This window comes from Okeania sp. SIO2C9 (assembly GCF_010672455.1).
GTDB lineage: Bacteria > Cyanobacteriota > Cyanobacteriia > Cyanobacteriales > Microcoleaceae > Okeania.
Genome location: NZ_JAAHGO010000010.1, coordinates 164389 through 247373 on the forward strand (window position 1 = coordinate 164389; position 82985 = coordinate 247373).

General features: G+C 35.8%; 69 protein-coding genes and 6 pseudogenes. 43 read left to right on the top strand and 32 right to left on the bottom strand.

Annotation, left to right across the window (positions count from 1 at the left end):
- The first annotated feature begins 511 nt into the window (after positions 1 to 511).
- From F6K23_RS09585 to F6K23_RS09600, 4 genes are all read left to right on the top strand, one after another.
- Positions 512 to 2557: a tetratricopeptide repeat-containing sulfotransferase family protein gene (locus tag F6K23_RS09585; RefSeq protein WP_293153906.1), complete on the top strand. Its 2046-nt coding sequence runs from the start codon at positions 512 to 514 to the stop codon at positions 2555 to 2557.
- A gap of 1275 nt (positions 2558 to 3832) precedes the next feature.
- Positions 3833 to 5350 carry a glycosyltransferase 61 family protein gene (locus tag F6K23_RS09590; protein ID WP_293153909.1) on the top strand — a complete coding sequence of 506 codons (1518 nt, stop codon included), beginning with the start codon at positions 3833 to 3835 and terminating at the stop codon, positions 5348 to 5350.
- 347 nt (positions 5351 to 5697) lie between these two features.
- The gene (locus tag F6K23_RS09595; protein WP_293153912.1) at positions 5698 to 8247 is read left to right on the top strand and encodes a tetratricopeptide repeat-containing sulfotransferase family protein; all 2550 of its coding nucleotides are present in this window, start codon (positions 5698 to 5700) and stop codon (positions 8245 to 8247) included.
- Between the two features lie 89 nt (positions 8248 to 8336).
- Positions 8337 to 8585 (top strand): hypothetical protein, encoded by a 249-nt coding sequence (locus F6K23_RS09600; RefSeq protein WP_293153915.1) that lies wholly within the window; start codon positions 8337 to 8339, stop codon positions 8583 to 8585.
- A gap of 12 nt (positions 8586 to 8597) precedes the next feature.
- On the opposite strand, the pseudogene F6K23_RS09605 reads toward F6K23_RS09600, so the two are convergent.
- Positions 8598 to 9642 (bottom strand): annotated as a pseudogene (locus F6K23_RS09605) (IS630 family transposase).
- Between the two features lie 51 nt (positions 9643 to 9693).
- A complete protein-coding gene (locus F6K23_RS09610) occupies positions 9694 to 9891 on the bottom strand; it encodes an element excision factor XisI family protein (protein ID WP_293154126.1) in 198 nt (65 codons plus the stop codon).
- Between the two features lie 78 nt (positions 9892 to 9969).
- On the opposite strand from F6K23_RS09610, the gene F6K23_RS09615 reads away from it, so the two are divergent.
- Both F6K23_RS09615 and F6K23_RS09620 read left to right on the top strand, forming a co-directional pair.
- Positions 9970 to 12276, top strand: coding sequence for a TOMM precursor leader peptide-binding protein (locus F6K23_RS09615; RefSeq protein WP_293153917.1), 2307 nt, complete (start codon positions 9970 to 9972; stop codon positions 12274 to 12276).
- Positions 12277 to 13026: 750 nt separating this feature from the next.
- Positions 13027 to 13464 (top strand): annotated as a pseudogene (locus F6K23_RS09620) (DUF4277 domain-containing protein); the annotation flags it as partial.
- On the opposite strand, the gene F6K23_RS09625 reads toward F6K23_RS09620, so the two are convergent.
- Entirely contained in the window at positions 13408 to 14373 is a 966-nt protein-coding gene (locus F6K23_RS09625; RefSeq protein ID WP_293153920.1) for a hypothetical protein, read from the bottom strand. The pseudogene F6K23_RS09620 and the gene F6K23_RS09625 overlap by 57 nt on opposite strands.
- Positions 14374 to 14494: 121 nt before the next feature.
- Between F6K23_RS09625 and F6K23_RS09630 the strand changes: the two genes are divergently transcribed.
- Both F6K23_RS09630 and rnhA read left to right on the top strand, forming a co-directional pair.
- Positions 14495 to 14899, top strand: coding sequence for an RNA-guided endonuclease InsQ/TnpB family protein (locus F6K23_RS09630; protein ID WP_375340751.1), 405 nt, complete (start codon positions 14495 to 14497; stop codon positions 14897 to 14899).
- Positions 14900 to 15169: 270 nt separating this feature from the next.
- Entirely contained in the window at positions 15170 to 15640 is a 471-nt protein-coding gene (rnhA, locus tag F6K23_RS09635) for a ribonuclease HI (protein WP_293153923.1), read from the top strand.
- A gap of 245 nt (positions 15641 to 15885) precedes the next feature.
- Here rnhA and F6K23_RS09640 read toward each other — a convergent pair whose 3' ends face one another.
- From F6K23_RS09640 to F6K23_RS09675, 8 genes and pseudogenes are all read right to left on the bottom strand, one after another.
- The gene (locus F6K23_RS09640; RefSeq protein WP_293154129.1) at positions 15886 to 16131 is read right to left on the bottom strand and encodes a reverse transcriptase domain-containing protein; all 246 of its coding nucleotides are present in this window, start codon (positions 16129 to 16131) and stop codon (positions 15886 to 15888) included.
- Positions 16062 to 16523: a hypothetical protein gene (locus tag F6K23_RS09645; protein ID WP_293154142.1), complete on the bottom strand. Its 462-nt coding sequence runs from the start codon at positions 16521 to 16523 to the stop codon at positions 16062 to 16064. Before F6K23_RS09645 ends, F6K23_RS09640 begins: the two co-directional genes overlap by 70 nt.
- Before the next feature lie 44 nt (positions 16524 to 16567).
- Positions 16568 to 17599, bottom strand: coding sequence for an RNA-guided endonuclease InsQ/TnpB family protein (locus tag F6K23_RS09650; RefSeq protein ID WP_375340746.1), 1032 nt, complete (start codon positions 17597 to 17599; stop codon positions 16568 to 16570).
- 120 nt (positions 17600 to 17719) lie between these two features.
- On the bottom strand, positions 17720 to 18136 hold the full coding sequence (locus F6K23_RS09655) for a hypothetical protein (RefSeq protein ID WP_293153929.1): 417 nt from the start codon (positions 18134 to 18136) through the stop codon (positions 17720 to 17722).
- A 99-nt stretch (positions 18137 to 18235) separates the two neighbouring features.
- Positions 18236 to 18598, bottom strand: a complete 363-nt coding sequence (locus tag F6K23_RS09660) for an AAA family ATPase (protein WP_375340747.1) — start codon at positions 18596 to 18598, stop codon at positions 18236 to 18238.
- Between the two features lie 696 nt (positions 18599 to 19294).
- A complete protein-coding gene (locus F6K23_RS09665) occupies positions 19295 to 19930 on the bottom strand; it encodes a hypothetical protein (protein ID WP_293153932.1) in 636 nt (211 codons plus the stop codon).
- A 195-nt stretch (positions 19931 to 20125) separates the two neighbouring features.
- Positions 20126 to 21394 carry a pitrilysin family protein gene (locus tag F6K23_RS09670; RefSeq protein WP_293153935.1) on the bottom strand — a complete coding sequence of 423 codons (1269 nt, stop codon included), beginning with the start codon at positions 21392 to 21394 and terminating at the stop codon, positions 20126 to 20128.
- Positions 21395 to 21710: 316 nt separating this feature from the next.
- Positions 21711 to 21949 (bottom strand): annotated as a pseudogene (locus F6K23_RS09675) (hypothetical protein); the annotation flags it as partial.
- Positions 21950 to 22102: 153 nt separating this feature from the next.
- On the opposite strand from F6K23_RS09675, the gene F6K23_RS09680 reads away from it, so the two are divergent.
- The 3 genes from F6K23_RS09680 (at position 22103) to F6K23_RS09690 (ending at position 24787) form a co-directional block, all read left to right on the top strand.
- Positions 22103 to 23518 carry a C2 family cysteine protease gene (locus F6K23_RS09680; protein ID WP_293153938.1) on the top strand — a complete coding sequence of 472 codons (1416 nt, stop codon included), beginning with the start codon at positions 22103 to 22105 and terminating at the stop codon, positions 23516 to 23518.
- A 125-nt stretch (positions 23519 to 23643) separates the two neighbouring features.
- Positions 23644 to 24516 carry a transposase gene (locus F6K23_RS09685; RefSeq protein WP_293153941.1) on the top strand — a complete coding sequence of 291 codons (873 nt, stop codon included), beginning with the start codon at positions 23644 to 23646 and terminating at the stop codon, positions 24514 to 24516.
- Complete coding sequence (locus F6K23_RS09690; protein WP_293153944.1) at positions 24449 to 24787, top strand: zinc ribbon domain-containing protein; 339 nt, start codon at positions 24449 to 24451, stop codon at positions 24785 to 24787. The genes F6K23_RS09685 and F6K23_RS09690 overlap by 68 nt, the downstream gene beginning before the upstream one ends.
- A 570-nt stretch (positions 24788 to 25357) precedes the next feature.
- Here the strand turns inward: F6K23_RS09690 and F6K23_RS09695 are convergent.
- The 5 genes and pseudogenes from F6K23_RS09695 to ndhC all read right to left on the bottom strand — a co-directional run bounded on the left by F6K23_RS09695 (position 25358) and on the right by ndhC (position 32590).
- The gene (locus F6K23_RS09695) at positions 25358 to 30250 is read right to left on the bottom strand and encodes an SdrD B-like domain-containing protein (protein ID WP_293153947.1); all 4893 of its coding nucleotides are present in this window, start codon (positions 30248 to 30250) and stop codon (positions 25358 to 25360) included.
- A 233-nt stretch (positions 30251 to 30483) separates the two neighbouring features.
- Positions 30484 to 30585: pseudogene (locus F6K23_RS09700) on the bottom strand (RNA-guided endonuclease TnpB family protein); the annotation flags it as partial.
- Positions 30586 to 31018: 433 nt separating this feature from the next.
- A complete protein-coding gene (locus F6K23_RS09705; protein WP_293153950.1) occupies positions 31019 to 31522 on the bottom strand; it encodes an NAD(P)H-quinone oxidoreductase subunit J in 504 nt (167 codons plus the stop codon).
- The gene (ndhK, locus tag F6K23_RS09710) at positions 31515 to 32237 is read right to left on the bottom strand and encodes a photosynthetic/respiratory NAD(P)H-quinone oxidoreductase subunit K (RefSeq protein ID WP_293153953.1); all 723 of its coding nucleotides are present in this window, start codon (positions 32235 to 32237) and stop codon (positions 31515 to 31517) included. The genes F6K23_RS09705 and ndhK overlap by 8 nt, the downstream gene beginning before the upstream one ends.
- Positions 32228 to 32590 (bottom strand): photosynthetic/respiratory NAD(P)H-quinone oxidoreductase subunit C, encoded by a 363-nt coding sequence (ndhC, locus tag F6K23_RS09715; protein WP_293056801.1) that lies wholly within the window; start codon positions 32588 to 32590, stop codon positions 32228 to 32230. Before ndhC ends, ndhK begins: the two co-directional genes overlap by 10 nt.
- Before the next feature lie 514 nt (positions 32591 to 33104).
- Here ndhC and F6K23_RS09720 point away from each other — a divergent pair.
- Entirely contained in the window at positions 33105 to 33788 is a 684-nt protein-coding gene (locus F6K23_RS09720; RefSeq protein WP_293153956.1) for a transposase, read from the top strand.
- Positions 33778 to 34155, top strand: a complete 378-nt coding sequence (locus F6K23_RS09725; RefSeq protein ID WP_293153959.1) for an IS200/IS605 family accessory protein TnpB-related protein — start codon at positions 33778 to 33780, stop codon at positions 34153 to 34155. Before F6K23_RS09720 ends, F6K23_RS09725 begins: the two co-directional genes overlap by 11 nt.
- A gap of 295 nt (positions 34156 to 34450) precedes the next feature.
- Here the strand turns inward: F6K23_RS09725 and F6K23_RS09730 are convergent, their stop codons facing one another.
- On the bottom strand, positions 34451 to 34594 hold the full coding sequence (locus tag F6K23_RS09730; protein ID WP_293088335.1) for a hypothetical protein: 144 nt from the start codon (positions 34592 to 34594) through the stop codon (positions 34451 to 34453).
- 1340 nt (positions 34595 to 35934) lie between these two features.
- On the opposite strand from F6K23_RS09730, the gene F6K23_RS09735 reads away from it, so the two are divergent.
- The 9 genes from F6K23_RS09735 (at position 35935) to F6K23_RS09775 (ending at position 42265) form a co-directional block, all read left to right on the top strand.
- Positions 35935 to 36273: a rubredoxin gene (locus tag F6K23_RS09735; RefSeq protein ID WP_293153962.1), complete on the top strand. Its 339-nt coding sequence runs from the start codon at positions 35935 to 35937 to the stop codon at positions 36271 to 36273.
- A 33-nt stretch (positions 36274 to 36306) separates the two neighbouring features.
- A complete protein-coding gene (locus F6K23_RS09740; RefSeq protein WP_293153965.1) occupies positions 36307 to 37320 on the top strand; it encodes a photosynthesis system II assembly factor Ycf48 in 1014 nt (337 codons plus the stop codon).
- 367 nt (positions 37321 to 37687) lie between these two features.
- Positions 37688 to 37939 (top strand): cytochrome b559 subunit alpha, encoded by a 252-nt coding sequence (gene psbE, locus F6K23_RS09745; protein ID WP_287524506.1) that lies wholly within the window; start codon positions 37688 to 37690, stop codon positions 37937 to 37939.
- A 24-nt stretch (positions 37940 to 37963) separates the two neighbouring features.
- Complete coding sequence (psbF, locus tag F6K23_RS09750; RefSeq protein ID WP_094677274.1) at positions 37964 to 38098, top strand: cytochrome b559 subunit beta; 135 nt, start codon at positions 37964 to 37966, stop codon at positions 38096 to 38098.
- 9 nt (positions 38099 to 38107) lie between these two features.
- On the top strand, positions 38108 to 38233 hold the full coding sequence (locus F6K23_RS09755; RefSeq protein WP_293056814.1) for a photosystem II reaction center protein L: 126 nt from the start codon (positions 38108 to 38110) through the stop codon (positions 38231 to 38233).
- Between the two features lie 165 nt (positions 38234 to 38398).
- Entirely contained in the window at positions 38399 to 38521 is a 123-nt protein-coding gene (locus F6K23_RS09760; protein WP_124147169.1) for a photosystem II reaction center protein J, read from the top strand.
- A gap of 212 nt (positions 38522 to 38733) precedes the next feature.
- Positions 38734 to 40149: a tetratricopeptide repeat protein gene (locus tag F6K23_RS09765; protein WP_293153974.1), complete on the top strand. Its 1416-nt coding sequence runs from the start codon at positions 38734 to 38736 to the stop codon at positions 40147 to 40149.
- A 776-nt stretch (positions 40150 to 40925) separates the two neighbouring features.
- Positions 40926 to 41573 (top strand): fumarylacetoacetate hydrolase family protein, encoded by a 648-nt coding sequence (locus tag F6K23_RS09770; protein ID WP_293153977.1) that lies wholly within the window; start codon positions 40926 to 40928, stop codon positions 41571 to 41573.
- 437 nt (positions 41574 to 42010) lie between these two features.
- Positions 42011 to 42265 carry a SemiSWEET transporter gene (locus F6K23_RS09775; RefSeq protein WP_293154018.1) on the top strand — a complete coding sequence of 85 codons (255 nt, stop codon included), beginning with the start codon at positions 42011 to 42013 and terminating at the stop codon, positions 42263 to 42265.
- Between the two features lie 1098 nt (positions 42266 to 43363).
- On the opposite strand, the gene F6K23_RS09780 is transcribed toward F6K23_RS09775, so the two are convergent.
- The 3 genes from F6K23_RS09780 to F6K23_RS09790 form a co-directional block, all read right to left on the bottom strand.
- Entirely contained in the window at positions 43364 to 43537 is a 174-nt protein-coding gene (locus F6K23_RS09780; RefSeq protein ID WP_293154021.1) for a hypothetical protein, read from the bottom strand.
- A 4-nt stretch (positions 43538 to 43541) separates the two neighbouring features.
- The gene (locus F6K23_RS09785; protein WP_293154024.1) at positions 43542 to 43874 is read right to left on the bottom strand and encodes a hypothetical protein; all 333 of its coding nucleotides are present in this window, start codon (positions 43872 to 43874) and stop codon (positions 43542 to 43544) included.
- 422 nt (positions 43875 to 44296) lie between these two features.
- Positions 44297 to 44455, bottom strand: coding sequence for a hypothetical protein (locus F6K23_RS09790; protein WP_293154027.1), 159 nt, complete (start codon positions 44453 to 44455; stop codon positions 44297 to 44299).
- A 779-nt stretch (positions 44456 to 45234) separates the two neighbouring features.
- Here F6K23_RS09790 and F6K23_RS09795 point away from each other — a divergent pair.
- Positions 45235 to 46875 carry a radical SAM protein gene (locus F6K23_RS09795; protein ID WP_293154030.1) on the top strand — a complete coding sequence of 547 codons (1641 nt, stop codon included), beginning with the start codon at positions 45235 to 45237 and terminating at the stop codon, positions 46873 to 46875.
- A 427-nt stretch (positions 46876 to 47302) separates the two neighbouring features.
- Here F6K23_RS09795 and F6K23_RS09800 read toward each other — a convergent pair whose 3' ends face one another.
- A complete protein-coding gene (locus tag F6K23_RS09800; RefSeq protein WP_293154033.1) occupies positions 47303 to 48310 on the bottom strand; it encodes a DUF3466 family protein in 1008 nt (335 codons plus the stop codon).
- Positions 48311 to 49425: 1115 nt separating this feature from the next.
- Between F6K23_RS09800 and F6K23_RS09805 the strand changes: the two genes are divergently transcribed.
- On the top strand, positions 49426 to 49875 hold the full coding sequence (locus tag F6K23_RS09805) for an SRPBCC family protein (RefSeq protein ID WP_293154036.1): 450 nt from the start codon (positions 49426 to 49428) through the stop codon (positions 49873 to 49875).
- Positions 49876 to 49921: 46 nt separating this feature from the next.
- Here the strand turns inward: F6K23_RS09805 and F6K23_RS09810 are convergent, their stop codons facing one another.
- Together F6K23_RS09810 and F6K23_RS09815 are read right to left on the bottom strand one after the other, a co-directional pair.
- Positions 49922 to 50602, bottom strand: a complete 681-nt coding sequence (locus tag F6K23_RS09810; RefSeq protein ID WP_293154039.1) for a DUF2834 domain-containing protein — start codon at positions 50600 to 50602, stop codon at positions 49922 to 49924.
- A 320-nt stretch (positions 50603 to 50922) separates the two neighbouring features.
- Complete coding sequence (locus F6K23_RS09815; protein WP_124147470.1) at positions 50923 to 51294, bottom strand: metal-sensitive transcriptional regulator; 372 nt, start codon at positions 51292 to 51294, stop codon at positions 50923 to 50925.
- Between the two features lie 80 nt (positions 51295 to 51374).
- Here F6K23_RS09815 and F6K23_RS09820 point away from each other — a divergent pair.
- The 4 genes and pseudogenes from F6K23_RS09820 to F6K23_RS09835 all read left to right on the top strand — a co-directional run.
- Positions 51375 to 52580: pseudogene (locus F6K23_RS09820) on the top strand (HhoA/HhoB/HtrA family serine endopeptidase); the annotation flags it as partial.
- 171 nt (positions 52581 to 52751) lie between these two features.
- Positions 52752 to 53051, top strand: a complete 300-nt coding sequence (locus tag F6K23_RS41675) for a PDZ domain-containing protein (protein WP_367267671.1) — start codon at positions 52752 to 52754, stop codon at positions 53049 to 53051.
- A gap of 196 nt (positions 53052 to 53247) precedes the next feature.
- Complete coding sequence (locus F6K23_RS09830; protein ID WP_293154044.1) at positions 53248 to 54264, top strand: VOC family protein; 1017 nt, start codon at positions 53248 to 53250, stop codon at positions 54262 to 54264.
- An 815-nt stretch (positions 54265 to 55079) separates the two neighbouring features.
- The gene (locus F6K23_RS09835) at positions 55080 to 55253 is read left to right on the top strand and encodes a hypothetical protein (protein WP_293154047.1); all 174 of its coding nucleotides are present in this window, start codon (positions 55080 to 55082) and stop codon (positions 55251 to 55253) included.
- A 285-nt stretch (positions 55254 to 55538) separates the two neighbouring features.
- On the opposite strand, the gene F6K23_RS09840 is transcribed toward F6K23_RS09835, so the two are convergent.
- The 4 genes from F6K23_RS09840 to F6K23_RS09855 all read right to left on the bottom strand — a co-directional run bounded on the left by F6K23_RS09840 (position 55539) and on the right by F6K23_RS09855 (position 61938).
- The gene (locus F6K23_RS09840) at positions 55539 to 56651 is read right to left on the bottom strand and encodes an alkene reductase (RefSeq protein ID WP_293154050.1); all 1113 of its coding nucleotides are present in this window, start codon (positions 56649 to 56651) and stop codon (positions 55539 to 55541) included.
- Positions 56652 to 57212: 561 nt separating this feature from the next.
- Positions 57213 to 57494 (bottom strand): hypothetical protein, encoded by a 282-nt coding sequence (locus F6K23_RS09845; protein ID WP_293154053.1) that lies wholly within the window; start codon positions 57492 to 57494, stop codon positions 57213 to 57215.
- A 791-nt stretch (positions 57495 to 58285) separates the two neighbouring features.
- Positions 58286 to 59731: a 2-succinylbenzoate--CoA ligase gene (locus tag F6K23_RS09850; RefSeq protein WP_293154056.1), complete on the bottom strand. Its 1446-nt coding sequence runs from the start codon at positions 59729 to 59731 to the stop codon at positions 58286 to 58288.
- A 1253-nt stretch (positions 59732 to 60984) separates the two neighbouring features.
- Positions 60985 to 61938, bottom strand: coding sequence for an o-succinylbenzoate synthase (locus F6K23_RS09855; RefSeq protein WP_293154059.1), 954 nt, complete (start codon positions 61936 to 61938; stop codon positions 60985 to 60987).
- Between the two features lie 714 nt (positions 61939 to 62652).
- On the opposite strand from F6K23_RS09855, the gene F6K23_RS09860 reads away from it, so the two are divergent.
- Positions 62653 to 63099 carry an EF-hand domain-containing protein gene (locus F6K23_RS09860; RefSeq protein ID WP_293154062.1) on the top strand — a complete coding sequence of 149 codons (447 nt, stop codon included), beginning with the start codon at positions 62653 to 62655 and terminating at the stop codon, positions 63097 to 63099.
- Positions 63100 to 63214: 115 nt separating this feature from the next.
- On the opposite strand, the gene menH is transcribed toward F6K23_RS09860, so the two are convergent.
- The 4 genes from menH to menA all read right to left on the bottom strand — a co-directional run bounded on the left by menH (position 63215) and on the right by menA (position 66874).
- On the bottom strand, positions 63215 to 64036 hold the full coding sequence (menH, locus tag F6K23_RS09865; protein WP_375340748.1) for a 2-succinyl-6-hydroxy-2,4-cyclohexadiene-1-carboxylate synthase: 822 nt from the start codon (positions 64034 to 64036) through the stop codon (positions 63215 to 63217).
- A 188-nt stretch (positions 64037 to 64224) separates the two neighbouring features.
- Positions 64225 to 64401 carry an anacyclamide/piricyclamide family prenylated cyclic peptide gene (locus tag F6K23_RS09870; RefSeq protein ID WP_293154065.1) on the bottom strand — a complete coding sequence of 59 codons (177 nt, stop codon included), beginning with the start codon at positions 64399 to 64401 and terminating at the stop codon, positions 64225 to 64227.
- Positions 64402 to 65096: 695 nt separating this feature from the next.
- Complete coding sequence (gene msrB, locus F6K23_RS09875; protein WP_293154068.1) at positions 65097 to 65495, bottom strand: peptide-methionine (R)-S-oxide reductase MsrB; 399 nt, start codon at positions 65493 to 65495, stop codon at positions 65097 to 65099.
- A gap of 482 nt (positions 65496 to 65977) precedes the next feature.
- Positions 65978 to 66874 carry a 2-carboxy-1,4-naphthoquinone phytyltransferase gene (menA, locus tag F6K23_RS09880; RefSeq protein WP_293154071.1) on the bottom strand — a complete coding sequence of 299 codons (897 nt, stop codon included), beginning with the start codon at positions 66872 to 66874 and terminating at the stop codon, positions 65978 to 65980.
- A 1393-nt stretch (positions 66875 to 68267) separates the two neighbouring features.
- Here menA and F6K23_RS09885 point away from each other — a divergent pair.
- The 11 genes from F6K23_RS09885 (at position 68268) to F6K23_RS09935 (ending at position 79102) form a co-directional block, all read left to right on the top strand.
- The gene (locus F6K23_RS09885) at positions 68268 to 69761 is read left to right on the top strand and encodes an isochorismate synthase MenF (RefSeq protein WP_293154139.1); all 1494 of its coding nucleotides are present in this window, start codon (positions 68268 to 68270) and stop codon (positions 69759 to 69761) included.
- 431 nt (positions 69762 to 70192) lie between these two features.
- Positions 70193 to 71404 (top strand): hypothetical protein, encoded by a 1212-nt coding sequence (locus F6K23_RS09890; RefSeq protein WP_293154074.1) that lies wholly within the window; start codon positions 70193 to 70195, stop codon positions 71402 to 71404.
- Positions 71388 to 71573 carry a hypothetical protein gene (locus tag F6K23_RS09895; RefSeq protein ID WP_293154077.1) on the top strand — a complete coding sequence of 62 codons (186 nt, stop codon included), beginning with the start codon at positions 71388 to 71390 and terminating at the stop codon, positions 71571 to 71573. The genes F6K23_RS09890 and F6K23_RS09895 overlap by 17 nt, the downstream gene beginning before the upstream one ends.
- A 3-nt stretch (positions 71574 to 71576) precedes the next feature.
- Complete coding sequence (locus tag F6K23_RS09900; protein ID WP_293154080.1) at positions 71577 to 71996, top strand: Uma2 family endonuclease; 420 nt, start codon at positions 71577 to 71579, stop codon at positions 71994 to 71996.
- Positions 71997 to 72670: 674 nt separating this feature from the next.
- Entirely contained in the window at positions 72671 to 73129 is a 459-nt protein-coding gene (locus F6K23_RS09905) for a hypothetical protein (RefSeq protein ID WP_293154083.1), read from the top strand.
- Between the two features lie 36 nt (positions 73130 to 73165).
- Positions 73166 to 75655 (top strand): SUMF1/EgtB/PvdO family nonheme iron enzyme, encoded by a 2490-nt coding sequence (locus F6K23_RS09910; protein ID WP_293154085.1) that lies wholly within the window; start codon positions 73166 to 73168, stop codon positions 75653 to 75655.
- Positions 75656 to 75770: 115 nt separating this feature from the next.
- Entirely contained in the window at positions 75771 to 75932 is a 162-nt protein-coding gene (locus F6K23_RS41680) for an SUMF1/EgtB/PvdO family nonheme iron enzyme (RefSeq protein WP_367267672.1), read from the top strand.
- A 716-nt stretch (positions 75933 to 76648) separates the two neighbouring features.
- Positions 76649 to 76984, top strand: coding sequence for a diversity-generating retroelement protein Avd (gene avd, locus F6K23_RS09920; RefSeq protein WP_293154090.1), 336 nt, complete (start codon positions 76649 to 76651; stop codon positions 76982 to 76984).
- A 20-nt stretch (positions 76985 to 77004) separates the two neighbouring features.
- Positions 77005 to 78066, top strand: a complete 1062-nt coding sequence (locus F6K23_RS09925; RefSeq protein WP_293154093.1) for an RNA-directed DNA polymerase — start codon at positions 77005 to 77007, stop codon at positions 78064 to 78066.
- Between the two features lie 2 nt (positions 78067 to 78068).
- Entirely contained in the window at positions 78069 to 78245 is a 177-nt protein-coding gene (locus F6K23_RS09930; RefSeq protein ID WP_293154095.1) for a hypothetical protein, read from the top strand.
- A 308-nt stretch (positions 78246 to 78553) separates the two neighbouring features.
- A complete protein-coding gene (locus F6K23_RS09935; RefSeq protein WP_293154097.1) occupies positions 78554 to 79102 on the top strand; it encodes a DNA-binding protein in 549 nt (182 codons plus the stop codon).
- A gap of 99 nt (positions 79103 to 79201) precedes the next feature.
- Here the strand turns inward: F6K23_RS09935 and F6K23_RS09940 are convergent, their stop codons facing one another.
- Positions 79202 to 80449 carry a transposase gene (locus tag F6K23_RS09940; RefSeq protein ID WP_293154099.1) on the bottom strand — a complete coding sequence of 416 codons (1248 nt, stop codon included), beginning with the start codon at positions 80447 to 80449 and terminating at the stop codon, positions 79202 to 79204.
- A 61-nt stretch (positions 80450 to 80510) separates the two neighbouring features.
- On the opposite strand from F6K23_RS09940, the gene F6K23_RS09945 reads away from it, so the two are divergent.
- From F6K23_RS09945 to F6K23_RS09955, 3 genes and pseudogenes are all read left to right on the top strand, one after another.
- On the top strand, positions 80511 to 80681 hold the full coding sequence (locus tag F6K23_RS09945; RefSeq protein ID WP_202218385.1) for a DNA-binding protein: 171 nt from the start codon (positions 80511 to 80513) through the stop codon (positions 80679 to 80681).
- 132 nt (positions 80682 to 80813) lie between these two features.
- Complete coding sequence (gene menD / locus F6K23_RS09950) at positions 80814 to 82580, top strand: 2-succinyl-5-enolpyruvyl-6-hydroxy-3-cyclohexene-1-carboxylic-acid synthase (protein ID WP_293154103.1); 1767 nt, start codon at positions 80814 to 80816, stop codon at positions 82578 to 82580.
- A 122-nt stretch (positions 82581 to 82702) separates the two neighbouring features.
- Positions 82703 to 82985: pseudogene (locus F6K23_RS09955) on the top strand (hypothetical protein); the annotation flags it as partial.

The window sequence follows — 82985 nt, forward strand, 5'->3', positions numbered from 1 at the left end:
AATTTCCGACATTCTCCAGATAATTAACAAAAGTATTTTGATGACATCTAATTAATCAGACCCGATATAACTTATTGAAAAGAGAATAGGGAGTAGGAGGTAAAAAATAGTGGGAAATTTCCGACATTCTCCAGATAATTAACAAAAGTATTTTGATGACATCTAATTAATCAGACCCGATATAACTTATTGAAAAGAGAATAGGGAGTAGGAGGTAAAAAATAGTGGGAAATTTCCGACATTCTCCAGATAATTAACAAAAGTATTTTGATGACATCTAATTAATCAGACCCGATATAACTTATTGAAAAGAGAATAGGGAGTAGGAGGTAAAAAATGGTGGGAAATTTCCGACATTCTCAAAACAATGAAGAAAAATATTTTTATTATGTCTAACGAATCAGACCCTATATAATTTAGATGAATCTATAATTTTTATTTATTCCCTGTTGCCTGTTGCCTGTTCCCTCAAGCATAAAACTTTGTACCTTATCAACTGGAAAACTGCTGTATGTCTAATAATGAAAATCAAAAAAAACTAGCAATTAATTTAAATCAAATAGCAGCATCTCATCTAGCCGATGGAAAGTTAAATGAGGCTTATGCAGCTTGTTTACAAGCATTAAATAGCCAACCAGAATTTGCACCAGCTTGTAAAACTATGGGAGATATTTTTCAAGCACAAGGCGACATAGAAGCAGCAAAAAATTACTACAATAAGGCTATTCAAATACTACCTAATTTTGCGGAAGCTCATGCCAACTTGGGTAGTATGTATGCCAAACAACAGGAATGGGAACGAGCAATTTCAACTTATGAAAAAGCCCTCAAAATCCAACCAAATTTAGCAGGAGTTTATCGAAATTTAGCTAAAGTATGGCACAGTATTAGTCAAGAAAAATTAGGCACAGAATGTAATTATCAAGCAGTTATTCTAGAACCAGAATCATTGACAGCTACAGAACATCTAAATTTAGGAAATAAACTTTTAGAGTTAGATAAAATAGAGGCAGCAATTAACTGTTACCGTAATGCTATTAAAATAAACCCCAATTTATCAGCAGCATATCAAGAATTAGGAGAAATCCTGAGTCAAAATGGCGAGTTAGAGGAAGCCTTAGTAGTTTTAAAACAAGGCATAAAATTCGCTCCTAAAAATCCTAGACTTTACTACTTACTAGGAACAGTTTTCCAAGAAAAAAAAGAATATGATTCAGCCCACACCGCCTATAGTAGTGCGATAAAACTCAAACCAGAAAATCATTTATTCCACAAAAAATTAGGAGATATCTTTCAAGAAAAAGGTGAACTAGAGCAAGCGATCGCCTGTTACCAAAAATCTCTAGAAATCAGCCCTAATTTTTTTTGGGGTTACTACAGTTTAGGTAATATATATATTAAGCAACAACGATGGGATGAAGCAATTTATGTTTACCATAAATCAACTATTATCAGCCCAAAATTTTCTGGTGCATACTATAAATTAGCTGATGCTTTTTTGCACAATTATCAAAAAAAAGAAGCTATTAATGCTCACTTAGAAGCTGTTAGACTTAGACCAGAACATTCTTGGTTTTCTCATCATTCAGTCTTATGGAATAATTTATTAGAAAATAGGCTTGAGGAAGTATTAAATTTATATCAAAATGCTACCAAAATTGAGCAAAATAGTTTTTTTTGTCATCTCAATTTAGGGGAAATTTTTACAAAAATCGGAAATATTGAAGCAGCCATTAGGAGTTATAAAACAGCCTGTTACAATCAAACAAAAAAAATCAATCCTACTTTTGTAGAAAAACATTGGAATTTTAATAACCCATCAAATCCTAATTTCATTATTATCGGTTCTCAAAAAAGTGGTACAACCTCTTTGGCAAATTACATTAATCAACATCCTCAAGTTTTACAAGCTATTAAGAAGGAAACACATTTTTGGTCAGGAGAATTTCATCGAGGAATTGATTGGTATTTAGCTCATTTTCCTTCTATTCCTCAATCGCAAAATTTTATTACTGGAGAAGCTACTCCTAATTATTTAGTCAATTATAAAGTGGCGGAAAGAATCTATAGTTTACTACCTGATATTAAACTATTTGTCATTTTAAGAAACCCTGTATATAGAGCTTTTTCTCAATACCATCATTGGCAAAGATTAAACTGGGAAGACCGCTCCTTTGAAGTAGCTATTAATCAAGAATTAGAAATACTCAAAACTACTCCTAAACAACCTCAAGGAGATAAAAAATATTGGCAACTTCCAGGAAATTATATAGGGAGAGGTGTTTATATAGAATTTATCCAGAAATGGATGGAAGTATTTCCGAGGGAACAATTTTTAATTTTGAGAGGAGAAGACCTTTATCAAGCACCTGATATTACTATGAAACAAGTGTTTGATTTTTTAGGTTTGCCAGAACATAAACTGCCAAAATATAAAAAGTTGAATTCTGGTTCTTATGCACCAATTTCCGATTTGCTACGTCAAAAATTATCTGAATATTTCCAACCTCATAATCAGAGATTAGAGAAATATTTAGGAATGAAGTTTAATTGGTAATTATTGAATAAGGAATGAGGAAAGACCGAAGTTGGAAAAAGGAAAAAGTGGATGAGGACTCACACCCCAACCAATTTTCATTAATTGATAATGGATAATGAATAATGGATAATTACCTATGGTTAAAACTGTTACGGAATTGAATATCAGAAAATCTGATTTCTTCTCTTGGTCAATTGGATATGGCGAGGAGACCTCGCCATCCCTCGACCGCTTTTGTCTCCTTGCTCATGAGAGGTTTTAAACCTTTGGGGATTAATTATCAATTATTAATTATCAATTATCCATTGGTAAATATCCTATAGAACCCATTTGGTATCTTTGCCTGGGTAAAAATTGATGTAGTCAAAAAATATATCCAAAGTTGATAAAACTACGTTCCGCTATGCGATAGAACTCCGTTCCGCTACGCGAACGCACTTCCACTCACTAATTCTCTTTTTCATCTTAATAAGCACCTACGCAGAGCGAATTACTTACCTCAAAAATACACGAAAATTTTTTCACAAGCAACCACCCTATATTTCTTACATATCAAAACTTTTAATCAATGGCCAAGGAAAGCGCGATCGCACTCAAATTATCCCCATTTTTCCCCCTAAATAGCTCATTTAAACTTTTTTGGGAAAAATTAGTTTAAATTCCAAATATATTTGACAAAATTTTATAAATTTAACTTATATAAAAGTTTTTTTTAACCAATTATTAAACCTTAAAAAGCTTACAGATAAAGCTTTTCAGAAGAGAAAACAGGAAGTATATTTTCTATAGAACCCATTTATCTTTGATTCTCGCCACTACTTGTAATGCCAAAATACTGTGGATGGGAACTCACACCCCAAGTAATTGTAAATATTCTATAGGAGGCGAGATATTCAACTCAAAATCAAAAGATAATTGCTGGTTTGTTGTTAGTCATTAACTATTTGTTTTTAGGAGTTATTAAAAATATGTCGGATGTAAATATTGAACAAGTAAGGACTGAAGGACTGAAAAAGTCAAAAGTGGATGAGAACTCACACCCCAAGTAATTGTAAATATTCTATAGGAGGCGAGATATTCAACTCAAAACAAAAAGATAATTGTTGGTTTGTCGTTAGTCATTAACTATTTGTTTTTAGGAGTTACTGAAAATATGTCGGATGTAAATGTTGAACAAGTAAGGACTGAAGCTCGGAAAAAGTCAAAAGTGGATGGGAACTCACACCTCAAGTAATTGTAAATATTCTATAGGAGGCGAGATATTCAACTCAAAACAAAAAGATAATTGTTGGTTTGTCGTTAGTCATTAACTATTTGTTTTTAGGAGTTACTGAAGATATGTTGGATGTAAATAATCAAAAAATATCCGTATTGAATTTAAAGCAAAAAGCTGAAATATATTTATCTCAAGGAAAGTTAGATCTAGCTTATGATACTTGTTCCCAAGCTTTAGAAATTTTGCCAAATTGTGGGGAAGTTTATAAAACTCAGGGCAATATATTACAAAGAATGGGGAAGTTGGAATTAGCTAAAAATTTTTACAGAAAAGCGATTAAATATAATCCAAATTTAGCAGAAGCTCATGCAAATATCGGTAGTATCTTTGCTAGGCAACAGCAATGGGAAAAAGCTATAAAGTCTTATAATAAAGCTATTAGTCTTAAACCACTTTTTGCCGGATTTTATCGAAATTTAGCTAAAATATGGCAAAGTTTAGGTAAGCATGAGTTAACAAAAGAATACACTAACAAAGCACTTGATTTAGAAGCTAAATATGAGCAGAATATAAGTAAGATAGAAATATTTTCAGCTACTGAAGTAAATATGCTAGCTTCTCAAACAATTGAAAAACAAACTCATCACATTTTTAGAAGTAGAAAAGTATATTCACAATCAGCATTTGTCACAGTAGTACCTGGAGGAAAAGGTTATATTAACGTGGGAGTTACCGCAGTAATAACCTCTGAAAATAAGCTAGTATCAGAAGTTTCTACAAGAAATGCTGAATTAATTATCTCTTCATCAGAACTACCATCTATCTATAATATAGAAGGAACAGTTGCTTTATTATCAATAAAATGGGGTAAAAATAATTATTTTCATTGGATGTTTGATATAGTAACTCGAATTCATTTATTACTTCTTAGTAATTTGAAAATAGATAAATTCGTAGTTAATCAATGCCAGAAAAAATTTCAAAGAGAAACTATAGAATCTTTGGGTATATCCCAAGACAAAATTATAGAAAGCGAAATTTATCCCTATATACAAGCTGAAAGATTATTAGTTCCTTCCTTCTCTTATTCCGATGGAAAATATCTGAGAATCCCTAAGTGGGGATGTGATTTTTTAAGAAATTCATTTTTGTCAGAGGAAGCTAAAAAAACAAGATATTATCAAACAGAAAGGATATATATTAGTCGGAAAGAATCATCACGACGACGAGTAGTTAATGAGGAAGAAGTAATCAGTTTTTTAGATAAATTTGATTTTGAAAGTATTACTTTAGAATCAATGTCTGTTGCAGAGCAGGCAACATTATTGGCTAGTGTTAAAGTTGTAGTAGCACTTCATGGTGCAGGATTAACTAACCTTGTATTTTGTAGTTCTGGCACTAAAGTTATAGAATTTTTTGCTCCTGAATATATAGTTAAATACTATTGGATACTTAGCAATGTATGTGGTTTGGAATATTACTACTTATTAGGGGAGCAACTTAATGAAGAGTCTTCTAGAGAACCAGCAAAGAAAGATATTTTTGTTGATTTGCAGAAACTATTAGACTTAATGAAACTTACAAAAATTATTTAACTCACTGCGTTCTAAGGAAGAGTAAGCATTTAGCAGTCAGCGCTTCAGCTATCAGTTATTACTTTTAGTTTTAGATAAAAACTTTGCTAATTGAGTCAGAATTTATACTTACTATAAAAGCTGCCTGAAACAGTCTATATTTATTAAAATCCCCTCATGAGAGCTGAGAGCTGACAGCTAAAAGCTGAATGCTTACAAAGAAGAAGGTTAATAGGTTAATAATACTAATAGAGATTTCTAATAATAAAAAATAAAATCAATTATCCCACTCTTATTTATCAATTATTTCCCCTACTCCCTACTCCCTACTCCCTACTCCCTACTCCCTACTCCCTCTTTTGGTGGAGATGTCTAATGATATAATCATTAATGAAGTGAGTATGGCTAATATTAACTTAATGGAAAACCCAGAGGAAGCAGCATTACAATTAAACCAGCAAGCAGAATTTTATCTCAATCAAGAGAAATTTGAAAAGGCTTATAACGTTTGCTTAAAAGCTTTAGAATTAGTTCCAGATTTTGTACCAGCTAACAATACCATAGGGCAAATTATGGAAAAAATAGATGGCTTAGACTCAGCTATTGATTGGTATAAAAAAGCTATTGAAAAACAACCAAACCTAGCTGAAATTCATGCAAATTTAGGAAAAATTTATGTCAGACAACAGCAGTGGCATCAAGCTATTACTTGCTACGAAATAGCCACAAAACTACAACCAAATTTTGCCAGTGCTTATCGTGCCTTAGCACAAATATGGCATCAAACAGATCAGCCAGAATTAGCTGCCTCTTGTTGGTATAAAGCACTGAATTTAAAACCAGAATGGGCAACAGATTTAGAATATCTGAAATTGGCAAAAACTCTATTAAAATATGAGCGAAAAAAAGAAGCGATCGCTTGTTATGAAGAAGCACTTAAGTTAAATCAAAATCTATCTCAAGCACATCATAATTTAGGAGAAATTTATAGTGGCGAATCAAATTGGCAAGAAGCTATATTAAACTACCAAAAAGCTATTCAACTTAATCCTAAATTTTCCTGGTCTCATCACAGTTTAGGCAAAGCTTTTGCTAATATTCAGCAGTGGGAAAAAGCAATTTATTCTTATCAACAAGCACTTCAACTAAACCCTGAAACTGCTGTTACTTATCATTGTCTTGGAGATGCTTTAGTCAATCAAAAAAATTTAGATGCAGCAATTACTGCTTATCAAAAATCCATAGAATTACAGCCTGAAACTTGGGTAGTTCATCATAAATTAGCAAATATTTTCCAAGAAAAAGAGGAATTAGATAAAGCCATCCTTGCTTACCATCAAGCTATTCAATTAAATCCAGATTTTCTCTGGTCTTACTACAGTTTAGGAGAAACATTAATCAAGTTACAAAGGTGGAATGAAGCAGTAGTAGCTTTTCTTTATGCCTTTAAAATTAATCAAGATTTATCAAATATCCATGAAAAATTAGGATATGCTCTCGAACAACAATCTCAATCAAATTTACCAGAAACTATTCACTATTATTCCCAGATTATTCAAAACCTCCACCAACAAAAATCCAGCACCATTAAAGAATTATCAATTCAGCCAGAAGCACCAGAATTTTACTTAAAATTAGGAAACTTACTAGGGCATAAAAATTTATTTAATGCAGCAATAATAATTTATAACCTCGGTTTGCAAGTCCAGCAAAATCACCCAGAAATTACTAACAAACTGACTCAACTAGAAAACAAAAAAAATCAACTAGACCAGGAACTTACTAACTGCCAAGATACCGTCAACAAAAATCCCAAAAATTTCCGTTCTCACTATCAACTAGGCAACATTTTCTTCAAACTTCAGAGATTCGACAAAGCCATAATAACTTATATAAATGCCATTCAACTCAAACCTGAATATCCCTGGTTTTTCTTCTATTCAAACTTATTAAATTTTATTATTAAACAACGAAAACTCCAGCAAGTATTAGAATTATTTCAAAAAATTACTCAAGAAAACCAAGACAGTATTTGGTCTTACATTAACCTCGGAGAAATTCTCACAGCAACAGGAAACCTAGATGCAGCAATCAAAAATTATCAAACCGCCTCCTACAACAAAACCCGTCAACTTAATCCCTCCTTTGTTAAACAACATTGGAACTTACAAAATGCCAGAAGTCCTAACTTTATTATTATTGGCGCTCAAAAAAGTGGTACAACTTCACTAGAAAATTATATCGCTCAAAACCCTCATGTTATACCAGCAATAAAAAAAGAAACACATTTTTGGTATCGAGACTTCAACAAAGGAATTAATTGGTATCTTGCCCACTTTCCTCCAATTCCTAAATCAGAAAATTTTATCACCGGAGAAGCAACCCCTAACTATCTAGAAAATCATCAAACTGCCAAGCGAATATATAATGTATTTCCAGAAGTAAAACTATTAGTAATATTGAGAAATCCTATAGATAGAGCCTTCTCTCAATACCATCATTGGATTAGACTAAATTGGGACGATCGCCCTTTTGAAACAGCCATAAATTCCGAGTTAGAAATACTCAGAAAAAATCCCAAAAAACCAGAGGGAGACAAAAATTATTGGCAGCAACCAGGTAACTATATAGGTCGTGGTATTTATATAGAATTTATCAATAAATGGTTAGCAGTATTTCCCAGAGAACAACTACTGATTTTAAAAGGAGAAAACCTTTATGAGAAACCTGTAGAAACAATGAAACAAGTATTTGAATTTTTAGAACTGCCAGAATATCAACTGTCAGAATATAGAAAATTAAACCCTGGGTCTTATTCACCAATAAATAATCAGATGCGCCAAAGATTGAGTGAATATTTTCAACCTCATAATCAGAGATTAGAGGAATATTTAGAAATGCAGTTTAACTGGGAATAAAATTTAACTTGCTTCAGTTTTGTACAATAGTTAAAATCAAAAGAAATCACATTAAAAAGTCTCATAATTTTTAACAAAAGGAGTAGATCATGCCAAGAGATAGAGTTTTAAAAGGTAAAGATGCAAAAATGCTCGAAAAGCCTCTAAAAAAAGATATTAAATGGACTCCAAAAAAATTAACTCTTGCCGGAATAGGTTTATTAATTTCTTATACTGCAATTGTCGTCTATGTCATATCTTTTGGAGTACCTTTAGGCTTAGTGATTGTGATGATAGCAATTCCTGTAGTATTTTTTGGGGGATTTTCTCTACTATATTATTTAACAAGAAATTTATGAAATATAGTAATCCTAAATAGGTTCTGGCAAAATTCCATACTGAAAAAGCTTTGGGAAATCGAATATTTGACCATCTGCAAAAAAACTTAAATAGCCACTTAACTACTTTTAAAGAATTGCAAAGATGATCATATTTTCTGATGAAATTTTTGGCTTGTCACCAAATATCTTCAACAGGATTTTGCTCCGGAGCATTTGGAGCCAACTTTGTACAATGTATCAACCATTCTTATATGCGATAAATTTTGATTAATTAACATCAAATATTCTCGAAATTCTTGAGATTTATGGTAAGTTGCTCCGTCCCAAAATATTGCCAATCTTTTACCCGGCCTTCGCGCTTTGCAAATATTTGATAAATTCGATGGTATTTTCAGTATTTCCACTCTCAAATTCTTGCACAATAAATTCTTTAGTTTGATAGTCTAAGGCTCCATAATCAGTCTGTCTTTCTTTTTCATTTTTGAGATTAATTTCTATTCTTTCATCTGTTCTTCCCCAACCATCGCCTCAGACATCGCCCCGCCCGAAGATGACATTGATCAATCATAAACACTCTCAGGCTTCCAGCTTCGATTTCCGGTGGCCATTTTGCCCACATTTCCTCTATTTCTTTTTTTTTAGCTTTCACTAATTCATCATTTCTAGCGGGATGATTTTTTTTGAGTTTTTTTCCAACTTACTCCCGCCTCTTTAAGTAAATTATAATAACTTTGATTAGATTCAAAAACTACATTATATTGCTTCTGTAAATAGTTTTGTAAATCTGATAATCTGAGATCATCTTGTGCCCTTAACCACTCAATTATTTGCTCTTTTTCTTCGGCCTTTAAGTAACCTTGTGTTCCTTGATATTGAAGCCTTAAACTTTCTACGCCGTGAAATAGTGCTTGGTTTTTCCATTCACTAATAAAACTCTTTTCAACCTTTAATAATTCTTTGACTTCATGGTAGGATTTTCCCGACAAAATCATTTTTACTGCCAAGGCTCTTTTAATTTCTTTGGCCTATGCATGTTTGATTGATAAAATCATCTAGTTCCTTGTAGAATATTCATTTTTTTTCTTTTAAGTGGAGATGTTATTATTACTATTATATCTATGACGACCTATTTAGGAATGCTATAGCTTTGTTGCACAAATATATCTAACCCTCTATAAATCAGTGTTATAGATCGACGATTTATTATATCCTTAGCAATACCATCTTCCAAACCACCCCGATGTATCCATAGTTTATCCCCAATAATTTCTATATGAACTAAACATCCATGAACTTGTATATCGTCCTCCCATTCTTGAGTAATTAATCAAAAATTATTCAATCAACCCTCCATCATTCTCTTTGTAGAATCAAATTATTTTGGCAAGAAAATTTGAAAAATATGCTCAATCAACCTAGTTTTAATCCTGCTTACTTAATTGAAACTCTCGAACCAGATACGGTATTTTTCATATCTGAAAGAGAATCTGTCTGTTTACAAGACCCACTTTATTATCGTTTAGTTCAGTTAATTGATGGTCAGCGAAATGTTGATGAAATTATTGATATTCTGCAATTAGAAATTTTACAAGACCAAGAATTAACACAAGAAAATCCTAATTTTTTTCAAGAGATTCTGAATTTTAGTATTAAAATCCAACAAGCTCTGTTTCAATTAAACAAACAAGGGTATCTATTAGAAAATAATGAATTATTACCGTCTAATTTAGCTATTTTTTGTCATCATATTCAGATTTCTCAGTCTCAAGCTTATAATCAATTACAATCGACTAAAGTTACTGTCAAAACATTAGGTTCGGTAACAGATAAAGATTTTATTTCCCTGTTAAAATCTTTTCAGATTCAAGTGGCTGATTCAGGAGATTTAACGATTATTTTGACTGACGATTATCTCCATCCTAACTTAGATGAATTTAACAAACAGGCTTTAGCTTCTCAAACTCCTTGGATGTTAATTAAACCATTAGGAACTATTTCTTGGATAGGACCTTTATTTCAACCTAATCAAACAGGATGTTGGGATTGTTTTGCTCAACGTTGGCGAGATAATCGACCGATTGAAGAATTTATTAATAGAAAAAAGGAAGGAGCAAAACTTTTAACTTCTCCCCTTGGTTTTTCTCAGGCAACAATTCAAACAACTTTAAATATAGCTGCAACAGAAATTTTTAAATGGATTATCCAAAAAGGCAATCCTAGATTAGCAGGAAATCTGATTACTTATGACCATCTAACTCTACAAACTCAAAACCACATTTTAGTTAAACGCCCTCAATGTTTTAGTTGCGGAAAAGTCTTTAATAAACAACCTTTACCTGTAGTTTTAGGACATCGAAAAAAAGCCTTTACTGCCGATGGCGGACATCGTTTTTGTTCTCCCGAAGAAACTTTGAGAAAGTATCAACATCATATTAGTCCGATTACGGGTGTTGTGCGAGAATTGGCAAAAATTACCAGTCAAGGATTAGTTCATACTTATGTTGCCAAACATCATTTTAGGAATATTTTCGACAATTTAGATAGCTTACGTCAAAATATGGGTGGCAGAAGTGCCGGGAAAGGGAGAACTGATAGTCAAGCAAGAGCTAGCGGTTTTTGTGAGGCGATCGAACGTTATTCGGGGGTGTTTCAAGGAGATGAAATTAGAGAGCAAGGGAGTTATGAAAAATTGGTAGAAAAAGCTATTCATCCGAATCAGTGCATGAATTTTAGCGAGCAACAATACCAAAATAGAAAAGAGTGGAATGTTCAGTGTAAAGGATGGTTTCAAAAAGTACCAGAACCTTTTGATGAAACGAGAGTAATTGATTGGACTCCTGTATGGTCTTTAACTGCTCAAGAGTTTAAATATTTACCCACTACTTATTGTTACTATGGTTATCCTGAATCTTATTCTTCTGATTTCTTAGATTGTTGGGCTGATTCTAATGGTTGTGCGGCGGGAAATACGATAGAGGAAGCAATTTTACAAGGGTTTATGGAGTTAGTAGAACGGGATTGTGTGGCTTTATGGTGGTACAATCGTTTATCAAAACCTCAAGTAGATTTAGACAGTTTTAAACAACCTTATTTTCAGCAGTTAAAACAATATTATCAAAGTCTGAATCGGGATTTATGGGTGTTAGATATTACGAGCGATTTGAATATTCCTTGTTTTGCTGCTATTAGTTCTAGAAATGATAGAGAAGTAGAAGATATTATATTAGGATATGGGGCACATTTCGACCCAGAAATAGCTATTAGTCGGGCGTTAACTGAGGCGAATCAAATATTAACTAATGTACTATCTTCTAGGGATGATGGAACAACGAATTATCCCCCTTATGCTGATATATTAGCACTTAAATGGTGGCAAACTGCAACTTTAATCAATCAACCTTATCTAGTTCCTAATAATCAAATTATGTCGAAAAAAAGTAACGATTATTTTCAATTAGCTAGTGACGATCTATTAGAAGATGTTAAATTGTGTCAGCAAATTGTTGAGAAAAATGACATGGAACTGTTAGTATTAGACCAGACTCGTAGTGATATTGGGTTGAGGGTAGCTAAGGTAATTGTTCCAGGGATGCGTCATATGTGGAAGCGATTAGGGTTAGGAAGATTGTATGATGTTCCTGTAAAAATGGGATATTTGAAAGAGTCTTTAATGGAAGAACAATTAAATCCTTTTCCCATGTGGATGTAAATTTTTAGTAATATCATGTCCGATTGAATACTTATCAATAATCAGGGAAGAGTCAGGAGTTATATCATGTCCAGTTGAATACTTATCAATAACGACTGAGGAATCAAGAGTTAGAAATCAGGAGTCAGGAGAGAAGAATCAGAAGAAGGAAGTTTTTTATCACTAATTGAACGGACATGATATAAGTTACTCTAATTAAGTTTTAGTACAGTTAATGATCAAGAAAAATAAGTAACAATTCTCTCTTTTTAAGGGGATGAAAATTAAAATATTCCTGATTTAAAGCTACTGACTTCAGGGGATAGTCACTGATAACTGAAGTCTGCAGTTCTTCCGGAGGAAGCTAACTGATAGCGTAGCTCCTCTATTAAAGAGGCTAACTGATAACTGAATTGACTGCTGGGCTTAAAGATGGCCATAGGGGAAGTGTACTGAACCCTATTCTATCACCTATTCATGCAACAAATCCCTAGAAGCTTTAGAAAATAGACAAACTCAAATGACCGAAAACTTTAATATAATAAATATTTTAAAAACTATTCTGATATTCTGATAATACCTATAATTATCAGTGACATAATAGTATTTAAACCCACATTCCGCACTTCAAATTGTCTTATAACAAGTTACAGGAAACTTATCTATCTTAATTAAGTAGAATTACTTATGGTGTTTGGTAGCTTCAAATGAGATCATCAAGCTGATGATCGCCTGATTATTTATTATAAAAAAGTGTCTTTAATTGAATAAATAAAAGTCAAAAATATCGACCACTTAGGGATAGTAGCAGGACTAATTGATGAGATAGGAATAGTGGAAATAATTAACCAAAAATTAGGAGTAGATAATCGAGAAAAAATTACACCAGGACAAGTAATTAAAGCTTTAATTCTCAATGGATTAGGGATGGTATAACGTCCTTTATCTTTATTTAGTCAATTCTGGGAAGACAAACCAATAGAAAAATTATTAGGCACAGGTATAAAAAGTGAATATTTAAACGATGACACTCTCGGTAGAGTGATGGATGAAATTTATAGATTAGGATTAACAAACTTATTTATAGAAATAGGATTATTAGTTATCAAAAAGTTTAATATTGAGACTAAATATGCTCACTTAGATGCCACATCATTTCACTTGCATGGAGAATACAATCAAATTTCTACTACTGAAAATCATCAAAAAAGACCGAATAGTTCTAGCAGCTAACTCCGCTGGGTTATTATGCAATGGCAATTCCGGATGCTCTAACACCAACAGCAACTCCGAGATTTTAGCCGCAGTTAATCGTTTTCGTTTATCCAATTGCTGATCACCACTCTGAGTCTCGAAAAGTCGTAAAAATTCAGAGCGTAGTCTTTGTGCAGTTGAAAGTGTGGGAGCATCTCTATAAGCAAGTAAGTTTCGGTAGTATACCCAAAAATCATCCAAGAATTGCTCTAGGAGTTTTTGATGATAATCAATTAAGGGAGTTAACTTTTTATAATGTCGTCCCTCATGTACCCAACACAAAGCCAAATTTCGGGAGCGTAACTTGAAGGTCGGTGCATCATCACTTATGAGAGTTTGTATAACTGGCCAGTCAGTTTGGTGGTGATCAAAAGCAATTGCTGCTGCTTCTAAAATACGTTTACCTTGGAGTAACCCTAATAATGGTAAATATCTATTTAGTAGCCCATTAAACTCTGTGGAATTCAATACTTTTTCTTGGGGCAACAATTCCAGAGACTTCTTCCATTTATCTGGTATATGTAAAGTCTCCAACAGTGAATTGGTCAAGGGATTGAGAATAAACTCTAGTTCTCGTCCATCAAGTAAACCTTGAAGTACACTTAATCTATCTTTTTTGGCAGTAGTAAAGTAGACCGTATAAAGAGGTTTACACACTAGATTCGTGGTATAATTAACTCCTCCCAAACTGGCTCCTGTTTGGTCAAAGTGTTGCCAGGGACTACTTAATAGTCCTGCTTCATAAATTTCGCTTTTTTCTGTTTCAAAAAAAGACTGGTTTTTGATTAATAAATTAGATAAATGTCCTGCTGAAATGGAGATACCCATATCCTCTAAAAACTCTAACAGTTTGCCTTGGGTCATATTCCCCCCATAGTACAAACTTATGATTAAGCTTTTAATTCCCGGGCCAAATTCTCCTTCGTAACCTGCTGGTAATTCTGCTTGCCGAAGTTTTTCGCGTAGATGGTTTATTAGTTTCTGTCTGGAAACAGCTCCTCAAATTACTGAAAAGTCTGTAGATTTAGTTGGTGTTGATTTAGGAGTAAAAGCTTTAGCAACATTATCAACAGGCGAAGTTTTTGAAGGTGCTAAATCTTACAAAAAGCTAGAAGCTAAACTCTCTCGGTTGCAATATCTGAACCGACATAAAACCAAATTGTCTAATAACTGGAAAAAGACTAAATTTCAGATAGCCAGACTGCACAGCAGAATAGCCAATATTAGGAAAGATATATTGCATAAACTGACTACTTATTTGGCTAAAAACCACAACAAAATAGTAATAGAAGACCTTAATGTATCAGGAATGATGGCGAACCACAACCCACCCCCATCCCCTCCTGGGAGGGAATGGGGGTGGGTTACCCTTGCCTCCACGTCCATTTAAAATCTCGGAATGCCCTCCCGCGACAAGAGCAAAAATTCTGATGGGTGTTTATTTGTGCCTTCAAGGAGCGAACTGCTCATTGACCTGAAAGCTTCCCAAGTTCAGCTCTCAACTAAAGGAGTTTCGACAAACATCTTCTTTTCTACAGTATTTATGAGACAAGGCGGGTTTTTAAATCAATTTCATTATAACATAAAAAGTCATAATATGAAAAGTCGCCCGCTTATGGGCGAGGCTTTAAACCCAATTTTATGGTAAAAACGAATCAAAATGACAGAAAAAATCCCAGAAGTTACTATCTATACTGATGGTGCTTGTAGTGGCAATCCTGGCCCTGGTGGGTATGGTATTGTTATTATTACTGATAAACAGCGCCAAGAACTATCTGGTGGTTATAAGTTAACTACTAATAACCGCATGGAATTAATAGCAGCAATACTAGGACTTCAAACCCTAGAATCTGCCTGTGATGTGACTCTTTATACTGACTCTAAATATATAGTTGATGCCATTACTAAAGGTTGGGCAAAACGCTGGCGAGCTAATAATTGGAAACGGAATAAAAAAGATAAAGCAATGAATCCCGATCTATGGGAAAAATTATTAGATTTATGTAATCAACATCAAGTGGAATTTTTTTGGGTGCGCGGTCATTCTGGCAATATAGAAAATGAGCGATGCGATAAGTTAGCAGTGCAAGCATCACAACAACCAAATTTACCGCAAGACTCCGGTTATTAAAATATGACTGATGTGAGAGTGTGGGGACTGCTCGCCCCAAACTCATCTTTCAACCTGCACCTTTTAAAGCAGATTGTTGGGCACTGTTGTGGGCATCTATGACATCACCGATATGTCTCAAATGAGCTTGTATTTTTTTCTTGGAGGGTTTGATTAGTGTTTTAAAACCTAGTACTGTCCCATTTGAGTTTTTGGCACTTCTATAGTTTCCTACTTTGTGCTGTTGTACCTAGAATCCTAAAAACTCAAATCCAGCTTCTCCTTCTATCTATTGTTTTCAAGCTGTGAGTTAATCTTGTTTTGCTAGGTTTTAACTCCAAGTCCATATCCATTAGCCACTCTTCTATGATTATTTGGCAGTCTTTAATTACGCTAATATTTTCGTGCATAATGACCAAGTCATCAGCGTATCGAATCAGGTTTAACGCTTTTTGGTTGTCTCTTTTGCTGCCTTTGAGAGTACAGGCATATTCCTTGATTCGTTCCTCCATGCCGTGGAGAGCAATATTTGCCAATAAAGGGGGGAACTATTTCCCCCCTGTGGTGTACCCTCTTTGGTAGGAAGAAAAACTTCCTGGTCAATTACTCCTGCTTTGAGCCATGATTTGACTTGTTGACACGACAGTAGGGTATGTGTTGACTTTTTTTTAGCAGAGCTTTGTGGTTGATAGCGAGCTTCCCATTCGGGTTCCAGAGCATTCTTGACAACTGTCTGCATAACACGGTCTTTAAGGATGGGTATACCCAAGGGGCGTTTCTTTCCGTTAGCTTTTGGTATATAAACCCTTCTCACGGGTTTAGCTTTATACGGCTGATATTCCATCACGTCATTAACCATCTTCACTGCTTCATAAAACCGATATAAAACGTCATAATGTGACATTTTACTGTTTACTTCCTGCTTCAACTGAGGCCGTCGGCGGTTACTCATCCACAGGCATTGACGGTCAAGCCGACCGCATTTCTTAAATTTATACTTGCATTCAAATCTCGGTCTATTGACAACCCACACTCTGGGCAGTCATAAGTTCTCAGGTTTAATGGCATATCTTGGACGTGACCGCACCTGCAACAAGTCTTTGATGATGGAAAAAACCTATCAACTATTACTAACTCAGAACCGTACCATTGACACTTGTATTCTAGCTGTCTGCGAAATTCATAAAATCCTTGGTCTGCAATTGACTTGGCTAATTTATGGTTAGCTAACATCCCAGACACATTAAGGTCTTCAATAACAACACTGCCGTGGTTCTTGGCTAAATATGTTGTCAATTTATGAAGTGCGTCTTTACGGATGTTGGCTACTTTTCTATGCAACCTAGCTATCTTCAGTTGCGCTGCCCTCCAGTTCGCAGAACCCATCTCTTTATGACGATTTAAGTATTGTAGCCGAGACAACTTAGCTTCAAACCTCTGATACGATCTCAGACTTTCAAACACTTTTCCGTCACTTAATGTCGCCAAGGTTTTTACTCCCAAATCTACACCGATAACATCAGTTGCTTTTGGTGTGGTTATGGCCTGAAATTCATAGCTACAACTGATATACCAATCATCTGCAAGTCTACTAATTGTTATTTTTTTAGTTGTTGCTTCAATCGGTTCATAAGTTTTTACCCAACCGATAAAAGGTAACTTGTGAGACCAACCATTAAGTTCTATTGGTTTTCCACAATTATCAATTGTGAAGGAATCATGTTTACCTTTCTTCTTAAATCTTGGATGTTTACCTAAACCTTGAAAGAACCTCTTAAATGCTTCACCTAAGTTTCGGAAAGCGTATTGATAAACTCTAGACGACAACTTTTTCATCCAAGGGATCTGTGGTTTTGTATGATTAGTAAAAACCTCTCTGAGTTTACGGGCATTTGGTTTATAACCATGTTTGTAAGCAGCATTCCACAAACTTAAACCCCAATTATAACACCATCTGCTATAACCTGCGTGTTGAGCCATCAGGGTTTTCTGTTTGTTATTCAGTTTGAGCTTGGTTCTAATGGATTTCATGTATGCGTGAGTGCAGCTTGTCTAAATAGTATGCTTTTTAACGTATTATATCGTTATTCTTTGATTAAGTCAATACTCTCCACCTAACTGTCGTAAAACCTGAGCGTTCAAACGAGCAAACGGACGAAGTTCAGAATCTGACGAAGATGCTAACAAACGAGCTTCAAACTCTCGCACAGATAAACCCAAACGTTGAACAACAAACTCGGAAACTCTTTCTTTCACTAAGAGAGTTTGACTTTTAGGCACAGACTGCAATAACAACTCTCGTACTCCATCATAAAATTCATACTGAATATATTCTGCCTCTGTTTCTTCTAACGACAACCGTTTCAACAACCCACTCATAAATACTTCTGCCACATGAACTTGCTTAGACGAAGGAAAAACACCACATTTTACATTTCCTAAAGTTATTTTAGCATACTTTTGGTCGCTGGTTCTCACAATAACTTCTGGAGATAGGCGATCGGCGATGCGTGCCAATTCAGGAATTTCAAACCACCCTTCCTCAAATATATTTAATAAGTCATTAGGTTAGGTCAATGTCACTTGTCTATTTATATTTAACTTTGTCTAATTATTTTAATACTGTTGATAGCCCTGAGCATCTTGCAATCTACCAATGGCATCATATCGATATAATCCTTCCTGGAGAGTAGGACGAGTAGTAATATTCCAGCGTAATACTTCTCCTAATTGCAATTCTTTGGCCACAGCGTAAGCTAAGGAAGTTTTACCTGTACCTGGTTTACCTGTCACTAACAGGGGACGTCGCAAGTAAAGAGCAGCATTAACCAAGTCTATTTCTTCTCCCCTGGATTTATAAGTAGCACCCCGTTGTTCTTTGCTATTGCTAAAGTCACGCCAACTAGAGGGTTTGGGCAGACGCTTAATTCCGTCATGGGGTTGTTCAGGAGTTCCCTGAAAGATTTTCCAAGATGTCATTTCAGTTATCAGTGATTAGTTATCAGTTATCAGTTATTAGTTGTCATCATGGCATAGAATAGTAAATGTTAGGTGGAATGCAATTAAAGCAGATCTCAATATCTTCTTGAAAAGGGTAATATTATAGATACATAAAACATCTGAATTTTATTTCAAAAACATCTGTAAAAATCGTTAAAAATTGCCATATTTTGAAGTAGCAAATGTGGCAATTATGCAATATTTTATTAGCACTTGAAGTTACAAATAAATGATGAATTATGTTGCTTAATTATCCTTAATAACTACCAAATCAAATTAATAATTAGGCTTTTTCTAAAAATAACATGGGTCGCGCAACCCCGCCTTTTAAGGCGATCGGGTTTTTGGAGCCTTGCTCAAATCCCCTACTTCCCCTCCATGGTCGGGGGAGGGGCTAGGGGTGGGTTAACTTCTGTACGTCGCCAATCCGACGGCTCCCCTATCTGACTTCTGACTTCTGACTTCATTAAAGTGGCTCCAGAAAGATTTTTATTTTTCAAATAATCAATAATACCAAAAACAGATATTTCATAAACTTCTCCATATTAGGGTATTGCTTTCCCTCGCAGTACCCCAAACAGTAAGCTTTTTTGTCGTTTTTTACCGTTACTCTCTATTTTCTAATTAAGTCAACCTCTTATCGCTTTTTCCTATATTCCTAATGCTAGTGCTTTGCTAGTCAACTAAAGCATGAATCAGAATATCTGTGAGAGATTTTTGTTTAATTTCATACCAAAACTTCGTGTCAACAATATCACATTTTGCACCAGCGTTGACAAGATGATCGTCTAGAAAAGTCAAGTATTCTTTTGTTGCTGGATCTTCACCAATTTGTAAAAAACTAATTCCTAGTTCATAACTATTTTCTGTACCTGGAATTAGGTCGATTTTTTCAGTAGCATTAATAATTAAATTTACCAAAGCTTCTTGTTCATCAGAAATTTTATCTACTAATACTAAAATAATATCCCCATTTGTAGTTTGCTTTGCATCTCGGCGTTGAAAATAGTCATCAAGAGCATCTTCCAGACTACTTACTACATCTATTATTTCTGGAGGATTTTTGAGCTGAAATAGTTGAGCTAATTTTACGACTTCTGTGTTTGTATGCTTGATAAAAGGACTAGAAGCAAGATAAACAGTAATTCCATCATCATCTAATGATTGACAATGCTTGGCTAAATCAATAATTTTTATTTGTGCTGCAATCCAATCTTCATAGTACAGATTAGAGGCAGACCAGCTTTCAAAACTTCGAGCAAAAATAAATGTGTAGTCTCGATTTTTTAGTAATGAAAGATTATCAGACATAAACTTTTACCTAGAATTTTAGTTGGGAGGAATATAGTTTTTTGTACTTATAATCAAAATAGTAGCAACTTAAATAAGTGTATGTCTATTAAATTAATATGAAATTATATCATGTCCGGATAATAGCGCGATCAAAAAACTATTCTTATTTCTTATTTCTTCTTCTTTCTTCCCTCCTGACTCCTTATGCAAACCCTAAATAGGTATTAATGCTGTGACTGCATAGCGATTTGGAGATAAATATTTTTCAGCTAAATTGAGTAATTCTTGTGGTTGAAATGCTGCTATTTTTTCTGGATAAGCGATCGCTAACTCTGGGTTTGCTATAGTAAAATAATAACCATAAAGACCTGCTAACTGTCCTGGACTTTCAATGGAAAACACATAATCATTACATAATAAACGCTGACACCTAGCTAATTCTACCTCTGAAATCTCTTGAGTTAATAACTCATAAAGGCGATCGCCAATCCGTGCCTCTACTTCTGGAATATCTTTCGATTCTAGCATAGCGCTAATTGTAAATAAACTAGAGTCTTGCTGCAAAGAGAAACTGCTAACAATTCCTTGCACTAAACCTAACTCTTCGCGTAATTCTCTAACTAATCTAGAACTTCTACCATCAGCTAATAATATTGACAGTAAATCCAATCCATAAGCATCATCTACCTGTTCGACTCCAGGTCCTAACCAAGCCATTGTTAGACGACCTTGTTCTAATCTTGGCAAACATATTTCCTGGCGACGAACTTCAGTTATTAAGGGTTCTGTTACTATCTCGACTCGCGGACAATGAGAACATTTTTCCGCAAAATTGCCAAAAGCTGCACTGACTAATTCTATTACCTGGGTTTGCTCTACTCCCCCAATAACTACCACTGCCATATTCTCTGGTTGATAGTGGTGATTGTGGAAACAACGCATTTCATCAACTTCTCGTTCTCTCAAAAGTTCTGCTGTCCCCATAACTGAACGTCGGTAGGGATGATATTTGTAAACATTCTCCATCAATGCTTGAAAACCTACCGAATCAACACAGTCTTCTGATTGACGAATTTCTTCTAATACCACTTCCCGCTCTCTAGCAAATTCAGATTCTGGTATGGAGGCACGCAATAATAATTCTGCCAATGGATGTACCACTTCCTCTAAATATTGGGCAGCAGTTGTAATAAAAAAATGAGCATAGTCGTGACTTGTAGCAGCATTTGCTACTCCTCCACGATTTTCAATTATTCGATCAAAGATTCCAGGACCTAATTTTTCTGTTCCCTTAAAAATCATGTGTTCTAGGAAGTGAGCCATACCTGACCATTGATCGGGTTCCTCTCTAGCACCTGCTCTTACCCACACATCTATAACCACTGCTGGAGTGGCTGAAATATATTGATGAATAACTGTTAGACCATTATCCAACTTCAGTATATGAGCTGGACATTTAGCACTAGAAGTTGCTATAGACAATTGTTTTAATAAGAAAATTTATCCTAATTTATCCATATATATATTATTACTTTCTCACTGGAAAATTTGTCAAATTTAATACTAATATCAAGTCTCATTAATTAGCCATAATAAAAATGTTTTTCTCTTTCAAATTGCTCTGTTTTTATCTGAACGTTGGTATTTATACCCGCGTTCTCCCGTAGGGGAGCCTCCTATGGGAATGCCAATCAATCTTGCGATTTCACAAATAATCTGTTACTCTCTTACAGTAGAACAGCGAACAGTAGATGGTTGAGAAAGGATACAAATTTAGGCGTTGCACAGTGACGAATGATTACGAGAATTGAGGAATTTGCCGATGTTTCAAATAATAGATCGGCAAGCGAATTGATCTGTACAACATATCAATGGACTTGGAGTCGCACAAAATTTTGCGATGTAACCTAGAGTGCGTAGTGCCTCAGACGACAGTTTTCCCCTTCTACTCTTGTCATCGCTGCGCGTGCTTACTAGGCGATAGCGAGCCGCACCGCTAACGCGAACGCAATCGTTGATTAAGCAAGGATAAACCTTTTTTCACTACTTTATGGCTTTGACAATAAGAACAATTGATCTCTCAATAAAATTCTAGAATATCATTCTCTATTGTGCAACACCATTAATTTTGTATGACTGCTTAATTGACTTGCCCGCCGTACTGTGCTAGTGTTTGATAATATTTGCCCTATGCAAGCAGCAAAAATAATGCAAATAAAACCATTCAACCCAGATATAACTCCAAATATAACTATGGAAGACATCCGTAAGGAGTGCCATAGAATGAAGAAACTATGGGAAGATCCTGACTTCCCTGCCACCGACGAATCCATCTTCTACTCAAAGAAGCCACCACGTCCTTTTGTTTGGAAACGTCCTCACGAGATAGTTGCCAACCCTGAGATGTTCGTAGCTGGCGCAAGCCGTTTCGACATCCGTCAAGGGATGCTGGGAGACAGTTGGTTACTGGCCGCAATGGCAAGTATCACACTCCATGAACCGTTGTTGCACCGCGTAGTCGCACCAAACCAATCATTCGATAGCTCGGACTATTGCGGTGCTTTTCGTTTTAACTTCTGGCAAGCAGGAAAATGGGTTGAAGTCATTGTTGATGACCGGCTGCCGACTTACAATAATAAACTGGTTTTCTTGCACTCTGCAACGAAGAACGAGTTCTGGTCTGCTTTACTGGAAAAGGCTTATGCCAAGCTTCATGGCTCTTATGAAAGCCTTAAAGCCGGACTATGTGGTGAAGGGATGGAAGATTTTACGGGTGGGCTGACTGAAGTTTTTAATTTGCAAAAGCCTCCTGCAAATCTGTTCCAAATCATGCAGCGAGCCATGAAGGGGCAGGGCCTGATGTGTTGCAGTATCGAAGCTAAACCTAACCAAATTGAGGCCAAGTTAGACAACGGTTTAGTCAAGGGACATGGCTACTCGGTTACGGGTGTAGTGACTGTCAACGCGGGAACAAGAAGCGGATCGGTAGAGGTGAAACTCGTGCGGGTGCGCAATCCTTGGGGGAATGAGATAAAGTGGACTGGCAGGTGGGCTGATAAGAGCCAGGTATGGAAACTAATCTCCGACGACGAGAAACAATCTCTGGGCTTGACTGATGATAATGATGGTGAGTTTTGGATGAGTTTCGACGATTTCCAGAAAAATTTCACCCGTCTGGAGATATGCAACTTGGAACCTGAGTCCATAAATGCGAGCGATGGCGATCGGTACTCAAACCAATGGGTGACACACCAAATGTCTAACTATTGGCGGAAGGGTTCTACTGCGGGGGGCTGTCGTAACTACCCAAATACCTTCTACACAAACCCACAGTTGAGAGTTACATTAGAGGGTACTAACCATGAGGGGAAATCAGAGCTGCTTGTTGCCTTGATGCAAAAGGACAGAAGAAAGATCAAAAAACTGGGCGCTCAGAATCTCATGATTGGGTTCTGTATTTATAAGCTAGGAGAAGACGTAGACTTCACAGAAAACGCATCCAAAGAATTCTTTCTGAATCATGCATCGATAGCACGCTCAGATAGTTTCATCAATTCCAGGCAAGTTGTTGGGCGGTTTATCCTGGAGCCTGGGGCTAACTACTGAAGCTAAATAATTGGACAAAATTAGACAAATGTTAATAAATATTAAAAATCTGCTGATTATGTGCTATCATACATTAGGATCATCCTAAAAATCAAAGACTTTTTTTTCATGGCTTACCATTTCAAATGCAATCAATCAAGACCAAACTAAAAGTTAATAATAAACAAAAAACAATACTTGCCAAACACGCAGGTGTAGCCCGTCATGCTTATAACTGGGGATTAGCGAATTGCATTTCTGAATACAAGGAAACCAAGAAACGTCCTAGTGCCATCACTTTACACAAACGTTTAATTGCTGAAGTAAAAAGTGAAAATCCTTGGTATTATGAAGTATCAAAGTGTGCGCCCCAGCAAGCCTTAAGAGATTTAGATAGGGCATTTAAAAACTTTTTGACTATTCCTAAATGTGGATTTCCGAACTTTAAGAAAAAAGGGAAAAAAGACAGTTTCTATTTAGAAGGAAGTATCAAAATCCTGAGAGGAAACTACATCAAACTACCAAGAATAGGAATAGTAAAAACTTATGAAATTTTACCATCTGTACCAGTCAAAAATGTGAGAATATCCAAGCGGGCAGGTGACTGGTACATTAGTTTTAAGTATGATGAATGTCAGCCCAAACCTATGACCAAAAAACGGGCTATTATCGGTGTAGATGTTGGTATAAATACTCTAGCAACTTGTAGTGATGGAACAACCTACGCTAATGTCAAAGCCTACAAACAAGCCAAAAAACGACTAACTCGTTATCAACGGCGTCTCAAGAAAAAAGAGCCTGGTAGCAAAAACAGGGCCGAAGCCGTCAAAAAACTAGCAAAGCTTCACAAAAAAGTAGCTGATATCAGAGCCGATGCACTACATAAACTAACAACATGGGCGAGCTTTAAACCACAGCACCATAGTGATAGAAGATTTGAATGTCAGTGGAATGCTCAAAAAGCGGTGCGACCCCGCGACGACGTCAGTCGCAAGGGAACGCGCACCAAGACATCATAAACTAGCAAGTGCCATAGCAGACTGTGGCTTTTATGAGTTCAAACGTCAACTCACATACAAGTGTGAATGGTATGGCAGTGAGCTAATAATAGCTCCTAGATTTTATCCAAGTTCTCAAATATGTTCTCACTGTGGGCATCAACAGAAAATGCCGTTGAGCGAGAGAACTTATAATTGTGCTAACTGTGGATTTTCCTACGGAATGCTTCGCAAACAAGCTGACAGAGACTTTAATGCTGCTGTCAACCTAGAAAACTATGTGAACAAGTAGGTGAAGTTCTCACCGATTTTAAGCCTGTGGAGAAGATAAGTTACAGACTGCGGTCAGTGGTCTTCTGTGAGACAGGAAGCTAGCTCCAAAGCTCATGCAATCAGTTATGGGTAAGTTTGGGTAAGTTTAGCAGAACGGAATATCTGATTGTTCCATTCTGAGTTTTATTGCTATGTGACATACTCCCACACTAACCTGACGGTATAGTGTGGGCTTCTCGTTTCACAGTCCCGGTATCCCGTCGGACAAGCGCGTGCTTTAAGAACGAGATGCCCCACCGCTCTTTTTGCGCATAAAAAACTGCTCACCTAGTTCCCCAATCAGATTTTACGTTTTCCCACGGTTGACTAGGAATTCGGGCCAACAACCCCACATCCTATTAAATTTTTATGGTTCATTACTGGCGGCGATTAGCTCAAACCAGCATAGTTCGATGATAACATAAAAATTTGTAAATTAATGGGACATCGAGTCCCATTAATTTACCGCCGATTCATCTCACGTCAAATCACAGATTATGGCGTGAGGCTCAAGAGCGATTTAGCTAAATATCTAGATTTATCTAGATATTTATAGACGGATATTACCAAAATTAGCACCAGGCACATTAGCACCACCAAAAGTGGCGATCAATAGTGGTTCACCAAGAGCAGGAGCAGTTTGAGTAAAGATTGCTGCCTGATCTGGGTTTAGATCTTGCCGAACTGTATAACTAGCATCTGCTAAGTTTGAGAAACCGTAGTTACCGTTGACATCACTAGCAACAAATATTTCATCAGCATCTCGAACAGAGTTGTTGTTTTGGTCGAAGTAAATAACAACACCACCAATACCAGGTTCGTCAGGGTCTAGGAAACCATTACCATTGAGGTCTTCAAAAGTTATCCCACTAATACTACCAGCACCACCAGAAGGTGGAGGTGGAGGTGGTATAACTGGTGGATTAGCACTGTTGCCAAAGTTGACAAAATTAGCATCATCCCCTGCAAACAGAGTTAGAGTTGGGTCTTGGTTAGTTTGGAATAGACCTGGTGGCGGAATTTGGCGGACGGTATAAGTGCCAGGAGGTAACTCATCAAAGTCGTATACTCCGAGTGAATCAGTAATCGCAGTACGTTCCTCATTGTCTAGAATTGAGTTATCATTGCGATCTAGGAATACTGTAGTACCAGGAATACCATTCTCTCCTGGATCTAACAGACCATCACCGTTGATATCATTGAAAACAATACCACCAATACTAACAACAGGAAGAACAGCTTTTGGTAATCCTGTGGGGTCGTTGGCAAAATTAACAAAGTCAGCGTTATCCCCTTCTATCAAAGTAACGAACACTGGAGCTGGAGTAGTAGAGTCGGTGAAACCAGGCCGTGGTTCCTGACGAATAACATAAGTTCCTGGAGACACATTGGGAAGATCGTAGCGACCAAATTGATCGGTAAGGGCAAATCGTTCGTCATTACCTCGTTCCCCATCTTCATTAGCATCTATGTAGATAACAGCATCAGGTAGTGGAGGTTCACCTGGATCTGCAAAACCATCTCCGTTTTCATCTATGAATGCAATACCAGAAATATTAGCAAGACCAGGGGGAGGAATTATCGGAGACTGCCCAAAGTCAATTACCAGATTGGAGTTGTCAAACTCATCAACAGTAATTGTGAGGTCTGTTAGAGTAGTAGAAGTAAAGTTTTCCGGATCTGGAATCAGACGTAGTGTGTAAGTACCTGGCAACAAACCAACAATTGCATATTCTCCGTCTGTATTTGAGAAGGTATTAGGCTCAATATCGTCATTATCAAGAATGCCATTTTCATTGATATCGACGTAGATACGGAAGCCAGGAACACCCCTTTCTACAAATTCATCAGGGTCAAGGATGCCATTACCGTTAGTATCGTTAAAGTCTTGGATACCATTACTGTTAAAGTCTTCAAAAACAGTTCCAGTAATTAAAGTTTGCGCTTGGTTACCAAAGTTGTAGACAACACTATCACCTCCTACACTTACCTCTACTGGCGCAGTAGTCTGAGTAAACCCAGTGCGAATGACTTGTAGGAGCGGATACGATCCTGAGCTGACATCAGATACATCTAGACCGTAAGTACCACCAGGACCACTAATTTGATTTGGTTCAAATCCTTGTATCTGTCCATCTCGGTGTACATCTAGGAAGACCTCAACTCCAGGCAAACCAACTTCCCCTTTCAGAGGTTCAAATAGCCCGTTACCGTTGTTATCAGCAAATACAACTCCACTAACAGTATCTCCTCCTGGTGCTGTGACATTAACGCCAACATCAATATCATTGAGACTCTGACCTACGGGAAGATTAATTGGAGTGGGTGAGATATTGGGGTCTGGTGGTACCTGACCAACAGTAACACTAATAGTGGAGTTACTGCTAGTTAGGAATAAGTTTTCTTGTAGAACAACATCAACTGTGTAATTCCCTGGCGTTAAACCATTAAAGAAATAACGGCCATCAGGAGCAGTGAAAGTTTCAGGTTCACTTATATCCAGGTTTCCGTCGCCGTCTAAATCTTCGCCATCATCCAGTGCGCCGTTAAGGTTGAGGTCTTCGTTGCTATCCAGGTTTCCGTCGCCGTCTAGATCTAGGAAAACTTGAGCAGTTGGAATACCCGCTTCTCCAGACTCTTGAAAACCACTGTTATTACTATCAGTGAAGATTATACCGCTAATGCTGGTGTTGGGGTCAAAGATACTGGTATCACCGAAGTTGTAAACGACAGTCTGACCAGGAACAACAGGAACAAAAGGAGTAGGAGTGGTGTTAACAAAACCAGCAGGTGGTGTTTCTAGTACTCTGTAGTTACCTGGTGGCAATGTAAACCGATATTCCCCATGAGCATCTGTCAAAGTAAATGGTTCATTAGCTTCTGCTAAACCATTATTATTGAGGTCTACAAAGATTTCGACACCTATAAGTCTTGGTTCATCTGGGCCTGCTAAACCATCAGCATTGCGATCGTCAAATTTAACACCAGTAATTGTACCCGTGCTATCAGTATTTACAATTGGGGGAAGAAGTGGAGGAGGAACTGGGGTAGGACCTGGGGGAGGAATTGGAGTTGGAGGAGGGGGAACTATTGGTACATCAGGTTGGTTGCCAATATTCACGAAATTAACGTCGTCACCCCCAACTATGTTAATTATTGGATCGGGAGTAATTTGGGTAAAGCCTGGTTGTTGAACTTCCCTGACTACATAAGTATTCGGTGGTAAACCTTCAAAGCTATAGCTACCATCTACATTTGTAATAGATGTAGGTTCATCGGGATCTAGAACTTGGTTATTATTGGTATCTAGGTAAATAGTGAATCCACCAAGACCAGGTTCATCTGGATCTACTATATTGTTGCCATTATTGTCACTAAATTTAGTACCAGCGATTCTGCCTGTTAATGTAACTTGACTAGCAACTCTGGTAGCTTCTGTTGTAGCAGTGCCAGTATCAGTGGTTACTTCTGTTGTAGCAGTTTCAGTATCAGTGGTTACTTCTGTTGTGGTATTATCAACATTAGTGGTGGTTTCTGCTGTAGCAGTTTCAGTTGTTGCTCCTGCATCAGCATCAGTGGTTCCATCTGTTGTTCCTGCATCAGCATCAGTAGTTCCATCTGTTGTCCCTGCATCAGCATCAGTAGTTCCATCTGTTGTCCCTGCATCAGCAGGAGGCGGTTCTGGAGCTGGAGCAGCAGGAGGCGGTACTGGTTCTGGAACTGGTTCTGGAACTGCAATTACAGCATTACCAACATTCAAGACAATGGGAGCATCACCTAGCAGAACATTAATAGGTGCATTCAGAGTAATTTCTTGATCTGGAGTAGTTTTCACAAAACCTGCTTGGGGAATTTCTCGCAGAAAGTAAGTTCCTACAGGAGGATTATTAAAGCTAAAGTCACCATTAGCATTTGATATTGCAGCAGGTTCTGTAGGATCTAGTATATTGTTACCGTTTTGGTCTAAGTAGAGGGTGAAGTTCGCTAAACCTGGTTCTCCTGGGTCCAGAACTCCATTTGAATTAAAATCGTTGAACTTATTACCAATTAAGTCACCCTGAAGTAAAGGGGTGGCAGGAGAGCTACCAATATTAACAAAGTTAACATCGTCTCCACTGGTGACTGCAATGACTGGGTCTGGAGTTGTTTGAATAAATCCTGGTTGAGGTACTAATCTGACAACATAAGTATCTGGTGGTAGAGTATTAAAGCTGTACTCACCTTCACTGTTAGTAATTCTGAATGGTTCTTCAGGGTCAAAGATACCATTTTCATTGAGGTCTAGATATACAGTAGAGTTTGATAAACCTACATCTCCTGGGTCAATAGCACCATTGCTATTGTTATCTACAAAATTGACACCAGCGATTACATTTCTTTCAGCATTACCAAAGTTAACACCAAATAAAGTGCCCCCATCAGGTACATCAACAGTCCGAGAATCAGTTGTCAGATTAAATCCTACTTGTTGCTCTGCTTCCCGAATAGTCAGGCGAGTTGCTGGAAGGTTAGGTAAGAAGTAAACACCATTAGTATCGGTTATATCGAATGGTTCACCTACATCTAGAATGTGATTACTATTGAGGTCTGCATAAATGGTAAAGTTTGGTATTCCAGGCTCGTCAGGATCTAAAATACCATTAGCATTAAAATCGAGATATTTAGCTCCTTCAACATTACCAGTCCCGCTAGGGGTAACTATACCAATATCTAGAGCTATATCTGGTGGTGTTTCTTCAAAACCAGTAATTATAACTACTGAATTAGAAGTTGTTCTTGCTGAGTCTGGTTCCCTGAGAACGTCAATGTTGTATTGGCCAGGGAATACGTCTACATATGAATAAAAACCAAATTCATCTGTAAAAGTGCTGGCTTCTCCTTCGTCTAAAATGCCATTTCGGTTGGCATCAAGGAATACTTGGCTGCCAGAAATTCCTGGTTCCCCAGGGTCACGGACACCATTAATATTTACGTCTTCAAATAATACACCACTAATATTACCTCTACCTGGTCCCACTGGAGGTGGAGGGGGAATTGGAGTAGGCTCTGGAGTGGGAACTGGAGGGGGAACTGGAGTGGGGACACCTATGCCACTGCCAAGGGCTATCCTGCTCTCTCTGACCATACTCCCATTAACTATGCTCACTGCTACTGGCAGTGGTGTAGTTGAAACAGTGCCACTGGGTGGAACCTGTCTGACAAAATATTCACCATCTACTAATCCCAAGAAGTTGTAGACACCATCTGGACGACTAATGTTAGATAATTCATTGGGATCTAGAATACCGTTATTATTCTGGTCTAGATAGACTGTAACATTACCTATTACTGATTCTGATGTATCAAAAATGCCATCCCCATCTATGTCATTAAATGTGACACCTACTATATTTCCGCTCCCGCCAAGTTGGGAGCTTCCTCTTATATTTTCATTACTGCTCACGTTCTAACTCCTCCACCATAAATTTATGCAGATAGCGATTTGTATTTAAGTGACATACTCCCACGCCAACCTTAAGGTATGACGTGGGCTTCTCGTTTCCCAGTCCCGGTACCCCGTCGGACTCCACGAGCTTTAAAGACGGAATGCCCTACCGCCCTATTTTTTATATCTATCGCTGCATTCAAACAGATACATCAAGCCCGGCAATTCCCTGCAAAAGTCGGGAAAACCGTTCATAGCAACGTGACGGCAGAACCATCAACGCAGGCGGTATCTCGCAATGCTTTGAGAAAAATTCCCAAAGCGCCATTCCAATCTCTCGGCATTGAGTGACCAAATAATACAGATAAACCTTAAATCAATATAATGCTTATAACCCAATAACGAGTAAAGCTAAAGCGCGGACGCTGAGGATTATATCAGGTTGACAAGAATGTGACAATTAGATTAGAAAATAGACTAGAATACTTTATTTTTGAGGCCATAAACAAAATTTAATTATTGAATCTTTTAGTAATATTAAGCACCCACCTAATCAAAAAATAGGGGGGTGCTATGGTGTCGGGACGTTATTAATCTATGACAAGTTCCAATTCCAGAGAAATTTTCTCCTATTTCCTGAAACCTTAAGAAAATAGATAGAAATTGACTTGAATGTAAATATTAAATCAAGCTAATTTTCTCTGTTTAATGTTTTTTTACCAATTGCCTAAAGGCTATTATTACTAATACTACTTAGGTCAAAAGGTCAAAGTTTCAACCTAAAATTTAGTAGGCATCTTGTAATTCATAGAATTCTGGAGAAATATAATCTTTACGCAATGGCCAACCAACCCAATCTTCAGACATCAAAATGCGTTTGAGATTAGGATGTCCTTCATAGATAAGGCCATACATATCATAGGATTCCCGCTCTTGAAAATCAGCCGATTTCCAGATCCAATAAACTGAAGGAAGTCTAGGATCGTCTCTGGGCACAAATACCTTTAAACGTAATTCTTCTGGTTGGTCTACATCGTCCTTAACCTTAACTAAGTGATAAACACTTACCAAGTCTTGTCCGGGACCTGCATCATAAGCACATTGACATTGTAGATAATTAAACCCATAAGCATATAAAGCTGTAGCTAAGGGAATTAAAAATTCTCTGTCAACTTTGATCATTTCTACTCCCAGATGATCTGGTTCTAGAAACTCATGCTCAAAGCCATTTTCTGTCAGCCATTTTGAAGTTTGACCTGCTTCAACTATTGGAGCTTCTGACTCAGCCACGATTTACCTCCTCTTTTTGTGCAGCTTGCAGTGCTGGTGGTATCGGCATACCTATTGCTTCTGTCAATTCTTTTGGTGGTGTTTCACGGTCTGATGTCTTTAGATACTTACCATTCAGAATTGGTTCAACCACTTTCATATTGTGTTTCACAGTGTAGTAGCGATGTACCTGCTGCAGTTGAGCACGTTCTTGCAAGGATTCATTCGCAACTTTTTTTCTCAGCTTAATGACGGCATCAATAATTGCTTCTGGACGTGGTGGACAACCAGGAATGTAAACATCTACTGGGATTAATTTATCTACCCCACGAACTGCTGTAGGTGAGTCCATACTAAACATCCCGCCAGTAATTGTACAAGCACCCATAGCAATTACATATTTAGGTTCTGGCATCTGCTCATAAAGACGCACCAACACTGGGGCATACTTCATGGTGATTGTACCCGCAGTAATTAGTAAGTCTGCTTGCCGAGGGCTAGACCGTGGCACTAAGCCAAAGCGGTCAAAGTCAAATCTAGAGCCGATCAGAGCTGCAAATTCAATGAAGCAGCAGGCTGTACCATACAGTAAAGGCCACAAGCTAGAAAGTCGTGCCCAGTTGTAAAGGTCATCAACTGTAGTTAAAACAACATTCTCTGAAAGTTCTTGAGTAACCTGGGGAGATTGCTCAATAGGATTAACAATTTTTTGGTTTTGATTAGGACTTAAGACCATTCCAAAGCTCCTTTACGCCATGCGTAGACTAAAGCAACAACTAAGATTGTAATGAAAATTAGGGCTTCTATGAATGCTAGAAGTCCCAACTGATGAAAGGCCACTGCCCAAGGATACAAAAATACTGTTTCTACATCAAAGATGACGAAGACGAGGGCAAACATATAGTAACGGATATTGAATTGTATCCAAGCTCCACCAATTGGTTCTACACCCGATTCATAAGTAGTTCGTCGCTCTGGGCCACGAGTTTTAGGCCGCAGTAGTTTGGACGCAGTTAAGGCAATAACTGGAACTAGGCTGCTAATTAGTAGGAAGCCTAGAAAATATTCGTAACCACTAAGAATAAACACAATTAACCTACATTTTTTAAGTAATTAGGACTCTTATCTGTGAACATTTTGACACTTTCCAGTCAAATTAAAGATTATAACGAGAGATTCTTTTTTTAGTGAGTGTTAGACTTGGATGCAAAAGCTGCCCTTTTTAACTCTCATCAGACCATATCCATCAACTTTTTCAGTTTGACTTTTACCTAAATAACACGGGAGCATGAAAGCCATCGTCTTTTAAGTGATGGATGAAAGGCTACTCGTCGGATTTTAATCCGATGTATTTTATTTTACCTTTACCGAAAAGCGACGTTGAAGGCCTCCGTGTTTGAACCGGGACATAAAAACAAGAGAGTTATTTGGACTAGACAACTACAGTTTTCCTCTGTTACTATGATCGACAATAACTTTTCAGTCCGCCCGTTTCCAATGTACTGTTGTCAGCAAGTTTTAATAGGTAAAAATCCTGAATTAATTGCTATCTTAAAATTCTTATGTGAACAGTCTCACAAACTAACTAACATGGGAATATATTATGGCAGACAATTATATTTTAAGTCTCACAAAACTCTGGGTAAGTATGACGCAGGAATTAGTCTACAAAAAGAATAACCATTACAAAGTTCTACATTCCCAAGCAGCACAACAAATATTGAGAACTGTAGCTGAATCATTTAAGTCTTATTATAGTCTAATTAAAGCCTACACAGAAGGAAAAATCTCAGACAAACCAAGGATTCCTAACTACAGAAAAAAAGGGGGAATGGCTACAGTTAGTTATCCTTCTCAAGCACTCAAACTCAAAGGTAATCAAATCAGAGTACCATTAGGCAATACCTGTAAACGCTGGTTTGGAGTAGATAGCTTTTATATTCCAATGCCTAGTATAAGAGCATTTTATACTCTCAAAGAACTGAGAATATTACCGAGGAACAAATGTTTTTATTGGGAATTTATCTATGAAAAAGAAGTAGTAGTTAAACCTCAATTAAATCAAGACAATGTATTAGGAATAGACCACGGTGTCAATAATTGGTTGACCTGTGTATCGAATGTGGGTACGAGTTTGATAGTAGATGGGAAACATCTCAAGTCAATGAATCGTTGGTACAACAAACAGATATCAACTATCAAAGAAAATCAACCGACTGGATTTTGGTCAAATAAACTAGCTGCCATTACAGAAAAGCGTAACCGTCAAATGCGATTTGGGTATTAATAAAGCGGCCAGAATAGTAATTAATCATTGTTTAAAAAATTCTATTGGTACAATTGCATTTGGTTGGAATAAAGGTCAGAAAAATCAAATAGATAATGGTCATAAAAATAATTCAGAATTTGTACCAATTCCCACAGCTAGACTCAAAGAAAGAATAGCTCAATTATGTGATGAGTATGGAATTATATTTATAGAAACTGAGGAAAGTTATACAAGTGTTGCTTCATTTTTAGATGGTGACAATCTACCTATTTATGGTGAGAAACCCAATGATTGGAAACCGTCAGGAAAGAGAATAAAGCGATGCAGCGCGGTCTTGGGGGTTTCCCCCATGAGCGACTGCATCAAGACAGCGTGGTTTGTATAGAAGTAGTAATAATTGGTTGATTAATGCAGACTGTAATGGGGCTGCAAATATAATCACAAAAGTAAGCAGAAAGCTGTAGGGGCGAACGGCCGTTCGCCCCTACTTAAGCCGACTGTGTAGGGGTACTTTGACTTGCCCCCAGAGAGTGTATCTTTGGTCAGCTAAGAATAGACGGAGCAACACCGATTTATCCTGTTGCGTAGTATCTACTCAGAATCCCCGTGACTTGAGTTCGGGGAGTAGTCAATGCCAGGTAGTTATTGACATCCTCCCCGGCCTAAAGGCGCGGGGATTCCTACTGAGCCGTAGCTCTTCGGCGGGTTGACGCTTCACAGGGTGCTGCTTCCTTGGCGGTAGTCTGATGCTTCCCTCCACGTCCGTTTAGAGTTTCCGAGTGCCCCCCGGCAACTAATAACAGTTTAGCATATATCCAATTCACTTGCAAATCAAATAAAAAGTCGCCCTACAAGGGCGAGGCTTTAAACCCAATTTTTCGGTCAAAGGATTTAAAACTTATTTATTTTTTGTTTTTTTGCTATTCTATCAATGCTCTGAAGGATTGCTCGCCTTACCATTACAATTTTTTTTTGTGATATCTGTCTCAAGGAAGGAAGGAAGTTATGGAAGGCAACCTCTGCAATCTTTGACTAGCATTAACACTTTCTTAAGCATAAATACTGATTGATTAAATTTTCTCCCTTTGGTTGTTTTTCTTAATTGGTCAAAATTTATCTCTCACTAAATAATAGGATTTAATTTCAATTATCAAAAATAATGTAGCAAAAACGAACTAGATAAGTTCTTGAAAAAAATATTATCTAATTCTGTTTTATATATAGAGGTATATCATTTTAACTACATTTATTTATTATTTTTTATTTGCTCTTAATTCTTGTTTATTCTTAATTTTTCACCTTTACTATTCTGGCATTACTTGATCGAATTGATATTAGATAAGTCCTTTTGCAACCTTTAAGCTATGGATAGGGTTTGCTGATTAATGATAAAAGTATTGATACAGCGTTTCCCGTTGTTATGAGGTACAAAATTTTAGGTTTGAGGGAACACCGGATCTGGGAACAGGGAACAGAAAAGAATAAAAAAAACTGTACCTCATAGCTTCGGAAACTGTTGTATATATAAGGTTTGAGAACTTTGAGGGTCGAATTGCAGTGCGCCTGTTTCAGTAGAAAATTCTTACAAAGAAGGAAGAAGGAAAAAAGTATTTTATAGTTAAAAACTTTAGTTATGGGTATAAAGCTCACTTAAAACAAATATGTATTTCAAGACACGTAGTGCGAGGAATACTGCGTCCTTGTTTTTAATCCCACGTTTTTAAACTTATGCTTTATAAAAATCTTTCTTAACATAAAACTTGACAAAATATGTAAGTTATGTATTTTTTAAAAAGTGTATTTAAAAATACATTTTTTTGAGAATTGTAGACAAGATTGTTGTCCCCCACACTCCCCACACTCCCCACAAGCTTTTCAGGAATTCCTTATAAGGGATAGGTTTTTAAATGTGGGTTCTTCTTCCTTCTTCATTCTTCCTTTTTCCCTCTTACTTTGTGAAAATTCTTACTCCTACCTCCTCGCTCATTTGAGTTATTCTACTAAAAATCTAATTCTTAAGTCAAAAGTCAAAATAAAAAAGCCAAAATTATATACATTCAAGTTGGGTATTAATCATTTGTCAATACTCATCTCCTCGAATTACACCAATTCTGTAATAATAATTAAAGATGTTCTCATAATTGCTATTCAATCTTTTGGAACTATGAGCGAGCAACTAACTGAGGCCACAGAGGAACAGGATCGGTATGAATGTCGAGCCTGTGGATATATATATGAACCGAAGAAGGGAAGTTCTAATGGTAATATTCCGCCCGGAACTGCTTTTTCAGATTTACCCTCTGGTTGGCGCTGTCCTGTTTGTACAGCAACTAAGGTTCAATTTGTGAATGTTGGACCAGCTGAAGGTCCTTCCGGATTCAAAGAAAACCTTGGATATGGTTTTGGTGTTAATACACTCACACCAAGCCAGAAAAATATCCTAATTTTTGGCGCTTTAGCCGCAGGATTTTTGTTTTTCTTGAGCTTATATGGTTTACGATAAGATGGCCTTAAGGCTAATTAATGATTTAATGTGATGCATTCAATAGTAAAGTTCTGGAAACAAATTTTCATAATATTAGCAGCAGTTATACTTTGTAGTGGCTGCAAAAATTCCTTTTTACCAGGAATGAGTTACAATCCCTGGGAAGTAGTTCAACTACCAACTGAGGCTAAGTTATTTGATATCGGATTTACAGGCAATCTTGACCATGGTTGGATTGTTGGTGGTAATGCTACTCTCTTAGAAACTACTGATGGTGGTAAAACTTGGCAACCTAAAAGTATTGATATAGAAGAAAGAGTTCGCTTGACTTCAGTGAGTTTTAATGGTAAAGAAGGGTGGATTTTAGGGCAGCCTTCTTTACTTCTACACACGGATGATGAAGGAGAGTCTTGGAATCAGATTCCTCTAAGTTCTAAATTGCCAGGTGCTCCTAATACTATTATTGCTCTTGGGCCTAATTCTGCTGAGATGACTACTGATGTGGGAGCTATCTATCGCACAGAAGATGGTGGCCAACATTGGCGCGCTCAAGTAGAGGATGCTGTGGGAGTAGTGAGAAATATTTCCCGTTCTCCTGATGGTAACTATATTGCTGTTTCGGCAAAGGGTAATTTTTACTCTAGTTGGGAACCAGGCCAAAGAGCTTGGACTCCTCATAATCGTCAAGACTCTCGCCGTTTGGAAAATATGGGGTTCACTGATGATGGTCGTTTATGGCTATTAGCACGAGGAGGTCAACTGCGGTTTAGCGATCCAGAAAATCCTGAAGAGTGGGGAGAAGCTATTGCTCCAGAATATGCCACAAGTTGGGGTTTATTAGATTTGGCTTATCGAACTCCTGATGAAATTTGGATTTCTGGTGGTAGTGGTAATTTACTTCGCAGTGTTGATGGCGGTCAGACTTGGGAAAAAGACCGTGATGTAGAGAATGTTCCAGAAAATTTCTACAAAATTGTTTTTATTAACCAAGATAAAGGTTTTATTCTTGGTCAAAGAGGAACTGTGTTGAAATACAATGGTTCAGCAGTTTCAGAAACTGCTTGAAGCTCAATACAATATGCGGTCAGACCCCGCGTCGGCGTCAGACGCAAGGGAATGCTGACCAAGAGATCAGAAAAAAATTCTTCCTGATAATTTTAATTGGGTAGTATTACTTCAGAAGGGAAAGTGCGATTTCTTGATGTTGTTTGAGTTGCTGAAAATTTAGACTGGATATGTTAAAATTGATCCCGTCTAACTAAGAGATAAAAATAACAGATATTAAAGAAGGCAAAAAGTTAGTCTATCTTTAGTTGTTAACAAAGACAAAAAACTCAAACCATTAATTAGTGATGGGATGAGGTGTTTAGAAAGGTTTTAAAACTATCATATTGAGATGATGGTTAGAAATAAATTTGGAGGATAAAATTAGATGGCTGGTGGCAGTACAGGTGAGCGTCCGTTTGGAGATATCATTACAAGTATTCGTTACTGGGTAATACACAGTATCACTATTCCAGCACTGTTTGTTGCAGGTTGGCTATTTGTAAGTACAGGTTTGGCTTACGACGTTTTTGGTACACCTAGACCTAACGAGTATTATACTGAGCAAAGGCAAGAATTACCAGTTGTATCAGACCGTTTTGAAGCTAAAAAACAAATTGATGAATTTATTGGTGAATAATTGAAAATTTAGGAGATTTTTATTATGACAAGCGGAAATCCAAATCAACCAGTTAGCTATCCAATTTTTACAGTTAGATGGTTAGCAGTTCATACCCTTGGCGTGCCTACAGTTTTCTTTTTAGGTGCCATCGCAGCTATGCAGTTTATTCAAAGATAGGAGTATATTATGCCTTTAGACCGCAGTGAAAATTCTAATAAACAACCAGTAGAGTTAAATCGTACTTCACTCTACCTTGGTCTATTATTAGTGTTTGTTCTTGGTATTCTGTTTTCGAGTTATTTCTTTAACTAATTTGAGAAATAAAACAGAGAAATTACTAATATTAAGTCACCCTATTGGGGTGACCTATTGTTAGTAAGATAGAGTAGAAAGTTAACAAGTATATTGTTGAGCAATTACCTTGTAGGTAAAAATTTTTTAGTACGAAGTAGTTTTGAAATAATGAGGTGAAATATTATGATGTCCGAACCAGGTAGAATTCCTTTATGGTTGGTTGCTACTGTTGCCGGAACTGGCGTACTTGTAGTTGTGGGTCTTTTCTTTTATGGTGCCTATGTTGGTGTAGGTTCTTCTTTATAAGAAAGATTTAAAGTTTGAATTGGTTAATAGTAAAATTTTACTATTTACTTTGTCTGATATTTTGCTGAATAATCCCACTCTCAAAAGAGTTGGATTATTTTTTTTAGAGGTATAGAAAAATCAAATATCTCCCAGCCGAGGATCTACGGCCCGGTAAGAATCTCCGTGCATAAAGGCCGGGGAGGATGTCAACCGATCAGATATACGTCAATATGAATAAATCAGATATCACAACTACTTCAGAATCAACATCCCATTTAGAAATAGCTATTGGGCAATACGCGACTAAGTTAGACCGGCTTGACTCCTCTGAAACTGAAGTAACCGAGACTAGGGTTTATGAAGTATTACTAGCCCGTGATGCTGTGGAGAATCTCTTGCGAAAACGGGTTGAGGGAACCGAGTCCCCCTTGGCTGAGTTAGTAGAGCTCGATCAACGCTTAAAAGTACACAACGATTTGATTGGGACAACTCTGAACCTGAAAAACTGGCGAGAAGTTTTGAACCCCCCGGAAACGGCTTGGTGGTGGTATTGTTGCCCAACCCCTGTTGTGAGTGTTTGGGATCGACTGGATTGGTTATGGAATACGCTAACGATAACCTCTCTGACGATGGTCGGGAGCCTTATGATTAATATCACCAATGCCATGTCAGCCGGGGGTGCTGTCCAATGGCCAGAAACTTTCATGACCTTGCTACAAGGAACGGGTCTTGCCCTAGTTGCCGGGGGAACCCTGACTTCAGCAGGCCAAGCTCAGGTTGAGAAACTGCTAGAAAAATTGAATATTCCACCGGAATTCCGTGCTGAGGCAACTTTGAGTATGGCAATTACCCTGCTGTTAATTTCCACCGGTATCTATAATGTGCTCCCCAAATATTTACTCTATTTAGGGACTCAGAACTATGAACGGGGGGAATTGCCGAAAGCGTTAATAAGGTTGACTCAGGCTAGTCAAATACAGCCGGATAATCCCGAAATTAATATTGCTTTGGGGAAGGTTTATGAATCTTTAAATGAGACTTCTAATGCGATGGCAGAGTATATCAAAGTCATCCCAGCAGGTTTGCCGGAGGCATTTAATTCTATGGGTCGTGTGATGATCGCTAAAAATCCGAAACGCGCGGAAGCCATACTGAGACTAGGGGTACAACGGGCTTTCATTCGCCGAAAATTGAACCAGGTTGCAGAAGAGGAGTCCGTTGATATGCGATATCAGTTTCGGACGAATTTAGGTTGGGCTTTGCTCCAACAAGAACGCTATGAAGAGGCTCGTGAAGAATTGCAAGCCGCTGTTCAATTTAATGAGCAATTCCCGGATAAGCAGTTGGGGAGTGGTATGGCCTCGTGTTTTTTGATCAAGGCGAATCTGGCTTTGGGAAATCAAACTGAAGCTATCGAAAATTGGCCAGCCTGTCGTAGTCAAGCTCATCCTAAATTTCTGAGTGAGTATCAGTGGATTATTGATAGTGGATTTTCTGAACTGGCTAACTGTTTGGATACTACATCGATTGTGGTTGGTCTAGAGGGTGTGAATATTCCTGAATTGATGACTCAACTAGAGATTTGTCTAAAACAACCTGAGTTTACTGTCGAACCTGATGAAAATCTCACACCGGCAGAGCAGTAAAGGCGATCCCCGCCCGCAAGTTAGGCTGGTGCTTCTTCCTCTGTGAAAAGGTTAAGTAATTTCCTGCCACAAAATTAAGATACCACCTGTGAGTAGCATTGAAGCCAAAATGCACCCTGTCCGTTTAATTCATGCGATCGCATTAACGCGCGTCAGAAGTCACAAGTCAGATAGGGGAGCCGTCGGATTGGCGACGTACAGAAGTTAACCCACCCCTAACCCCTCCCAGGAGGGGAGGAGAAGTAGGGGATTTGAGCAATTCTCCAAAAATATTTCGCCATTTCCCGGCGGGGTTGCGCGACCCATATTATTTTGATAAAAATCACCGAAGTTCAATGCTTCAAGATCAAGGATAATTCAGGGAATGAGTGCATTTTTCTGGCGATCGAATTTGTGTTTGCAGGAATAGACATCTTTAAAAGAGGGCGGCTAATATTTAGGGCTTGCTGAAAAAGTCTTATGGGTGAGGGTAGGAGACAGGAGACAGGAGACAGGAGACAGGAGAAATGGGAATTATAGAGGAGGTAGTCGGAAAAATTGAGGGACAATTTTTCTGCCATAGTCATTCCAAAATACTAGCTTTTTGCAGCTCTTGCCACCAAAAAGCTGGTACTTTTTTCAACCCAAAAACGCTAAAACCAATATCAGTCAATACTTTGATAATTAATCAGCAAGCCCTATTTAAATAAAGTAGGCAACTTGGGCAAGAGCATAGATTGGTGTTTCATTGTTACTCCTCCATGATATGATTACCTTGCATATCCTAATTTTCAACAATGAATTCTTTTACTATACCAAAGACAATAAGTTCAATTTATTGTGTAGGTCGTAATTATGGCGATCATGCAAAAGAGCTAAACAACCCAGTTCCCAAAGAACCGATAATTTTCACAAAATCCCCTGCCTGTGTTGTACCATTTGAAGGAAAGATATTTTTACCTCTTAATTTAGGACGATGCGATTATGAAACAGAGATTGCTATCCAACTTGGTACTGATTTGTATCAGGGGGATATAAACCAGGTCTTAGAAGCAGTTACTTATGTTGGTATTGCTCTAGATTTGACTCTTCGCGATAAGCAAAATGAGTTGAGGGCTAAAAAGTATCCTTGGGATCTAGCCAAAAGTTTTATAAATGCTTGTCCATTGTCAAAGTTTAGGAAGGTGGATCGTTTCACAGAATTAGAAGAACTTGAAATCAAACTTGAAGTAAACGGTGAAGTTCGTCAAAAAGGGTCTACCAAACAAATGTTATTTTCCATTCAAGACCTGCTCTGTTTCATTAGTCAGCAAATACCACTACGTTCGGGGGATATTATTTTAACTGGGACTCCAGCTAATGTTGGGCCTCTGAATAATAATGATTATTTGGTTGCTTTTCTCAATGGGGAAGCTATTGCGGAAGCTGAGATTATTAGAAATTGATGTAATTTTAAAGCAATTTTGGATAAGCACCAGTTACTCTTGAAATTTCGGCATTTACTAAGTTTTTTTAAAAGTAGTTGAACTTTGAGTTAAATTGTCTCATTATGAATAACTTTTTTCGTTAGTATAATATTGAACAAATTGACGATGTTTTCAGGATTAAAAAATCAGATAAATTGAACGAAGGCTATATATCGATCGATACCACAAATTTCAAATATGAGATATTTATGTTGAAGATATCAAGATAAATTTAGTTGAATTTAAGTGATTAATACTATATTAATTCAGGACTTAGGTAACGGCAATGATTATAGTTACAATACCAAAATAATCGGAAAATTATACGCTATATATAGCAGTGTTAAATAAGTCTTGTAGTTAACAAAAAAAACGATAAGTTTCAAGCAAAAGTATTAAAGTTATCAGCATCTATTATGAATTTAGTAACAGCTCTAGGACTACTAGCAGGCAGTTTAACAACTATTTCATTTTTACCTCAAGTTATCAAAACTTGGCGCACTCGATCCACAAAAGATATTTCCCTAGAAATGTTTGCTATTTTTTGTTCTGGTGTATTGATCTGGATAATTTATGGCATTCTGGTTAAAGATACACCAGTTATTTTTACTAATGTTGCTACACTGACTTTAGCTTCTCCGATTTTGTGGTTTAAACTAAAGTATAAATAACTCAATATAGTAATTTTCGCTTCAATTGAGATAAAAAATTGGAGTTTTTAGGTAACAGGTAACATAAAATATATCAGTTTAAATGTATCTTACATTTCTTGAGAAATGCTATATTCTATGATTACTTATAACTGAATATATCTACATAATGGGATTTAAACATTTTATGGTTGAAAAATGACTAAGAGTCAGTCTAGATAAGGAAATTAGGTCAATACCCTAAAAATGCCTAGAACCCTTGGTAATTAATGATTTATGTACTTTTTGAGGTAAAAGCCTTTTCCTGTCTATATTTGAGCCTATTTTCTACTTCTATTTTGTGTAATTCCCACTAATATCATGTCCAGTTCAATGCTTATAAATAAACGACGGAGGAGTCAGGAATCAGGAGGGAAGAAAGAAGAAGGAAGAATGAGGAATTGACATCTCCAGGGGTTGAAACACCCTGGATTCTGTGGGAAATCCACCCCCATTTGGGATAAATCCACATTTGCTTCAAGCCTGTCAACAGACTTCTAAACTCCTCGGCGTAAATCAAAAATTTAGCTGTGGGCTTACTTTTTTTATAGCTTTCACGAGTGGTTTTACTCAATATGTTGGAGCAATCTTCTCGCTGTCCTAGCTGCCTGCTTGCTTTTCCTGCGGAATGCGCTCGCATTCAGCCGTCGTAGGAAATCAATTCCCCGTCTCCTGTCCACCGGAATTTCACCGCAAAGCGCGGTCTTGTCATAGCGACAAACCTTGTTCTTACTTGCTATTTCTAGTATAGCAGAATTTTACTCCGGGTTAAAACCCGCGTGTCGTTATTCTGCCAGCCGTTAAAACGGGCGCTGCGTACTTCCTTCCGACGCTTTTTATGTTTTTTTCATCACTAATTATCCGGACATGATATAACATATTTAATACTGAATCCTTACTCTTCACTCCACCAATACCTGAATCTAATGCCATACCAATTATTTTTGCTTTTCCTAATAAATATACTGTAGGAATAATTAGTCTTGGTTATCAGATTGTTTAGGAAACTTTAGCAATTATTGACTGGTATTAGTGTTGTACATTACACTAGACAACTAAGCCAAATATTTCTTGAGAAAGTTAATTTAATTCTTTGTTGGCAAGTATCTTTAATATCACTGGGTGGTCTAAAAAAGCTTTATAACCAGACAAAACATTCATTTGAGTTGCTTTACCATTATAATTAATTTTGTCAAATGAACTACCCTTTCCCACGTTAGAAACCTTACAGCGCTTTTCAAATTGATGAACCACATCTTCACAAGCAAAATCCTGTAGGGACGTTCCATGGAACGTCCTTACTGTGGTCTACCCAAATGAAAACCGCTGTATTAATTCCAGCATCAGTAAACACTAATTCTAAAGCTTCAGTAATTTTTTGTCTATAAGCCTTATTTATAAACCATTCGTTGTAGCTTATATTAATCTGATTTTGAAGATAATTAGATAATCCTAAATATTCTCTTGCGTGCTCTATCCATTTGTTGATTATAGCGTCTGGATTTTTACTAAGTCTTTTCTCTTTTTTTTTAATTAAACTGGCGAAGGTGTTATATGGGTCTCTGATAATTAATATCAAATCCGGTAGCATCGGTGTAATTAGATGGGGATATGGGGAGATGGGGAGATGGGGAGTTAGAGAGTATGGGAGATGGGGAGTATGGGAGATGGGGAGATCGAGAAATATTTGGTAATGGTTGAAGATGGAAGATTTTTTTATACCGAATTAAACGGATTTGATTTAATATATTAAATCTACGTTGACTTTTGCCAAGAAATTATTCTCGTATTTCCTCAAAACATGGCATGATATTAGTAATTTCATAATGCTTATAGTTCTGAATTACTAGATATTTTCACTCTATATTTTATAAGTTTTCATCTATTTATATCTACACAATTTCCACCATATAAATATTCAATTTTACTATTCATCAAATACTTTAAATATCTTTTACATTTGAAGTTTCCTTGATGATAAAAAAGTGGGTTTATCCCAGCAATTGTAGATTTTTAAAAGCTTTGATAGGGGTCTTTGTTGCTATAAAGTTTGACATCATTCAAGTGAACAAAACTTCCATTATTTTGCCTAATAATCCAATTTATAACCGCATAATTACCACTACGGCGTAAACCAAAACAGCTAATATCTATTGCATTAGTAAAATACATAATTCTAAGTTAATTACTCTCAAAATTTTTTAGATATAGATAAGTAGTAATACAATATTAATTACACAAAATTAAACCTAAAACTTTGATCCAGTCTAGATATTAATGTGTAAATATTTCTGTTCTATTACTTATTTAAGAAGATCAGGAATATTATAATATTTTACGATAATGTTGACCGGACTTCTGTCTTGCCCGAAATATGCTTGTTTTCATACCGTCAAAAATGACAAAATTCATAACAGCAAGCAGAATTATAAGTGCCGATACTGTGGCCAAAATTTTGTACAAAACTGACAAAACAATACGATTTACCAAATTATACTATACTCATAGTCTGCAAGTGTCATGTCTATTGATTAACTAAAATAACTATATTTGTTTATAGTTTTCCTAAATAGGTTTTGAACAAATGTTAGTTATCTAAATACTGAAAGTGACTTCTCTTGATATATATAACACTACTTCTTTTGGTGTTTGACAGTAAACTTGGGTTGTAAGGGAACAGGGAAAAGAATAATGTTAAGAGCGTATTTGCGTAGCCCTATAGCTAATTTCTATATATATCTAGGATGGCTATATATTTATGTATGTTTAAACTTTACAATACTCGATCTGCTATTTTTGGAAACACTCCCTTTAGCAGATATTGCTTGTTTCACAGGTATATCAGAGTTGTGCCCACAAAAATATATAAATCAATAACCTTTTTCCTTCTGCTTTCTCCTTACCCATAACGGTATTTTTTAACGCTTACCTACTTATTTATAATCTAAAATATGTCTACTAATACTAATATATTTAATACTGAAAGTTTACTCTTCACTCCAGCAATACCTGAACCTAATGCCATACCAATTATTTTTGCTTTTCCTAATGAATATACTGTAGGAATAACTAGCCTTGGTTATCAGATTGTTTGGGCAACTTTGGCAATGCGTTCCGACCTACAAGTTAGTCGTTTATTTACTGATATTAATGAACCTCTTCCACAGCAAACAGAATTATTTGGTTTTTCTGTTTCTTGGGAACTTGATTATGTCAATATTTTCCAGATTATGGAATCTTTAGAAATTCCTATTAGAGCTAAAAATCGTTCAGCAAAAAATTATCCAATAGTATTTGGTGGTGGACCTGTTTTAACGGCAAACCCTGAACCTTTTGCTGATTTTTTTGATGTAATTTTATTGGGAGATGGGGAAAATTTATTAGGAGATTTTATTGAAGCTTATAAAGAAATTAGGGGGGCTGAAAAACAAGTACAATTAAAACATTTAGCACAAGTACCTGGGGTTTATATTCCTAGTCTTTATGAAGTAACTTATGAAAGTGTTGATGGTGCTATTAAATCTATTGAACCTATAGATAAAGATATTCCTGCTGTAGTGCAAAAACAAACCTATCGGGGTAATACTTTATCTGCTTCTACTGTGGTGACTGAAAAGGCAGCTTGGGAAAATATTTTTATGGTAGAAGTGGTGAGAAGTTGCCCGGAAATGTGTCGTTTTTGTTTGGCAAGTTATCTGACTTTGCCATTTAGAAGTGCTAATTTAGAAGGGTCTCTAATTCCTGCCATTGAAAAGGGATTAACTGTCACAAAACGTTTGGGTTTATTGGGAGCTTCCGTAACTCAACATCCTGAATTTGATAGTTTATTGGATTATTTGAATCAGCCAAAATATGATGATGTGCGTTTGAGTATTGCATCGGTTAGAACAAATACGGTGACGGAAAAATTAGCAAAAATTTTAAGTAATAGAGATACAAAATCAATTACTATTGCTGTAGAAAGTGGGAGCGATCGCCTGCGAAAAATTATAAATAAAAAGTTGGAAAATGAGGAAATTATTGAAGCTGCTGTTAATGCTAAAGCTGGTGGTTTAAAAGCTATTAAATTTTATGGAATGGTGGGTTTACCAGGAGAAGAAGTAGAAGATTTGGATGCTACTATAGAAATGATGTTTGCTTTGAAAAAAGCTGCTCCTGGTTTAAGATTAAGTTTGGGATGTAGCACTTTTGTACCGAAATCTCACACACCTTTTCAATGGTTTGGAGTCAACTCTCAATCAGAAAAAAGGCTGAAGTTTTTGGAGAAACAACTACGCTCAAAAGGGATAGATTTTCGCCCAGAAAGTTATAAATGGTCGGTGATACAGGGATTAATTTCTAGGGGAGATAGAAGGTTATCTAATTTATTAGAATTGGTAAGGAATTATGGGGATTCTTTGGGCAGTTATAAGAGAGCTTTTAAGGAGCTGCGTGGGGAGTTACCAGAGTTAGATTTTTATGTTTTTGATGATTGGAAGTTAGAGCAAATTTTGCCTTGGAATCACATTCAAGGACCTCTACCAATAACAACTTTAAAAAAACATTTAGCAACCGTCGATTCATCTCACACCATAATTGAAAATTTGGTGTGAGATGAATCGACGCTCTAGCTAAAAATAATTCTAATGAAATTACTTTTTGTTCGGAATTACTCAATTAAAGCTATCTCTGTATTTTGTCCTAGTCTAAATAAGCAATTACCGAATAATTAAGGTTTAAAGCCTCTCATTTAAAGGAGAAACAAGCGGTCGAAGGATGGCGATCTTCGGAGCGGGTCTGCAAGAACGGGTCTCCTCGCCATATCCCATCGACCAACAGAGAAAAAATTTTCATGATTAGTCAATCCTCTTCTTGAAAAGAATAATTAATAATTAATAATTAATAATTAATAATTAATTGTTAAATTTGTAGCTTTGCCTCTATTTCTAGAAGCAAAGCGATATGTATTAAAGTTTAAGTATGAATTATCTAGGAAAATCAGTACCTATAAATATTTAATTGTATTATGTATTGTCTCTTTTAGGAAATAGGTGTTAACAGAAAAGCACAACTACTTTGATCTTTAATTCCCCATCCAACAATTTGCCCATGATTATTAATAGATCGTGCTTCCTTAAGAACCCAACCAGAGGAAGGATCGATCAAATCATTTAGGTCTTGCATCTTATTAAGACTATCCCAAATAAAAGCTCTTTTAGTCCATGGTTCTTGCTCTGTATTTATTAGCTTGTCAGAAGAACCAACTATTAGACCAGAATCGTTAATACTATTAGCTTCACTGTCAAAAAATTGTAAGTTGACATTATGAGAAATAGTACCAAGGTCTTGAAATTCCTCACTGCCATTCCACAAAAAAGCTCGGTTATTGTGTTGAGGCATAGAATAAAAACCAATCACCTGGCCAGACCTATTAATATCTGAGCCTAAAAAACCTGGTAATTCTTGAATATCTTTGTCACTATTCCATACAAAAGCTTTTACAATTAAATCCGAAGAAACAGAATAGCCTACTACTTGACCAGAATAGTTAATTGCATAGGCACTACTTTCAATATCATCACAAATACTAAGATTTTGTATGCCTTTTGTCTCATCCCAAATAAAAGCTTTTCTTTGACCATTATTGGTGACAGAAAAACCTACTACTTGACCATAATTATTAATACTATAAGCCTCACTCAAATTATTACTTTTGGTATCAAGGTAATGTATGCCTTTTGTCTCATCCCAAATAAAAGCTTTTCGTTGACCACAATCATATACAGAATAACCAACTACTTGACCATAGTCATTAATACTATAGGGACAGCTAGAATTATTACCAATAGTACCAATATCTTGCATACCTTCGTCAGGGTCCCATACAAAGGCTTGTTTTTGCCCTATATCGTTAATTGAATAACCAACTATTTGAGCAGAGTCGTTAATATCTTTGGCTACACTTACATAGCCTCTAAATGTACCTAAGTCAGTCAGCTCATAACAAGAGGCAGCAGTAGTAACCTTTGATTGTGTTACACTTGACATCCGTAATTTTGATGAGACTGGGAAAGTATGGATTTTATGAGCCATAGATTGAGATAAAATCATAGTCATTTGTAATTTATTAGGGTTTATCTAAAATTTTCGCTTTACTACTTATTAACCAAGAGTCAAATAAGTAATTACGTTCAACTTCATAATCAATCAGCTATTTATATTAGTCTTTTTTTGATATATTTTCTTTGCTCCCATGAATATTGTTCACTTTAAAGTTCAATCAATCAACTTGAATAACATCATAAATTAATAAGATTTTTATAGCTATACGATAGTGCATATCTTTACTAAATCTTCATAAAAGTAGCAATTATTTTGAATTTGCTTTACCAAATCTTCATATCATAATATAATTTTGTCAAAAATATATAATTATATTTCAATTTCAAATATGTAATATCTCTAAGTTTTTACTGGTAGTGTTCAATTTCACTCCAGTTTCTACCTTAGTAAGTATGTTATTTCGTGAACTGTACAATATTTGTTTATACAAAAATTCCCCATAAATTCATAAATTGAATTAGTCTTTATACATGATTAAAAATCAACAAAATTAAATTTAAGTTAGTACGAAAAAATGCTTGTGTAAAAAGAAACAATTTATGCTTAAGTAATAGACTAATTGCGAAAAAGTAAAGTTTATTGAAATAAAAAACCCCTCTAAGTTTAGAGAGGTTGTGTCAGATTAAGTAGGGTTTACTGAATAAGTCTGATGGGTGGGGGTAGGAGTCAGAATTCAGGAGGAATGAAGAATTACAGAGGATGTATTCGGAACAATTGTCCCTCAATTTTTCTGCCGTTGTCTACTCAAAATCCCCACATTTTCAGCTTAAGGGAGCAAAAACCTTGCACTTTTTTATACATCCCTTGGCTAATATCTTTATATATCAATGCTTTTAGATTTAATCAGCAAGCTAAGTATTTTTTATTAGTTTTTGACCTTAGGTTTTACTTCCAGTCTCAGACTAGAGCACTAACTACCAAAAAGCCAAGTAGAACTGCAACTTTATGGTAAAATATAACGAAATTTTCAAGATTGAGTTAAAGTTTGAAATAAAAATAATTTAGAAAATAATAATTGTGATCAGTTTTGAGGACTTAAAATGTTGCACTTTCGGTATTCAACCTTAATCGATGCACCAGTTGAAGTTGTTTGGGAATTTCACGAACGTTCCGATATTCTGCAAATACTTACCCCACCTTGGCAACCGGTACAAGTCATTCGTCGTCAAGGTGGACTAGAAGTAGGGGCTATATCAGAATTTCAAATTTGGCTCGGTCCAATTCCTGTGAGGTGGGTGGCCCTACATACGGAATATGAAAAATATCGTCTGTTTACTGATGAACAAAAAGAAGGGCCAATGGATAGTTGGACTCATCGTCATCAATTTAGTGAAGAAGATGGTAAGACTAGGTTAACTGATGCGATCGCATTTTCTTTGCCTGGAGATTGGTTAGCGGAATCTGTTTTAGGTTGGTGGGTAGATTCTCGACTAGAGGACATGTTTCGGTATAGACATGATATTACAAAACGGGAATGCGAACAAAGTTAGAGTGTGGGAGTGTTCAACAATATAATTAATAATTAATAATTAATTATTAATTGTTGAATGTAGCTTCTTGTTTATTCGATATTGTAGATGTATCTGCTGTTAATAGAGGCGAACGTACAGATAAATAAATTAATGGACCTAAAAGTGGAACTAATGCTATCCAATACAACGGAGATTTTTTCATTCCTCGCCTGCTCATATCATCTCCTAATAAAGTGGGAAATAATAGACACAACAGACAAAAATCTAAACTCATTACATGAATAAATCTACTACTTTGCCACTGTTGAATAAAATCTTCCCAGTCACCATTTTTTAAACCGTATATTAGTAATAAAATTGTACCTACTGTTAAAGCAATTCCTAAAATTCGAGAATCTAAAATATTTAAAAATAAGTTCTTTTTTCCTGAAAAATTTGGATTAGGTTGACGCCATCCTAAATAGGGTAAAATAGCAAATGCTCCGAATCCAAATGATAATGTCGAGAATAACCATGCTGGTGTTTTTTGTCCTCTGCCATCAAAGAACATTAAACAACTGTAAATCAACGGCCATATTCCCATAATATTGAATAGAGATACAATTAACGGATTGATATTTTCCCATTGACCTGTTGACAATTTTTGGATTAATTCTAAAGTATCTGGTTGATCAGGAGGTGCTAGCAGAAATGCGTAAGTGCTAAACCCAATCCAAAGTAACCACAAAGCTATATTTTTTAACATAAGTTTTTTGGTAGTTGTTTAGTAATAAAATTTTTTTCTTGCTTTGTTGAAATGTCAAATTTTTTGATGAAATATTATTACCGAAAATTTGTGGGTATGCGCCTCCCCTTTTAAGGGGATGAAAAAAGAGAATATTCCTAATGTTAAGCCTCCTTATTGCAGGAGTTACCGTTAGCATATCTCCTCCGTAGGAAACTAACTGATAACTGAAATGACTGCCTGCTGATTTTGCAGCTTACTTCTAACTTAATGGTCTAGTAAAAATATTGATTTATTTTTAGGTGCTAGAGGTTATAATTCATCCTCAAAAGACTCATTAATTAAGGTAAAAATCTGTCTAAAGCTGACTTTAAAGCTTCAACTTCAACATCAATATCTCCATCTTGAGTTGCCCGGGCAATACAATCAGATAAATGGTTATCTAAAACCATACGAGCTACTCGGTCTAAAGCACCACGAACTGCAGCTATTTGTACTAATACATCAGGACAAGGACGACTATCTTTGATCATAGTTTTAATTCCTCTAACGTGCCCTTCAATTCTTGATAATCTATTCACGAGACGTTGTAAGGATTCTTCACTATGAACATGAGGATGAGCAGAAGAGTGATGGTTATGTTCCGAATTTGACTCTGTCTTGGCTTGATTATGAGGTAGCTGTTCTTTTTGTTGTTGCTGAGATACAACCATGATTTTGAGTATAATATAGTTAGGATTAGGAGTATTATAACACCAATCCCACTCAAGTTAGTCAATGAAACTTTAATGCTATGAGATTGCGCAAATTTTCTCAAATAACTACCAAAATCATTTCTCAATTATTGGCCATTTTTGTTGTTTTTACTTTAATAGTTACTTGTCTACCTACCCCACAAGCAATGGCAGCTTCAAGACTATTCCAAGGATTATCAAATCCTCAGTTATTAGCATTACAAACTGCACCAGAAAATCTAAATACTAGAAGTAGTAATAGTTTTGTGACAGAGGCAGTCAATAAAGTAGGTTTAGCCGTAGTGAGAATTGACACAGAGCGACTAATTACCCGTCCCACTAATCCACTTTTTGAAGACCCTCTTTTTGACCGTTTCTTTGGTGGAGAGTTACCAATGCCACCATCTTCAAAAGAGTTATTAAAAGGTCAAGGTTCTGGTTTCATTATTGACTCTAAAGGAATCATTTTAACTAATGCTCATGTAGTAGATAAAGCTGATAAAGTTACTGTGAGCTTAAATGATGGGAGACAGTTTACTGGGGAGGTAAAAGGAACAGATGAAGTCACAGATTTAGCTGTAGTTGAAGTTGATACAAAAGGTGAAAATTTACCAGTAGCAGCTTTAGGTAATTCCGATTTAGTACAGGTAGGAGATTGGGCAATAGCAGTAGGAAATCCTTTGGGATTTAATAATACTGTTACTTTAGGAATTATTAGTACCTTAAAACGTCCTAGTTCAGCAGTAGGAATTCCTGATAAAAGATTAGACTTTATTCAAACTGATGCCGCGATTAATCCTGGAAATTCTGGGGGTCCTTTGTTGAATGATAGGGGTGAAGTAATTGGGATTAATACTGCAATTAGAGCTGATGCTATGGGTATTGGTTTTGCTATTCCTATCAATAAAGCTAAAGAAATTAAAGATATATTAGCTCGTGGACAACAAGTACCTCATCCTTTTGTTGGTATTCAGATGATTACTTTAACTCCAGAAATTGCCAAACAAAATAATAGCGATCCTAATTCTGTTTTAATTTTGCCAGAAGTAAAAGGAGTTTTAGTAACGAAAGTTTTGTCTGGTACTGCGGCAGAAAAAGCAGGGATGCGCAGAGGAGATGTAATTTTAGAAATTGACAATCAATCAATAATTAGTGCTGAACAGTTACAGAGGAAAGTTGAAAATGGTGGTGTTGGTCAAAAATTGCAGTTCAAAATTCTACGAAATGGTAGAGAAAAAGAACTATTTGTTGTGAGCGGACAAATGATTTCTTCTGCTAATGTAGTAGATAAAGTTGACAAAGTTACTGTGAGTTTGAATGATGGTAGACAGTTTATTGGAGAGGTAAAAGGAACAGATGAAGTTACAGATTTAAAAGAAATCAAATATATACTAGCTCGTGGAGAAAAACGACCCTATCCTTCTGTTGGTATTCAGATGATTACTTTAACTCCAGAAATTGCCAAACAAAATAATAGCGATCCTAATTCTGTTTTAATTTTGCCAGAAGTAAAAGGAGTTTTAGTAACGAAAGTTTTGTCTGGTACTGCGGCAGAAAAAGCAGGGATGCGCAGAGGAGATGTAATTTTAGAAATTGACAATCAATCAATAATTAGTGCTGAACAGTTACAGAGGAAAGTTGAAAATGGTGGTGTTGGTCAAAAATTGCAGTTCAAAATTCTACGAAATGGTAGAGAAAAAGAACTATTTGTTGTGAGCGGACAAATGATTTCTTAGTCAGAAGTTAGACTTTTGGTGAAGCTGCTTATTGAGTAGGGGAGTGGGGGAGTGGGGGAGTGGGGGAGTAGGGGCGAACGGCCAGGTGTTGTATAATTTGATATTTTGCGTAAGTCTTGACTATTCCCTCTTCCCTATTCCCTCTTCCCTACTCCCTCTTCCCTATTCCCCAAAAACGATATAACCAATAAAAAATATGCAAAAAAATCCTACCATTAAAGGCATCTACGAAGTATGTATAGGTATCACCGAAACCTTGGCAATGATTCAATATTGGCAACAATTTGGCTATCGCATCGGGCAAACAGGAGAATTAACTGCTTCCACAGTGAAAAATTTATATGGAGTCAATTCTAATCTGCGCTCAATTCGACTCGATCGCCCAGATGTAGATCATGGTTTTATTCGCCTCATGGCTTGGGAAAACCCCACTAATGAAGGTTTAGAAATGACATCAATGAAAGTTTTGGGCAACCGTTGGGGGACAACTTTAACTACAGATGTTTTGAATATTCTTAACCATGTTGAAGATGCCTACTTAGCTGGTTTACCAATTACATACACTTTTCCCCAATGGGAAATAATTTACAAAACGGAGAAAGGTCGCCCGTTTATCGATCCAGCAGTGGGAGTGCGGGAAATGATGTTACTGCAACCATTAACACGTCAGGTATTGTTTCAACGCTTCAATTATACAGTGCCCGAATATGGCAAAATTAATCATAACTGTACTTTCAAAAGCAGCCAATTTACCCATGCAGGTATGGTGGTGCAAGATGATAGCAAAGAAACATTGAGATTTTACGAGGATGTATTAGGTTTGTTACGAACGCGGGATGATGATGAAACTACTTATGAAAGCTCGGAAGCAGCTAGACAAATTTTTGATTTGCAACCGGGGGAAAAGTTTAGAGTTACAACTTTTGACGATCCACGGTCCTCAATAAATTGGCAGGAGGCACGCTCTGGCAGAATGTATATTATTCGATTTCCTGAAGCAATGAACTTGGAAAGTTATTTTGAGCGATCGCGACCAGGTTGCTTAGGAATGTCTTTGTATACTTATCGAGTTAATAATATAAAATATTATTTTGACCGAGTTAAAAATTCAGCAGCAACGGAAGTTACAGATATTGTTGATAACGAATTTGGCGAACAAAGTTTTTCTTTTGTCGCGCCTGATGGTTATTTCTGGAATTTAGTGAGTAAGTAGGAGGAGTCAAGAGTCAGGTAGGGGAGTCGCCGGATTGGCGACGTACAGGAGTCAGGAGGGAAGAAGGGAGAGGAGGAAAATTAGAACGGGAGCAAGATGCTCCCACTGTACTATTACAATGCACCACTACCACCACTGTAGTGGCGTGAAACGCCTAAAACTGTGTAATAGATTTTTGTTTCTAGGTGTCTTGATCTCCCCACACTCCCCACACTCCCCACACTCCCCACACTCCCCACACTCCCCACACTCCCCACACTCCCCATCTCCCCATCTCGGCATGGTTGATTCAGAGGTAGGGGTCAATGACAGTCCCTTAACTGATGAGAAGTAAAAACAGGTGGATTTATCCCCTGTTTTTACAACCGTCAGAATCCACGCGGTTTTAACCCGTGGAGTGTCAACACATAACTCCGTTAACGCTCCGCGACATAACCACCAGGAAAGGAAATGCTTACAGGATTTTTTTGTTTATTTCTTCAAATCACAAGAGGCTTTAAACCTTAATTATTCGGTAAGATTAATTGTATATTTACCGAAAAGCGACGTTGAAGGCCCCCTGTTTTAACCGGGGGATGAAAACAAGCGATTCGTTTAGACAAGACTTCTAAAGTTTTCCTGTGCTATTATTACCTATTTTCGTGTCAAGCTTTAAATGTTGTATTAGAATTTTCGATAAAAACAATGTATTATATAGATTTTGCCATTTTCCTATTACCCTATTTTTAGCTTGACACGACACTACAATAACTTTTCGGTCTGCCCGTTTCTTTCTTTAGATGGTGACAATCTACCTAATTATGGTGAAAAACTCGGTGCTGGTGCTCGGACTCAGGTTCCGAGCACCAGCACCGACCCTACGGGCCAATGATTGGAAACCATCAGGAAAAAGAATAAAGCGATGCAGCGCCGCCAAAGGGGGTTTCCCCCATGAGCGACTGCATCAAGACAGTGTGGTTTGTATAGAACAGGCAATAATTGGTGTGTGAATGCAGACTGTCCTAACCCCTCCCAGGAGGGGAAGGTTAGCAGGGAGCAGGGGAGAAAGGAGAAAAAATCATAGTAGCTAAGTAAAACTACTGAAGTTGTCAAAAAAAATATATTTTCCCATACATTTTTCTCCCGAAAAAGCCGAGCCAATACTTAAGCATAACTCGTCTATTTTGTCAAGCTTTATGTGAAGAAAGATGTGGGTAAGGGATAGCTGACAAAGGGGGAATAATATAATTTTCAATAGATTTTTGCCAGGTACTTATCTACTAAACTAAGAAACTTTATACTGGGGATTGTTGATAAGTGGGAAAATCAATATATCCTTCTTTGTCAAATGAATACCAAATTTTTACATCAGCAGGTGGATTAAGAGGATAGCCATTGGTAAAACGTTCTACTAAATCTGGATTACTCATAAAGGGTCGTCCAAAAGCAATTAGATCGGCATTTCCAGCTTGAATTGCTGTTCCAGCAGTTTCTTGAGTATATCCACAATTTCCCATCAGTGAACTTGTAAATACCTCTCTAAACTCAGTCAAAGTCATCGGTTTCCCTAATTCGTGAGAACCAAAAGCTAAACCATCCATAACGTGAAGATAAGTTAACCCATAATTATTTAACTGTTGCGCAACATAAACAAAAGTTTCTCGAAAATCTGGCGAACCCATATCGTTAAAATTACCATTAGGAGAAATTCTGACCCCAACTCTATTAGCAGGCCAAACAGTTAAAATAGACTCTACAATTTCTTTGAGAAACTGAAATCTGTTTTCCAGACTGCCCCCATAGCGATCGCTCCGATGATTGGTTTTTGACTGTAGAAATTCGTCAATCAAATAACCATTTGCTCCGTGAATTTCTACTCCATCAAAACCAGCAGACTTTGCACGTTCGGCAGCTAAACGATAATCTTCTACAATTCGTGGAATTTCTTCTGTTTCTAGAGCGCGAGGAGTTTCTAATGGTTGTTTGCCAATGGGAGTATGAACGTATTCTTGATTCAACCTAATAGCAGAAGGAGCTACTGGCAATTGACCATTTTCGTGAAAGCTACTATGAGAAGCTCGTCCACAGTGCCAAAGTTGAAGGAATATAGGAGTACCTTTGCTATGGACAGCATCTACAACTTGTTTCCAAGCTTCTGTCTGTTCGTCTGAGTAAATGCCTGGAGAATTGACCCAGCCATTAGCTTGTTTAGAAATGACAGTTGCCTCTGAAATGATTAAACCTGCCCCAGCTCGTTGAGCATAATATTCGGCCATCATAGCATTGGGCATTCGTTCTGTACCTGCTCGCGATCTAGTCATTGGAGCCATGACAACTCGGTTTTTTAGGGTTAAATCTCCCATTATTAAGGGAGTTAGTAGAGTTTGTGAATCTGTTTGAGTAGTCATTTTTTTAATTGCTCAGTTTCTAGGATGATAATTTGATATTCATTAGTTTATTTTACCTGGAATTAATAATAGATTTAATTTATTAAAAAATAATAATTTTGAGCGATATTTAATTATCTATAGCTATAGGTTTAGGATTAAATAATTTTGCTTAGTCAAGAACAAGATTATGTTAAAACCGAATGCTAATACCAATTTTATATGAGGTTGCATAGAATTACAAAATTCATTCATTGATCTATCTTTATCTACGTTGATCTACAGTCAATTGTGCTTTAAGTATTATTCTATGCAGCTTCATTTCAATTTGGTATAATAACTGAATTGTTACTCATAAATACTAAATGGTTTGCCCCAAATAAAAGTTAAAAATATAGATATTTTTGTGTCTTTATCTTTGAGCAATTAGAGTTAAATTTATATAGCAATCCTAAATAGGTTGTCATACCATTTCTCTGTAACAATGCGCTTAATAATTATTGCTCAGACCTTATTAAACTGACTATTCTCATCTTTATATTAAGTGCAACTTCATGGAGAAATGGTATAAAAATTCAAAAACTAGAAATAAACCCCAAAACTTTTGCCCATTGCCCATTCTCTATTTCCAAAAAGCAGCAATATTTTGGGCAAGAATAAAATATGATTGCTATATTGCTTTAATTGATATTTTTTAGCAGAACTTCTTTGACAAAGACTTTTTTTATTGCCGAGCGCTAAATCATATTCATTTTCAAACATTCTGTCGACAATTTTATGAGTTTTTATTTGATGCCATTCTGCTTCTATTAAATTTAATTCTGGAGTTAATTGTTGGGAAAAAAACAGATATAATCCTTTCATAAGCATTCAGCTATTAGCTGTCAGTTAGCCTCCTGCGGAGGAACTGCGGACTTCAGCAACAAGACTCCCCCATATAGGATAGTGTTAAATGAATATAGACTTTAAGGGCAAAGAAGCTAACTTTTCTAATAAGATAATTAATAAAGCTTTTATCGTCAACTAAAAGCAATAGCTGATAGCTGAATGCTTACATCCTTTCTCTTCCCATTCTTTCCTTTTAGCTTTAATTAAACTACTTGTATGTGCTAAATAATTATTCATAACAATCACTGTATATTTGTATATTTTATTTTTTTTTCGATATTTTTACGCCTTTTCTGCCTCTTTATCCCAAATATTTACTAAATTTCATTTTTAAGCTGTCTTTTGTTCAAGCTTCCTATTGAACAAGGATAATTAAAGCTTTTGTTTGATTCATATATTCCTAATATATTTATTCATTTCTAATTTTATTAGTTGAATTGTGAGGTAAGCATTCAGCTGTCAGCATTCAGCTATCAGCTATCAGCTATCAGCTATGAACTTACTATTACACCGAAGGAGGAATTAGTTTCCAAAGAGACTTAAAACTTATGTTTGCGTAGCATTCCGCAGGAAATAAAAAGGTCATTAGCTAACTTTAGTAAGTTATTAGCTTCAAAAGCTGTTTGCGGAGCATTCCGTAGGAAATGCTAATAGCTGAATGCTGACATTGTGAGACGAGCTGATATATGGCGTTTGCGGTCGCGTTGCGTAGCAATATCGCTCTTTTTAACTACTTTTCTATTTTATACTTATTGAAGCTCACTTACTTATTCATAATTGCTAATATTATTTTTTTTGATTGCTATTTTTGTTAACAATTCACGATTAATTTTACCCTGATAATTACGAGGTAAATTTTCAACTTTAACCCAATATTTAGGTTGTTTAAACTTACTCAATTTTCCATTAATAGCAGTAATAAACTTTTCTACAGAAACTTCTAAGTCATCAGTAATATAAACAGCAGTCACAATTTCACCCCAATATTTATCGGGTAAACCTATTACACAAACATCAGTAACTAATCCAGTTGCTAAAATAGCTGCTTCTACTTCTGCTGGAAAAACATTTTCCCCACCAGTAATAATTTTTTGACTACGACGACCTACTATATTTAAGCAACCTTGATTATCCAAAAATCCTAAATCATCCGTCATAAAAGTTTCAGAAGGATTAAATAAATTGGGATAATACCCTAATGCTAAAGAATTAGCTTTGATGTTAATAATTCCAATTTTATTTTTGCCTAATATCTTCCCATTTTCACTTTTAATCATAATTTCTGCGTGGGGTAAAATTTGACCGTTGCTATTATTTCCTGTCAAAAAATCTTCCGGTTTAAGAGTAGCAATTTGAGCAGCAGTTTCAGTCATTCCGTAAGTAGGTGCTAATCTAATCTGATATTTTCTGGCTGTATCAAATAATTCTTGCCAAGGAGGAGCACCACCTAAAAGCACTGTCTGAAAATTAGATAACCACTTGGCTGTTTCTGAATTTTGTATCAGTTTTTGTAACTGAGTTGGTACTAGGGAAATAAAAAATTTATCGGAATTAATATTCCATTCCTTTTTGTCAAAAATTTCTTTGTATGATGGCAAAATTACTAAATTTCCTCCAGTCGTAAAGGAGCGCATAAATTGCATTAAGCCACTGACGTGATATAAGGGTAAAACACAAAATGAGTTAATTTGTTGTACTTGAAAATATTTTTGGAACCCTTCTACTGATGCTATTAATGTTTCCCATGTGTGAATGGTAAATTTAACTTTTCCAGATGAGCCACCAGTAGGAATCATAATCAAATTTTTTGGAAAAAATTCTTTGGTATTATTATTAGTATGTATTGGTTTTATAGAGATGCTATTTTGAGGATAAACATTCTTTTTTTCCATATATGACCCCAGAAAATTTTCGTCGGGAGTATTTCCAAAAATTATGTTTGGTTGTACTAATTCTAATACTTGCTCCCATTCTTGTTTAACCCAATTTGGATTACATAGAAAGACTTGAAAACCAGTAGCAACAGCAGCAATGAAACTGGTAATAAATTCTGTTGGTTTTGCTTCTGATATAAATATCTTTGGTGCAGATTCTGGGTAAAATTTTTTGCTCAAGTATTCAAACTTTTTTTGACTAATGGAATAGATATCAATACTTTTATTGCTAATCAGTAAATCACTATTTGTACTCAGATAGTTAAAAATTTGGTTCATAAATTGTCTTGTCATATTTCTTATTGTTCATTAAATCAATGGTTCATTAATTGGTAATTGATAATTACCCCTGGTTAAAACCGTTACGGAATTGAATATAAGGAAATATTATTTCTTTTCTCTTGGTCGATTGGATATGGCGTTAGCGCAGCGGCTCTGTCAAGAGCGGGAGACCTCGCCATCCCATCCTAAGGTCATGCTCCGCAAACGACCGCTTTTTTTCCTTAAAAGGGGAGGCTTTAAACCAGAATTATTGTAAGCATTCAGCCGTCATAATTTAGCCATCAGCTATTGCTTTTAGTTTTAGATAAAAGCTGTACTAATTGAGTCAGAATTGATACTTACTATAAAAGCTGGCTAAAACATTCTATATTCATTAAAACCCCCTCATGAGAACTGAGAGCTGACAGCTAATAGCTGTTTGCGCAGCAGTCCGCAGGAAATGCTTACGAATTATTTAATTATTAATTATTAATTATTCGGTAATTCCAAAGCTAAAGGCGCGATTTTTGAGTAGATTTGTTTTTAATTCTGTCGCCAGTCATAGTGCTGATTTTCTAACAATTTTTGTTTCAAATACTCAATGTAATAAAGAGGGTGGGTTTTGAGAACTAGATGCTCTTACCTCCAGGCTTTCGGTTAAACCCGCCCCTACAATTTTTTTAACGTTTAATTAGACCTACCTACTTATTACCAATTAGTCAATAACTATTTGTACTCAGATATCTTGCCATATTTCTTCTTGTTAATTAAATCAATGGATAATTCCAAAACCAAAATCACGATTTTTGAGTAGATTTTGTTGTAATTATTTCGCGAGTCGTAGTGCTGATTTTCTACCAACTTTTGTTTCACATATTCAATGGAATAAATATCACTACTTTTAAGTAAGTGAGCATAAATAAACGCAATATTAGAGGGAGGGTTTTGAGAACTAGATGCTCTTACCTCCAGGCTTTCGATTAAACCCGCCCCTACAATTTTTTTAACGTTTAATTAGACCTACCTACTTATTACCAATTAGTCAATAACTATTTGTACTCAGATAGTTAAAAATTTGGTTCATAAATTGTCTTGCCATATTTCTTCTTGCTCATTAAATCAATGGATAATTCCAAAATCAAAGGCGCGATTTTTGAGTAGATTTTGTTGTAATTATGTTGCGAGTCGTAGTAACGAATTTTTACTTCATTAATTAAAAAGCTGAGAGCTGCTCGCTAATAGCTGTTTGCGCAGGATTCCGGAGGAAATACTTACTGCCATATTTCTTCTTGTTCATCAAACCAATGGGTAATTCCAAAACCAAAAGCACGATTTTTAAGTATATTTGGTTGTAATTCTGTCGCGAGTTGTAGTGCTGATTTTCTACCAACTTTTGTTTCAAATACTGAAGAGAAAACCATATCAATAGTATGATTTTGGCAAAAATTATGGAGTTGCGAAGGCGAACCAAAAATAGCAGGTTTTATCGAAAATATTCCTCGCCAACCCTGTTGATAATATTGTTGCATTTTACTGAAGTTGGCAACAGATTCATCTAAAGCTATAGGGGTCGAGTGTTGATGACTTAATTTCAACATTTCCTCAAATTTATCAACAGGTAAAGGTTGTTCTATAAATTCAATTAAATTGAGATTTTCACATATTTCTAACCATTGTTTTGCCTCCTCAAAAGTTAATCCACAATTAGCATCTAATCTGAGATTTGCTTCTGTAGGAAGTGCTTTAGCTAACTGCTGAAAAATTTGGAGTTCCGTTTTAATTTTACTAACTCCTATCTTCCATTTAAAAGTACGATATCCTTCTTGCCATAGTGGCTGCCAAACTTCTAGAGCTGCTTCTCCTTCTGGTAATAAAGCACTGTAACAATTAGAGCTTTTTAATTCTTCTTTCTTGTCTATTTCTCTTTCCCTCAAATTTTCCCAAGCTGACTCAAAACCAAACTTACAAGCAGGTAAATTTTCAGGAATAGATAAAATTGTTTCTACTGTGATTTCTGTTGGTAAGTGGTGACAAAAATCTAAAGCTTCCGACAAAGTTTCAGAGCCAAACCAACTTAAAGGAGCAATTTCACCTAAACCTATTTTTCCAGTTTTGTTGGTTAGTTGCAAAATAACTCCTTCTCTAATATTCCAGATACCATGACTGGTTTTTAGGGGTTGTTTGAAGTTCCTTTTGTAGAGGAAAAATTTTAGTTGGTACTGCATAATTTTTGGGGAAGGTTTTCTTTGAAAATTCAACCTCCTAGTCTATGTTTTGCAAGGTATAGTAGTTTCAAATAAAAATGAGACGGATAAATCCCTTATTTTTAAGGATTATATCTATGTGCGCTGGCATATTTACAAATTGCAGGAGGTGTCCAATAGCTAAAAATCTTATATTGTAAGCTTTTTATTCCCCCAGATGAGCTGTTGCTTATTGCCTGTTGCCTGCGCGCAGCACTATATATCAAGGTTAAGTGTCTCAATCTTAATTGGAATGACTATATAGCAACTGCTACAGCGGTTAGGACAGAGAAAAGTATCAAATTATTAGACCATCTCATAGAGACGATAGCTATGTTTGTCTTTTATGTCCTAAGCACCTTGGTGACTGCTATAAAATTTATAGTAGTGTTTATTAAATTAGACTACATCTATAAAAGTTGATAGTACATAATTTTTGGGGGAAGGTTTTTTTTGAAAAATTTAACCTCTTTGCCTTTTTATTGCAAGGTAAGGATAAAATTTATAGCAGTTTTAATTAGATTAGACCACATCTATAAAAGTTGTATTTTTAGTGTCTAATTTATTTACCTAAAAATCACAATCATCCTTATATTTTCAATTGATCAGCTAATTTTAAATCTGACTATTGAAAATTACTTTACAATCAATTATAGTCGTGACATACCTATCTTGTTCTTTCTCAAAGGGAAAAAAATGCTTACCGAGTTTTTGGCGAAAAAACACACTAAGAATTTTTATGTATATGATGCTGATGGTAGTGGTTATGTAGAAGAAGCAGACTTACAAAGGTGGGCAAAAAATCTTGCTCAATTGCGAGACTGGCAACCTGGAACATTAGAATTTGAAAATCTTCTTGCTAAGTTTAAGTCTGTCTGGATAAATTTTTGGCAACCTGCCGATATTGATGGTGATGGAAAAGTTAGTCTTCAGGAATACTTAAAAGTTGTCGAGGTATCTGTTGATAATTTTCCTAATTCACGAGAAATGCAGGAATCTCATACTGCTAAAGCTAATACTATTTTCAGTATCCTTGATGCGGATAATGATGGAACTATTTCTCAATCTGAATACATACAATTTTGCCGAGCTATTGGTTTAGATGAAGCAACTGCTAAATCTGTATTTATAAAATTATATTAGGGTGGAAAAGGGTACTTTTTACGAGAATAATATCTTCGACTAAGTAAATATTTTTACGTTATAACCTCGGTAACTAACTTCATAGTTTCTATGAAGTTTAGCCCTACTTGAGCTACTACTTCTTTTTCCTTCCTTCTAGCAAAAAATTTATCAGAGTTCCAATCCATTTTTGAGGATTTTCCCAGTGAATATTATGACCAGATTCAGGAATTATTTTCAGATGAGCAACCTGACATAATTCTACTATTTTTAAATTAATACCTTGAAATTTATCATCAGATTCTCCCGCCATTAATAAAGTAGGAATCTGATGATTTGATAACTTCTCCCAGAGAGAAGGTTGATTGCCTGTTCCCATATTTCGGAGAGACCTTGCTAATTCCAATGGATTATTTTCTAACCGTCTTTCTATAATTTTCTCAAAGTTATGATTTTGCCTCAAAGATTTAAATAATGCTTGACTATACCAATTAGATAAAAATTCTTGAAAATTACTATTTTTTAACTTATTAGCTAACTTTAAATCTGATTGACGACGGAGCGATCGCTCAACTTCAGTCTTTAATCCTGGCGATGCTGATTCTAATATTAATTTCTCAAATCTAGTGGGAAAATAAATTGCCATATATAAAGCTAATCTGCCACCCATTGAATAACCAAATAAATAACATTGATCAATTTTCAACTCATCCAATAAATGAATCAATCCTATGGCAGTATTTTCCATATCGTAATACTCATCACTGCCAGTAACTATAGTTTTCCCATGTCCAGGTAAATCAACTGTTAGACAACAAAAATATTCACATAATTGGGGAATGAAATCGAAAAAATCATTACTACTTCCCATAAATCCATGTAGTAATAGAATAACAGGCTTATTAGTGTTACCTGTTAAATAATAGTTGAATTGATAATAACGAAATATTTCTGTCAATTTTTTCAAAAAAAAACCCTAGATAGGGTAAGAATGGTCGGTAGATTATTCACAGATATTTAATTTTTACTACCTTTGTTATTTTTCTCTAGACTCATTTACTTTTGCATTATTTAACATCAATGAAAACTGATAAAGTTAGAGAAAAAATCTTGAAGTATTCTGAGATATGCAATTATTTGAGACCTCTACTCTGCATCATCTCCTGCAAAAGTTAAGTAAACTCCATCACCACGCTCCTGAATACCATAGAAAGATGAAGCTATCCCATTATTTGAACTTCTAGCTGTTACTTCTTGACTTGTTATTTGTCGCTGGACTGGTTCAGATAGTTGAGGTAGAAGATTTTTCTTTTCTTTTTTCATTGTGCTTTCTCCTGTTAAGAATTTTATAATTTTAGATTATCGCTGCGATACTTGAATTGTCAACCGTTTCTTAACATTTTTTTTGATATATCTTTGTTTTAGTCAGTTGCAACTTTTATTTTAGACAGTTTTTTAAGTTACTAACAACGACTTTGAACCCTTGCATATTGATATACTTCATAGCTTGAGAAGAAAGTATAAAGTTTTTTCCCATAGAGACTATTTTAAGCAAATGATTTTTGCACTTTACCTCCTGAAATTAAAGAGATATCACAACTAATATCCCGATACATTAGACATCTCAAGTAATAAAAAATAAAATCAATTATCGCACATAAATTATCAATTATTCCCCCCTGCTCCCTACTCCCTACTCCCTCTTTTCCAGAGATATCTATTAAATCTTTAGGACTACCCAAATTTTTACTGTCGTGCTATAACTTATAAGTTTCCTGAAATAGTTTTCTATCCTTCATCAAATCACAAATAAATCTTCAGACAAAGCAGAACCAAGCAGATTGCAAGTAAATGAAGTACAGTCATTGATTTGATAAACTACCAGCATTTTTTAAACTGGTTGACAAATTTTTTTACTGTACCTCATAAACCTGACATCTGCTGTATATATTCTATAGCAACAGCTTTACCTTTCCTTAAATTAAGGTGGTAGATATATCGCTATAATTTTCAATTACTTATTCAGATTTAACAAACTTCAGCGCAGCAGAATTCAAACAATAACGCAATCCAGTTGGTGGAGGACCATCAGGGAAAACATGACCGAGATGAGCATCACAATTACTACAGAGAATTTCTGTTCTTCGCATAAATAAACTCCAGTCAGCTTCTTCTTTGATATTATCCTCATTAATCGGTGCCCAATAACTCGGCCAACCTGTACCAGAATCATATTTCTCTTCCGAACTAAATAAGTCAGCACCACAACAAACACATTTGTATATTCCTTTTTCTTTATTGTTGTGATATTCCCCTGTAAATGGTCTTTCAGTTCCCTTTTTTCTAGTTACATTGAACTGTTCTGGTGTGAGTTGTTCTTTCCACTCTTTTTCACTTTTTTGAACTTTATTAACCATACTTTTAATATTCCTGTTCACAAATTATTTCTAAGTACAACACCTAATTTTTAAGTGCTATAGATTATCATGCTTTACTAATTGTAACATATTGTTAAGCATTCTGAGGATTGTCTTTTTCCTTGGGCAGAAAATTATATATAGCAATTCCCAAGAAGAGTGAGGTACAAAATTCGTTGGTTTTAGGGAATAGGGAACAGGGAATAGGGAATAGAAGACAAATAAAGATTGTGTACCCCATTAGACTGAGAAACGCTATAGAAAATATTGAGTTGCTTAAAAAGTAAGAGTGATGATAAATCTTAAACAGGGAAATATTTTTCCCATTTTTCCCTGTTACCGAAAAATTGTGGTTGAAGGCCTCCCCTTTTAAGGGGATAATAAAGAAAATTTTTTATTATTAGTCAATCCTATCCCTTTTAAAGGAGAGGTAATAATTAATTATTAATAATTAATTATTAATAATTCCTCATATCCCATGTTTAGATAATAAATCCCAAACCAAATAATAATCCACTAAAAAAATGTAGATAAACAGCAATAAATTTACAGTTACTAACTTTTTCTGGTTGGTCGTGATAATTACCAACATGGCGACATAACTGAATAGCAAATGGTAAACCACCAAAACTTAACAGAGTCCAAGCTGGGAAAATTCCTAAACCTACACAGATAGAAATCAGTACAAAAACAATACCACAAGACCAACTTAATAATTGAGAACCTGCTTTAGTTCCCATTCTTACAATAGGCGATCGCTTCCCTGCTGCTAAGTCATCTTTTGCTTGGTGAAAGTGAGAACAAAAGAGAATAATAGTAGTAGTAATTCCAATAATTATTGATGCGGTCAAACTTATCATTGACCAATTTTTAGTTTGACTATAATAAGCAGCAGAAATTGCCAACGGACCAAAAGCAAAAAAACAGAGAATTTCTCCTAAGCCTTGATATCCCAATCTAAAAGGAGGACCTTGATAAATATATCCCAAAAAACAGCACAACAATATTAATCCAATTACCGTTACATCTTTTTGCCACCAACTAATTCCTGAAATTCCTAAAATTCCCAATAGTAAAAATAAATTACCCAGGACAAACATCAAAGATTTATTTCCTGTCAAATTTACTAAAGAATGATGTTTATTTTTATCGATACCTGTTTCTGAATCAAATATATCATTACTAATATTTTCCCAGGCTAAAATGAAAATTGCTGATGTAATAAATGTTGAAAAAATCGACCAATTAATCGAATTTTTTTCCCAGAAAGCTATTGCAGTTCCCACCCATATAGGCATAATCGCTACACTATACATAGGTGGTTTGATGGCAGCTAGCCATAATTTTTTTTGAGATTGATTTATTGTTTGAAATGTCATCTTAATTTGATAATTAATCTTGAGATTTTGGTAATAGTTATGTGAGTTGATTGGTAAGCATTTCCTAGGTCATGCTGCGCAAACAGCCGTCAGCTATCAGCTATCAGCTATTGCTTTTCGTGTGGCTTTAAAGCTGTATTAATTGAGCTATAATTAATCTTACTACAAAAGTCGTTAAAGTCTATATTCATTTAAACTATGTCCTTAAAAGTAGGGTATTATTGCTGATAGCTGACTACTAATAGCGGAATGCTTACGTTGATTGTCATATAGCAATTCCCATGCTGATGAGGTACAAAATTCGTAATTTTTAGGGAGTAGGGAATAGAAAAGAAGAAAAACAACTATACCTCAGTAACTTGAGAAACGCTATAGTTTAATCAGTTGTGACAAACTTCTCAACCCTAAGTATAGATAATGATAAACATACTTCATAAATATTTTTTGCTAACAACAATTGTTCATCTGTGAAGACTTTAATTTCCGAGTTATGCAGAAAATTTAACAAAAAATAATGTAATTTATTATTCCTTTACATTTGATTGGATTTGGCCTTGATGCTTGCCTAAATAATCCTCTATGACTTACATAGCAGTTCTCGGAATCGTTGTGTAAAATATCTTGGAATTAGGCAATAGCTCTAGAAAAGGTAAGAGTTTAGACTTTTTATCTATTTTGAGATTTTTGACAAAAAAGGGCGTTGCACAGTGACGAATGATTTGACATTTTTGATGAACATAATTTTAGATTTGAGAATTGCTAGAATGATTAATATTAGGTTTTTTAGAGTCAAATTATCGACTAATTTTTGGCAATATAAATAGGCGTAAAAATCAAAAATAAAATCAATTATTATCCATAAATTATCAATTATTTATCCCTATTGCCTGTTTCCGGTTGCCTGTTTCCGGTTGCCTGCTGCCTCTTTTCTGGAGATGTATAATATCATTCCATAATGTGCAACCCCCAAAAAAGAGTTAAGTAGGTAGGTGAAATTAAGAGTTTATAGAAAATCTTTATTAAACAAGGAATTAAGCAATTTTTTTCACCCTACCTCATACCTGTAATTTAGTTTGATATTTGATATTTATTTATACCTACTTACTTAGGACTGCTATTATATCTTAAATACGGTAAAACCAAACTTAAAGCTCTTGGCAATATCCTAGGGCTAACAATATGTAAAAGTCTCAAAAAGAGAACAGGAAAGAGAAGCACAAAGAAAAGGAAGGAAAAAGATTTAATTTTGACAATAAACATGGGGTCTAACGTAAATAAAGGTGATAATTTTAATTAAAACTAGGGGATAAATTGGGCCGCCTTTAGGAATTGAACAGTCCTACCAATCACTCTCTCTTAATATTCAGTGAAAGTTTCCTATTCATTAGTTTTCATGCCTGTAATACCTACTTCTGTTAATCTATTTCAAAGCTGCCAAGACCTGCATCAGTTTCTGTTAAATTGTCAACAGACATTAACGGAACAGGTGCAGAAAAAAGTCATTAGTATTTCTGTGGAAATATTACCAGTAGATCCCCTAGCAGTATTGCAGGAAATTTGTGAACCCCATCAACTACATTTTTATCTAGAAAAACAAGTTATTGGAAAAACAAATACTGAAAAAAATACCTTAGCGATCGCTGCTGTGGATGCTGCGACTCACTTTACTGTTACGAGTGGGAACCGTTTCTCACAAGCTCGATCTTTTATTCAGTCATGTCTTAACAATACAATTGTTTTAGGTGCAACACATTTACCATTTTCAGGTCCTCACTTTTTTTGTAGTTTTACTTTTTTTGAACAAGATTCCCCTATCAATCTAGATGTTTCTCAAAATGGTAATTATCGGGAAAAACTATCTATAAATTCTCACTTTCCTTCCGCAACTATATTTTTGCCACAGTGGCAAATAACTCAGAAAAATAATTGCCATATACTTGTTATTAATACAGTTATCACTACCTCCATAAATGTTAAAAATATTTCCCAGATAATTTGGCAGAAATACCAGCAAATTACTCAAATAAATAATACTTCTTTATCAAGTTTAATCAAGCCTCGCGGAAATCTTCGGAAAATTAATCCAAATCATTTACAAGACTTTAAAAAATCAGTAGCTTCAGCCCTAGATTTGATTAACTCAAATTCTTTAAAAAAAATAGTTTTAGCCCACGCCATAGACATATATTCTCAAACCCCTGTTAACTTAATTCAGTCTTTAAATAACTTACGATTCATTTATCCAGACTGCTATGTATTTTCTACCAGTAATGGCAAAGGTCAAAAATTCATAGGCGCAAGTCCAGAAAGGTTAATTAGTATTAATAATAACCAATTAATTACAGACGCTTTAGCAGGTTCAGCACCCAGAGGTAAAACCTCCACTCAAGACGTCAAATTAGCCAAGAATTTATTATGCAGTGAAAAAGATTTACGAGAACATCAATTTGTCATAGATTTTATTATTAAACATCTCCAAGATTTAGGATTAAATCCTCATTACCCATCTCAACCCCATCTACTACAATTGTCAAATATTCAGCATTTATGGACACCAATTACAGCAGAAATTTCCCAAAATATTCATCTATTAGAAATCTTAGCAGAGCTACATCCCACCCCAGCAGTAGCAGGAGTTCCGAGAGATACTGCTCAACAACAAATACATAATTTTGAAACTTTCGAGCGATCGCTTTATGCAGCACCTATAGGTTGGATAGACTATCAAGGAAATGGGGAATTTGTTGTAGGTATTAGGTCAGCATTAATAGACGGAGACCGCACCAGACTTTTTGCAGGTGCAGGCATAGTTATTGGTTCAAAACCAGAGAAAGAATTAGCAGAAGTTCAACTAAAACTTCAGACTTTATTAAAAGCTTTAGTTTGAAGTAGCAGTCAGCACTCAGCTATCAGCAGTCAGCTTTTCAATATGTATAATGGGAGATTAAAACCCTCATAAAAGGCGTACCACTAATTTTTTCAAATAAGCGTGGGGAACTTAAAACCTCGAATTTTTAGCGCTCCAGCTAAATGCTGGCAAGGGTCGCATTCCGGAACGGAAAAGCTGATAGCTAGTTAAGTATAGCAGGGAACAGGGAACAGTGTTCAATAATTAATAATTAATAATTACCTTTCCTTGAAAATAAGAGGATTGACTAAAAGGAAAATTTTTCTTGTTTCTCCTTTAAAAGAGAGGCTTTAAACCTTAATTATTTGGTAAAAGCTTTTCTCTGTCTCAGGTTCATTATTAATTTCTGTCCTAACCAACTCTTTCTTTGCTATAAATATAACCATTCTATTTATTTAGCCAGTCATACTATGAACAATTTATTTGATAATTTGGCAAATCAAGATAGCGGTATTAGTGACAATTCTGGTTTACTTAATAATGATGATTTATCCTCAACTCTGGATGAGATAAATCAAGACTTAAACCAGAATTTGACTGATAGTTTCCATCAGCAACAACAGTTCGACTATCAAAATTTCAATATGGGTTTAGGGGAAAATCCAGACTTGACTCAAAATGATTTTTCATCCGATAATTTGGCAAATCAAGATAGCGGTATTAGTGACAATTCTGGTTTACTTAATAATGATGATTTATCCTCAACTCTGGATGAGATAAATCAAGACTTAAACCAGAATTTGACTGATAGTTTCCATCAGCAACAACAGTTCGACTATCAAAATTTCAATATGGGTTTAGGGGAAAATCCAGACTTGACTCAAAATGATTTTTCATCCGATAATTTGGCAAATCAAGATAGCGGTATTAGTGACAATTCTGGTTTACTTAATAATGATGATTTATCCTCAACTCTGGATGAGATAAATCAAGACTTAAACCAGAATTTGACTGATAGTTTCCATCAGCAACAACAGTTCGACTATCAAAATTTCAATATGGGTTTAGGAGAAAATCCAGACTTGGCTCAAAATGATTGTTCATCGGATAATTTGGCAAATCAAGACAGTGGTATTAGTGACAATTCTGGTTTACTTAACAATGATGATTTATCCTCAACCCCGGATGGCATAAATCAAGATTTTGGCATAGATTTTTTTGAAGTAAATTCTCAATCTCCATTACCAGAAATTTCTAACTTTCAGCAAGAGCAAAACAATTTAAGTTTAAGTTCTCATACTTTTGAGAGTCAAAATATGAGTCTATCTAGTCATCATTTGGAATTTAATTCATCCACCGCTGCTGCATATAATTATAATGACAGTTCTCCATATACAACTATAAATGATTCTGGCAGTATTTATCTACATACAAGCAGGTATCCTTATGGTCATTATGAAGGTTATTTAAAAGGTCGTAATGTTTATAATTCTAGTCATTATTATCTAGGATATGCAGGTACAGACGGCAAAGTTTATGATAACTATAATCATGCAGTTGGTTGGGTAGATAATAACGGTAATGTTTATAATAATGGAGGTTGTAAAGTTTACCATACCAGCAGAGGAGTGGTTGGTGCTGCTGCCTATTTATTATGTTCCTATTATGGTGGAGCAAATTAATTTTTGGCAAGAAGGAAGAAGGAAGAAGGAAGAAGGAGGAAGGAAGAAGGAAAAAAATAACTTAATTAAACCTCAAATATTTATGGAGTTTGGAGGTTTTGGAGTCTGGTTAGGAGATGGTTTGGAGACCAAACCCCTACGTTTTCAATTTAACTTTCTTGATGACTGATAAATGATTGAAACTAAAGCAAAAATTTACACCTTTGCTGAATATTCGCAATATCAAGATAGTACAGATAATAAATATGAATTAGTGAATGGAGAACTTATATCTTTGACACCTCCTAGTGGAATTGATGCTTTAATTTTGACTTTTTTATTTCAGGAATTTTATCGAGAAATTATCAGAATAAATGCTCCTTGGCAGGTAATGCCAGGAAATATCGGCATTAGAACAGCTATTAATAAATCTCGCATTCCCGACTTAACAATTATTACTTCCGAACAAACAGAATTACTCAAAAATATGACTACTGCTATTTTAGATTCTGCTCCTATTTTAGCAGTAGAAATTGTTAGTCCTGGTCATTTCAGTTATCAGTTATCAGTTATCAGTTATCAGCCTTTTACAGTGAACAGTTATCAGATTTGATTTTTTAGCTTTTTCAGGAGTTTATGGATATAAATAAGAGTATTATCTATGCTTATAAATACTTAACAGAGGGAAAAAAAGAATATGTATTATCTAAACAACTTCTCAGAAGTGGAGCATAACGCACCATTTTTGATGTGGCTTAAAAGGCAAAGTTTTAGACCCAATTATTTTGATGAACCAAATATTAGAAAAGTAATTTCTCAGAGACTGAGAAAGCTTCGAGGGTACTTTCAATAAGAATCAGAAATTATCCATAAATATTCTCCTCCCAATGTGTAGGTTGGGTTGACGTAGGAAACCCAACATTTATTAAACTAAAAATTTCCAATTACAGGAGAAACTAAGATTGCTTAGGAGGTACTTTCAATAATAATCAGAAATAATAGTGAAATATTCCCCTCTCAATGACAGATAATGTAGGTTGGGTTAAGTCCGCGAAACCCAACATTTATCAAACTTTTTGAACCTACTGAAAATTTCTAATTAAAGTAAGATTGCTTAGGGAGTACTTTCAATAATAATCAGAAATTATCCGGAAATATACCCCTCACAATTAGAAATAATGTAGGTTGGATTGACGCAGGTTAGCGGAGCTTATCCGGAGGATAAACCCAACATTTATCAAACTTTTTGAAGCTACTGAAAATTTCAAATTACAGGAGAAAAAAATTATGGTTTTACCTTTACTTCCCGCAGTTGCTGGCGGAGCTGTAATGGCATGGAATGGAATAGTTAATGCCTTTAATGGCGCCTCCGGTAGAACTATGCAAAAAAATTTAGAAGGGCAACGACTAGCTCATCAAAAAGAATTACAAGAAAAACAAAAAGTGGCTCAACTTCAAAATGAATATATGCGTACTATGTCTCAGATTAAGTTGCAGCAAAATAATCAAGCATTTCAACGAGACTTACAACGAAATAACCAAGAATTTCAGGCAGAAATAGAATATCAACGTCTTACTGCTCAAGCAAAATTACAACAAAATAATCAAGCATTTCAAAGAGACTTGGAAAGTCAACGCTTTGCTCATCAAAAAGAATTACAAGAAAAACAAATCTCTGCACAATTTGACCTGGAAACTTATCGTCAAGAATTTCAAGCAAAAATAGTCGAATACCAATGCCAATAAAATCGGAAACTCCAAGAATTTATCAAAGCAGTAGATATGCAAATAGCTAAAAGTAACCAAGAATTTCAAACCTGGCTATTTCAACAACAAAAACAAGTACAAATTGAACTAGCTCAATATAACCGAGAAACTCAATTTTTTATCGCAGTATATCAACGAGAAGCTGCCCTAGAAATCAAAGAATTAGACAACTGGCCAATCAAAAATTATCCCTGGCAAATACTTGAATACCATCAAGGCAGAAATCCTATTCCCGTACAAATAATACTCGCACCTCCAGAAATAGACTTTGACCGTTTTGAACATCTCAATAAAATTTCCACCTCCGCATTTCCTAAAGTAGAAAAACGTCTTTCCCAATCCTTAAAAAACTTCCTACAAAAATACTATCCCCTAGAAAACCAAGAACGACCTACAGAACTAATAGACCACACTTGGGATAGTAACCGTTTTGCTGGAGGTAGTGCAGTTAAAGCCATATTTAGTCGCTTAAAATCTGAACCCATACTATTAATAGAATCAGAAGTAGATGGAGACCTAATTAATATTCAAGTTGCCTATTGGAGTGGCGGACAAGAAATATCTCCCTTCTACAAAACTATAATTTCTCACCTACATTATCCGAAAATTATCTACGAATTTGCAATTCAACGCGCCTTACATTGGGAAACGAATGTCAAACAGAAACTCTTGGCAAAAGGCAAAACAGAACAAGAGATAAATCAAAGATTTGGTGGAGATAATTCTTTAAACTTGAACATTTATAGAGAAAATCAAGAATTAGCAGCAGATGGAATAGAAATTGAATGTCACTACAAAACTAATAGCGAAGACTTTGGCAAATTATCAGCTTTGTTAGGAGCATATCATAATATTATTGCTGCTCTATTTACCGACATTCATTATTTAATTCACACTAACTTATCGCCGAAGTTGCCAGAATTATTGCCAGAGTTAGAAATAGAATTTTCCGTAGATCGACGTTTGGCAGATAACCTGTTTCAAATGGTAGTTGAAAGTTATATTGGCAGTCTCAGAGCAATGGAAAAAGACCGCTCCGAATTAGTACCAGAATTTGCTGCGGATATTGCTTTTGGTTTGACTGGTTTATCTAATCCTACTTTCGCAGAACAAATGTTAGATTTTTCCCTGGAGTCTTGGCTAAATTCCCGTTATCTTTCTGTGGAGAATAGCAGAGAAAAATTTGACATAGTGGCTGAAAATTTACTGCCTCTGGATCGGGAGTTTGTTATTAAGATTAATCGCTGTTTGGTTGGTTTGAAACAGCAGAAAAAATTGAGCGTAATAAATTCTTGTTACCAGCGGGCAATAGAGAAATTTAATCAGGAAAAATATCAGGAGGCAATTATTGATTTTGGCTACGTTATAGATTTGAATCCTCAATTTGCTGATGGTTATTATCGGCGAGGTTTGACTTATATTAAGTTGACAAATTATCGAGAGGCAGTTGAAGATTTGACTCAGGTTATAGGATTAGATGCTAGTCACGCTCGGGCATATTATTATCGGGGTAATGCTTATTATAAATTAGGAGAATATCAGCAGGCACTTGATGATTATGACCGGGCGATAAATTTGGGTTTGAATGAAGCGGTGAAAAGTCGAGATATTGTTCTGGGTGTTTGGGAGGAAGTTAAACGTCAGGCGGAGGAAAAAATTAGGCGGGAAGAAAGGGAAAGACAAGAAAGAGAGGCAGAGGAAAAAAGGCAGCGGGAGTCGAAAGGGGAAGTCTTTACTTTTGAAGTAGTTACTGTCAACAATTCTGGCAAAATTATTAATCGTACCCAGGGAAGTTCCAGGCAAAAAATTGAAGACTTGGCTAATGGGATTAAATTAGAAATGGTTTATATTCCTGGGGGAAGTTTTCTCATGGGTTCGCCGGAAAATGAGGCGGAAAGAAATTCTGATGAAAGTCCGCAATATCAAGTAACTCTCCAACCTTTTTATATGAGCAAATATCCTATTACTCAAAAGCAGTACGAAGCCATGATGGGAAATAATCCTTCTAACTTTAAAGGAGGAAGTCGCCCAGTAGAAAATGTGAGCTGGCACAATGCCATAGAGTTTTGTCAAAAGCTATCTGAAAAAACTGGGAAAATTTACACCCTGCCTAGTGAGAGTCAGTGGGAATATGCCTGTCGTGCCGGGACAACTACTCCTTTCTATTTTGGAGAAACTATAACGTCTGAGTTAGTTAACTATGAGGGGAAAATAGGACAAACAACAGATGTAGGAAGTTTTCCACCCAATGCCTTTGGTCTATACGATATGCACGGCAATGTCTGGGAATGGTGTCTAGATGTTTGGCACAATAATTATAATGGAGCGCCTACCGACGGAAATGCTTGGGAAATTGGGGGAAATAATAGTTATCGACTGCTCCGTGGCGGTTGCTGGAACTACGATTCTGGGAGTTGCCGTTGCGCCAGGCGTAACATTAACAATGCCGACCTCTTCTACTACAATAGGGGTTTTCGGATTGTCTTGCCTGTCTCTCGTTCCTAGGAATCTTCCACTTTTTTCTTTTCCTCTTTTCCCCTTTATCCTTCTTTCCTCTTTTCTCTTTCCAGTCCCGCTTTAGCGGGGAGAAATTTTTTATGAATGTTCAAATCAATGAAACCTGTGGGAAAATAACTATGGGACTGACCAAACAAAGCTCCGTGGCGGTAGCTGGAACAACAATTCTAGGAATTGCCGTTGCGCCAGGCGTAACAATAACAATGCCGACAACTTCAACAACAATAGGGGTTTTCGGATTGTCTTGCCTGTCTCTCGTTCCTAGCACTCTTCATTGCCAGAATTGGTAAATGGGAATTTATCAAGCGCGCGGAAGAGTCCAGTCAGTTCCGGCGAAGTTAATCAAGCTTCCGAAAATAAACCAGAGTTAGATAGCTTAGTAGGTTTGCCGAAAAATTGTCTGATTCTTTTCAATTTCCCAAAGGGTGAAAAAAGCACCAGAAAAATTAATCTAGCCTGGTAGGTTGGGTTGACGTAGGAAACCCATCATTAGCCACCTATTATATATAGATATAAACTTTTTAGTTCCGAGAACCACAAAATAGTCAATCTATCAAACTGCCAAAATACTAAGGGAGAAAAATTAGTCATTCATCCTCAAAAAAAATCAGGCGATCGCCTCCAAAAAGAACGAAGCAATAGGCATTTCGAGGCTCAAAATCTAATTAAGCAATAACCTTCCTTCGGATTATTTTCTCTTTTAGACTATCACAGAACCTAAGCAAAGAGCTGAAAATATTGAAACCTCGTTAGCCAAATCAGAAAAAATTTCCCCTAATTTGTCATCAACTCCTGACAAAATTTAAAATTTTCAAACTAAAAAGCACAAACTTATAACTAAAACTTAGGAGTATAGCGTTGGCGGAGCCTAGCGGCAGCTATATCGCCTCTCAGACAACCATCAAAATCAAACATTCTCTGAAGCACTACAAAAAAAAAGTCGCGAGGTACTGATAACTGACCAAACCCCTACCAAAAACAATGAACGAACTATCAATCATCCAAAAAACCTACGACTTAATAATTTGGTATGTACCAATAATTAATAAATTACCCAAAGCCCACAAATACACAATCGGCGATCGAATGATTAACAGCCTATATGACTTTCTAGAATCCCTAATTATTGCCAAATATGCCTCAGAAAAACTCAACCTACTAAAATCTCTCAATCCTAGACTAGACATAATTCGCTATCAAACCAGAATTCTTTTAGACTTCCAACTCATCAACAACAAACGTTACGAATATATCAGCCAACTAATCGACGAAATAGGTAAAGAATTAGGAGGCTGGATTAAACAACAAAAAACCTAAAAATCCTCAAACCATTAAACATGAAAAGACACAAAAACCTATATCCCCAAATCACCAGCTTTGACAACCTCCTCCTCGCAGCAAAAAAATCCCAGAAAGGCAAAAAATATAAAAACAGCGTTCTTAAATTCAACTACAACCTAGAGTCAGAACTACTAAAACTAAAAACAGAATTAGAAACCAAAACCTATCAACCAGGAAAATATAAAACCTTCACAATTATCGACAGAAAACCTAGAATGATTTCCGCAGCTCCCTACCGAGACCGAATCATCCATCACGCCCTATGTAACATTATTATCCCCATCTTTGAAAAAACATTTATCTACGATACCTATGCCAATCGAATTAATTTTGGCACTCATAAAGCCTTGCGTCGCTTTACCAAATTTTCCCGTTCCAGTCGTTACGTTTTGCAATGCGACATAGTTAAATATTTCCCTAGCATCGACCATCAAATTCTCAAAGAAATTATTCGCCGCAAAATCAAATGTCAAGACACCCTCTGGTTAATCGACCAAATTATTGATGGGAGTAACCAACAAATCCCAGTATTAACCAACTTTCCCGGAGACGATCTATTCACTTCAATAAACCGGAGAAAAGGTTTACCCCTCGGAAATTTAACCAGCCAATTTTTTGCCAACTTATATCTAAATAACTTCGACCATTTCATCAAAGAAGAACTAAAAGTCAAAAAATATCTACGCTACGTCGATGACTTTGCCCTATTCTCAGACGACAAAGAATTTTTAGCGATCGCCAGACAAAAAATCGAAACATACCTAGCCAACCTCCGCCTCAAAATTCATCCAATTAAAAGCCAATTATTTCAAACAAAAAAAGGAGCCAACTTTGTCGGTTTCCGAGTATTGCCAGACCGCATCAGAATACGCTCCGAAAATTTAAGAACTGCCAGAAAAAGATTAAGAAAATTACAGACAGATTGCCAACTGGGAAAAATAGAATCTAGCCAAATTCAAAAATCCCTACAAAGTTGGTTTGCTCATTTAAACCATGGCAATACCTGGCATTTGAAACAGAAAATATTAACTTCTCTCACTCTCAATATGGGAAAATAAGTATGGGACTGACAAACCAAAGCTCCGTGGTGGTAGCTGGAACAACAATTCTAGGAATTGCCGGAGTGCCAGGCGCAACTATAACAATGCCGACAACCTCAACAACAATAGGGGTTTTCGGATCGTCTCGTCTTCTCCGGTGGTTTCTGCCTTTCGTTCCTAGCACTCTTCATTACTAGAATTGGTAAATGGGAATTTATCAAGAGCGTGGAAGAGTCCAGTCAATTCCGGCGAAGTTAATTGAGCTTCCGAAAATCAACCAGAGTCAGACAACTTAGTAGGTTTGCCGAAAAATTGTCTGGTTCTTTTCAATTTCCTGAAGGGTCACAGGGTTGACGAAATCCGACCAGAAGTTGAAATGAACGAACTATCAATTATTTGAAAAATCTACAACTTCGTTACCTATGAAATTGTCTTTCAAAATTTAAAATTAATTTATTAAATCAAAAAACATACGACAAAATTTTAAAACTAAGACGTTATAGTTATGAATATCTCAACAACAACCACAACACAAGCAGCTTTTCTGCTAAATATCTCAACAGGTAGATTGCGGACTCTACTGAATCAAGGCCGAGTCCAAGGTGCTTATAAACTCAAAAGACTTTGGATGATTCCCCTTAACCATCGGGGAATGCCAGAGATTAAGCCAGGTAGCCGTGGTCCACAACCCACTTGGAACAAACTTCAACGCAAAGCCAAAACTATTGTTCATGTAATACGCAAGAATATTGACTACAACAGAGATCATGGAACTTCTCATCCAGCAATTGCTGTGAAAGTGGGAGATAAAAAAAAGTATTGCCACGCCCTGAAAATTAACGGACCTTGCCAAATTGTTTATCAACCTCATGAACCTAATAAAAGTCAAGCTGGGGGTGCCCGTCTGTGGATTGAAGTAGAACCACAATATATAGTTGAGCGAAAATATTTTCCAGATGGAGATTATGGTCCGCCTCCAGAAGAGACTCCAAAAAACTCTAAAGCCAAAAAGAAAAAGTCGGAAATTAAAGAACTAAAGGAAATAATTACTTAGACTTGACACTCTCACCGTTAAATCTGGCGACTATAACGGGAGATTCTTGTTTTGCTGACGCAAAGCTGCGCTAACACAGATTCTTAACTAGGCAACAAATCAAATAAACTGAGTTGTACCCCTGTCAGACCATCTCCACAAGCTTTCTTGCTCCGTCTTTACGCGCTCGGGAACCTCAGCGCAGGCGGTGCGCTTTTCTTTAACCGCGTGCCCCACGGCTATTAAACCTCTATTTCTGATTACTTTTGCAGCAGCTATATCACGATTTATTTGATATCCGCAGTTGCTGCAATTGTGATTTCTCTGTGAGAGTTTTTTCTTGTTTCTATGCCCACATTTAGGACATTCTTGAGAGGTATAATTCTTATCAACTTTGGCATAATACTTGCCTCGGCTCCAGCAGATATAAGGAAGTATTTCATTAATAAATTGACCGATACCACTGTCATTAGATTGTTTTCTGACAATACCTCTAGACCAAGATTTAAAGTTAATATCTTCTACAAAAATATTATCAGCTAAATTGCAAAGTTGATGAGCTAGTTTGAAATGCCAATCATATCTAGTATTAGCTATTTTTTCATGTAGTCTAGCTATTTTATTCTGAAGTTTTAACCAATTATTTGACCCCTTGTTTTTTTTCTTAAGTCTTCTTTGCAGCAATTTAAGCTCGCGTAGTTGACTCAATAAAAACTTAGGAGATTTGATTAATTTTCCAGTTGAAGTAGCTACAAAATTTTCTATACCTGCATCTACACCTAATGAGACTTTACCTACTGGATTATCTGGCACTGATTCTGAGGAAGTAAAAGTAATCATCAAATAATAGCCACTAGCTTTTTTAACTATCCTAGCTTGTTTAGCTGTCATACCTTCGGGATAAGGTCTACTTTGTCTAATTTTAATCCAACCAAGTTGAGGTAGTTTAACTTTAGTACAACCTAAACAATTTTTAAGCATTGCAGGAAAAACAAAGCTTTTTAACTTTTTCTTAAATCTAGGAAAGCCTTTACCCAAACTTTTCATCTCAGAAAATGCTCTATCCAAAGTCTTTAAAGTTTGTTGTAATACTTGAGCATTAACTGACTTTAATTTAGGATTAGTTTTCTTAGCTATAGTTAGAGTTTTTGCTTGATTATTATAACTAGGATAAGGAGTGTCAGCAGGTATAATATATTCAGAAATAATTGAACAACTCTTGATTGGCGATTTTCTTGAACTTAACCAGTCTTTACGCTCTCTTAAAGCATAATTATACACACTTTTACATACATCAAGAATCTGATTAATTTCTGCTTCTTGTTGTTGATTTGGTCTAAGTTTGTACTGATAAGTTAAAGCTATCACTTGACAATATTTTATATTTCTAGATATACTAATATTGTAACGCAAATTGTATATACAGTCAATGGTTAGGAAAAAAAATTTTGTAGTAAGATTAACTGATGATGAAAAAGAAAGACTAGAGTATTATGCAGAAATTATGCAAGTATCAATGTCTGAAATAATTCAAGATTATTGCAAAAGCTTGCCAAAACGACCTCAAGCTCAATTAAAGGATTCGCTACCGCTCAATTAATTGCTGGTTTAAATTCATCTCACCGTTAAATCAAAGATTATAATGGGAGTCCTCTTTAAATAACACTGATAGAGGGAAGGAAAGGTTTAGTTAATTGATATTCTATATGTTTCAGTAGTTCAAAACTCAAAAATGGCAATTGATTTTAGAAATATAAATACAGTCTGGGCATCAATTTTAGTAGAAACATTACAATATCTAGGATTAACTACAGCAATTATTAGCCCTGGTTCCCGTTCTACACCTCTAACGTTTGCCTTTGCTACTCACCCAAAAATCGAAACTATTCCTATTCTTGATGAACGTTCTGCATCATTTTTTGCTTTAGGAATAGCAAGGAAAAATTATCGACCTGTGGTAATAGTCTGTACATCTGGTACTGCTGCTGCCAATTTTTATCCTGCCATAATAGAGGCAAAAGAAAGTCGTATCCCACTATTAGTTTTAACGGCAGATAGACCTCCAGAATTACGAAATTGTCATGCAGGTCAAACAATAGATCAAGTTAAATTGTATGGCAGTTATCCTAACTGGCAAGTTGAACTAAGTTTGCCTTCTATAGAACTAAAAATACTTGAATATTTAAGACAAACAATTATTCATGGTTGGAGAAAAACAATTTTACCGACACCTGGACCTGTACATTTTAATATTCCTTTTCGAGACCCTTTACCTCCTATACCCCAACCAGAAGTTATTTCCTTAGAAGCACAATTCCCCCAAAACTTTTTTGCTACAGTACAACCAATTTTTACAACAGAATTTTTGCCCAATTTTGACTTAACATTAGATTTAAAAAATCAACTTCAATCTGGCAAAGGCATAATTATTGCAGGTTTAGCACAACCCAAAAATCCTCAAAAATATTGTCAAGCGATCGCTCAAATTTCTCAAATTCTCAAGTTCCCAGTTTTAGCTGAAGGTTTATCTCCTCTAAGAAACTATTCTCGGTTAAATCCCTATTTGATTAGTACTTATGATTTAATTTTAAGAAATCAGGAAATAGGAGAAAAACTTATTCCTAAAATAGTTTTACAAATCGGCGAATTACCAACAAGTAAACAATTAAGAAATTGGCTAGAAAGAACTAACCCTCACAGATTAATCATGGATCAAAGCGAGGATAATTTTGACCCGCTCCATGGGAAGACAAATCATTTACGACTTTCAGTAGAACAACTAGCTCAAATTTTTACTCCTAAATTTATCCATAGTAATTCCGATGGCAATTACTTAAATTTGTGGTGCAATGCTGAGGTAAAAGTTAGAGAAGCGATCGACAAAAAAATGGAAGCAATCAATCAAATATTTGAACCTAAAATACCTTGGTTAATTTCTCAAATATTACCCCAAGATACACCAATATTTATTGCTAATAGTATGCCAGTCAGAGATGTAGAATTTTTCTGGGTTCCTAATAATTCCCAAATCAAGCCATTTTTCAATCGAGGCGCAAATGGAATAGACGGTACTTTATCAACTGCTTTAGGTATTGCTCATCGTCAACAAAGCAGTGTTTTGTTAACAGGAGATTTAGCACTTTTACATGATACTAATGGTTTTTTACTGAGAAATAAATTAGTCGGTCATTTAACTATTATTTTGATTAATAATCAGGGAGGTGGAATTTTTGAAATGTTACCAATAGCTAAATTTGAACCACCTTTTACAGAATTTTTTGCTACTCCCCAAGATATTAATTTTGCTGCTCTCTGTAATACTTATAATGTAGAACATCAGAATATATCTTCTTGGCAGCAATTACAACAACTTTTAAATACTCTACCTAGTAGTGGAATAAGAGTTTTAGAAATACAAACAAACCGCCGACTAGATGCTAGATGGCGGTTAGATAATTTAGATAAATTTGCAGCACCTTTGAAAAGCCTAGTCAACTAAATTTAAAAAAGGAGTCCCGCGTTGTAATCTATGATTCAGCGCCGGGAGTAATTTTTAATTTCAAATAAAATGAAGCTTCATTGTTGATTGATATTTTTCACCATTTGAAATATCATATAATAATGAAGCAAATAACAACTATATCCTGTAAATTGAAGGTTAGCCCAGAAGTGGTAAAAGAAATAGAAGCCACTATGGAAATGTTTGCTAATGCTTGTCAGTATGTACACAAAAATAGTGACAAAAAACTGACAAATCATGTGGCAATGCAAGCCTTGATGTACGGTACAGTTAGAGAAAAGTTTCAGTTATCAGCACAAACTACAATTCACGCCATTAGACGAGTATGTTCTAATCGCAAAACTTCTATTACTAATCATATTCAAAAAGAATTAACTTTTGCAC

Excerpts from the sequence above, each read along its gene's own strand:
- F6K23_RS09585 (WP_293153906.1), top strand. The coding sequence starts at position 512 with ATGTCTAATAATGAAAATCAAAAAAAACTAGCAATTAATTTAAATCAA.
- F6K23_RS09595 (WP_293153912.1), top strand. The coding sequence starts at position 5,698 with ATGTCTAATGATATAATCATTAATGAAGTGAGTATGGCTAATATTAAC.
- F6K23_RS09600 (WP_293153915.1), top strand. The coding sequence starts at position 8,337 with ATGCCAAGAGATAGAGTTTTAAAAGGTAAAGATGCAAAAATGCTCGAA.
- F6K23_RS09615 (WP_293153917.1), top strand. The coding sequence starts at position 9,970 with ATGCTCAATCAACCTAGTTTTAATCCTGCTTACTTAATTGAAACTCTC.
- F6K23_RS09625 (WP_293153920.1), bottom strand. The coding sequence starts at position 14,373 with ATGACCCAAGGCAAACTGTTAGAGTTTTTAGAGGATATGGGTATCTCC.
- rnhA (WP_293153923.1), top strand. The coding sequence starts at position 15,170 with ATGACAGAAAAAATCCCAGAAGTTACTATCTATACTGATGGTGCTTGT.
- F6K23_RS09640 (WP_293154129.1), bottom strand. The coding sequence starts at position 16,131 with ATGGAGGAACGAATCAAGGAATATGCCTGTACTCTCAAAGGCAGCAAA.
- F6K23_RS09645 (WP_293154142.1), bottom strand. The coding sequence starts at position 16,523 with ATGTCACATTATGACGTTTTATATCGGTTTTATGAAGCAGTGAAGATG.
- F6K23_RS09650 (WP_375340746.1), bottom strand. The coding sequence starts at position 17,599 with ATGGCTCAACACGCAGGTTATAGCAGATGGTGTTATAATTGGGGTTTA.
- F6K23_RS09660 (WP_375340747.1), bottom strand. The coding sequence starts at position 18,598 with ATGACATCTTGGAAAATCTTTCAGGGAACTCCTGAACAACCCCATGAC.
- F6K23_RS09665 (WP_293153932.1), bottom strand. The coding sequence starts at position 19,930 with ATGTCTGATAATCTTTCATTACTAAAAAATCGAGACTACACATTTATT.
- F6K23_RS09680 (WP_293153938.1), top strand. The coding sequence starts at position 22,103 with ATGCAAGCAGCAAAAATAATGCAAATAAAACCATTCAACCCAGATATA.
- F6K23_RS09685 (WP_293153941.1), top strand. The coding sequence starts at position 23,644 with ATGCAATCAATCAAGACCAAACTAAAAGTTAATAATAAACAAAAAACA.
- F6K23_RS09690 (WP_293153944.1), top strand. The coding sequence starts at position 24,449 with ATGCTCAAAAAGCGGTGCGACCCCGCGACGACGTCAGTCGCAAGGGAA.
- ndhK (WP_293153953.1), bottom strand. The coding sequence starts at position 32,237 with ATGGTCTTAAGTCCTAATCAAAACCAAAAAATTGTTAATCCTATTGAG.
- F6K23_RS09720 (WP_293153956.1), top strand. The coding sequence starts at position 33,105 with ATGGCAGACAATTATATTTTAAGTCTCACAAAACTCTGGGTAAGTATG.
- F6K23_RS09735 (WP_293153962.1), top strand. The coding sequence starts at position 35,935 with ATGAGCGAGCAACTAACTGAGGCCACAGAGGAACAGGATCGGTATGAA.
- F6K23_RS09740 (WP_293153965.1), top strand. The coding sequence starts at position 36,307 with ATGCATTCAATAGTAAAGTTCTGGAAACAAATTTTCATAATATTAGCA.
- psbE (WP_287524506.1), top strand. The coding sequence starts at position 37,688 with ATGGCTGGTGGCAGTACAGGTGAGCGTCCGTTTGGAGATATCATTACA.
- psbF (WP_094677274.1), top strand. The coding sequence starts at position 37,964 with ATGACAAGCGGAAATCCAAATCAACCAGTTAGCTATCCAATTTTTACA.
- F6K23_RS09755 (WP_293056814.1), top strand. The coding sequence starts at position 38,108 with ATGCCTTTAGACCGCAGTGAAAATTCTAATAAACAACCAGTAGAGTTA.
- F6K23_RS09760 (WP_124147169.1), top strand. The coding sequence starts at position 38,399 with ATGATGTCCGAACCAGGTAGAATTCCTTTATGGTTGGTTGCTACTGTT.
- F6K23_RS09765 (WP_293153974.1), top strand. The coding sequence starts at position 38,734 with ATGAATAAATCAGATATCACAACTACTTCAGAATCAACATCCCATTTA.
- F6K23_RS09770 (WP_293153977.1), top strand. The coding sequence starts at position 40,926 with ATGAATTCTTTTACTATACCAAAGACAATAAGTTCAATTTATTGTGTA.
- F6K23_RS09775 (WP_293154018.1), top strand. The coding sequence starts at position 42,011 with ATGAATTTAGTAACAGCTCTAGGACTACTAGCAGGCAGTTTAACAACT.
- F6K23_RS09785 (WP_293154024.1), bottom strand. The coding sequence starts at position 43,874 with ATGCTACCGGATTTGATATTAATTATCAGAGACCCATATAACACCTTC.
- F6K23_RS09790 (WP_293154027.1), bottom strand. The coding sequence starts at position 44,455 with ATGTATTTTACTAATGCAATAGATATTAGCTGTTTTGGTTTACGCCGT.
- F6K23_RS09795 (WP_293154030.1), top strand. The coding sequence starts at position 45,235 with ATGTCTACTAATACTAATATATTTAATACTGAAAGTTTACTCTTCACT.
- F6K23_RS09800 (WP_293154033.1), bottom strand. The coding sequence starts at position 48,310 with ATGTCAAGTGTAACACAATCAAAGGTTACTACTGCTGCCTCTTGTTAT.
- F6K23_RS09805 (WP_293154036.1), top strand. The coding sequence starts at position 49,426 with ATGTTGCACTTTCGGTATTCAACCTTAATCGATGCACCAGTTGAAGTT.
- F6K23_RS09810 (WP_293154039.1), bottom strand. The coding sequence starts at position 50,602 with ATGTTAAAAAATATAGCTTTGTGGTTACTTTGGATTGGGTTTAGCACT.
- F6K23_RS09815 (WP_124147470.1), bottom strand. The coding sequence starts at position 51,294 with ATGGTTGTATCTCAGCAACAACAAAAAGAACAGCTACCTCATAATCAA.
- F6K23_RS41675 (WP_367267671.1), top strand. The coding sequence starts at position 52,752 with ATGATTACTTTAACTCCAGAAATTGCCAAACAAAATAATAGCGATCCT.
- F6K23_RS09830 (WP_293154044.1), top strand. The coding sequence starts at position 53,248 with ATGCAAAAAAATCCTACCATTAAAGGCATCTACGAAGTATGTATAGGT.
- F6K23_RS09840 (WP_293154050.1), bottom strand. The coding sequence starts at position 56,651 with ATGACTACTCAAACAGATTCACAAACTCTACTAACTCCCTTAATAATG.
- F6K23_RS09845 (WP_293154053.1), bottom strand. The coding sequence starts at position 57,494 with ATGAAAGGATTATATCTGTTTTTTTCCCAACAATTAACTCCAGAATTA.
- F6K23_RS09850 (WP_293154056.1), bottom strand. The coding sequence starts at position 59,731 with ATGAACCAAATTTTTAACTATCTGAGTACAAATAGTGATTTACTGATT.
- F6K23_RS09855 (WP_293154059.1), bottom strand. The coding sequence starts at position 61,938 with ATGCAGTACCAACTAAAATTTTTCCTCTACAAAAGGAACTTCAAACAA.
- F6K23_RS09860 (WP_293154062.1), top strand. The coding sequence starts at position 62,653 with ATGCTTACCGAGTTTTTGGCGAAAAAACACACTAAGAATTTTTATGTA.
- F6K23_RS09870 (WP_293154065.1), bottom strand. The coding sequence starts at position 64,401 with ATGAAAAAAGAAAAGAAAAATCTTCTACCTCAACTATCTGAACCAGTC.
- msrB (WP_293154068.1), bottom strand. The coding sequence starts at position 65,495 with ATGGTTAATAAAGTTCAAAAAAGTGAAAAAGAGTGGAAAGAACAACTC.
- menA (WP_293154071.1), bottom strand. The coding sequence starts at position 66,874 with ATGACATTTCAAACAATAAATCAATCTCAAAAAAAATTATGGCTAGCT.
- F6K23_RS09885 (WP_293154139.1), top strand. The coding sequence starts at position 68,268 with ATGCCTGTAATACCTACTTCTGTTAATCTATTTCAAAGCTGCCAAGAC.
- F6K23_RS09890 (WP_293154074.1), top strand. The coding sequence starts at position 70,193 with ATGAACAATTTATTTGATAATTTGGCAAATCAAGATAGCGGTATTAGT.
- F6K23_RS09895 (WP_293154077.1), top strand. The coding sequence starts at position 71,388 with ATGGTGGAGCAAATTAATTTTTGGCAAGAAGGAAGAAGGAAGAAGGAA.
- F6K23_RS09900 (WP_293154080.1), top strand. The coding sequence starts at position 71,577 with ATGATTGAAACTAAAGCAAAAATTTACACCTTTGCTGAATATTCGCAA.
- F6K23_RS09905 (WP_293154083.1), top strand. The coding sequence starts at position 72,671 with ATGGTTTTACCTTTACTTCCCGCAGTTGCTGGCGGAGCTGTAATGGCA.
- F6K23_RS09910 (WP_293154085.1), top strand. The coding sequence starts at position 73,166 with ATGCAAATAGCTAAAAGTAACCAAGAATTTCAAACCTGGCTATTTCAA.
- avd (WP_293154090.1), top strand. The coding sequence starts at position 76,649 with ATGAACGAACTATCAATCATCCAAAAAACCTACGACTTAATAATTTGG.
- F6K23_RS09925 (WP_293154093.1), top strand. The coding sequence starts at position 77,005 with ATGAAAAGACACAAAAACCTATATCCCCAAATCACCAGCTTTGACAAC.
- F6K23_RS09930 (WP_293154095.1), top strand. The coding sequence starts at position 78,069 with ATGGGACTGACAAACCAAAGCTCCGTGGTGGTAGCTGGAACAACAATT.
- F6K23_RS09935 (WP_293154097.1), top strand. The coding sequence starts at position 78,554 with ATGAATATCTCAACAACAACCACAACACAAGCAGCTTTTCTGCTAAAT.
- F6K23_RS09945 (WP_202218385.1), top strand. The coding sequence starts at position 80,511 with ATGGTTAGGAAAAAAAATTTTGTAGTAAGATTAACTGATGATGAAAAA.
- menD (WP_293154103.1), top strand. The coding sequence starts at position 80,814 with ATGGCAATTGATTTTAGAAATATAAATACAGTCTGGGCATCAATTTTA.